General features: G+C 74.3%; 72 protein-coding genes (1 of these 72 only partly in view). 43 read left to right on the top strand and 29 right to left on the bottom strand.

The genetic code is table 11. The features are described from left to right. A partial coding sequence (locus ACFCY1_RS20600) for a M4 family metallopeptidase (RefSeq protein WP_375875495.1) occupies positions 1-1,094 on the bottom strand: 1,094 nt, incomplete at its 3' end. Positions 1,095-1,451: 357 nt separating this feature from the next. On the opposite strand from ACFCY1_RS20600, the gene ACFCY1_RS20595 reads away from it, so the two are divergent. The 6 genes from ACFCY1_RS20595 to ACFCY1_RS20570 all read left to right on the top strand — a co-directional run bounded on the left by ACFCY1_RS20595 (position 1,452) and on the right by ACFCY1_RS20570 (position 17,826). Next, complete coding sequence (locus ACFCY1_RS20595; RefSeq protein ID WP_375875494.1) at positions 1,452-2,885, top strand: helix-turn-helix domain-containing protein; 1,434 nt, start codon at positions 1,452-1,454, stop codon at positions 2,883-2,885. 308 nt (positions 2,886-3,193) lie between these two features. Beyond that, on the top strand, positions 3,194-4,051 hold the full coding sequence (locus ACFCY1_RS20590; RefSeq protein ID WP_234348325.1) for a sterol desaturase family protein: 858 nt from the start codon (positions 3,194-3,196) through the stop codon (positions 4,049-4,051). A 72-nt stretch (positions 4,052-4,123) separates the two neighbouring features. Continuing rightward, positions 4,124-13,369 (top strand): amino acid adenylation domain-containing protein, encoded by a 9,246-nt coding sequence (locus ACFCY1_RS20585; protein ID WP_375875493.1) that lies wholly within the window; start codon positions 4,124-4,126, stop codon positions 13,367-13,369. After that, positions 13,356-15,080 (top strand): phytoene desaturase family protein, encoded by a 1,725-nt coding sequence (locus tag ACFCY1_RS20580; RefSeq protein WP_375875492.1) that lies wholly within the window; start codon positions 13,356-13,358, stop codon positions 15,078-15,080. Before ACFCY1_RS20585 ends, ACFCY1_RS20580 begins: the two co-directional genes overlap by 14 nt. Positions 15,081-15,109: 29 nt before the next feature. Further along, positions 15,110-16,774, top strand: a complete 1,665-nt coding sequence (locus ACFCY1_RS20575) for a phytoene desaturase family protein (protein ID WP_375875498.1) — start codon at positions 15,110-15,112, stop codon at positions 16,772-16,774. Continuing rightward, positions 16,771-17,826, top strand: coding sequence for an MDR family NADP-dependent oxidoreductase (locus tag ACFCY1_RS20570; protein WP_375875491.1), 1,056 nt, complete (start codon positions 16,771-16,773; stop codon positions 17,824-17,826). The genes ACFCY1_RS20575 and ACFCY1_RS20570 overlap by 4 nt, the downstream gene beginning before the upstream one ends. Positions 17,827-17,884: 58 nt before the next feature. Here the strand turns inward: ACFCY1_RS20570 and ACFCY1_RS20565 are convergent, their stop codons facing one another. The 3 genes from ACFCY1_RS20565 to ACFCY1_RS20555 all read right to left on the bottom strand — a co-directional run bounded on the left by ACFCY1_RS20565 (position 17,885) and on the right by ACFCY1_RS20555 (position 21,329). Then, positions 17,885-19,270, bottom strand: coding sequence for a hypothetical protein (locus tag ACFCY1_RS20565; RefSeq protein ID WP_375875490.1), 1,386 nt, complete (start codon positions 19,268-19,270; stop codon positions 17,885-17,887). A 142-nt stretch (positions 19,271-19,412) separates the two neighbouring features. Further along, entirely contained in the window at positions 19,413-20,630 is a 1,218-nt protein-coding gene (locus ACFCY1_RS20560) for a pyridoxal-phosphate dependent enzyme (RefSeq protein ID WP_375875489.1), read from the bottom strand. A gap of 144 nt (positions 20,631-20,774) precedes the next feature. Beyond that, complete coding sequence (locus tag ACFCY1_RS20555) at positions 20,775-21,329, bottom strand: YceI family protein (protein ID WP_375875497.1); 555 nt, start codon at positions 21,327-21,329, stop codon at positions 20,775-20,777. 175 nt (positions 21,330-21,504) lie between these two features. On the opposite strand from ACFCY1_RS20555, the gene ACFCY1_RS20550 reads away from it, so the two are divergent. Then, positions 21,505-21,807: a hypothetical protein gene (locus tag ACFCY1_RS20550; RefSeq protein ID WP_375875488.1), complete on the top strand. Its 303-nt coding sequence runs from the start codon at positions 21,505-21,507 to the stop codon at positions 21,805-21,807. A 42-nt stretch (positions 21,808-21,849) separates the two neighbouring features. On the opposite strand, the gene ACFCY1_RS20545 is transcribed toward ACFCY1_RS20550, so the two are convergent. Further along, positions 21,850-24,666, bottom strand: a complete 2,817-nt coding sequence (locus tag ACFCY1_RS20545) for a penicillin acylase family protein (protein WP_375875487.1) — start codon at positions 24,664-24,666, stop codon at positions 21,850-21,852. Between the two features lie 193 nt (positions 24,667-24,859). Further along, on the bottom strand, positions 24,860-25,873 hold the full coding sequence (locus tag ACFCY1_RS20540) for a zinc-binding dehydrogenase (protein ID WP_375875486.1): 1,014 nt from the start codon (positions 25,871-25,873) through the stop codon (positions 24,860-24,862). Between the two features lie 99 nt (positions 25,874-25,972). Here ACFCY1_RS20540 and ACFCY1_RS20535 point away from each other — a divergent pair, with 99 nt between their 5' ends. The 4 genes from ACFCY1_RS20535 (at position 25,973) to ACFCY1_RS20520 (ending at position 27,871) form a co-directional block, all read left to right on the top strand. Next, a complete protein-coding gene (locus tag ACFCY1_RS20535) occupies positions 25,973-26,635 on the top strand; it encodes a TetR/AcrR family transcriptional regulator (RefSeq protein WP_375875485.1) in 663 nt (220 codons plus the stop codon). Positions 26,636-26,756: 121 nt separating this feature from the next. Continuing rightward, positions 26,757-27,113 (top strand): zinc ribbon domain-containing protein YjdM, encoded by a 357-nt coding sequence (locus ACFCY1_RS20530; RefSeq protein WP_117486841.1) that lies wholly within the window; start codon positions 26,757-26,759, stop codon positions 27,111-27,113. Positions 27,114-27,266: 153 nt separating this feature from the next. Then, the gene (locus tag ACFCY1_RS20525) at positions 27,267-27,419 is read left to right on the top strand and encodes a hypothetical protein (protein ID WP_158077791.1); all 153 of its coding nucleotides are present in this window, start codon (positions 27,267-27,269) and stop codon (positions 27,417-27,419) included. Further along, positions 27,419-27,871, top strand: a complete 453-nt coding sequence (locus ACFCY1_RS20520) for a MarR family winged helix-turn-helix transcriptional regulator (protein ID WP_117486839.1) — start codon at positions 27,419-27,421, stop codon at positions 27,869-27,871. The genes ACFCY1_RS20525 and ACFCY1_RS20520 overlap by 1 nt, the downstream gene beginning before the upstream one ends. A 118-nt stretch (positions 27,872-27,989) precedes the next feature. Here ACFCY1_RS20520 and ACFCY1_RS20515 read toward each other — a convergent pair whose 3' ends face one another. Next, positions 27,990-28,952, bottom strand: a complete 963-nt coding sequence (locus tag ACFCY1_RS20515) for an ABC transporter substrate-binding protein (protein WP_079272858.1) — start codon at positions 28,950-28,952, stop codon at positions 27,990-27,992. A 90-nt stretch (positions 28,953-29,042) separates the two neighbouring features. Between ACFCY1_RS20515 and ACFCY1_RS20510 the strand changes: the two genes are divergently transcribed. Genes ACFCY1_RS20510 through ACFCY1_RS20500 form a run of 3 tightly spaced genes read left to right on the top strand, consistent with a single transcriptional unit; the run spans position 29,043 to position 32,028 of the window. Next, positions 29,043-30,041: an iron ABC transporter permease gene (locus ACFCY1_RS20510; protein ID WP_079272857.1), complete on the top strand. Its 999-nt coding sequence runs from the start codon at positions 29,043-29,045 to the stop codon at positions 30,039-30,041. A 20-nt stretch (positions 30,042-30,061) separates the two neighbouring features. Further along, a complete protein-coding gene (locus tag ACFCY1_RS20505) occupies positions 30,062-31,180 on the top strand; it encodes an iron chelate uptake ABC transporter family permease subunit (RefSeq protein ID WP_199823156.1) in 1,119 nt (372 codons plus the stop codon). Then, the gene (locus ACFCY1_RS20500) at positions 31,177-32,028 is read left to right on the top strand and encodes an ABC transporter ATP-binding protein (protein ID WP_375875484.1); all 852 of its coding nucleotides are present in this window, start codon (positions 31,177-31,179) and stop codon (positions 32,026-32,028) included. Before ACFCY1_RS20505 ends, ACFCY1_RS20500 begins: the two co-directional genes overlap by 4 nt. Before the next feature lie 22 nt (positions 32,029-32,050). On the opposite strand, the gene ACFCY1_RS20495 is transcribed toward ACFCY1_RS20500, so the two are convergent. Then, a complete protein-coding gene (locus ACFCY1_RS20495) occupies positions 32,051-32,614 on the bottom strand; it encodes a YbaK/EbsC family protein (RefSeq protein ID WP_375875483.1) in 564 nt (187 codons plus the stop codon). Between the two features lie 73 nt (positions 32,615-32,687). Then, positions 32,688-33,536, bottom strand: coding sequence for a universal stress protein (locus ACFCY1_RS20490; RefSeq protein WP_375875482.1), 849 nt, complete (start codon positions 33,534-33,536; stop codon positions 32,688-32,690). 274 nt (positions 33,537-33,810) lie between these two features. On the opposite strand from ACFCY1_RS20490, the gene ACFCY1_RS20485 reads away from it, so the two are divergent. The 8 genes from ACFCY1_RS20485 (at position 33,811) to ACFCY1_RS20450 (ending at position 42,837) form a co-directional block, all read left to right on the top strand. Next, the gene (locus ACFCY1_RS20485) at positions 33,811-35,088 is read left to right on the top strand and encodes an ABC transporter substrate-binding protein (protein ID WP_375875481.1); all 1,278 of its coding nucleotides are present in this window, start codon (positions 33,811-33,813) and stop codon (positions 35,086-35,088) included. 50 nt (positions 35,089-35,138) lie between these two features. Next, positions 35,139-36,029 carry a carbohydrate ABC transporter permease gene (locus tag ACFCY1_RS20480; protein ID WP_375875496.1) on the top strand — a complete coding sequence of 297 codons (891 nt, stop codon included), beginning with the start codon at positions 35,139-35,141 and terminating at the stop codon, positions 36,027-36,029. Next, positions 36,026-36,859: a carbohydrate ABC transporter permease gene (locus ACFCY1_RS20475; protein WP_375875480.1), complete on the top strand. Its 834-nt coding sequence runs from the start codon at positions 36,026-36,028 to the stop codon at positions 36,857-36,859. Before ACFCY1_RS20480 ends, ACFCY1_RS20475 begins: the two co-directional genes overlap by 4 nt. A gap of 75 nt (positions 36,860-36,934) precedes the next feature. After that, entirely contained in the window at positions 36,935-38,161 is a 1,227-nt protein-coding gene (locus ACFCY1_RS20470) for an ABC transporter ATP-binding protein (protein ID WP_375875479.1), read from the top strand. An 83-nt stretch (positions 38,162-38,244) separates the two neighbouring features. Next, positions 38,245-39,987: a multicopper oxidase family protein gene (locus ACFCY1_RS20465; protein WP_375875478.1), complete on the top strand. Its 1,743-nt coding sequence runs from the start codon at positions 38,245-38,247 to the stop codon at positions 39,985-39,987. Positions 39,988-40,249: 262 nt separating this feature from the next. Beyond that, the gene (locus tag ACFCY1_RS20460; protein WP_375875477.1) at positions 40,250-41,221 is read left to right on the top strand and encodes a SigB/SigF/SigG family RNA polymerase sigma factor; all 972 of its coding nucleotides are present in this window, start codon (positions 40,250-40,252) and stop codon (positions 41,219-41,221) included. Between the two features lie 100 nt (positions 41,222-41,321). Beyond that, the gene (locus tag ACFCY1_RS20455; protein WP_241853195.1) at positions 41,322-42,251 is read left to right on the top strand and encodes a DUF5133 domain-containing protein; all 930 of its coding nucleotides are present in this window, start codon (positions 41,322-41,324) and stop codon (positions 42,249-42,251) included. A 145-nt stretch (positions 42,252-42,396) separates the two neighbouring features. Continuing rightward, positions 42,397-42,837 carry an SRPBCC family protein gene (locus tag ACFCY1_RS20450; protein WP_375875476.1) on the top strand — a complete coding sequence of 147 codons (441 nt, stop codon included), beginning with the start codon at positions 42,397-42,399 and terminating at the stop codon, positions 42,835-42,837. A gap of 48 nt (positions 42,838-42,885) precedes the next feature. Here ACFCY1_RS20450 and ACFCY1_RS20445 read toward each other — a convergent pair whose 3' ends face one another. Then, on the bottom strand, positions 42,886-43,326 hold the full coding sequence (locus tag ACFCY1_RS20445) for a hypothetical protein (RefSeq protein ID WP_375875475.1): 441 nt from the start codon (positions 43,324-43,326) through the stop codon (positions 42,886-42,888). Positions 43,327-43,738: 412 nt separating this feature from the next. Here ACFCY1_RS20445 and ACFCY1_RS20440 point away from each other — a divergent pair, with 412 nt between their 5' ends. The 8 genes from ACFCY1_RS20440 (at position 43,739) to ACFCY1_RS20405 (ending at position 51,769) form a co-directional block, all read left to right on the top strand. Next, positions 43,739-44,326, top strand: coding sequence for a restriction endonuclease (locus ACFCY1_RS20440; RefSeq protein ID WP_375875474.1), 588 nt, complete (start codon positions 43,739-43,741; stop codon positions 44,324-44,326). Between the two features lie 135 nt (positions 44,327-44,461). Further along, positions 44,462-45,001: a hypothetical protein gene (locus ACFCY1_RS20435; RefSeq protein WP_117486830.1), complete on the top strand. Its 540-nt coding sequence runs from the start codon at positions 44,462-44,464 to the stop codon at positions 44,999-45,001. Between the two features lie 92 nt (positions 45,002-45,093). Continuing rightward, a complete protein-coding gene (locus tag ACFCY1_RS20430; RefSeq protein ID WP_375875473.1) occupies positions 45,094-45,759 on the top strand; it encodes a hypothetical protein in 666 nt (221 codons plus the stop codon). Between the two features lie 561 nt (positions 45,760-46,320). Next, complete coding sequence (locus tag ACFCY1_RS20425; RefSeq protein WP_375875472.1) at positions 46,321-47,667, top strand: histidine kinase; 1,347 nt, start codon at positions 46,321-46,323, stop codon at positions 47,665-47,667. After that, on the top strand, positions 47,631-48,287 hold the full coding sequence (locus tag ACFCY1_RS20420; protein ID WP_375875471.1) for a LuxR C-terminal-related transcriptional regulator: 657 nt from the start codon (positions 47,631-47,633) through the stop codon (positions 48,285-48,287). Before ACFCY1_RS20425 ends, ACFCY1_RS20420 begins: the two co-directional genes overlap by 37 nt. Positions 48,288-48,464: 177 nt before the next feature. Continuing rightward, positions 48,465-48,734, top strand: coding sequence for a hypothetical protein (locus ACFCY1_RS20415; RefSeq protein ID WP_375875470.1), 270 nt, complete (start codon positions 48,465-48,467; stop codon positions 48,732-48,734). After that, positions 48,727-49,344 carry a DUF6879 family protein gene (locus tag ACFCY1_RS20410; RefSeq protein ID WP_375875469.1) on the top strand — a complete coding sequence of 206 codons (618 nt, stop codon included), beginning with the start codon at positions 48,727-48,729 and terminating at the stop codon, positions 49,342-49,344. The genes ACFCY1_RS20415 and ACFCY1_RS20410 overlap by 8 nt, the downstream gene beginning before the upstream one ends. Positions 49,345-49,357: 13 nt before the next feature. Continuing rightward, on the top strand, positions 49,358-51,769 hold the full coding sequence (locus ACFCY1_RS20405; RefSeq protein ID WP_375875468.1) for a tetratricopeptide repeat protein: 2,412 nt from the start codon (positions 49,358-49,360) through the stop codon (positions 51,767-51,769). Between the two features lie 114 nt (positions 51,770-51,883). Here ACFCY1_RS20405 and ACFCY1_RS20400 read toward each other — a convergent pair whose 3' ends face one another. After that, complete coding sequence (locus ACFCY1_RS20400) at positions 51,884-52,534, bottom strand: TetR-like C-terminal domain-containing protein (protein ID WP_079272854.1); 651 nt, start codon at positions 52,532-52,534, stop codon at positions 51,884-51,886. Positions 52,535-52,640: 106 nt separating this feature from the next. Between ACFCY1_RS20400 and ACFCY1_RS20395 the strand changes: the two genes are divergently transcribed. The 4 genes from ACFCY1_RS20395 (at position 52,641) to ACFCY1_RS20380 (ending at position 56,738) form a co-directional block, all read left to right on the top strand. Continuing rightward, complete coding sequence (locus ACFCY1_RS20395) at positions 52,641-53,858, top strand: alpha/beta fold hydrolase (RefSeq protein ID WP_375875467.1); 1,218 nt, start codon at positions 52,641-52,643, stop codon at positions 53,856-53,858. A 206-nt stretch (positions 53,859-54,064) separates the two neighbouring features. Further along, positions 54,065-54,886, top strand: a complete 822-nt coding sequence (locus ACFCY1_RS20390; RefSeq protein ID WP_375875466.1) for a lipase family protein — start codon at positions 54,065-54,067, stop codon at positions 54,884-54,886. A gap of 140 nt (positions 54,887-55,026) precedes the next feature. Continuing rightward, a complete protein-coding gene (locus ACFCY1_RS20385) occupies positions 55,027-55,827 on the top strand; it encodes a metal-dependent hydrolase (protein ID WP_049650939.1) in 801 nt (266 codons plus the stop codon). A gap of 137 nt (positions 55,828-55,964) precedes the next feature. After that, positions 55,965-56,738: an SDR family NAD(P)-dependent oxidoreductase gene (locus tag ACFCY1_RS20380; RefSeq protein ID WP_375875465.1), complete on the top strand. Its 774-nt coding sequence runs from the start codon at positions 55,965-55,967 to the stop codon at positions 56,736-56,738. 50 nt (positions 56,739-56,788) lie between these two features. Here the strand turns inward: ACFCY1_RS20380 and ACFCY1_RS20375 are convergent, their stop codons facing one another. Next, positions 56,789-57,517, bottom strand: coding sequence for a TetR/AcrR family transcriptional regulator (locus tag ACFCY1_RS20375; protein WP_082345634.1), 729 nt, complete (start codon positions 57,515-57,517; stop codon positions 56,789-56,791). A 57-nt stretch (positions 57,518-57,574) separates the two neighbouring features. Here ACFCY1_RS20375 and ACFCY1_RS20370 point away from each other — a divergent pair, with 57 nt between their 5' ends. Together ACFCY1_RS20370 and ACFCY1_RS20365 are read left to right on the top strand one after the other, a co-directional pair. Next, positions 57,575-59,083, top strand: coding sequence for an MFS transporter (locus ACFCY1_RS20370; RefSeq protein ID WP_375875464.1), 1,509 nt, complete (start codon positions 57,575-57,577; stop codon positions 59,081-59,083). Next, positions 59,080-59,493 (top strand): cupin, encoded by a 414-nt coding sequence (locus ACFCY1_RS20365; protein ID WP_375875463.1) that lies wholly within the window; start codon positions 59,080-59,082, stop codon positions 59,491-59,493. Before ACFCY1_RS20370 ends, ACFCY1_RS20365 begins: the two co-directional genes overlap by 4 nt. An 88-nt stretch (positions 59,494-59,581) precedes the next feature. Here the strand turns inward: ACFCY1_RS20365 and ACFCY1_RS20360 are convergent, their stop codons facing one another. Both ACFCY1_RS20360 and ACFCY1_RS20355 read right to left on the bottom strand, forming a co-directional pair. Continuing rightward, positions 59,582-60,295 (bottom strand): alpha/beta fold hydrolase, encoded by a 714-nt coding sequence (locus ACFCY1_RS20360; RefSeq protein WP_375875462.1) that lies wholly within the window; start codon positions 60,293-60,295, stop codon positions 59,582-59,584. Positions 60,296-60,406: 111 nt separating this feature from the next. Beyond that, positions 60,407-61,336 carry a response regulator transcription factor gene (locus tag ACFCY1_RS20355; RefSeq protein ID WP_375875461.1) on the bottom strand — a complete coding sequence of 310 codons (930 nt, stop codon included), beginning with the start codon at positions 61,334-61,336 and terminating at the stop codon, positions 60,407-60,409. 156 nt (positions 61,337-61,492) lie between these two features. Between ACFCY1_RS20355 and ACFCY1_RS20350 the strand changes: the two genes are divergently transcribed. Then, positions 61,493-62,560 (top strand): LuxR C-terminal-related transcriptional regulator, encoded by a 1,068-nt coding sequence (locus ACFCY1_RS20350; protein WP_375875460.1) that lies wholly within the window; start codon positions 61,493-61,495, stop codon positions 62,558-62,560. A 123-nt stretch (positions 62,561-62,683) separates the two neighbouring features. Here ACFCY1_RS20350 and ACFCY1_RS20345 read toward each other — a convergent pair whose 3' ends face one another. The 4 genes from ACFCY1_RS20345 to ACFCY1_RS20330 form a co-directional block, all read right to left on the bottom strand. Then, positions 62,684-62,806: a hypothetical protein gene (locus tag ACFCY1_RS20345; RefSeq protein ID WP_255357467.1), complete on the bottom strand. Its 123-nt coding sequence runs from the start codon at positions 62,804-62,806 to the stop codon at positions 62,684-62,686. Continuing rightward, positions 62,806-62,937: a hypothetical protein gene (locus ACFCY1_RS20340; RefSeq protein WP_255357466.1), complete on the bottom strand. Its 132-nt coding sequence runs from the start codon at positions 62,935-62,937 to the stop codon at positions 62,806-62,808. The genes ACFCY1_RS20345 and ACFCY1_RS20340 overlap by 1 nt, the downstream gene beginning before the upstream one ends. Positions 62,938-63,015: 78 nt before the next feature. Next, complete coding sequence (gene lanKC / locus ACFCY1_RS20335) at positions 63,016-65,643, bottom strand: class III lanthionine synthetase LanKC (RefSeq protein WP_375875459.1); 2,628 nt, start codon at positions 65,641-65,643, stop codon at positions 63,016-63,018. A 235-nt stretch (positions 65,644-65,878) separates the two neighbouring features. Continuing rightward, positions 65,879-66,727 (bottom strand): UDP-N-acetyl glucosamine 2-epimerase, encoded by an 849-nt coding sequence (locus ACFCY1_RS20330; RefSeq protein WP_375875458.1) that lies wholly within the window; start codon positions 66,725-66,727, stop codon positions 65,879-65,881. Here ACFCY1_RS20330 and ACFCY1_RS20325 point away from each other — a divergent pair. Together ACFCY1_RS20325 and ACFCY1_RS20320 are read left to right on the top strand one after the other, a co-directional pair. Further along, positions 66,677-67,333 (top strand): choice-of-anchor P family protein, encoded by a 657-nt coding sequence (locus ACFCY1_RS20325; RefSeq protein ID WP_375875457.1) that lies wholly within the window; start codon positions 66,677-66,679, stop codon positions 67,331-67,333. The two genes, ACFCY1_RS20330 and ACFCY1_RS20325, sit on opposite strands and share 51 nt — an antisense overlap. Before the next feature lie 334 nt (positions 67,334-67,667). Continuing rightward, positions 67,668-68,144, top strand: a complete 477-nt coding sequence (locus ACFCY1_RS20320; protein WP_117491456.1) for a hypothetical protein — start codon at positions 67,668-67,670, stop codon at positions 68,142-68,144. Between the two features lie 80 nt (positions 68,145-68,224). Here ACFCY1_RS20320 and ACFCY1_RS20315 read toward each other — a convergent pair whose 3' ends face one another. The 5 genes from ACFCY1_RS20315 to ACFCY1_RS20295 all read right to left on the bottom strand — a co-directional run bounded on the left by ACFCY1_RS20315 (position 68,225) and on the right by ACFCY1_RS20295 (position 79,450). Continuing rightward, complete coding sequence (locus ACFCY1_RS20315; protein ID WP_375875456.1) at positions 68,225-71,494, bottom strand: SdrD B-like domain-containing protein; 3,270 nt, start codon at positions 71,492-71,494, stop codon at positions 68,225-68,227. A gap of 236 nt (positions 71,495-71,730) precedes the next feature. After that, complete coding sequence (locus ACFCY1_RS20310) at positions 71,731-72,333, bottom strand: hypothetical protein (protein ID WP_375875455.1); 603 nt, start codon at positions 72,331-72,333, stop codon at positions 71,731-71,733. Between the two features lie 181 nt (positions 72,334-72,514). After that, on the bottom strand, positions 72,515-78,718 hold the full coding sequence (locus ACFCY1_RS20305) for a DNRLRE domain-containing protein (RefSeq protein WP_375875454.1): 6,204 nt from the start codon (positions 78,716-78,718) through the stop codon (positions 72,515-72,517). Positions 78,719-78,976: 258 nt separating this feature from the next. After that, positions 78,977-79,240, bottom strand: coding sequence for a hypothetical protein (locus ACFCY1_RS20300; RefSeq protein WP_375875453.1), 264 nt, complete (start codon positions 79,238-79,240; stop codon positions 78,977-78,979). A gap of 6 nt (positions 79,241-79,246) precedes the next feature. Then, positions 79,247-79,450 (bottom strand): hypothetical protein, encoded by a 204-nt coding sequence (locus ACFCY1_RS20295; RefSeq protein ID WP_375875452.1) that lies wholly within the window; start codon positions 79,448-79,450, stop codon positions 79,247-79,249. Positions 79,451-79,738: 288 nt separating this feature from the next. Here ACFCY1_RS20295 and ACFCY1_RS20290 point away from each other — a divergent pair, with 288 nt between their 5' ends. Further along, positions 79,739-80,725, top strand: a complete 987-nt coding sequence (locus tag ACFCY1_RS20290) for a LuxR C-terminal-related transcriptional regulator (RefSeq protein ID WP_375875451.1) — start codon at positions 79,739-79,741, stop codon at positions 80,723-80,725. Here ACFCY1_RS20290 and ACFCY1_RS20285 read toward each other — a convergent pair. Continuing rightward, on the bottom strand, positions 80,722-82,770 hold the full coding sequence (locus tag ACFCY1_RS20285) for a BTAD domain-containing putative transcriptional regulator (RefSeq protein ID WP_375875450.1): 2,049 nt from the start codon (positions 82,768-82,770) through the stop codon (positions 80,722-80,724). The genes ACFCY1_RS20290 and ACFCY1_RS20285 overlap by 4 nt on opposite strands. 178 nt (positions 82,771-82,948) lie before the next feature. Here ACFCY1_RS20285 and ACFCY1_RS20280 point away from each other — a divergent pair, with 178 nt between their 5' ends. Next, positions 82,949-83,491: a hypothetical protein gene (locus tag ACFCY1_RS20280; protein WP_053112534.1), complete on the top strand. Its 543-nt coding sequence runs from the start codon at positions 82,949-82,951 to the stop codon at positions 83,489-83,491. A gap of 146 nt (positions 83,492-83,637) precedes the next feature. Continuing rightward, positions 83,638-84,480 carry a hypothetical protein gene (locus ACFCY1_RS20275; protein ID WP_375875449.1) on the top strand — a complete coding sequence of 281 codons (843 nt, stop codon included), beginning with the start codon at positions 83,638-83,640 and terminating at the stop codon, positions 84,478-84,480. A 37-nt stretch (positions 84,481-84,517) separates the two neighbouring features. On the opposite strand, the gene ACFCY1_RS20270 is transcribed toward ACFCY1_RS20275, so the two are convergent. From ACFCY1_RS20270 to ACFCY1_RS20260, 3 genes are read right to left on the bottom strand one after another with little or no spacing between them, the layout of a single operon-like run. Beyond that, entirely contained in the window at positions 84,518-85,759 is a 1,242-nt protein-coding gene (locus tag ACFCY1_RS20270) for an MFS transporter (protein WP_375875448.1), read from the bottom strand. 50 nt (positions 85,760-85,809) lie between these two features. Further along, positions 85,810-86,850: a HEAT repeat domain-containing protein gene (locus ACFCY1_RS20265; RefSeq protein WP_375875447.1), complete on the bottom strand. Its 1,041-nt coding sequence runs from the start codon at positions 86,848-86,850 to the stop codon at positions 85,810-85,812. 3 nt (positions 86,851-86,853) lie between these two features. Further along, positions 86,854-87,528, bottom strand: coding sequence for a HEAT repeat domain-containing protein (locus ACFCY1_RS20260; RefSeq protein WP_049656759.1), 675 nt, complete (start codon positions 87,526-87,528; stop codon positions 86,854-86,856). A gap of 298 nt (positions 87,529-87,826) precedes the next feature. On the opposite strand from ACFCY1_RS20260, the gene ACFCY1_RS20255 reads away from it, so the two are divergent. After that, positions 87,827-88,258 (top strand): hypothetical protein, encoded by a 432-nt coding sequence (locus ACFCY1_RS20255; RefSeq protein WP_049656746.1) that lies wholly within the window; start codon positions 87,827-87,829, stop codon positions 88,256-88,258. 52 nt (positions 88,259-88,310) lie between these two features. Here the strand turns inward: ACFCY1_RS20255 and ACFCY1_RS20250 are convergent, their stop codons facing one another. Both ACFCY1_RS20250 and ACFCY1_RS20245 read right to left on the bottom strand, forming a co-directional pair. Continuing rightward, positions 88,311-89,714: a DJ-1/PfpI family protein gene (locus ACFCY1_RS20250; RefSeq protein WP_375875446.1), complete on the bottom strand. Its 1,404-nt coding sequence runs from the start codon at positions 89,712-89,714 to the stop codon at positions 88,311-88,313. A 144-nt stretch (positions 89,715-89,858) separates the two neighbouring features. Beyond that, positions 89,859-90,404 carry the 3' portion of a GlxA family transcriptional regulator gene (locus ACFCY1_RS20245; RefSeq protein WP_375875445.1) on the bottom strand. Its footprint extends 435 nt past the window's final position, so 546 of the gene's 981 nt are visible here — the last part of the coding sequence; its start codon lies off the right edge, out of view — the gene reads right to left on this strand; the stop codon is at positions 89,859-89,861.

The following is a 90,404-nucleotide window of genomic DNA, read 5'->3' as shown; positions in this document are numbered from 1 at the left end:
CCCATGATGTCGCCGGTGGCCTCGCCCAGGCCGGACTCGTTGTTGGCGCCGCCGGGGGTGTACTGGTCGATGCCGTGGCCGAACTCGTGGCCGACCACGTCGATCGCCGCGATCCACTCGTTGGCCTGGCTGTGGCCGATGGATATCGTGCTGCCGTCCCAGTAGGCGTTGACGTCGTTGAGGCCGACCTTGACCGGCCAGCTGCCGCCGTTGCCGTTGTGCCCGTTGCGACCGAGCCAGTCGCGGAGCATGTCCCATTCCTTCTGGGCCGCGAACATCGCGTCGCCGCAGCCGGTCTCCTTGGTCGACGGGCTGCCGTTGCCCCAGGAGTCGCTGGACTTGGAGAAGACCTGCCCGGTGCTGTAGTCGGAGCACGACAGGCCGGGCCGGTTCGGGTCGCGCAGCGAGTACGAGCCGCCCGAGCTCGTGGTGCTGATGGTGACCGGGGCGGGGCCGTTCCACTTGCTGTTGATGGTGCCCGCACGGACGTCGTCGTAGCTGTCGAGCACCTCGCCGGTGGCCGCGTCCACGAAGACGTGCAGCGTGCTGGGCGCCGACGCGGTGCGGCCCTTGAGGACGGTCTCCCAGGCGAGCCGGCCGGTGCCGTCCTTGACCCGGACGACCAGGCGGGGGGAGTCCACCGAGTCCACGGTGGCCAGTTTCGTCCGGGCGGTCTTCTCCGCGTCCGCCGCGCTGACCTGCGGGGTGGTGGAGCCGCCGACGGGGCCGGTGGCGGCGGACTGCAGGGCGCGGACCTTGCCCTGGGAGTCGGCGAGGACGACCGCGTCGCCGCCGACCACGGGCAGGCCGTGGTAGCTGCGCTCGTAGGAGACGGAGTAGAGGCCGCCGAGCCAGGGGGTGACGGTCTTGCGCTCGTAGGTCTCGCCCGGGCCCTTGGCCAGCGCGTCCAGCCCGGCGTTCGCGGCCGCGTCGGCGGCGTTGACGGCGGCGGCCAGGGCGCTCGGCGGCGCCGAGGAGGGAGAGGGGGTGGGCGCGGCGGTGGCCGGGCCCGCGGCGGCGGCGATCATGCCGGCCAGCACGGTCAGGGTGGTCGCCGTGGTCAGCAACCTGCCTGCGGTGACTCTGCGTTGCATCGAGGCTCCTCGCATGTGGGGGTCCTCGACCGCGGACGGCAGGGGCTGGTGGCACACCGCGGGGCCGTATCAGGGGGACGGCCGTGCGGGCCGTCCGCGCTCGGGTGCCCGAACCCTCACACGACGTCATGCCCAGGTCAATGCCCGGTGCGCGCGGGGCAAGGGGTTGGCAAATTCCGTCAAGCCCGTCGGTCCGGCTTTGCGTCAAGCTGGGCTTTTCTTCAAGTGGTTGAGACCACCTCATGTACGAGGCGGGTGGCCATCGAGTACCGTCCTCCTGATCCGAGTCGTCGGAATCACTGGAATCGTCGACAGGCCCGGCGGCCGGCCGGGGACGACGCGCCCGGGGAGGCAGCCGTGCAGCGGAACCGTGTGGCCCCTGCGGCGGCGGTGCCGGCACCGCCGACCGGCCGGGGGCAGGACGCCTGGCGGGAGTTCGGCGCCCGGCTGCGGCACTGGCGGCGCCGGGCGGGCCTCACCCAGGCGCAGCTCGGCGCCGGGATCGGCTACGACCACACCGCGGTCAGCAAGATCGAGCACGGCGCCCGCCGGGTCACCCCCAGGGTCGCCGACCGGATCGACGACCTCCTCGGCGCCGCAGGGGAGTTGAGCGCCGCCTGTCAGCGCGCCGAGAACGCCGAACTGTGCGACCCGGACGCCATCTCGCCCGCCCTGCTCCGGCCCCCGCTGCCGGGCGGCGCACCGTCCGGCCCGCCCGCCCCGCCCCCGGCGCCCGCTCCGCCGCGACTGCCGGACTACGGGCTGCTCTGTCCGCTGCACGGCGCCGAGGGCTGCGCCGTCCCCGAGCCCGGAGAACTCGCGGCCCTGCACGCCGAGTTCTGCTCTGCCGAGGCGCTCGCCGACCCGGCCGCCGCCCGCCCGCTGGACGCCGTCACCGCACACGCCCTGACCGGGCTGCTCGCCGCCCGCCTGCGCTCTGGCGAGACCGGCGACCGCCCGGTCCTGGTCGCGGCCGTCGAGCGCACCCTGCGCGCGGTGCTCGCCAGGCTCGCCACCGCCCCCGCCGGGCAGCGCGGCCCGCTGGTCCGGCTGGCCGCCGAGCACGCCCACGCGGCCGGCGCGCTGCGGATGCAGGACGGCCGCAACGCCACCGCGATGGCCTGCTACGACCGCGCCCTCACCTGGGCCGGGCTGGCCGCGGACCGGGCCACCCAGGTCGGCACGCTCAGCGACATGAGCATCCTGGCCCGGCTGGACGGCGACCCGGTCGCCGCCCTCGGTTACGCCCGCGAGATCGAACGGGCCGCCCCGGACCGGCACTGGGCCGGTGCGATGGGCCGGATCAGCCGGGCCCGGGCGCACGCGCTCACCGGCGACGTGCGGGCGACCGTCCGGCAGATCGACCTGGCCCGGTCGCACCTGGACCACATCGGCGCGGAGGACGAGGTCGACGTGCCCTGGCTCTCCATCGCCTCGATGCGGATGCGGGTCGAGTCCGCCGCGGCCGCCGCGCTGCGCGACCTCGCCGCCGCCACCGACGACCCCCGGCTGGCCCGCCGGGCGCTGGACGCCACCGAGACCGCCCTCGGCCTGCTCGGCCCGGACCAACTGCCCTCCAGCCGTCTGCTCTTCATCGTCCGCGCGGCCGACTGCCACGTCTGCGCGCACGACCCGGCCACGGCCGTCGACCTGCTCGGCCCCGCCCTGGAGGCGACCGGCGCGACCGCGCTGCCCGCGCTGGTCGAGTACGAGCTGCGCGGTCTGCGCGACCGTCTCGCGGCGCACGCGCCCCGTGCCGCACACCGATGGGCGGAGCCGGCCCGCTCCTGACCCGGGGGCGCTCCTGGAGTCGCGTCGCCGGCCGTGGGATATGGCCGGATCGATAGCCGCGCGCGGCGGCGCAGAAGGGGCGCACATCAGCGCTCGAAGATCTGCACGACTGTTGTCGCACACCGTCAAGTCCCGCTTCTTCTCGACAATGCGCCCCCTTCGCGCCGCACAGACGTCAACTTCGTGCGCGTATAGTCCGCCGATCGGGTCATTCATGGAGTTAACACGTCGAATGACTGTCACGGCGCGCGTCGCCCGCTAGAGTCTCTGACGTTTCCAGTCGTTAGTCCGCGAAGAACGGGGGGCGCGTGCTGTCAGCCATTGCCCGCCGGCTCGCCCATCCGCTGCTGCTCCTGGGTGTGCTGTGCACAGCCGTCGCGACCCTGCACTTCCGCTGGGGGCCGGACCGGGTCTCCCCGCTCTTCCTGATCGCCGTCCTCGTCTACCTGGCGGTGCTGGAACGGGTGATCCCGTACCGGACCGACTGGCATCCGAGCCGACGTGAACTCGGCTGGTACAGCGTCTACTTCGCGCTGAGCATGGTCGGCGGCGCACTGGCCCAGGGGCTGGTGGCGACGCTGGTGCAGGTGCTCGGCCCGGCCCACCCGGCGCTGCCGTTCGCGGTGGAGATCCCACTCGCGCTGCTGGTCGGCTCGCTCGGCGACTACCTCGTGCACCGCTGGTCCCACCGCAACAGGTGGCTCTGGCGGCTGCACGGGGTGCACCACGTCCCGGACAAGGTGAACGTCGCGAACAACGGCGTGAATCATTTCCTGGACGTGTTCGTCGCGCAGTCCGTGGTGCAACTGTCGCTGGCGCTGATCGGATTCTCGGCGGATTCAGTGTTCGTGGTCGGAATATTCGTCCTGGCTCAGGGGTATTTCGTCCACGCCAACATCGAAGTCCGCATCGGTCCGCTCGGCCACGTCCTGGCCGGGCCGGAACTCCACCGCCTGCACCACAGCACCGACCTCGCCGAAGCCGGCCACTACGCCTCCGACCTCTCGCTCTGGGACCACGTGTTCGGGAGCTTCACCTGGCGGCCCGGCCGAGTGCCGAAGGCCGTCGGCCTCACCGACCCGGCCGCGTTCCCCGCCACCGGCGAACTCGGCGCCACCCTGCTGCACCCCTGGCGCCGGGCGAAGACCACCGAGCAGTCCGTCTGACACCCGGCCCGAGCGGCCGCTCCCACCTGCCCGTGTCCCCGGCGCCACGCCATCACCACCCCGGATTGGATCATGACCTCCTCGCCCTTCGCCGTGCCCCGCGAACGCATCGCGATCACCGGTATCGGCTGCCGCCTGCCGGGACACGCCAACGACCACCGGTCCTACTGGCGCAACCTGATCGAGGGCCGGGACTGTCTCACCGAGACGCCCGCCGACCGCTACGACACCGGCACCCTGGGCAGCAGGGACCGGGCCAAGTCGGGGCGGCTGATCGGCGGCCGGGGCGGCTACATCGACGGCTTCGACACCTTCGACCCGGACTTCTTCGGGATCAGCCCGCGCGAGGCCGAACACATGGACCCGCAGCAGCGCAAGCTCCTGGAGGTCAGCTGGGAGGCCCTGGAGGACGGCGGCCTGCGCCCCGGCGAGCTGGCCGGCCGGGAGGTCGGCGTCTACATGGGCGCCTTCACCCTCGACTGGAAGATCCTCCAGTTCGCCGACCTCGACTTCGCCACCATCGCGGCGCACACCGCCACCGGCACCATGATGACGATGGTGTCCAACCGGATCTCGCACTGCTTCGACTTCCGCGGGCCGAGCGTCTCGATCGACACCGCGTGCAGCTCCTCGCTGGTCGCGGTCCACCTCGCCTGCCAGAGCCTGCTCCGCGGCGAGACCGAACTCGCCCTGGCCGGCGGCGCGTTGCTGCACATGGCGCCGCAGTACACGATCGCCGAGACCAAGGGCGGCTTCCTCTCCGCGGACGGCCGCTCGCGCGCCTTCGACGCCTCCGCGGACGGCTACGTCCGGGCCGAGGGCGTCGGCGTGGTCGTGCTCAAGCGGCTCTCCGACGCGCTGCGCGACGGGGACCCGGTGCACGCCGTCATCCTCGGCACCGGCGTCAACCAGGACGGCCGCACCAACGGCATCACCGTCCCCAGCGCGGACGCCCAGGTCACCCTGATCGAGCGGGTCTGCGCCGAGGCCGGGGTGCTGCCCGGCAGCCTCCAGTACGTCGAGGCGCACGGCACCTCCACCCCGGTCGGCGACCCGATCGAGGCCGCCGCCCTCGGCCGGGTGCTCGGCGTCGGACGCCGCGCCGGGGACCGCTGCTACGTCGGCTCGGTCAAGACCAACATCGGGCACACCGAGGCGGCGGCCGGCGTCGCCGGGCTGATCAAGACCGCGCTCGCGATCAAGCACCGCCGCATCCCGCCGCACCTCAACCTGGAGCGGCCCAACCCCGGCATCGACCTCGACGCGCTGCCGTTCGAGATCCCGACCGCCCCGGTGGACTGGCCCGAGCACCGGGGCCCGGCCCGGGCCGGCGTCAACTCCTTCGGCTTCGGCGGCACCAACGCCCACGTCCTGCTGGAGGAGCCGCCGCGGCCCGGGCCCGCCGCACCGGTGGCCGAGCCGGCCCGCACGGTGCTGCCGCTGAGCACCAAGGACGCCGCCGGACTGCCCGAACTGGCCGCTGCCGTACGGCAGGAGCTCGCCGGCGGGTCGTCTCTCGCCGACCTCGGCCACACCCTGGCGCACCGCCGCCAGCACCTGCCCGAGCGGCTCGGAGTGGTCTACTCCAGCCGGGAGGACCTGGACGAGGCGCTGGCCGCGTACGAGCGCGGCGAGGAGCACCCGCGGGTGGTCCAGGGCCACGCCCGGGAGCGCCGGCAGCGCCGGCTGGCCTGGGTGTTCACCGGCATGGGCCCGCAGTGGTGGGGCATGGGCCGGGGGCTGTACGAGCACGAGCCGGTCTACCGGGAGGCCGTGCGGGCCGTCGACCGGGAGATCCGCGCGCAGGCCGGCTGGTCGCTGCTGACCGAGCTGGACCGCGACGAGGCGGACTCCCGGATGGCCGAGACCTGGCTGGCCCAGCCCGCCAACTTCGCCGTCCAGGTGGGGCTTTCGGCGCTCTGGCGGAGCCACGGCCTGCGCCCCGACGCGGTGGTCGGCCACAGCACCGGCGAGGTCGCCGCCTTCCACGAGGCCGGGGTCTACGACCTGGCCGACGCCGTCCGGGTGGTGCTCGCCCGCAGCCGGCTCCAGCAGCGCCTGGCCGGCACCGGCACCATGCTCGCGGTCGGCCTGCCGGAGGCCGAGGCGGAGCGCCGGATCCGCTCGTACCGCTCCCAGATCTCGCTCGGCGCGGTCAACAGCCCCTCCGCGGTGACCCTGGCCGGGGACGCCGAGGCCCTCGGCGAACTGGCCGAGGAGCTGCGCGAGCAGGGCGTCTTCGCCCGCCTGCTGGACGTCGAAGTCCCGTACCACAGCGTGCGGATGGACCCGATCCGCGGCGAGCTGGTGGCCGCGCTCGCCGCCATCAAGCCCCAGGCGGCCCGGCTGCCGCTCTACCTCACCGCCCGCGAGGGGCTCGCCCGCGGGCCGGAGCTGGACGGCGAGTACTGGTGGCAGAACGTCCGCAACCCGGTGCGCTTCCGGGCCGCCGTCGAGCGGATGGCCGAGGACGGGCACGGGCTGTTCCTGGAGCTCGGCCCGCACCCGGTGCTCGGCCACGCGATCCGCGAGTGCGCGGAGCAGGCGCACACCCTGCCGTCGATCCGCCGGCAGCAGGACGAGCCCGAGCGCCTCGCCCGCAGCCTCGCCGAACTGCACACCCTCGGCGTCGAGTTGAGCTGGGACGCGCTGCACCCGGCCGGCCGCCCGGTGCCGCTGCCGGCCTACCCGTGGCGGCGCGACCGGTACTGGGTGGAGCCCAAGCCGGTCGAGCAGGTCCGGCTCGGGCGGCTGGACCACCCGCTGCTCGGCCGCCGCACCGCGAGTGCCCAGCCCGGCTGGACCGGCACCCTCGACCCCGAGCGGCTGCCCTACCTGACCGACCACCGGATCGAGGGCCAGGTGGTCTTCCCGGCCGCCGGGTACCTGGAGATGGCCGCCCAGGCCGTCCGCACCCTGACCGGCGGCACCGAGGTGACGCTGGCCGAGATCGAGCTGAACCGGGCGCTGTTCCTCTCCGAGACCGAGCCCGTCCCCGTCCAGCTCGGCTACGCGCCGGAGGACGCCCGCTTCACCATCGCCTCCACCCCGGCCGGCGGCGAGCCGACCGTGCACGCGGGCGGCCGGGTCCGCACCGGCCAGCGCCGCTCCTACGGCCCCGCACCGGACCTGGACGCCCTGCGCGCCCGGGGGCGGCACCTGGACGGCCCGGACTGCTACCGGCAGCTGGCCGAACGCGGCTACGACTACGGCCCCGCCTTCCAGGCCATCGCCGAGGTGTGGGCGGGCCCCGGCGAGGCGCTGGCCCGGATCCGGCCGACCACCCAGCTCGGCCCGGACGCGGCCGACCACCACCTCCACCCGGTGCTGCTGGACGGCTGCTTCCAGACCCTGCTCACCACCCGGCTGGCGGTGCCCGAGGGCGGCAGCGTCCGGCTGCCCGTCTCGATCGCCGAGGTCCGGCTCGACGCGATCGGCGACCGCCCGCTCTGGGTGCACGCCACCGTCACCCGGGACAGCGGCGAGGAACTCGTCGGCGACCTCGCGCTCTACACCGAGGACGGCACCCCGGTCGGCCGGGTCACCGGCTTCCGGGTCGCCGACGTCGCCCAGGCCCCGGCCTCCGTCGGGCTGTCCACCATCGACGGCTGGCTCACCGAGGTCGACTGGGTGGCCGCCGCCGAGGCGCCCCTCGACGAGACCCCCGGCGACCTGTTGCTCTTCGCCGACGAGGGCGGCCTCGGCGACCGCCTGGCGGCCCTGGCCGCCGGGCGCGGCGCCCGCTGCCACCTGGTCCGGCCCGGAGACGAGTACCGGCACGGTGAGGGGCACTCGACCGTCCGGCCCGACTCCGCCGAGGACGTCCGGCGGCTGCTCGCCGACCTCGACCCAGCCTTCGGCACCGTCGTCCACCTCTGGAACCTCGACCAGCCCGCGCTGGCCGCCACCACCGCCGACCGGCTCGGCCCGCTCGCGACCCTCGGCGCCTACTCCCTGATCACCCTCGCCCAGGCCCTGCCCGCCGCCCGCCCGGACGGCCGGCTGCACATCGTCACCCGGGGCACCCAGCCCGCCGCCCCCGGCGACCGGGTCGAACCGCTCGGCGCCCCTGCCTGGGGCATCGGCCGGGTGCTGTGGCAGCAGGAGCTGGTCGCCCAGCGCGGCACCCTGATCGACCTCGACCCGGCCGTCGACGCCGCCGAGCAGGCCGAGGCGCTGCTCGCCGAACTCGCGGCCCGGGACGAGCAGGAGATCGCGCTGCGGGCCGGCGGCCGGCTCACCAGCCGGCTGCGGCAGGCCGAGGGCCTCACCCGCCCGCTGCCGCCGGTCCTCCGCCCCGACGGCAGCTACCTGGTCACCGGCGCCTTCGGCGCGCTCGGCCGATTGCTCTGCCGCACCCTCGTACGGCGCGGCGCCCGGCGGCTGATCCTGGTCGGCCGCACCGCCCTGCCGGAGCGCTCGGAGTGGGCGTACACCGACCCGGACACCCCCGTCGGCGAGCGGATCGCCTTCCTGCGCGAACTCCAGGCGCTCGGCGCCGAACCGCTGCTCGCCCCGGTCGACGTCACCGACGAGGCCGCCCTCGCGGGCTGGCTCGCCGACTACCGGCAGCGCCAACTCCCGCCGATCCGTGGCGTGTTCCACCTCGCCGGGCAGGTCAAGGACACCCTGCTGGCCCAGATGGACCGTCCGGCCTTCGACGCCGGCTACGGCCCCAAGGTGGTCGGCGGCCACCTGCTGCACCGGCTGCTGAGCGACGAACCGCTCGACCACTTCGTGCTGTTCGCCTCCGTCGCCTCGCTGCTCACCACCGCCGGACAGACCAACTACGCGGCGGGCAACGCCTTCCTGGACGCCCTGGCCCACCACCGCAGGGCCGAGGGGCTGCCCGGGCTCAGCCTGGACTGGGGCCCGTGGGCCACCGGCATGATCGAGGAGCTGGGCCTGGTCGCCCACTACCGCGACGCCCGCGGCATGAGCTCGCTGCCGCCGGACGCCGGAACGGCCGTCCTGGAGCGCGTCCTCGGCCAGGACCGCGCCCAGCTGCTGGTCGCCACCGTGGTCGACTGGCCGACCTTCCTCGCCTGGTACCCGGCGCCGCCGCCGCTGGTCGCCGACCTCGCGGCGAGCGCCGCCGAGCAGGCCCCGGCCGAGACCGGCGGCTTCCTGGACGCCTACCGCGCGGCCGACCCGCAGGCCCGCCGGGAGCTGGTGGCAGAGCGGCTGACCGCCGCCGCCGCGGCCGTGCTGCGGATCGCCGCCGAACGGATCGACGCCGACACGAGACTCGGCGCGCACGGCCTGGACTCGCTGCTCGCCATGGAGCTGCGCGCCCGGGTGCACGGCGAACTGGGCGTCGCCCTGCCGGTGGTGGCCCTGCTCAGCAACGGCAGCCTCGGCGACCTGGTCGACCTGCTCACCGAGGGCCTGGCCGAGCGGCTCGCCGCCGCCGGCGGCCCGGCCGAGGCCGAGGTGGAGCTGTACGCCGACGAGTCCCGCTTCCCGCTCACCCACAACCAGCAGGCGCTCTGGTTCCTGCGCCTGCTGCACCCGGACGGCTTCGCGTACAACATCGGCGGCGCCGTGGAGGTCCGCGCGGAGCTCGACCCGGAGCTGATGTTCGGGGCCTTCCGGTTCCTGGTCGCCCGGCACCCCGAGCTGCGCGCCGCCTTCACCGCCGAGGAGGGCCGCCCGGTCCAGCGCATCCGGGAGGAGGTCGAGGCCGACACCGGGCTGTTCGACGTCGAGGGCCGGCCGTGGGAGGAGATCCACGACCTGATCGTCCGCGAGTACCGGCGGCCGTACGACCTCGCCGAGGACCCGCTGGTCCGGCTGCGGCTGTTCCGGCGCGGGCCGGACCGCTGGGTGCTGATGAAGGCCGTCCACCACATCGTCTCGGACGCGATCTCCACCTTCACCTTCATCGAGGAGCTGTTCGAGGTCTACGAGGCGCTGCGCCAGGGCCGTACCCCGGAGCTGCCCCCGGTGCCCGCCCGCTACCTGGACTTCCTCAACCGCCAGAACCGCTTCCTGGCCGGGCCCGAGGCCCGGCGGATGCTCGACTACTGGCGCGGCCACCTGCCGGCCGAGATGCCGGTGCTGGCGCTGCCCACCGACAAGCCGCGCCCGGCCGTGCAGACCCACAACGGCGCCTCCGAGTTCTTCCAGCTGGACGCCGAACTCACCGCCCGGGTACACGAGTTGGCCCGTGTCAACGGCGCCACCCCGTTCATGGTGCTGCTCAGTGCCTACTACCTGCTGCTGCACCGCTGGTCCGGGCAGCCGGACATCGTGGTCGGCAGCCCGGTCACCGGCCGCACCCAGGAGGAGTTCGCCTCGGTCTACGGCTACTTCGTCAACCCGCTGCCGCTGCACGTGAGCCTGGCCGGGGAGCCGACCGTGGCCGACCTGCTGGCCCGGGTGCGGGAGAGCGTGCTCGGCGGGCTGGACAACCAGGAGTACCCCTTCCCGCTGCTGGTCGAGCAGTTGGGGCTCCAGCACGACCCGAGCCGCTCCGCGGTGTTCCAGGCGATGTTCATCCTGCTCACCCACAAGGTCGCCGTGGAGCGCTTCGGCTACCGCCTGGAGTACATCGAACTCCCGGAGGAGGAAGGCCAGTTCGACCTCACGCTGTCCGCTTACGAGGACCGCGCGGACGGCTGCTTCCACTGCGTCTTCAAGTACAACTCCGACCTCTTCGAGCCCGCCACCGTCCAGCGGCTGGCCGCGCACTACCGCAACCTGCTGGACGCCATGACCCGCGCCGCCGAGGGCGAGCCGGTCGGGCGGCTGCGGATGCTGGGCGAGGCCGAACGGCGGGAGATCCTCACCGGCTTCAGCGGCGCCGAGCGCCGGATCGAGCACGACACCCCGGTGCCGGAGCTGATCGCCAAGGCCGCCGCCGAGCGGCCGGAGGCGGTCGCGGTGGTCGCGCCCGGCCGGGACGGCGTCCGCCGGCTGACCTACGGCGAACTGGACCGGCAGTCCCAGCGCACCGCCGTACGGCTGCGCGAACTCGGCGTCGGCGAGGGCTCGGTGGTCGCGGTCTGCCTGGACAAGTCGCCCGAGCTGATCAGCACCCTGCTGGCGATCTGGCGGGCCGGCGCCGCCTACCTGCCGCTCGACCCCGGGCACCCGGCCGACCGGCTCGCCCACCAGGTCACGGACGCCGGAGCGGCGCTGGTGGTGGTCGACCAGCGGCGCCCGCTCCCGGCCGACCTGCCCGCCACACCGGTCACCCTGGAGGAGCTGGACCGGCCCGTGCTGGGGGGCGCCGTACCGCTGCCCGCCGCCGACCCGGACCGGGCCGCCTACCTGATCCACACCTCGGGCTCCACCGGCCGTCCGAAGGGGGTCCGGGTCGACCACCGCAACCTGGCCGCCGTCACCGCCGGCTGGCGCGCCGAGTACCGGCTGGACACCGAGGTCCGGGTGCACCTCCAGATGGCCGGCACCGCCTTCGACGTCTTCTCCGGCGACCTCGCCCGGGCGCTCAGCACCGGCGGCACCCTCGTCCTGGTCGACCGCGAGCTGCTCTTCGACACCGCCCGGCTGTACCGGGTGATGCGCGAGGAGGCCGTGGACGGCGGCGAGTTCGTGCCCGCCGTGGCCCGCGCGCTGCTGGCCCACTGCGAGCGCGAGGGCCTGCCGCTGGACTTCCTGCGGCTGCTGATCGTCGGCTCCGACTCCTGGAAGGCCGCCGAGCACCAGCGGGTGCGCGCCCTGTGCGGCCCGCGGACCCGGCTGGTCAACTCCTACGGGCTGACCGAGGCCAGCGTCGACAGCACCTACTACGAGGGCGCCACCGACCGGCTGGAACCCGGCCGGATGGTGCCGATCGGCCGCCCGTTCCCGAACAGCGCCGTGTACGTCCTGGACCCGTACGGCGAGCCCGTCCCGGTCGGCGTGCCCGGCGAACTGTGGATCGGCGGCGCGGGCGTCGCGGCCGGCTACCCCAACGACCCGGAGCAGACCGCCCGGCGCTTCGTCACCCTGGACCTCGACGGCACGCCCGCGCGGCTCTACCGCACCGGCGACCTCGGCCACTGGGACGCCGCGGGCACGGTGCACCTGCTCGGCCGGATCGACAACCAGGTCAAGGTCCGCGGCCACCGGATCGAGCTGGGCGAGATCGAGGCCCACCTCACCGCCCGCCCGGAACTCGCCCAGGCCTGCGTGGCCGTCCGCCAGGATGCCCGGGGCGAGGCCGTCCTCGCCGCCTACGTGGTGCCCGCCGAGGGCACCGTGCTGGACCGCCGCGAACTGCGCCGCCACCTGGCCGAGCACCTGCCCACCGTGATGATCCCCTCCTACCTCACCGAACTGCCCGCCCTGCCGCTCACCCCGAACGGCAAGGTCGACCTCGCGGCCCTGCCCGAGCCCAAGGCCGACACCGCCGGGGCCCAGCACGAACCGCCCGTCACGCTCTACGAGACCAGCGTCGCCGAGCACTGGCGGAACCTGCTCGGCCTGGACGAAGTCGGCCTCCAGCACGACTTCTTCGAACTCGGCGGCAGCTCGATCCGGCTCATCGAGCTGATCCACCACCTCCAGAGCGAGTTCAACATCAGCATCCCGGTCGGCCTGCTGTTCAAGGTCACCACCCTGCACGGCATGGCCCGCACCGTCGAGCAGATCATCACCGGCGAGGTGGCCGGCGGCGAGCCCTACCTCTGGTTCAACGCCGGAGCGCCCGAGGAGCACACGGTCTTCTGCTTCCCGCCGGCCGGCGGCCACGGGCTGGTCTACCGGCAGCTCGCCGCGCACCTGCCGGAACACCGGATCGCCTCCTTCAACTACCTGACCGGCGACGACAAGACCGCCCGCTACGCGGACCTGGCCGAGGAGCTGCACGCCGCCGGACCGTACGTCCTGCTCGGCTACTCGCTCGGCGGCAACCTCGCCTTCGAGGTGGCCAAGGAGCTGGAGCGGCGCGGACGCACGGTGGCCTCGGTGCTGATGGTGGACGCCTACCGGGTCACCGAGGCCTTCGACCTCGGCGAGGAGCACCTGGCCGTCTTCGAACGCGAACTCCACGAGCACCTCCACCGCCACACCGGCTCGCGGATCGTCGCCCAGGAGACCCTCGAACAGGCCAGGGACTACCTGGAGTTCAGCAGCCGGACGCCCAACACCGGAACGGTCAGGGCCCAGCTGGACGTGGTCTGCGAGCGCGACCGGCTCTCCGTGCACGTGGGCGGCGAACCGGGCTCCTGGCACGGCGCCTCCACCACGGGCACCGCGGTGTACGTCGGGCACGGCGCCCACGCCGAGATGCTCGACGGGGACTTCGCCGCCCGCAACGCCGAACTGGCGGGCGCCATCCTGGCCGGGGGCACCGCCGATGGCCGCGGCTGACCGCGGGCCGGACTGGTCCGGCAGGGAGCGGGCCGCCGGCGGCCCGCCCCGGGTGATCGTGATCGGGGCCGGCCTGGCCGGCCTCGCCACCGGCTGCTACGCCCAGATGAGCGGCCTGGAGACCCGGATCTTCGAGAAGCACGTGCTGCCCGGCGGCTGCTGCACCGCGTGGTCCCGGCACGGCTACCTGTTCGACTACTGCATCGACTGGCTGATCGGCACCGCCGAGGGCACCGGCGCGCACCAGGTCTGGAGCGAACTCGGCGCCCTGGACGGCAAGTCGGTGACCCGCTTCGACACCTTCAACCGGGTGGTCGACGAACACGGCCGGGCCGTCACCTTCTACGGCGACCCGAACCGGCTCGAGGCCCACCTGCTGGCCCTCGCGCCCGGCGACGCCAAGCCGATCCGGGCCTTCTGCCGCGACCTGCGCCGCTACGCCGCGATGGAGCTGCCCTGGGAGCTCACCCCGCCGCCGCTGCGCACCACGGCGGAGCGGCTGCGCACCCTGCGTGCCGTCCTGCCCGCGTTCCGGCTGTTCTGGCGCACCGCGACCACTCCGATGAGCGGCTTCGCCGAGCGCTTCCAGGACCCGCTGCTGCGGCGGGCCTTCCCCAACATGTTCCTCCAGGAGCCCGAGGGCTTCCCGCTGCTGCCGTACCTCTACACCCTGGCGGCCGCCCACAACGGCAACGCGGGCTTCCCGCAGGGCGGTTCACTCGGGCTGGCGCGCTCGGTCGAGGAGCGCTACACCGCGCTCGGCGGGGTGATCGGCTACCGCTGCCGGGTCGAGCGCGTCCTGATCGAGGACGGGCGTGCGATCGGGGTGGAACTCAAGGACGGCACCCGGCACTTCGCCGACCACGTGGTGGCCGCCTGCGACGGCCCGACGGTGCTCGAACGGCTGCTGGAGGGCCGCTACTCCAGCCCCGCCACCGAGAAGCTGTACGGCGAACTGCTCGACAAGCCGGGCAACCTGTACCCGGCCGTGGTCTCCGCCTTCGTCGGCATCGACGGACCGCTGCCCGCGGGCGAGCCGCACAGCACCACCTACCTGCTGACGCCCGAGGACGGCGAGCGGCTGCCCGGCTCGCTCCAGCGCAGCCTGGTGGTGCAGCTGCGGTCCTCCTACGCGGACGGCTTCGCGCCGCCCGGCAAGTCGGTGCTGCACTGCACCTACTTCAGCGACTACCGCTCCTGGAAGGACCTGCGGACCGGCGACCGCCGGGCCTACCGGGCGCGCAAGCAGGAAGTCGCCTCGTTCGTCCGGGAGTTCCTGGAGCGGACGTACCCCGGTCTCGGCGGGCGGATCGAACTCGTGGACGTGGCCTCGCCGGTGACCACCGAGCGGTTCACCGGCAACACCTACGGCAGCATCCTCGCCTGGCAGGCCTTCTCCGAGGCCGAGGACGCCGCCAACCGGCTGGTCAACAAGGACCGGATGCGGCTGCCCGGGCTGAGCGGCTTCTCCATGGCGGGCCAGTGGACCGCGCTCGGCGGGCTGATCCGGGCCGCCACCAGCGGACGGTTCGCCGCGCAGTACCTCTGCCGGGAGCTCGGCCGGCCGTTCCGGGCCTGGCCCAGCGACAACCGGGAACCCTGGCACGCGGGCAAGTGGGGCCGCCTGCCGCAACTCGACCGCGCCACCGTGGGAGCGCCGGACGTGGGAGTGCCGGAGGCAGGAGTGGCGGAAGTGGGTGTGGCGGAGTGAGCGGGACGACGACCGGCGGCCGGCAGAGCATGGTCATCATCGGCGGCGGGCTCGGCGGGCTCTCCACCGGCTGCTTCGCGCAGATGAACGGCTACCGCACCCGGATCCTGGAGATGCACGAGATCCCCGGCGGCTGCTGCACCGGCTGGGACCGGGGCGAGTTCACCTTCGACTGCTGCATCAGCTGGCTGCTGGGCAGCGGTCCGGGCAACGAGATGCACCAGATCTGGCTCGAACTCGGCGCACTGCAGGGCAAGCGGATGCGCAACTTCGACGTCTTCAACGTGGTGCGCACCCGGGACGGCCGGGCGGTCTACTTCTACTCCGATCCGGACCGGCTGGAGGCCCACCTGCTGGACCTGGCCCCGGAGGACGCCCGGCAGATCCGGCAGTTCTGCGCCGGGCTGCGCAAGTTCCGCCTGGCGCTGGCCCGTTACCCCTTCCTCAAGCCGGTCGGGCTGATGGGGCGGTGGGAGCGGACGCGGATGCTGGCCTCCTTCCTGCCGTACTTCAACGTGATCCGGCGCTCGATCACGGTGCTGATGAGCGACTACTCGGCGAAGTTCCGCAGCCCGCTGCTGCGCGAGGCGTTCAACTTCATCCTGTACGAGAAGCACCCCAACTTCCCGGTGCTGCCCAACTACTTCCAACTCGCCTGCCACGCCGGGCAGTCGGCCGGGGTGCCGGAGGGCGGATCGCTCGGGCTGGCCACCTCGATCGAGCAGCGCTACCGGCGGCTGGGCGGCGAGATCACGTACAACACCAAGGTGACCGGGATCCTGATCGAGGACGACCGGGCCGTGGGGGTGCGGCTGAGCGACGGCCAGGAGGTGCGGGCGGACATCGTGGTGGCCGCCTGCGACGGCCGGACGACCATGATGGACCTGCTCAAGGGCCGCTACCTGAGCGACACCTACCGCCGGCTGTACACCCAGACCATCACCGAGCCGGGCATGGTCTTCCCCGGCTACGTGACCGTCTTCCTCGGCCTGCGCCGGCCCTTCCCGGCCGGGGACCCGTGCACCACCTACCTGCTGGAGGACGAGGTCGCCGAGCGGCTCACCGGCATCCGGCACCCGAGCATCAACGTCCAGTTCCGCAGCCGCCACTACCCGGAGCTGTCGCCCGCCGACACCACCGTGGTGTACGCCAGCTACTTCTGCGACATCGCGCCCTGGCGGGAGCTGAGCACCGGGCCGGAGCAGGAGCCCCGGGTGCGGCGCGGCGAGGAGCTGCACACCCTGCCGGTCGGCCGGGGGCGGGAGTACCAGCGGGCGAAGCGCCGGGTGCGCGACACCATCGTCGAGTACCTGGACGGCCACCACCCCGGGCTGCGGGACGCGGTGGCGGTCAAGGACGTCTCCACCCCGCTCACCCAGGTCCGCTACACCGGGAACTACAACGGGACGGTGCTGGGCTGGCAGCCCTTCGTGGAGAGCGGCGAGACCCTGGAGGAGGAGGTCAAGCGCAACGGCCCGGGGCTGCCCGGCCTCGCGAACTTCTACCTCTCCGGGGTCTGGGCGACGACCGGCGGGCTGATCCGGGCGGCGGCGGCCGGCCGGCACGTCGTCCAGTTCATCTGCCGGGACGACGGCAGGCCCTTCAGGGCCGAGGTGGACGACAGCGCACCGCCGCCCACCCTGCTCATCGAACCGGTCGGCCCCGCCGACCGCCAGTTTGGAGTCACCTCGTGAGGATCGAGAAGTGGGTCGTGCGGGAGCACGTGGACGGCGTGCCGGACGTCGAGCGGATGTACCGGAAGGTCGTGGAGGAGGTGGACGTCCGGCTCGCGGTGGACGAGATGCTGCTGCGCACCCGGTACGTCTCGGTCGACCCGTACCTCCAGGGCATCGCGCTGGACACGCCGATCGGCGACCACATGGGCGCGGACTCGATCATGGAGGTGGTGGAGGCCGGGCCCGCCGCGCGCTTCGGCGTCGGCGACCTGGTGCAGGGCTTCGGCGGCTGGCGCACCCACCTGGTCAGCACCGGCGCGCCGAGCTTCTGGCAGACCGGGACCTTCCCGATGGTCTTCCCGGCCTTCCGCCGGCTGGACCCCGCCGACTACGGCGATGACCTGCCGCTGACCACCGCGCTCGGCATCCTGGGCGGGCCCGGGATGACGGCCTGGGGGACGGTGGAGAAGTTCCTCGACGTGCGCCCCGGGTCGACGGTGCTGGTCAGCGGGGCCTCCGGGGCGGTCGGCTCGCTGGTCGGGCAGCTGGCCAGGCACCGGGGCGCCCGGGTGATCGGCACCACGGCCTCGCCGGAGAAGGCGGAGCGGCTGTGGGAGCTGGGCTTCGAGGGGGTGCTGCTGTACCGCGACGGCGACGCGCCGGAGCGGCTGCGGAAGGAGTTGGCCGAGCTGGCGCCGGAGGGCATCGACCGGTACTTCGACAGCCTCGGCGGGGCGCTCACCGACGTGGTCTTCGGGATGCTCGCGGTGGAGAGCCGGGTGGCCGTCTGCTGGCAGTGGGGGAGCCAGGTCGGCGGGGACTGGGCGGGGCCGCGGCTGCTGCCGATGATCATGTTCCCGCGCACCACGATCCGCGGCATCTTCTCGCTGGAGTGGTTCACCGAGGAGAACTGGGCCGCGCTGCGGCGGGACCTCGGGGCGCTGGTCCGTAGCGGGGAGCTGGCGTACCAGGAGACGCTGCACCGGGGGTTCGACAGCATCCCGGCGGCCTACCGCGGCCTCTACCTGGACCGTTCGGCGAACCGGGGGAAGGTGCTGGTCGAGCTCTGAGCGGACGGATGTGCGGCAGGGCCCTTCGGCGGATGTGCCGAAGGGCCCTGGTGCGCGGTCAGCCCAGGGTGAACCAGGTGCTGCGGGACTTCTTCCACTCGGGGTGGGTGAGGTCCTTGGCGGCGGTGCCGTCGTTGTAGAGGTCGGCGGAGCCGTCGTCGGTGATCAGCTGGGCGCGGGCGCCGGGGGCGTCCAGGTCCGGGACGTCCGTGACGGCCTCCCAGGCGCCGTAGTCGCTGGTCGGCAGGTCGATCAGCTTGGTCGGCTTGGAACCGGGCTGGCCGTTCCAGCGGTAGAGCGCGTACGGGGCGGAGTTGTCCTCGGCGGACCAGGAGCCGGCCACGATCAGGTACTGGCCGAGGTCGTTGCGGCGGATGTCGCGGACGGACAGCCCGCCGAGGTCCAGCTCGACCGGGTCGCCGAAGGTCGCGTGCGCGGCCGAACCGTTCACCAGGGACGGGAGGTTGGTGACCGGGACGAGCAGCGCCCGGCCGCCGGTGACGGCCGGCGTGAGCGGCGCGCGGAAGCCGATGTAGGCGGTGCTGGTGCTGCCGGGGGCGAACTCCAGGCCCTCGACGTTGAAGCCGTCGATCTGCTTGGGCGCCTGGCCGTCGGCGGCACCGGCCGCGAAGCCGTAGCGCTTGCCGTGGGCATCGTCCCAGGAGATCAGGTCGTCGCGCAGGCCGTGGTACGCGCCGGCCAGGGACAGCTGGGTGTCGGCGCCGGAACCGGTGACGGTGGTGGCGAAGACGGTGTGCCGGTCGGGCTTGACCACGCCGTCCTTGTTGTTGCCGAGCGAGCCGGTCCAGTAGATGGTGTTGCCGACCCGGGTGGCGGCCTCGATGTCGATCTCCTTGGAGACGCCGAGGGCCGAGCTGAAGTCCCAGGTGCGGACCGGCGCACCGGAGTTGTTGCGGTCGTACAGGCGCAGGGTGTTGGACTCGTCGTCGCCGACCACGATGAAGCCGCCGCCCGCGTCCACGGCCGCCGAGGCGTCGCTGGAGCCGGTCAGGTAGCGGCTGGTCGCCGAGGACTGGACGGCGGGGGAGGCGGCGTAGTGCAGGGTGCGGGTGGCGCTCTTGCCGCCGAGGCCGGTGACCTTGATGGTGAGGTCGGCGTAGCCGACGCCCTGGGCGGCGACCGCCAGGGTGCGGGCGCCGCCGGTGCCGCTCACCGTCACGTCGCCGGTGCGGGCGACGGCGCTGCGGGTGGTCGCCGAGGCGGCGACGGTCAGCGCCGAGGCCGCGGCGCCGGACTGGGCGACCGTCACCGTCACGGTCGGGTCGCCGGTGGCGCCGACGGCGCCGGACAGGTACCCGGCCGAGAAGGTGATCGTCGGGGTGCCGTACGAGGCGGCGCCCGCCGGGAGGGCGGGCAGGGCGAGCACGGGCACCGCCGCGACGGCGACGGCGAGCGGCAGCAGGCGGCGGAGGGAACGCGACACGGTGGCTACCCTTCGGCAGGAGGCGGGAGTTGACGGAGGGTGCAAGCCTGCTGGCGCTCGGCGAACACCGACCCTACGGCGACCTTACGAGCAGGGACGGGCAGGCGAACAGCACGCCTCGCGGTGGTGAAGCACCGTGCGTTCAGCCGGTGATGCCGGCCGCCCGCAGGCGGCGCTCGACCGCGTCCCAGTCGGGGGCGACCGGCTCGGTCCTGCGGGTGCCGACGCCCTTGTCCTTGAAGCCGCTGGAGGTCGACACGCAGACCACCGGGCCGTCGGAGAGGTCCGGCTCGCCGAGGCTGCGCAGCCCGGCCAGACCGGCCGCCGCGGACAGCTCCGTCCACAGCCCCGCCCGGGCCAGCTCCCGCTGGGCGTCGGCGAGTTGGCCGTCGTCCAGGGTCAGCGCCCGGCCGCCGCTCGAGCGGACCGCGAGCACGCCCCGGTAGCCGCTGACCGGGGAGGTGATCGAGTAGGCGTCGCTCGGGCCGACCGTCACGTGGGTGGCGGGCAGGCCGTCGGCGATCGCCCGGGCGAGCGGACCGGAGGCGGCCGTCTCGCAGGAGTGGATGCGCGGCACCCCGGCGGTCAGGCCCAGCCGGTGCAGCTCGACGAACCCCTTCCAGACGCCGAACAGCAGCTCGCCGTAGCCGGTCGGGACGAACACCGCGCTCGGCAGGCCGACGTCCTGGAAGATCTCGTACGCGACGGTCTTGTAGCCCTCGGGGCCGTACGCGTGCCCGGTGTGGGTGGTGGTCAGGTTGCTGACCGGGTGCAGGCCCAGCCGGTCCACCACCTGGCGCAGCAGCGGCCAGCGGGCCTCCCACGGCACCGGGAGCACCACCGCGCCGTAGGCGTTGAGGAAGGCGTCGACGTTCGGCGGCGTGTCCGGGCCGGTGAACACCACGCAGCGCAGCCCGGCGCGGGCGGCGTAGGCGGCGGCCGAGGCGCCGTGGTTGCCGGAGGAGGCGACCGCGAGGCCCGGCGCGCCGGCGCCCACGGCGGCGCTGGTGGTGCAGCGGTTCAGCCGGTCCTTGTGGCTCCAGGTGGGGTTGCGGGACTCGTCCTTGACGTACACCCCGGGCGAGACCTCCACCAGCGGGGTGGCGCCCTCGCCCAGGCCCGGCGCGAGCAGCGGTGGCAGCAGCGGGGCCCAGCGCTCCAGGCCGCCGCGCACCGGGGCGGGGGCGAACAGGCCCGCCGGGTCGGCCTTGTCGTAGGCGTAGTCGACCTCGACGGGGTAGGAGACGTCCTCGGTGCTGGTGCGCGGGCAGCCGGCGGTGAGCGGGGGCCAGAGCGGGTAGTCGAGGGCGGGGTCGCCGAGGGAGCGCTGGCCGGTCGCGAGGGAGTCTTCTGTTGGCATGCCAGGAGACTAGCCGGGCGGCCGCCCCGCGGTCCGGCGGTTCGGCGGGCCGCGGCGCGAACCCGTTCGTGGGGGACCGGTTCCGGCTGTTCCGGGCCCGTTCCGGGCCCGTTCCGGGCCCGTTCCGGGCGGGGCGGGTCCGGATCAGGCGCTCTGGCGGATCGCGGAGATGTCGAACTCCAGGACGACCTTGTCGCCGACCAGGACGCCGCCGCCCTCCAGGGCCGCGTTCCAGGTGACGCCGTACTCCTTGCGGCTGATGGTGACCGAGCCCTCCAGGCCCACCCGGAGGTTGCCGTACGGGTCGACGGCGTTGCCGGTGTACTCGAAGTCGATGGTGACCGGGCGGGTGGTGTCCTTGATGGTGAGGTCGCCGGTGACCCGGAAGTCGCTGTCGGAGCGCGCCTCGACCGCGGTGGAGCGGAAGGTGATGTCGGGGAACGTGGGGGCGTCCAGGAAGTCGTTGGTGCGCAGGTGCTGGTCGCGCTGCTCCACGCCGGTGTCGATGCTCTCGGCCTTGATCACCACCTGGCCGGAGGAGCGGGACGGGTCGGCGCCGTCCAGGTGGGCGGTGCCCTCGAACTGGTGGAACGCGCCCCGGACCTTGGTCACCATGGCGTGGCGGGCGACGAAGCCGATCCGGGTGTGGGTGGGGTCGAGGACGTAGTCGCCGGTGAGTTCGGAGAGGTTGGCGGTCATGGTCGGCATGCCTCCTGGTGCGGGTCCCGGGTCTCGGCCCGGGGCTGGTCGGGCGGTCCCCGGACCACGCTAGGGGCAGTTCCCGCGGGCCGCGCGCCGGGCTGGGCCTAAGTGGGGCACGGGGTGGGAAGGCTCGCGGGGTACGTCGGAGGAACGGGGAGACGAGGGGGCCGGATTGGACAGCGGGATACGGGCGATGGTCGACGCGGTCGGCGAGGCGGAGCGGCAGGTGCGGGAGAACGCGCTGCCGAAGGCGCGGGACAGCGCCCGCGAGAGGGTCCCGGAGAAGGAGGAGGCGGCGCTGCTGGGTGCGCTCGCCGGGCTGGTGGAGAGCATCGGGGAGCTGGCGGGCGCGGTCGGCGACCGGGTGACGAACCGGGGTACGGCCAGGACGTACACGGTCGCGGGCAGGCGGCTGCGGAGCGAGGCCGGCAACCTGCGGGGCGACGAGGACGAGACCGCGGCGCGGTCCAGGTGACCGGTCGCCGGTGCCCCCGGCCGGGGGCACCGGCGGTGTCGCTCAGCGGTGGCTCGGGAACTGCACCACCTGCTGGTAGGTCGGGCGGTTCTGCCAGGTGGTCTTGGCGTCCGTCACGCCGCCCAGCGGGCGCTGGATGATCGTGTCGGCGCACCACTGGTCGCCGGCCGCGCAGTCCGCGTCGCCCGGGTAGACCTGGGCGGGCGTCCGGGCGGCGGCCTGCTTCAGGGTGGTCAGCAGGACGGTCCGGCAGGCCGAGAGGTCGCCGCCGCCGCAGAACGGCCGGGCCAGCGGGCCGGCCACCCGGTCGCCGAGGACGGCGCGCAGGTCCTTGTCCAGGTAGCTCCACCAGCCGTACTGGAAGGCCGAACCCTTGTGCGGGATGGCCTCGTTGGCGCTCACCGGGCCGCCGCCGGGGCCGGTCTGCCCGCCCGAGGGGGACTCGTTGATCTGGAGGGCGCCGGTCAGCGCGCCGAACAGCGGGTCGCCGAGGCCCGGCCGCATGACGCCCTCGGCGACCAGCGGCCACCAGGCGTCCATCACCCGGATCGCGGTGGCGTCCGCGTAGCCGTGGCTGCCCGGTGAAGTCTCCTTCCGCTGCCCTCCGTTGGCGAGCCAGGCCTCCAACTGCTGCAGGGCGGTGAGGGTGGCCTGGTCGGTGACGGGCGCGCTGCGCAGCACGCGGATCAGGTCGGGCAGCACGTCCTCGGCCCGCAGGTCGGCCAGGGCGGCGCCCTCCATGGCCTGGGTGAGCGAGACCCGGCTCACCTTGCCGCCGTTCCCGAGCAGGGACTTGACCCGGTCGTCCAGCAGGTTGCCGCGGTGCACCGAGCCGTTGCCGAAGCCGGCCGAGGTGTAGCCGTTCGCCTGCTTGTTGTTCCAGGAGATGTAGTAGTCCTGGTTGACGGACTGCGGGTGCTCGGCCGCCGGGGTGTACCGGGCGGTGTTGGCGACGGGGTCGAAGTCGGCCCACTCGTAGGCGGGTTGGGCCTTCACGGGGAGCCCGGGGTCGACGCCGGGGGCGCGGACCGGGTTGCTGCCGGAGTTGTAGTACGCGATGTCGCGCGAGTCGGCGTAGAACCAGTTGAAGGTGTAGTTGATGTCCTGCGCCGCCTGCTGGAACCCCGCCGCGTCGTGCACCGCGCCGGGGTCGTTCAACTCCTGGAAGCCGATGATGGATTCGGCCTCGTGCCGGTAGGTGGAGCGCAGCGAGGTGAAGGCGACGGGTGCGCCGCCGACCGTGCCGCGGGCGGTGACCAGGCCGTACCGGGAGCGGTTCATCACCAGGGTGTAGGACCCGGCCGGGGTGGAGTCGGCGGTGGTCGGGTTCCAGGCGTTCTTGCGTTCCAGCCGGTCGAAGGGCAGGCACTGGTCGTGCCAGAGGTAGGAGTTGGCGGCGGTGGTGACCGGGGAGCCGTCGGTGGTGCAGAGCGGGACGGCGTAGGTGTCGGTGATGTCCTGCCCGGCCGAGGTGGCGCTCCAGGCGTAGTCCTGGCCGCGGCCGAGCTGCACGTAGAAGCTCAGGCCGGCGAAGGCGGCGCCGCGTGCGCTGATCCCGGGGCCCTGGATCTCCTCCAGCATCAGCAGTTGCGGGGCGAAGTAGCCGGTCTGCGGGCCGAACACGGCCACCGGGTGGCCGTCGTCGGTGCGGGCGCCGGAGACCAGCAGGGCGTTGGACATGCCGTGCCGGGCGGTGAGCAGGTTGCCGGGCAGGACGCCGTTCGCCGCGGTGGTGGCGGAGTCGGCGGAGCCGGTGGCGTCGTACACGACCCGCTCGGGCACCACCGAGCCGGGGTCGGGCAGCGCCTCGCCCTGCGGGTGGTCGGGGACGGTGGCGTACGGGAAGCTCTGCCCGTCGTGCAGGGTCTGGACGGCCTCCGGGTCGTCCGCCTCGCGCAGCGACGCCCAGACCGCGTCCCCGGAGTCCTTGCCGTACCGGGCCTCGGCGGCCGACTTGACCTGGGCGGAGGCCAGTTCACCGCCGCCGCCGGAGCCGAACAGGGCGCCGACCACGGAGGCGAGGGCGACCAGGTCGGTCAGCTTGAACGGCTCGATCGAGCCGGCGTTGGTGATCGGGTCGATGTGCCCGGTGAGGTCGTACTCGCCCGGGAAGGTGCGGGCGTTGTAGGACTCCTTGGCGTACTGGTTGACGCCGTCGAGGTAGGCGTTGGCGTCGGCGAGGGCCTGGGTGGCCCGGCCGCCGCGGGCGGCGATGGTGTCGATCTGCTGCTGGAGCTCGGCCTCGGTGTACGGGGCGGCCTGCCAGAAGGTCTGCTCCAGCTGGCGGTTGGCGGCGGCGCCGCCCGCGAAGCCGGACAGCTGGCCGCGGCCGACGTGCCGGAAGAGGTCCATCACCCAGAGCCGGTCCTGGGCGGCGGCGTAGCCCGCGCCGAACTCGGTGCCGTAGCGGGTGGTGCCGGTGATGTGCGGGACGCCGGTGGCCTTGTCGCGCACGATGGCGACGTCCGGGCGCGGGCTGGTGGTCCTGGCCACCTGGTCGGCGGGGACGCCGAAGGAGGCGTCGTTGAAGAAGTCGCGCAGCTTGGCCTCGGTCAGGCCGGGGTAGCCGGAGGCGAGGGCGGCGTAGGGGCCGAGCTGGTCGTCGGTGTGTGCGGGGCGGGTGCCGAAGGCCCGGTTGAGCAGGATGTCGGCGAGGGTGGCGTTGCCGTTCTCGCCGGGCGGCAGGATGTCGGCGCAGTGGCCGCCGCAGTAGTCGTTGGCGGCGGTGGTCGCGGGGGCCGGCGCGGCGGCGGTGGGGGTGGTGGTGAGGGCGGCGGTGACGAGCAGGGCCGAGGCGAGGGCGGCGGCCGGGAGTCGGAGGGAGCGGGGGCGGGGGCGTTGGTGTTGGCGTGACCGCAAGGCGGACTCCTCCGTCGAAGTCTCACGGAAGAGTCGACGGTAGGGGTGCTACTGGCCGGTTGGCTAGTGGCGTGCATGCCATTTCCCGTACGGGGGAGCGGAGTTGGCCGTCCGCGGGTCGGTCGGGAAGGAGCGGCGCCGCACCTGCCGGGCTCAGTCCGGAGGTGCGGCGCCGGGTCGGTGGCGCGTCGGGTCAGGGCTTGAGCACCAGGCGGATCGGGTCGCCCTCCTTGTGCTCCAGCGCCTCGACCGCGCGGGCCGCGTCGGCCAGCGGGAAGGTGCCGCTCACCGAGCGGGAGAACTCCAGCCGGCCGCCGCGGACCAGGTTGACCAGGTCGACGACGTCCTGGCCCTCGGAGCCGTAGTGGCCGCGGATCTGCTGGCGCAGGTAGCTGACCAGGGTGCCGTTGGTGACGGTCAGCGGCTTGTTGGTGAGGCCGACCAGCACCAGGCGGCCGTGCTCGCCGAGGGTGGCCATGGCCTGCTCGCGCACCGGGGCGACCCCGGCGAAGTCGAAGGCGACGGACAGCGGGCGGCCGCCGGTGGCCTCGCGCAGCAGCCCGGCGAAGCCCGGGTCGGCCGGGTCGAGGGCGGCGTCGGCGCCGAAGGCCAGGGCGCGCTCGCGGGCGGCCGGCAGCGGGTCGACGGCGACGATCGGGAAGGCGCCGATCGCCCGCAGCAGCTGTACGCCGTGGGCGCCGAGGCCGCCGACGCCCCAGACGCCGACCGCCTCGGCCGGGCGTACGGCGCCGGTGGCGGTGATCGCGGCCCAGGGGGTGGAGACCGCGTCGGGGATGAAGCAGGCCTGCTCGAAGGGGAGTTCGTCCGGTATCGGCACCAGGGTGGTGGCGGTGGCGAGGGCGTACTCGGCCCAGCCGCCGTCGTAGTCCACGCCGCGGGTGTGCACGACGCCGTCGCGGGTCTCGCCGGCCTGCAGCAGCACCCGGTCGCCGACGGCTGTACCGGTCACGCCCTCGCCGAGGGTGTGCACGGTGCCCGCGACCTCGTGGCCGAGGGTGACCTTGTCGCCCTTGAGGTAGAGCGGCTTGAGCATGCCCTCGATCAGGTGGACGTCGGAGAGGCAGACGCCGGCGGCCTCCACCTTGATCAGCACCTCGCCCGGGCCGGGGGTCGGGACGGGGACCTCCTCCACGGCGAAGGCGCCCTTCGCGACGTCGAGCCGGCCGGCGAGCATCGTGGCGGTCATCGGGACTTCCCTTCTCACGGGGGCGGCGGGTCGGGGGAGTGCCCGCCGCTCCGGAAGTTACTTGTTATTCAACAAGCAAGTTCACACTAGCATGGTGGCATGTCTACGCACGATGAGGACCGAACCGGTGGGGCCGGGGCGCTCCGGGGGGCGCCGGCGCGCCGCACCCAGGCCGAGCGGCGCGCCCGGGCCGAGTCCGCGCTGATCGCCGCCGCCGCCCGGCTGATCGCCGAGCACGGCAGCACCGGGGTCACGCTGGCCAGGGTGGGCGAGGAGGCGGGCTTCAGCCGGGGTCTGGCCACCCACTACTTCGGCTCCAAGGCCGCGCTGCTGGCGCGGCTCCAGGAGGCGGCGCTGGCCGAGGCGATGGCGTCGGCCGCACCGGCGCGCAGCGGGGCGGGGGCCGCCGACGAGCTGTGCGGGTTCGCGCGCGGCTGCCTGGAGGGCGTCCGCAACCCGACCGACCTGGGCCGGGCCTTCGTGGTGCTGGGGGCCGAGGCGCTCGCCGGGGCCTCGGAGCTGACCGGCGCGGTGGCGGAGCTGGACGCCCGGACCCGGGCGTGGACGGCCGAGGTGGTCGGGCAGGGGCAGCGGGACGGGGAGGTGCGTCCCGGTGTGGACCCGGTGGCCTTCGCGCCGGCCTTCGTCGGGCTGCTCAAGGGGCTGGTGGTGCAGGCCGCGGCCGCGCCGGAGGCCTTCGACGTGGGGGCGGCGGTCGCGGAGTCCGAGCGCTGGATCCGGCTCGCGCTCACCGCGGGCTGAGGCTGCGGAACGCAGGCGGCCGGGCGGTCCGCGCCGCTGTCGGCCGCTCCGCGCGCAACCCCCGCTGACCTCGCCGATCGCCGCGCGGACCGGATCCGTACGGCCTGGATATCCTGATCCCATGAGCGACAACCTTCCCCCGTGTCCGCAGTGCTCCAGCGAGTACACCTATGAGATGAACGCCCTCATGGTCTGCCCCGAGTGCGGCCACGAGTGGGTGCCCGGCGGGGCCGACGAGGCCGGAGCGCCGGCCGGCGAGCGCGTGATCAAGGACGCCGTCGGCAACGTGCTGAGCGACGGCGACACCGTGACGGTGGTCAAGGCGCTCAAGGTCAAGGGCAGCGTCTCCGGCATCAAGGCCGGCACCAAGGTGCGCAACATCCGCCTGGTGGACGGCGTCGACGGGCACGACATCGACTGCCGCGTCGAGGGTTTCGGTGCGATGCAGCTCAAGTCCAGCGTGGTGAAGAAGGCCTGACCCACGGGCCCGAACGGCCGCGCCCCGCCGGGAGGGACTGACGCTGTTGGTTAATTCGGGGTGGCGTTACTCGGCCCCGCTGAGCATCAGCTCGGCGGGGCCGAGTACTGCGAAGTGGCTGGTGCGGGTGCGGGCTCGTGGTGTTTCGGTGAGGTGGGCGTCGATGCGAGCGAGATTGATCGCAGCGCCGGTACGCTCACTTCCGGCCGCTGGGCCCGGGCGACGGCCGAACGCGCGGCGCAGCGGCTCGCCGCCGAGGAGGCGGCCGAGGAAGCCGAGCGGACGAAGGGGATGGTGGACGCCTGATGGAGCGCCTGGACAGCGGCGGGCACCCGGAGGGGAGCGGGAGCGAGGCCGGAGCGGCGGCCCGGGTCTGGCAGGGGATGAACGCCCTCGTGCTGGAACGCTACGACCGCCGCAAGAGCGTCGCCGAAGCCCTCGGCATGAGCTTCAGCCGGGTCAGGGCGCTGCGCCGGCTCGTCGCCGGCCCGATCACCCTGCGGGAGCTGGCCGAGCGGCTGGGCGCGGACCCGCCGTACACCAGCGTCATCGTGGACGACCTGGTGCGGCGCGGCCTCGCCGAGCGCATCACCAACCCGGTCGACCGGCGCTCCAAGCTGGTCCACCTCACCGAGGAGGGCGAGGCGAAGGCCGCGATCGCCACCGGGATCCTCAGCACCCCGCCCGACGCGCTGCTCGCGCTGCCGCCGGAGGACATCCGCGTGCTCGACCGGGTGGTGGCGAAGCTGCTGGGCTGAGCCGCCCCTGCCGACCCGTTCGGCGGTGCCGAGCCCGCGGCGGAAGGGCCGTCACCGGATCCGCTCCGGTGACGGCCCTTCAGAACTCCGGGGGGGGGGAATTCCCCGGCGGGCGCGGTTACTTCGCGCCGAAGGCCTTCTCGATGTCCTCGACGACCTTCTCGGCCGCGATCGGGCCGGAGCTGCTGCTCCACACCTGGCCGTCGACGCCCATGAGCTGGTTGGTGCCGACGGCCTTGAGGCGGGTGAAGGCCTCCTGCTTGCGGGCGGTCTCCAGGGCCTTCTCGCCCTCGGCGTTCAGGGTGGCGACGAACACCCGGTCGGCGTCGGCCTTGTTGAGGTTCTCCAGGGACAGCGGGTCCGAGTGGGGCTGGGCGCCCAGGCCGTCGGCGATCGGCATGGTGCCGGCGCCGGCCTTCTTCAGCAGGTCGCCGGGCATGTTGGTGGTGTTCATCACGATCGGCCCGTTGGGCATCCAGCGCATCACCACGGCGCTGCCGCTCTTGCCCTCGCCGGCCTTGGCGGCGCGCTTGTCCAGGGCATCCAGCTTGGCGGCCAGGTCGGCCTTGTGGCCGAGCGCGTCGCCGTACACGGCGAGCACCTCGCGCCAGTCGCCGGCCTTGGGGACGATGGTCGGGGCGACCGCCGAGAGCTTGTCGTACTGGGACTTCTCGATGCCGGAGGAGGCCAGGATGAGGTCCGGGGTGGCCTTCAGGATCGCCTCGAGGTTGGGCTCCTTGACCGTGGCGACCAGCGGGATGCTGTCGGCCTTCAGGTAGGCGGGGGCGGTGGTGCCGCCGCGGCTGGAGCTGGTGCCGACCGGGGTGACGCCGAGCGCGAGGGCGGTGTCCAGCGAGGTGTCGCCGAGGGCGATGACCCGCTTGGCCTCGGCCGGGACCTCCACGGCGCCGAAGGCGGTGTCGATGCTGCGCTTGCCGCCCTTCGCGGCGGCGGTGGACGAGGAGCCGGAGTCACCCGCGGACCCGCCGGACCCCGAGGAGCCGCACGCGGTCAGGCCCAGGGAGAGGGCGCCGACCACGGCCGCGCCGAGCAGGGTCTTGGTAAAGCGGGTGCCAAGCATGGGTGTTCTCCGAGAAATGGTAGTTTACGGGCGAACCGTTTTTCTGAGGTTAGCCTAACCATACGTAAGGCCCTGACGGGGAGGCCCGGTGTGACATTCCGATCACTCCTGCTGCGCGGACTGCTGCCCGCCGGCGCGATACTGCTGCTCGCCGTACTGGCGAGCCTGCTGCTCGGCGCGGGCGACGTGGGACCGTCACGGGCGCTCTCCACCCTGCTCGGTGACGGCGACTCCGACTCCCGGTTCACCGTGTTCCACCTGCGCGCCCCGCGCACCGCGGTGGCCCTCGCGGTGGGGCTCGCGCTCGGCGTGGCCGGCACCGTCCTCCAGGCCGCCGCCCGCAACCCGCTGGCCGAGCCCGGCCTGCTCGGGGTCAGCACCGGCGCCTCCTTCGCCGTCGTGATCGCGATCGTGCTCGGCGCCAGCGCCGCCAGCGTCGGCCCGTACGTCGCCGTACTGGGCGCCGGCGCCGGCTGCCTGCTGGCACTCGGCGCGGCCCGGCTGCGCGGCACCGGCGACGACCCCGTCCGGCTGGTGCTCGCCGGCGCGGCGCTGAGCGGGCTGATGAACGCCGGCTCCTCCGTGCTGCTGCTCTCCGACGCCCGGGCCGCCGACGAGATCCGGTTCTGGACCATCGGCTCGGTCGCCGGCCGCGGCACCGACCAACTGCTCGCGGTACTGCCGGTCCTGCTGCTCGGCCTGGTGCTGGCGCTGCTCTCCGGCCCGGCGCTGACCGCGCTCAGCCTCGGCGACGACGTCGCCACCGGCCTCGGCCACAAGCCCCGCCGGGCCCGCGCCCTCGCGGTGACCGCCGTCGCCCTGCTGGTCGGCGCCGCCACCGCGATCGCCGGACCGGTCTCCTTCGTCGGCCTGGTGGTGCCCTTCGCCGCCCGGGCCCTGGTCGGCCCGGACCTGCGCCGGCTGCTCGTCGTCTCCGCCCTGCTCGGGCCGGCCGTCGTGCTGCTCGCCGACGTGGCCTCCCGGCTGGTCGCCCGCCCGTACGAGATGCCGCTCGGCGTGATGACCGCCCTGTGCGGCGCCCCCGTGCTGGTCGCCGTCGTCCGCTCGCACCGAATGCCCGCGCTGTGAAGGCCCCCGTGAAGGCCCCTGTGAAGACCACCGCAGAGAACGACGCAGAGAACGCCGTGGAACCCGACGGCCCCTCGGCCGCGACCCGGCGGCCGGCGCCGCCCGTGCCGCCCGGCACCCGGCTGCTCGCCCTGGGCGGCCGCTCGGTGCTCGTCCCGGTCCGGCCGCTGCTCGGCTGCACCGTCCTGCTGCTCGCCGTGGTCGCGGTGACCGCCGTCTGCCTGGCCGTCGGCGAGACGAACCTCGACCCGGTGACCGCCCTGCGCGCGGCCTTCGGCGACGGCACCGCGCGCGACGTGCTGCTGGTGGAGAAGCTGCGGCTGCCCCGCGTCGAGGCCGCACTGGCCGTCGGCGCCGCCCTCGGCGTCGCCGGCTGCCTGATGCAGACCCTCGCCCAGAACCGGCTGGCCACCCCGGACACCGTCGGCTTCAACGAGGGCGCCACCGCCTTCGCGGTCGCCTCCGTCACCGGCGTCGCCACCCAGCTGCTGCCCTCCGCCGCCGCCCTGGCGGGCGCCGCCACCGCCGCCTCGCTCGCCTTCGCCCTCGGCGGCGGGGCCGGCCGCAACGGCTACCGCTTCCTGGTCGTCGGCCTCGGCATCGGCGCGGTCTTCGGCGCGGTGACCAACCTGATGCTCTCCCGCGCCGCCATCGACTCCGCCAACGCCGCATACGCCTGGACGGTCGGCACCCTCAACAGCCGGGACGCCGACGCCGTCGGCTACCTCGAACTCGGCCTGCTGGCCTGCCTGCCCGCCGCCGTGCTGCTCGGCCGCCGGCTGTCGCTGCTGCGCTTCTCCGACGCCGTCGCCACCGGGCTGGGCGTCCGGGTGCGCGGCCTGCGGGTCGGCGTCCTGCTGGTCTCCGTGGTCTGCGCGGGCCTGGCGGTGGCCGTCGCCGGACCGCTCGGCATGATCGCGCTCGCCGCGCCCGAGGCCGCCCGCCGGATCGCCGGACCGCGCTGCGTGCCGGTGCTCACCTCGGCCGTCGCCGGAGCCGCCTTCACCCTGCTCGCCGACCTGATCGGCCGCACCCTCCTGTCGCCGCTGGAGGTGCCGGCCGGCCTGGTCACCGCCGTCGTGGGCGGCCCGTACCTGCTCTGGCTGCTGCTCACCACCCGTCCCCGGAGGACCGCATGACCGCCCGCCCCGCGACCGCTGAATCCTCCGGGACCGTGACGGCCGCCGACGGAGCGCCCCGGCTGGCGACCAGCGCGCTCAGCCTCGGCCACGACCGCACCATCGTGGTGCGCGAGCTCGACCTCGAACTGCCGCAGCGCCAGGTCACCGTCATCGTCGGCCCGAACGGCTGCGGCAAGTCCACCCTGCTCGGCGGCCTCGCCCGGACCATCGCCCCGCGCTCCGGCGCCGTGCTGCTCGACGGCAAGCCGCTGACCTCGCTGTCCACCCGCGCCATCGCCCGGATCATCGGCCTGCTGCCGCAGTCCGCCACCGCCCCGGACGGGCTGACCGTCCGCGACCTGGTCCGCTACGGCCGCCAGCCGCACCAGGGCCTGCTGCGGCAGTGGTCCGCCGCCGACGCCGAGGCGGTCGAGCACGCGCTCGCCGCCGCCGACCTGCACGAGCTGGCCGACCGCCCGCTGGACACCCTCTCCGGCGGCCAGCGCCAGCGCGCCTGGATCGCCATGGCCGTCGCCCAGGACACCGACATCCTGATGCTGGACGAGCCGACCTCGGCGCTGGACATGGGCCACGCGCTGGAGGTGCTGGAGATGGTGCGCGGCCTGACGGCCGAGCGCGGCCGCACCGTCGTCCTCGTCCTGCACGACCTGACCACCGCCTGCCGCTACGCCGACCACATGGTGGCCATGCGCGACGGCCGGGTGGCCGCCCAGGGCGCGCCGCGCGACATCGTCACCCCGGAGCTGGTGCGCGAGCTGTACGGGGTGGAGAGCGTGATCCTCACCGACCCGGTGCACGGCACCCCGGTGGTCTGCCCGGTCGGCCTCGCCCCCCGGGTGCGCTGACATCGGCGGGCCGGTCAGCCGGTCAGCCGGCCAGGCCCGGCAGCACCAGGGCGCCCGGCAGCTCCGCCAGGGCCCAGCCGGGCAGGATGAGCTTGCCCCGGCGCCGGCCGCTGCCGACCAGGACGTACGGGGCCGCGGCCACCGCCTCGTCGATCAGCAGCGGCCAGCCGCCGGGCAGGCCGACGGGGGTGATGCCGCCGTACTCCATGCCGGTCAGCTCGACCGCGGTGTCCATCGGCGCGAAGGACGCCTTGCGTGCCCCCAGGTGGGTGCGCACCGCCCTGTTGACGTCCACCCGGGTGGTGGCCAGGGCCAGGCACCCGGCCAGGGTCACCTCCCCGGCGCGCTTGGCGGCGACCACCACGCAGTTCGCTGAGAGCTCCGGCGGCACGTCGTAGGCCGCGCAGAACACGGCGGTGTCCGCCTGTTCCGGGTCGCTGTCCACGTAGAGCACCGAGGCGGCCGCTCCGGGCGCGTCCCAGTTCTTCAGCGCGTCGGCGACGGGCGCGGCGAGCTCCGCGCCGAGCTCCAGGGCCGGCACGGCGGTGGCGAAGTTCCCGAACGGCGGGGCGGTGGACTCACTCATGGACCGGACTGTAGCGCGCCCGGCCACCCGGTCGGCCTACCTGGCTGCCGTCGGCCGTACGGGAGGACCGCGGTCAGCCGTACGGGACGACGGCGACCGGGCAGTGCACGTGGTGGATCGCGGCGTGCGCCACCGGGCCGAGGTGGTGGTGGCGCAGCGGCATCCGCCGGATGCGGCGGCCGACGACCAGCAGCCGGGCCGTCGCGGCGGCGTCCACCAGCTCGACGGCGGCCTTGCCGCGGATCAGGTCGGTGCTCACCATCACCTCGGGGTGCCGGGCCTGCCAGGGCTCCAGGGCCCGGGCGAGGCCGTCGTGCTCGACGGCCGAGACCTCGCCCTCCAGCCCGCCGATCGCCCCGTAGGACATGTACTCGCTGCCGGCCGGCGGGGACCAGACGTGCACCACGCGCAGCGGCGCCGAACGGAGCGCGGCGGCCTCGAAGGCGAAGGCCAGCACCTCGTCCGCCGGGTGCGCCAGGTCGAGGCCGACCGTCACCGCGCCGTCCGGTTCGTCCCCGCCGGCCCGGATCAGCACCACCGGGCAGTCCGCCCGGCGCAGCACCTCCTGGCTCACCGAGCCGACCAGGAAGCCGCGCAGGGTGCCCAGCCCGCGCGAGCCGAGCACCAGCAGGGCGGCCCCGTGCGCGGCGGCCTCCAGCGCCTCGACGGGATCGCCGGCCACGGAGCCGGCGGTGACCTCGACCTCCGGCGCGAGGGTGCGCAACTCGCGCTCGCGCTCGGCGAGTCGCGCCAGTGCGGAGTGGTCGCCGGGCCTGCTCCCGGGGGTGATCTGCTTCGGCCGGGGCCAGGCCTGGAGGACGTCCAGGCGCAGGCCGCGGCGCTGCGCCTCGTGGGCGGCCCAGGCGGCGGCGGCCAGGCTCTCGGGTGAGCCGTCGAATCCGACGACGACGGGTCCGGTCACGGCGTGCTCCTCGGTTCCGGTGCGGCCCCAGCCCCCGGAGGTCTCGGTGCGGCCAGTATCCGCGCCGGCCCGGACCGGCGCCTCCCGGAGCCGTCGCCGGTCGCGGTGGGTGACGGGACGGGCCCGGTTCCGCCGTCCGGCTGGTCGGCCGGGCGGCGGCGCGGCACGCCCGGGCCGGGCGGGGGCGCCGGGCTAGGGTCGGCCGAACCGCCGCGTGCCGGTCGCGCCGTTCCGAGCGCTCCGCCCCAGCCGGTCCTTTCAGCCCGGGAGAACGATGCCGAGGGTCCCCACGTTCCGCTCGCGGTGGGCGGGCGCCGCCGCCGGACTGGCCGTGCTCGCCGCCGCCCTGGTGGGCTGCGGGGACGGTGGGGGCGGCGGCCCGGTCGCCCTGAACTGGTACAACTTCCCGGACGACTCGGGCGCCCTCCAGCAGGCCGCCGACCGCTGCGGGCAGCAGTCCGGCGGCCGCTACACGATCCGCTACAACAAGCTGCCGCGCGGGGCCGACGGCCAGCGCCAGCAGCTGGTGCGCCGGATGGCGGCGCACGACACCGGCGTGGACGTCCTCGGCCTGGACGTCACCTGGCCCGCCGAGTTCGCCGAGGCCGGCTGGATCCGCGAGTGGACCGGGGCGATGCGCGAGCGGGCCACCGCCGACACCCTCGACGCGGCGGTGCGGACCGCGACCTGGCGGGACCGGCTGTACGCCGTGCCGTACAACTCCAACACCCAGCTGCTCTGGTACCGCGACGACCTGGTGCCGACCCCGCCCGCCACCTGGGCGGAGATGCTCTCCCAGGCCCGGGAGCTGGACCGCGAGGGCAAGCCGCACCTCGTGGAGATCCAGGGCGCCCAGTACGAGGGGCTGACGGTCTGGTTCAACACGCTGGTCACCAGCGCGGGCGGCTCGATCCTCACCCCCGACGCCCAGGGGCCCGCGCTCGGGGCGCCCGCCGTCACGGCCGCCGGGGTGATGCGCGACCTGGCGGCCTCGGTGGCCGCCGACCCCTCGCTGTCGAACCAGATGGAGGACCAGAACCGGCTCGCGATGGAGTCCGGCACGGCCGCCTTCGAACTCAACTACCCCTTCGTCTACCCCTCGATGAAGGCCAACCGGCCGGAGCTGTTCCCGCACTTCCGCTGGGCGCCGTACCCCGCGGTGAGCGCCGACCGCCCCGCCAGCGTCACCATCGGCGGGATCGACCTCGCGGTGGGCGCCTACAGCCGGCACCCCGACCTCGCCGCCGAGGCCACCCTCTGCCTGCGCGACCGGGACAACCAGCTCGCCAACGCGCTGAAGGGCGGCCTCCCGCCCTCGCTGCGGAGCCTGTACGAGACGGCCGAGCTGACCGCCAGCTACCCGTTCGCCGCCGACGTGCTGGCCGCCCTCGACTCCGCCAGCGTGCGGCCGCAGACCCCGGCCTACCAGAACGTCTCCATCGCGATCTCGCACACCCTCTCCCCGCCCGCCGGCATCCACCCGGAGAAGGACGTGGCCGACCTCCGCGGGCAGATCCGGGACGCCCTCGGTTCGAAGGGGCTGATTCCGTGACACCGCCCGTTCCCGGGCCACCGCCCGCTGAGGCCGCGGCCGGCCAGGGACTGGCCGGGCCCTCGCGCGGCGCCCGCCAGGAGAGCCGGCTGGGCCTGCTGCTGTGCGCCCCCGCCGTGGTCGTGATGCTCGCCGTCACCGCCTACCCGATCGGCTACGCCGTCTACCTGTCCCTACAGCGCTACGACCTGCGCTTCCCGGCCCAGGCGCACTGGGTCGGGCTCGCCAACTACGGCGCGGTGCTGACCTCGCCGTTCTGGTGGCAAGCGCTCGGTGTCACGGTGCTGATCACCGCGGTGTCGGTGGCCGTCGAGCTGGTGCTCGGCCTGGCGCTCGCCCTGGTGATGCACCGTACGGTCTTCGGGCGCGGGACGGTGCGCACCGCGGTGCTGGTGCCGTACGGGATCGTCACCGTCGTCGCGGCCTACTCCTGGCAGTACGCGTGGACCCCGGGCACCGGCTACCTGGCCGCCCTGCTGCCGGAGGGCAGCGCCCCGCTGACGGAGCAGTGGCCGGCCGTCGGTCTGATCATCCTCGCGGAGGTGTGGAAGACCACCCCGTTCATGGCGCTGCTGCTGCTCGCCGGCCTGGCCCTCGTCCCGGACGAGACGGTCCGGGCGGCGATGGTGGACGGCGCGAGCTCCGGGCAGCGGCTGCGGCTGGTGATCCTGCCGCTGATGAAGCCCGCGATCCTGGTCGCGCTGCTCTTCCGGACCCTGGACGCCTTCCGGATCTTCGACAACATCTACGTGCTGACCAGCGGCTCCAACGGCACCGGCTCGGTGTCGATCCTCGGCTACGACAACCTCTTCACCGCGCTCAACCTGGGCATCGGCTCGGCGATCTCGGTGCTGATCTTCGTCTGCGTGGCGCTCATCGCGCTGGTCTTCGTCAAGCTGTTCGGCGCGGCCACGCCCGGCGCGGAACCGGAGCGGCGATGAGCGGCCGGCCCGCCCGGGCCCTGACCGGCTGGGGCATCGCCAACCTGGTGGTCGTGCTCTACGCGCTCTTCCCGGTGTGGTGGATCGTGGCGCTGTCCTTCAAGGACCCGAGCACCCTCTCCGACGGCGCCTTCGTGCCCCGCCGGTGGACCCTGGCCAACTACCGCGGCATCTTCCAGACCTCGGAGTTCACCCGCGCCCTGGTCAACTCGATCGGCATCGCGCTGATCGCCACCACCGTCGCCGTCGCGCTCGGCACCATGGCCGCGTACGCGGTGGCCCGGCTGCGCTTCCCCGGCAAGCGGCTGCTGATCGGGGTCTCCCTGCTGATCGCGATGTTCCCGCCGATCTCGCTGGTCTCGCCGCTGTTCGGCATCGAGCGGGCGCTGGGCCTGTTCGACACCTGGCCCGGGCTGATCATCCCGTACATGACCTTCTCGCTGCCGCTGGCGATCTACACGCTCTCGGCGTTCTTCCGGGAGATCCCCTGGGACCTGGAGAAGGCGGCCAAGGTGGACGGCGCCACGCCGTGGCAGGCGTTCCGGCTGGTCATCGCGCCGCTGGCGGCGCCGGGGGTGTTCACCACCGGCATCCTGGTCTTCATCTTCTGCTGGAACGACTTCCTGTTCGCCATCTCGCTGACCTCCACCACCTCGGCCCGGACGGTACCGGCCGCGATCGCCTTCTTCACCGGGAGCTCCCAGTTCGAGCAGCCGACCGGCTCGATCGCGGCGGCCGCGGTGATCATCACGATCCCGATCGTGGTCTTCGTGCTGCTGTTCCAGCGCCGCATCGTCGCCGGGCTCACCGCCGGCGCCGTCAAGGGCTGAGCCCGACATCGAGTTTTCCCAGGATGGGTTTCCCAGGAAGAGCCCGCCCCACCCGGCGGGCCAGGAAGGCGGACCGTGGCCGAGATCGTCCTCGACGGCATCACCAAGCGCTACCCCGACGGCGCCCTCGCCGTCCGCCACGTCGACCTCACCATCGCCGACGGCGAGTTCGTGATCCTGGTCGGCCCCTCCGGCTGCGGCAAGTCCACCACGCTCAACATGATCGCCGGGCTGGAGGACATCACCGAGGGCACCCTGCGGATCGCCGGGGAGGTGGTCAACGACCGCGCGCCCAAGGACCGCGACATCGCCATGGTCTTCCAGAGCTACGCCCTCTACCCGCACATGAGCGTGCGCGACAACATGGGCTTCGCGCTGCGCCTCGCCAAGGTCGACAAGGCGACCATCGCCGCCAAGGTCGAGGAGGCCGCCCGCGTCCTCGACCTCACCCGGCACCTCGACCGCAAGCCCGCCCACCTCTCCGGGGGGCAGCGCCAGCGGGTCGCGATGGGCCGGGCGATCGTCCGCGACCCCAAGGTCTTCCTGATGGACGAGCCGTTGTCCAACCTGGACGCCAAGCTCCGGGTGCAGATGCGCACCCAGATCGCCGCCCTCCAGCGCCGCCTTGGCACCACCACCGTCTACGTCACCCACGACCAGGTCGAGGCGATGACGCTCGGCGACCGGGTGGTGGTGATGCGCTCCGGCGTCGTCCAGCAGGTCGGCTCGCCGCAGCAGCTGTACGACGAGCCGGTGAACCTCTTCGTCGCCGGGTTCATCGGCTCGCCCGGCATGAACTTCCTCGGCGCCGCGCTGGAGCACGGCGCCCTGCGCACCTCGCTGGGCGACCTGCCGCTGGACGACCGCACCCGGCGCGCCCTGGAGCGCGCGGACGCGCCGCGCGAACTGGTCGTCGGCATCCGTCCCGAGGACTTCGAGGACGCCGCCCTGGTCGAGGGGCACGCCGGCGGGGTCACCGTCACCGTGACCGTCGAGGTCCGGGAGTCGGTCGGCTCGGACGTCTACGTCCACTTCGCGGAGGAGAGCGGACCGGCGGCGGCCCAGGGCCCCGGCGGCCTCGCCGCCCTGGCGGAACTCGCCGAACTGGCCGAGCTGGCCGAACTCGCCGCCGACTCGGGCCGGGCCGACACCGGCATGCGGGAGCACCGGGTGGTCGCCCGGCTGAACCCCGCCACCCGGGCCGCCGAGGGCGGCCCGCTGGACCTGCGGGTGGACACGGCGCGCATCCACGTCTTCGACCCCCGCACCGGGGCCAACCTGACCCACCCGGAACGTTCGTAGCGTGGTACGGAAGGCCCAACCCCCGGCCGGCCCGCGGTGTGCCTGACCGTTGCCGTACCGGACCCGACTTACATTGCCCGGTTATGGGAGAAAATGTCGGAATCAGTCGCCGATCGGTGCTCAAGGCCGTCCCCGGAGCCGTCCTCGCGGCCGGCTCCGGCGGGATCCTCGCCCGGCCCGCGGTGGCGGCCGCCGCCTTCCCGCAGCCCGTCGTCCGGCGCGCCCGGTCGGCCTCCGGTGGGCCGGCGGCGGTGCTCGACCAGACGCTCGACGTACGGTTCACGACGCTCTCCGTCCCGGGCTACGGGACGGTCACCACGCGCACCTACAACGGGACCATCCCCGGGCCGACCCTGCGGGCGCGCGCCGGGGACGTGCTGTGGCTGACCCAGGTCAACGGGCTGCCGCCGAACCCGGTCGAGCCGGCCGGGTCGACCGGGATGTCTGGCATGTCGGGGATGTCAGGCCCGGCGCACCACGGCGGCCACAACCGGCCGCACCGTGTGAACACCTTCAACCTGCACACCCACGGCCTGCACGTCTCGCCGTCCGGGCGTGCCGACAACATCCTGCGGGAGTTCCCGCCGCGCACCGCCGACGAGGCCGCGGCCGGCGCCCCGGAGCCGCGGTACCTGACCACCGTCCAGATCCCAACCGACCATCCGGCCGGGACGTACTGGTACCACCCGCACGCGCACGGGGCCACCGCCGAACAGATCGCCGGAGGGATGGCCGGGGTCATCGTCATCGAGGGCGACGTCGACGAGGTGCCGCAGATCAAGGCCGCCGCCGACCTGGTCGTCTGCATCAACGAACTCCGGCTCAAGGGCGGCAGGGTCCCCGGCTTCACCTCCGGCGACGCCCTGGCCGCCGTCCCGCCCACCTTCACCGTCAACGGCGAGGTCAACCCCGTCCTCGTGCTGCGCCCCGGCGAGGTCCAGCGCTGGCGCCTGGTCGCGGCGACCGCGTTCACCGCTCTCTCGCTCCAGGTCACCGACGGGGAACGGAAGTTGACGCTGCACCAGATCGCCATGGACGGCGTGACCTTCCCCGCGCCGGTCGCCACCGAGGTGGTCCCGCTGGGCGTGGGCAACCGCGCCGACGTGCTGGTCCGGGGCGGCGAGGCCGGGACGTACGAACTGCGGGCCAAGGGCGTGCCCGTCCCGCTGATGACGATCGAGGTGGCGGGGGAGGCCGTCCAGCCGCCCATGGAGCTGCCGACCTCGCTGCCGCAGGGCATGCCGTTCCTCGACGAGAAGGACATCGCCAACCCCGGCGGCGACCGCAGGGTGGTCTTCCACGTCGACCCGAAGGTCTTCGCCCAGCCGTTCCCCAACGCCTACCGCGTCCTCGGCAGCCACCCGACCCCCGCGGCCGACCCCGGCGGCGACCTCACCCGCGACCCCGCCTACGGCCTGTTCGACCCCGAGTACGTCAACCACACCCTGGAACTCGGCACCGTCGAACGGTGGACCATCCACACCGACGAGACCATGCCGATCTTCCACCACCCCTTCCACCTGCACACCAACCACGTCCTCGTCACCCACCGCAACGGGGAACGGCTCGACCCGCCGGTGTGGCAGGACACCGTCGACCTGACCGGCGGCAAGCCGGGCGACACCGTCACCCTCCTGGTCAAGTACGAGGACTTCACCGGCCGCACCGTCCTGCACTGCCACCAGCTGCAGCACGAGGACCTCGGGATGATGCAGCTGGTCGAGTACGTCCGGCCGCGACGGCCGGAGCCGGCCGGATGGCCGGGGTGGCCCCAGCAGCCCGGGTGGCCGGGATGGCCTGGCCGGCCTCGTCCGCTCGATCACTGAGCGCTGCCGGGCGCCGGCGGCGGCGCAGGAAAGCTCCTGGAACGTGCGTTCGGAACCGGATCCCGGGGTAGAACCAGTCGTACAGCGGCCGTGCGATTCCGGCTGCTCCAGCACCTCGGGCGGTGCCGCCGGGGCCGGTGCCACCGGGGCCGCGCCCGCAGTGGCCGGGCACGGGTCCCGGGGGAGGAGTCCGTGACACGCCGCACGAGGTGCGGGCCGTACGTGGCGCCGGGCGCTCACCCCGGCGCCCAGGAGCGATCACGTGTCCGTCCACCTGGAAACAGCCGGCTGGGAAGCGGCCCCCTCGGGCCTGCCGCCCGACCTCCCGCGACGGCCCACGGCGGCCGAACTCCGCCGCATGGGGAAGTCCGAGGCGCGGGAGCTGAGCGACGCGCTGTTCGAGCGGCTGGCCGGGCTGGTCCGGGAGACCCGCGCCTACAGCCACGTCCGCGGCACGATCATCGAGCTCAACATGCCGCTGGTGCGCTTCATCGCCGCCCGCTTCCGCCACCGGGCCGAGGACATGGAGGACATCCTCCAGGTCGGCACGATCGGCCTGATCAAGGCCGTCGACGGCTACGACCCGCGGCGCGGCGTCGAGTTCGTCACCTACGCGATCCCCACCATCACCGGCGAGATCAAGCGGTTCTTCCGCGACACCTCCTGGCCGGTGCGCGTCCCGCGCAGCATGCAGGAGCTGTACCTGTCCGTCGCCCGCGACTCCGACCGCCTGGAGCAGGAGCTCGGCCGGCTGCCGCGGCCCGAGGAGATCGCCGAGGACCTGCACCTCACCGTCGAACAGGCCACCGAGGGGCTGCTGGCGGGCCGGGTCTACCGCCCCAACTCCCTGGACGCGCTGCGCGACCAGGACACCGACGAGACCGGCAGCGCCCTGCTCGACCGGCTCGGCGGCTGCGACCCCGGGATCGAACTCGCCGACTTCCGCACCGCCGTCCGCCCGCTGCTGGCCCGGTTGCCGGAGCGTGAGCAGACCGTCCTCAAGCTGCGGTTCTGGGACGGGTGCACCCAGTCCCGGATAGCGGACCGGATCGGCGTCTCCCAGATGCACGTCTCCCGGCTGCTCAGTGCCACCCTGGCCTGGCTGCGCGAGGAACTGGAGGACCGGGACGCGCCCGGGTGGGGTGATGGGGAGCCGGAGGCCGTCGCTTCCGGGGGCGGGCTTGACGGCGGGCCCGGGAGCGGTTCCGGCGGCGGGCGCGAGGGCACCGGCTGAGGCGGTCGGGCGGGCCGACGTGCGGGGTGGGGACCCGGGGTGCGGTTTCGCTGCGTGATCGGCGCATACTTTCCGTAAACACACGGAGGTGCTCATGCCCATGGTGGATGTCGCTGCCCTCGGCCGACTGGTCGCGGAGTACGAGGCCCTGTCCCCGTCGAGCTCGCCGGAGGCCCGGCAGCGGTTGCGCGACGTCTGCTACACGATCGGCATCTACACGGGTGAGGCCGACGCCGTCCGCGCGGTCGCCCGGGCCCGCATGCTGCTGGCCCGTCAGGGCCCGGCCGACGGCGGCGGCGCGGCGGCCGGAGCCCCGGCGACCGACCGGGCCCGGGCGGCGCTCCTCGCCGAACTCGGCGACCTCGCGGCCCGCGAGCGGGTACGGGCCGCGCCCCTCCCCAGCCTGCACGACGTGGTGCAGCTGACCAGGGTCACCGTCCCGGACTGCGTGGGCGCCGCCGTGAGCACCTGGCACGACGACGGATCGGTCGAGACCTTCGCGGCGACCCCGTCCTACCTGCTCGCCCTCGAACGCGCCCAGAGCGGGGCGGACGCCGGCCCGCTGCCCCGGCTCCGCCGCCAGGGCGAGGGCCAGATCGTCGTCCGGCTCGACCCCGGCCGGCCGGACCGGTTCGCCGACCGCGCCCGGCGCTGCGGCGTACGGGCCGTGGCCGGCGCGCACCTGCGCACCCACCCGCACGGCTGCACCGTGTTCAGCGCCTACCTGCGCACCCCGGTCGACCCCGGCACACCGGCCCTCGGGCTGGTGGAGGTGCTCGCCCTCCAGGCGTCGGCCGCCCTCGACCGCTTCGCGCTGTCCCGGGCCGTGGCCGACCTCCTCGACCGCCGGCACGCCACCGGCCTGGCCATCGGCCTCACCGCCGAGCGGTTCGACGTCACCCCGCACGCCGCGCTGAGCCTGCTGGTCGGAGCCGCCCAGCGACTGGGCACCGACCTCGCCACGGTGGCCCGGCACCTCGCCGACGGCGACCGGCCGCGCACCGCGCCCGGCGAGCGGGGCGGCTCGTAGCGCGGGCGCGGGACGGTTGCGCCGGTGCCGGACGGTTGCACCGGTGCCGGACGGGCAGGCGTACAGGAAGGGGGGCGGAAGGCGTGCAGACGGGCGCGAGCAGACGGGCGGGAAGGCCCCGGCCGCGCCGTACGAGGAGGTCGTCATGAGCATGGTGAAGGAATCCGTGGACGTGGCCGTCCCCCTGCACGCCGCCTACAACCAGTGGACGCTCGCCGAGGAGTTCCCGCGCTTCATGGAGGGCGTCGACTCGGTGAGCCGGCTCGACAGCCGCCACAACCACTGGCAGACCAACATCGACGGCGTCACCCGCGAGTTCGACACCGAGATCGTCGACCAGGAACCGGAGGAGCTGATCGCCTGGCGGGGCATGGACGGCGAGGCCGAGCGGAAGGAGGTGGTGACCTTCCGGCGGCTCGACCCGGGCCACACCCGGGTCACCCTCGCCGTCGACCTCCGGCCCGCGGGCCCGGGGGAGCAGGCCGCCGACGTCCGGGGCGAGGTCGACCGGCGGGTGAAGGGGGACCTGAGGCGGTTCAAGGAGTACGTCGAGGAACGCGCGCGGGGGAGGGGCGGGGCGGGTTGAGCCGGCTCCGGCGGCCCGTGCGGCTTCCGTCGGCCCGCGGCGGCCCCGTCAGCCCGCGTCGGCCATCGTGTCGGCCCCCGCGTCGGCCATCGCGTCGGCTCGGCGGAGGCCGCTCCAGTGCGCGAACGCGGCCACCGAGCCCAGCGCGGGCAGCGCCGCCGCCGCGAAGATCCCGAACAGGTACTCGCCCGACAGCGCGGTGAACGCCAGCAGCAGCACCTGCACCCCGGCCGCCGCCGCCAGGAGCCTCCAGCCGGGCCGCGGGCGCCAGACCCCGCGCACCGCCAACGCGTTGATCCCGGCCATCGCGAACCCGGCGGCCCCCATCACGTACGGCACCCACTGCGGCTTCGGCGCCACCTCGTCCTCGAACCCGATGCCGTTGTAGAACAACGGGACCGCGATGCAGAAGAACATCACCACCGCCACCGTCTCCAGGATCAGCAGCACGGTCGTCGCAGCCCGCGACAGCCAGGAGAGAGCGGTCATGGTGGGGAGCCTTCCGGGAGTTCGGTGTTCTGTACTGCGACGCCCGGGGAGCCCGGACCACAGCGGTCCATCGCTACTGGAGGCATGGCACGACCGCGCGACGGGCACGTCCCATGACGCCGCCCGACCCGGCGGCCTCGGCACCGCAGCATAGTCAAGAAATGGCAAAGGCTGTAGTGCGGTGCAGGTCGGAGGGCGTCCTCCCCGCAGGCGCGGGGGCGGCCACTGAAGGGGACGGTTCGGCCGCCGATGCCGAAATCCGGTCAACTCGGCCGCCCAGGCGCAGGAGTTCGTCCGGATCGCGGGCGTACGGGGACGGCTGCTCCTAGGCTCGTCCGGACACCGTGGCGTGAGGGGGAGTGCCGTGGCCCGTAGGCCTGTTCGGCGACGTCGGTCGACCGTCGCCCGCCGGTTGAAGCAGAACACACCGCTGCTGGGGGCGGCCGCGCTGGTCGCGGTCGTGCTGGGCACGATGGTGGTCCAGTGGCTGGCCCAACACCTGCTGCTGGTCGCCGCGTTCCTCATCGTCGGCGCGGGAGCGGGCGCCGCCGTGCTGCGCTCGCGGGCGCGGGCCCGGCAGCGGGAACTGGACGCGCGGACCGCCCGACTGCGGCACATCGGGCCGTTCCTGGCGATGACCCCGAAGGCCTTCGAGCACGCGCTGGCCGACCTGTGCCGCCGGGACGGCTGCACGAAGGTGAAGGTGGTCGGCGGGGCCGGAGACCTCGCGGCGGACGTCCTCGCCACCACCCCCGCCGGGCAGCGGATCCTCATCCAGGCCAAGCGGTACGGGCCGAGGACGTTCGTCGGCTCCCAGGACGTCCAGAAGGTCAACGGCACCTACCGCGATGTGCACCACTGCGACCTGGCCGCCGTGGTGACGACCAGCTCCTTCACCAAGGCCGCCGCCGCGTTCTGCGCCCAGGTCGGCATCCGCGCCGTCGACCAGCGGGCGCTCGCCCTGTGGGCGGACGGTCGGGGCGGGGCACCCTGGGTCTGAGTCACCGGGACTCGGGTAGTCCGTCCATGCCGCCCGCTCTCCCAAGGCGGTGGCTGTCGGAGGGTCCGCCTAACCTGACGGCGAGACGGATATCGGAGGCCGTCCAGGTGGCGAAGAGCAGGACGGGTGCGGGGCATGAGTGTGGACTTCTTCTGGCGGCGGGTGGACGGAACGGTGCTGGACGAACTGTCGCCGACGGAGCTCCGCGCCCTGGTGCCCGGCTGGTCCGATGACGACTTCGGCCCTCTGTACGCGGCCGGTGCGGTGCTGGCCGTGGAGCGCAACGGATACCTGATGCACGTCGCCTTGATGAAGGCGGTCGGCGGTGCGGGCCCGGACTTGAGAGCGGCCCAACTGCCGGTGTTCGGTGGTGAGGAACGGACGGCCGTCGAGGGAGACCCCGACTGCGACGCAGAGTTCGGCGAGATGGCGGTCTGGGTGCTTCGACCCGATGAGGTGCGGACGGCATCGGCTTTCCTGGACGCGGTGGGCGTCGACGAGTTGGTGGGGACCGTGGACGCCGTGCTGGCGGACGAGGTCGCGTCGCTCGGGTTCGCGACCCCGTGGTCCGAGGCGTGGGCCGGTGACTTGAGCGCCGACCTGCGCGCGCTGAAGGACTACTTCGCCCAGGCGGCCGCTGCCGGCGACGCGATGGTCAAGGTCGAGGCCGCGTGACGAGGAGGACCGCGCCGTGTTCCGGGCTCGGACCTGCCGGCGGGTCCGGCTGATCCGGCGGAATGTCAGAGGGATGCTGTTGAGTGTGCGCCATGTCCGTTCACGAACTCATGGCCGTCCTTCCCGAACCCCAGGAACTGCGAGCCCGCTGCCGCGCGGTGGCGTTGCTGGACACGATCGTTTCTGCGCCCGGCGGCCCCAGCCACACGTTCGTGGCCGACTGGCGTCCGGGCGTCGACCTGGCCGGGATGGACAACGGGTCCGGTGACCAGTACGACATCGTCTTCGGTCCGGACGGGGTGTTCCTCTACGGCTTCGACCATGAAAGCGACGCCTCCCCGTGGCGGGAGGACGAACGCGCGCACTGGCCCGGTCTGCTGGACGGCCTGCCGGAATCGCTCGCGGAGTTCGCGCAGGCGCCCGAGTTCCAGTTCGACGGGTTCTTCGACGCGACCGTGTGTGCCTGGTACGAGGCCGGGTCCGGCGGATGGCGGTGCGGTCCGGTCGAATTCGCCGAGGGGGAGACGGACGGCGCTGATTGGCTGTTCGACATCCTCACCGGTTCCGATCCCGCGCAGGCGTTCATCGACTTCGCGGAGGAGTATCACGAACGGCCCGTCGACCGGGAGGCGGTGGAGGCCGTGCTGAAGGGTGCTCCGCTCGACCGCCGTATGGTCGCCGCGCTGTCGGCTACCGCGAGCTTCGACGCCGTCGCGGCGCGGGCCCATGCGGTGGGCTGGGCCGTGGCGGACGACTGAGGTGGTGCATGGCTCTCGTCAGAGCTGTGGCTGCCGACTGCCCCGCGCGTGTGGGGAGAAGCCTTGGCGATCTGGGGTGGCCGGAGGCTAAGGCATTGCTGTCCTCGATCACGCCAAGCGAGTTCCCCCGTTGAGTGGTCCTCAGCGTCGTCGGCGGGCTGGGGGCGGGGTGGGTCCAGCCCCACCCCTGGCCGGGGTGCAGGTGGATTCTGTCGTCGCGCCGCCGTCCCTAGCGTTGATCGCGTGCCGTCCGAGGTTGCGGGCGGGCGTGTGATGCGGGGAGGGCGAGGTGTACGGAACGGTGCGCGCGGGGCGGGGGTTCCGGTGTTGCGGCTGTCGGGGTTGCGCAAGCGGTTCGGGGCGCGGTGGCGCTGGGAGGTCGGTCTTCGCGCCGGCCAATCGGGGCTGGTTCCTGGCCCGGTACCTGCCGTCGGCGGTCGGGTTCGTGCTGGGGGCGTGCCGGCTGACTCGCGGTCAGCGGGGGGTGGTGCCCGGGGGGACGTCCGAGCGGACGGCTGCGATCATGAACGGCGCGTACGACCGAATCCGACCGGAGGCCCCGTGAGCAGCCCGCAGACCCCAGCCGCCCGTGAGCCGGACACCGCCGAACCGGGTCGCGGCGCCGCGCGCGAGCTGCGCGCCGCCGTACGGGCGCTCGGGCGGCTCGCCGCCTTCACGCTGCTGATACCGGTCGGGGTGGGGCTGACGGCGGCCTTCCTGCTGTCGTTCGTGATCTGGGGCTGCCTCGGGATCTTCCCGTTCTTCCCGACCGCCACCCGGATGGTCCGCTCCGCCGCCGGGGCCGCCCGGTGGGCGGCCGGCCACTGGTCGCAGGTGCCCGTACCGCCGCCGTACCGGCCTCGCCCGGCCCTGGAACGCACCCTCCACGGCTGGTACTGGACCGGCCACGACTACCACCGGAACCGCTGGTTCGCCGGCATGTCCCTCGACGTCCGCTGGCTCTGGACCGACCCGGCGACCTGGCGCGACGTCCTCTGGGTGCTCGCCGACCCGCTGGTCGGCGGCGGCATCGCGGCCGCGCCCGTGCTGCTGGTCGGCGCCGGCCTGTACGGGATGGTCCAGGCGCCGTTGCCGTACGACCTGCCGTTCGGCGGCCCGGTCGCGCTGCTCCTCGGCCTCCTCGGCCCGGTGTCGATCGCCGCCGGACTCGCCCTCGCCCGGCCCGCGCTGCGCCTGCACGGCCGGTGGACCCGCGCCCTCCTCGGCCCCACCGAACGCTCGCGGCTCGCCCGGCGGGTCGAGCAGCTCACCGAGATCCGGCTGGACGCCACCGAGGCCCAGGCCGCCGAACTGCGCCGGATCGAACGGGACCTGCACGACGGCGCGCAGGCCCGACTGGTCGCGGTGAGCCTGCGCCTCGGCGCGGTCGCGGCACTGGTCGACCGCGACCCGGGCCAGGCGAAGCAGGTGGCGACGGACGCCCAGGAGAACGTCACCCAGGCCCTCCAGGAACTGCGCGACCTGGTCCGCGGCATCCACCCGCCGGTGCTCGCCGAACGCGGCCTCGCCGAAGGCGTACGGGCGCTGGCGCTGGATGTCCCGCTGAAGGTCGAGGTCCGGGCCGAACTGCCCGGACGGGCCGAGGCGCCGGTGGAGTCGGCGGTCTACTTCGCCGTCAGCGAGGCGCTCACCAACGCCGTCAAGCACGGCGAAGCCCGGCACGCCACCGTGCACCTCACCCACGCCGCCGGACTGCTCCGCGCCGAAGTCACCGACGACGGCCGCGGCGGCGCCGACCCCGACGGGGGCAGCGGCCTGCGGGGCATCCGGCGCAGACTCGCCGCGTTCGACGGTACGCTCACGCTGACCAGCCCCCCGGGGGGTCCGACCAGGCTGATCATGGAGCTACCGTGCGTGTTGTCCTCGCCGAGGACCTCGTCCTGCTGAGGGACGGCCTCTCCCTGCTGCTCAGTGCCCACGGGCACGAGATCGTCGCAGCGGTGGAGAGCGGCCCCGAACTGGCCGCCGCCATCGTCGAACACCGCCCCGACATCGCGGTGGTCGACGTCCGCCTGCCCCCCACGTACACCGATGAGGGACTCCAGGTCGCGCTCGCCGCCCGCCGCGAACGGCCCGGCCTGCCGGTCCTCGTGCTCTCCCAGCACGTCGAACAGCTCTACGCCCGGGAGCTGATCGCCGACGGCACCGGTGGCGTCGGCTACCTCCTCAAGGACCGCGTCTCCAAGGCCGACCAGTTCGTCGACGCCGTCCACACCGTCGCCGCCGGCGGCACCGTCATGGACCCCCAGGTCATCTCCCGCCTCCTCGCCCGCAACGCCGACGACCAGCCCCTCGCCCTCCTCACCCCGCGCGAACGCGACGTCCTCGCCATGATGGCCGAAGGCCGCTCCAACGCCGCCATCGCCCAACGGCTGCACTTCAGCGAGGGCGCCGTCAGCAAGCACACCTCCAACATCTTCGCCAAGCTCAACCTCGGCGCCTCCGACGACGACAACCGCCGCGTCCTCGCCGTCCTCGCCTACCTCGACGGGACGCGCACGCCCTGAGGCGGCGTGCGACGCCCACGTGCCCGGAGTCTCTGTCGCACAGGGGACCGATGTGCCCGCGATGGTGATCATTTAGGAGTACATGGCGAATGTACTGAACATTCTCCCGACTCCCCATCAGGTGTAAGATGCGGCAACCATGGTTCCGCGCCGAGAGCAATACCAATGGGGGCAGGCATGGCTCGCCGATGGGAAGCCGATCCTTCCGCTTCATTGCAGAAGCGCCTCGGGAAATCCGCCAAGGAACTGGGATCGTCCGACGGAAAGGACGAATGCCCGGACATCTGGCAGCTCTCGAATGGCGATGTCGCCGTCATCGGTCGCGATCTCACGGAGGACTACCGCGGGCGGCTCCCCGAAGGCGTCGTCCTGGGCCCGGGTGAGCGGCTCGTCGTCATCCCCGGCCTCATGGTGAGCACGGCGAAGACGGACATCCCGGATGCCTGATCGGAACGCCCCCGAGCTGCGGCCCGAGTGGGGCGAGCCCCTCGCCCGGGACGACTACAAGCGTGACTTCCGCGAGCGGGACGCGCTGATCCGCGGCCGGGACTCGTGGAAGTTGGAGCGACGCCAGTACTTCGAGGAGCAGGGCAGTCCGAGCTGGGAGGCCGCCCGGCGCGGAGACTGGGGCGAGGCGCTGCGACTCCTGGAGGAGCGGCGCCCGGCGCTGCTCGCGATCGGGCGGGAGGACGCGGCGCGGCGGTCCTTCTTCCACCGGGTGCGGGTGGTCGAGCGGCCATGGACGGACTACCTGCGCTGGCAGCTGCACTCGCTGCGGATCCGAGCCGAATGCGGGGAGCGCGTCCGTATGGTCGACGCCGCGGAACTGGCCGATTCCGAGGAATTCGGACAGCTGCCGGAAATCGTCGTTCTCGGCGGCCGTACGCTCTATCAGGTGCGGTATTCGGAGGCGGGAATTCCGGCCGGTGCGATCAGGTACACCGATCCCGATCTCGTCCTCCGGTGGGAGGGATATCTCGCGGATCTCCACCGGGTGGGCGAAGACGTTCTGGCGTACTTCGAACGTGAAGCCGCACACCTCCTCCCACCCGCATAGGAAACGGAGCGCAGTGGCAGACGAGCACGTCGGGTCCACCGGCGACCCCGGAAGCACGCGCTCCACCGTGTCCGGGTCCTCCGCCCAGGACGTGGTCCAGGCCAGGGACGTCAGCGGAGGCATCCACTTCCACGGCGGACCCGACCGGCCGAACAGCACCCCGACTCCGCGTCAACTGCCCGCAGACGTACGCGGCTTCGTCAACCGTACGGTCGAACTCCAGCAGTTGAACGACGCCTTGGCGGGCGATCACCCGAACCCCGACGCCGCCGCTGCCGTCGTCGTCATCGCCGGAACCGCCGGCGCGGGGAAGACCTCGCTCGCCCTGCACTGGGCCCACCAGGCCCGGCACCGCTTCCCCGACGGCCAGTTGTACGTCAACCTCCGCGGCTACGATCCGGGCCGGCCCGTCACCGCCCAGGAGGCCCTCCACCGCTTCCTGACCTCCCTCGGCGTCGCCGTTCAGGCCGTCCCGCCCGATCCCGACGCGGCGGCCGCCCTCTACCGCTCCCTCCTCGCCGAGCGCCGCGTCCTGGTGGTCCTCGACAACGCCGCCAGCGCGCAGCAGGTCAGGCCGCTCCTGCCCGGCAGTGCCGGAAGCCTCGTCCTGGTCACCAGCCGCAGCCGACTGTCCGGTCTCGCCGTACGCGACGGCGCCCGCCGGCTCACCCTGCGGACCCTGCCCGAGGCCGAGGCCGTCGCCCTGCTGCGGGCCGTCACGGCCGGGCACCGGTCCGAGGACGACCCGGCGAAGCTCACCGAACTGGCCCGCCTCTGCGCCCAACTGCCGCTGGCCCTGCGCATCGCGGCCGAGCGCGCCGCCAGCCTGCCGCACATGGGTCTGGACGACCTGATCAACGACCTCCGCGACGAGTCCGCGCTCTGGGACGCCCTCAGCGTGGGCGACGACGAGGACGCCGACGCCGTCCGTACGGTCTTCGCCTGGTCCTACCGGGCCCTGCCCGACCCGGTCGCCCGCCTGTTCCGGCTCCTCGGCCTCCACCCCGGCCCCGACTTCGGGCTCCACGCCGCGGCCGCCCTCGCCCACCTCACCCCCAGCCGGACGCGGCAACTCCTCGACTCCCTCGTCGGCGCCCACCTCGTCGAGCAGAGCGCGCCCGACCGCTACCAGTTCCACGACCTCCTGCGCGCCTACGCCACCGACCAGGCCCAGCACGAGGAAGCCCCCGCACAGCGCCAGTCGGCCCTGCGCCGGGTGCTCGACTGGTACCTGCACACCGCCGACGCCGCCCAGCGGTGGCTGCGGCCGGCCGAGGCCCGGCTACCGCTCGACCCGGTGTCCGACGGAGTCCGGCCGGCGGCCTTCGCCGACTACAACGCCGCCGTGGACTGGGCCGAACGCGAACGCGTCAACCTCCTTCAGGCCGTCCAGGCCGCCTCCGCCGCGGGCGAGGACCGGCGGACCTGGCAGCTGGCCGCCGTCCTCTGGAACGCCCAGGCACCCTCCGCCCCCGGCGCGGACTGGCTCCCGGCAGGCCGGCTCGGACTGGCGGCCGCCGAACGCCTGGACGACACCGCGGCCCGCGCCCTGCTGCTCACCGACCTCGGCATGGGGCACACCCGGGTCAATTCCCTCGGTGACAGCCTGGAGTGCCACCGCAGAGCCCTGGCGCTTTGGCGCGAACGCGGCGACGTGCTCGACGAGGCGCACTCGCTCAACCTGCTGGGACTCGTCCACCTGCACGGCCGGCAACTGGACGACGCCGCACAGTACTTCGAGCAGGCCCTCGCCGCCTTCCGGCCGTTGGGCGAGGCCCAGTGGGAGGCCACCACGCTCGCCAACCTCGCCAGCACCCACTACCGCGCCGGACGCCTCCCCGAGGCCGCGGCCGCCGTCGGTCAGGCGCTGGCCGCCCACCGCGCGCTGAAGAACCAGCGCGGGGAGGGAAACGCCCTGCGCCTGCTGAGCGACATCCGACGCGAGGGCGGCGACCAGGCCGGCGCACTCGCCTCGGCGCACGCGGCACTCGACATCGCCCTGAACCTCCGTGACCACCGCCTGGAGGGCTTCTGGCTCCTCACCCTCGGCGACGCCCAGCGGGCCGACGGCCAACCCGCCGACGCCCTCGACTCCTACCAGCGCGCCGCCGTCCTCCACCGCCGCCTCGGCGACCGCAGCCGCGAGGCCCTCGCCTGGTACGGCGCGGGCGAGACCTACCGCGGCCTCGGCCGTCACGCCGAGGCCGCCGCCTTCCTCCGCCGGGCCGCTACCGCCCACCACGAACTCGGCGACCGCTGGCACGAGGCACTCGCCCTCGACGCCCTGGCGGCGACGGTGTCCGCGGAGGAGCCGGAGGCCGCCCGGCGGCACCGGACGGAGGCGCTCGCACTGCTGGACGGGTACGAGGACGCGCGGGCGGTCGCGGCGCGGGAACGGATCGCGCGGCGGGCCGAGGCGGGCTGACCGCGGCTGTGGTGCGTCGCGGGTGCAGGGGGCTGCCATGGCCGCTGGTGGTTCGGGGGTCGGTGGAGGCCGGAGCGGGTCTGGTGTGCGAGCGCCTCGGCGGTGGCTCGGCGGTCAGGCGGCGAAGGCGGCGAGGAGCTTGTCGGTGAGGCGGTCGAGGTAGTCGGGGGCGGTCGCCGTGTGGACGACGGCGAGGCGCCAGTACAGCGGGCCGGCGAGGAGGTCGAGGGCGAGTTCGCGGTCGAGGTCGGCGGGGAGTTCGCCGCGGTCGACCGCTCGTTCCAGTAGGTCGGTGGCCTTGCTGCGGCGGGGGTCGCGGACGGCGGTCAGCAGTACCTGTGCGAGTTCGGGGGTGCGGACGGCTTCGGCGAGCAGGTCGGGGATGATCTTCGCCGGGAGCGGGTGGCGGAGCGCGTCCGCGGTCGCGGTGAGGAAGGCGAGGACGTCGCCGCGCAGGGTGCCGGTGTCCTTGATCTCGGAGGCGTCCACGGCCACGGCGCGGATCAGGGCGACGGTCATGTCGAGCTTGGACGGCCAGCGGCGGTAGATGGCGGCCTTGCCCGCCCCGGCCCGCTTGGCGACCGTCTCCAGGGAGAGCCGGGCGTAGCCGACGGCCGCCAGTTCCTCGAAGAAGGCGGCCGCGATCGCCTCGGTCACGGAGTCCTGGAGCACCGGCCCGCCGGGTGTCCGGCGCGCGGGGGGCGTGGCGGCGTCGGGGGCCGCGGAGGTGTCGGAGGCCGGCCGGGGCGCGGGGGTGCTGGGCATGCCCCGAACCTACATCAGGCGGAACGCTTGCGTCTCGACTGGGTGAGGGCTAGCGTCATAGACGAGACGGAACGGTTCCGTCTCGCCAAGACCCCGGGAGTGCACCATGCGATTCCTCTTCGAGGACGAGTCCTTCTCCTTCGAGACGCTCCGGGCGGCCGGATTCGCCGACTACGGCGGCGCCGACCTGGGCGAGGTCGTGGCCACCGCCCGGAACATCGGCGAGGGCGACGAGGAGGCCTGGCTGCGCGAGTGGAAGGCCACCGCGGAGCGCGTCCACGGCATCGGCAGCCGCGCCCTGGCGGCCGGGCACCGGGTCAGCGCCCGCGAGGCCCTGCTGCGCGCGTCGAACTACTACCGCACCGCCGAGTTCTACCGCCGCGACGACCCCGCGAACGACCCCGAGGCCAAGGGCCTGTCCGCCCTCTCCCGGGAGACCTTCGCCGCCGCGGCGGCCCTGATGGACACCCCCGTCGAGGCCGTGACCATTCCCTACGAGGGCACGCACCTGCCCGGCTACCTGTTCCTCGTCGACGACTCCGGCGCCCGGCGCCCCACCGTCCTGTTCACCAGCGGCTTCGACTCGACGCTGGAGGAGGCGTACTTCGCCGTCGCCGCGGCCGCGCTGCGCCGCGGCTACAACGTCCTCGCCTACGACGGGCCGGGCCAGGGTGCGGTGCTGCGCGAGCAGCAGCTGGTCTTCCGGCCGGACTGGGAGGCCGTGGTGACCCCGGTGGTCGACTACGCGCTGACCCGCCCCGAGATCGCCGCCGACGGGCTGGTGCTGTTCGGGTACAGCCTCGGCGGCTACCTGGCCGCCCGCGCCGCCGCCCACGAACACCGCCTGGCCGCCCTGGTGTTGGACGACGGCGTCTACAACTACCGGGAGGCCCACGACCGGTTCCTGCCGCCGTTCCTCCGCGAGTGGATCGAGGCCGGCCGGGACGACCTCGTGGAGCCCGTCATGGGCCTGTTCATGCAGGTGAGCACCCAGGTGCGCTGGGCGCTGCGCAACGGGGTGTGGACGTTCGGCGCCGCGTCGGTGGCGGACTACATCCGCCGTACCGCCGACTACACCCTCGACGGCGTCGCCCGGCTCATCGACTGCCCCACCCTCGTCCTGGACGCCGAGAACGACCAGTTCTTCCGCGGCCAGCCCCAGCAGGTCCGGGCCGCGCTGACCTGCCCGCACACGCTCGTCACCCTGCCCGAGGCCGAGGGCGCGGGCGAGCACTGCCACATGGGCGCCATGTTCCGCCTCCACCAGGTGGCCTTCGACTGGCTGGACACCACCCTGGCCGGGGCCACCCGGTCCACGAACTGACGGGGGTCGGACGGGAGGGCGTCACCGCTGGTGGGTGCCCGGGGAGGGAAGACGGGCGGCGGTGTGCCCGGTCGCCCACGAACCGCGCGGGCGGTAGCGTCACCCTTGGTCGCCAGGGCGTTACGGTGCGCGCCCGGTGGAGGGCGCCGGCCGGGCCCTGGGGCAGGCCCGCCGTCCCTTCCGTCGACCCGACAGGAGTCGCCCCCATGGCCGTCCCCACCGACTTCGACCAGCACGCCACCGGCTACAGCCTCCCGCACGCGTACTGGCTGGCCAAGGCCGCCGAACTCGCCTACCAGGACGAGGCCGCGATCGAGGAGCAGGCCCGCGCCTGGGGCTTCGACACCGTGCGCCACCACCAGACGCGCTTCACCCCGCCGTTCCCGCTGCAGGACACCCAGGCCTACACCATGGCCGGCGACAACATGATCGTCACCGCGTTCCGCGGCACCGAGCCCGCGCAGATCCGCGACTGGCTCACCGACTCCACCACCCCGCCCTGGCCGGGCCCCGCCCGGACGGGCTACGTCCACTACGGCTTCGCCGAGGCCCTCGAATCCGTCTACCCGGACGTCGCCAAGGCCGTCTCCGACCTGCGGACCGGCGACCAGACCGTGTGGTTCACCGGCCACAGCCTCGGCGGCGCCCTCGCCATGCTCGCCGCCGCCCGGCTCGACCTGGAGGAGCCGAGCCTGGCGGCCGACGGCGTCTACACCTACGGCCAGCCCCGGACCTGCGACCGGCTGCTCGCCGCCGCGTACGACAAGGGCCTGCGCGGGCGCACCTACCGCTTCGTGCACGGCAACGACATCGTCCCCGAGCTGCCCCCGGAGCCCGCCTTCACCCACGTCGAGGCGCTGCGCCACATCGACTCCGCGGGCCGCGTCCAGGAGAAGGTCCCGCTGGTCTCCGCGCTGACCGACCGGGCCAAGGGCCTGGGTGCCGCGGCGTTCTCCCCGGACGGCGAGGGCATCCGCGACCACCTGATGCGCAGTTACCTCGCCGCGCTGGAGAAGGCCCTGGCCTGACCGGCGCGGGCTGGAGGGCTCGCGCCGGGGCGGGGGCGCACGGGACGGGCGCGGGCCCGGTGATCTTGGACGGATAGGCTGCCGTGAACTCAGGTCCTCGTGGTGAGGACGGAACTGACGAGGATCGGTGGTGTACGGACATGATGGGACCGGCGCATTCGCTGTCGGGTGCGGCCGCTTGGCTGGGGGTGGGCGCGGCGGCGGCCGGGATGGGGGAGCCGATGCCCTGGCCGGTCCTGCTCGCGGGGGCGCTGATCTGTGCGGGCGCGGCCCTGGCGCCCGACCTGGACCACAAGGCGGCGACGATATCCAGGGCGTTCGGACCGGTGTCCCGGGCGCTCTGCGAGGTGATCGACAACCTCTCGTACGCGGTGTACAAGGCCACCCGCGGCAAGGGCGACCCGCGGCGCTCGGGCGGCCACCGGACGCTGACGCACACCTGGCTCTGGGCGGTGCTGTGCGGGGCGGGCGCGGCGGCGGTGGCCGTGTACGGCGGCCGCTGGGGCGTGCTGGTGGTGCTGTTCGTGCACATGGTGCTGGCGATCGAGGGACTGCTGTGGCGGCACGCCCGGGTCTCCAGCGACGTCCTGGTGTGGCTGCTGGGGGCGACCAGCGCGTGGATGCTCGCGGAGGTCCTCGACAAGCCCGGCAACGGCTCGCAGTGGCTGTTCGAGGAGCCCGGGCAGCAGTACCTCTGGATCGGGCTGCCGATCGCGCTCGGCGCGCTGGTGCACTGCCTGGGCGACGCGCTGACCGTCTCGGGCTGCCCGGTGCTGTGGCCGATCCCGATCGGGCGCCGGCGCTGGTACCCGATCGGGCCGCCGAAGGGCATGCGGTTCCGGGCCGGCAGCTGGGTGGAGATCAAGGTGCTGACCCCGGTGTTCATGGGGGTCGGCGGGGTGTGCGGGGCGGGGGCGCTCGGCTTCTTCGGCAACGGTTGAGGTCGATGTTCCTTCGGGGGAGGGGAGTTGGCGGCGCGTCGACCGGGTAGGCACCGGTCGGCGCGGGAGACGGGGGAGGCCGGCCTCCGGCGCCGGGAGCGTGTCCGGTACTCCTCGCGGCCTTGGGAGCGTGACAGATGGCGTCCGTACCGGGAGAGGTGGCGATCGTCACCGGTGCCGCCAGCGGGATCGGCCGGGCGGCGGCGCTGCGGCTGGCCCGGGCGGGCTGGGCGGTCGCGGCGGTCGACGTCGACGCGGCCGGTCTGGAGGGGCTGGCGCGGGAGGCTCCCGGGGCGCGCCCGTTCGTCTGCGACGTCACGGACCGTACGGCGGTCGCCGCAGTGGTCCGGGACGTCGGCCGCGAACTGGGCCCGCCCCGGCGGCTGGTGCACTGCGCGGGCGTCGGCGTGATGGGCCGGCTGCTGGACCGGGACGCGGCCGACACCCTGCGGGTGATGGACACCGTGTACGGCGGCACGCTCCGCCTGGTGCACGCCGTCGTCCCCGCCATGGCCGCCCGGGGCGGGGGCCAGGTGGTCATCCTCGGTTCGATCGCGGGTTGGGTGCCGGTGCCGATGGGCGGGGCGTACGGGGCGGCGAAGGCGGCGGTCCACTTCCTGGCCGAGACCGTCGCGGCCGAGCACCGGAAGGACCGGATCCAGGTCGTGTGCGTCTGCCCGCCCGCGGTGGAGACCCCGATGCTGGACCGGATGCGCGACGACTCCCCCGAACTGATGGGCCGGGTCCGCGGGTTGAGCACCGAAGCGGTCCTGGACTCGATGGACCGCGCCCTGGCGCGCGGTCGGCTGTGGGCCTTCCCCGGGCGCGGCACCCGCGCGATGTGGACCGCCCGGCGCCTGGCGCCCCGCCTCCTCGGCCGGACGATCGGCCGCCTGGTGGTCGGGAAGTAGCCGGGGCGCTGGTCGGGGGGTAACCGGGGTGCGGACGCCGGCGCGGCCGCTCAGCGGGCCGCGAGCAGGCCGTCCACCAGCGCGTCGAGGCCGTCCCGGTAGGTGTCCTGGGCGGTGAGCGGCGCCCAGCGGTCCGCGAGCCCGGCCAGGCGGGGGAGTTGCTCCGGGTCGAGGTCGGCGAAGACCTGCTGACGGTGGGTCGGGCGGTCGTCGGCGGGCCGTCGGCGGGCCGTCGACGTGCGGACCATGATCTCGCCGGCCGTGTAGTACCAGATGGCGCGGTAGCCCTGGACGGCCCGTTCCGGCGACAGGCCGCAGGCCACCAGGCCGTCGACGATCTGCTCGACGAACCAGAGCGAGTGGGCGGACATCAGGCTGTCCCCGGTCAGCACTTCCACGATCCACGGGCAGGCGGCGAGCGCCTCGTGGATGGCGGCCGCCGCGGCGACGACCCGTGCGCGCGGCTCGGCCGGGAGCGCGGTCGGTCGCAGTGTCCGCGCGGCGTAGTCGTCCAGCAGCAGGACGAGCAGCTCCTCCTTGTCGCGGACGTGGTGGTAGAGCGCCATCGGTGTGCTGCCGACCTCGGCGGCCAGGCGGCGCATGGTCAGCCGCTCGACGCCCTCCTCGTCCACGATCCGGCGGGCCGCCGTGACGACCTCCTCCCGGGAGATCCGGGGAGGCCGACCGGTGGCCTTGCGCCGCGCGGCGGGCTGCGCCGCGGCGGGCCGCGCTCCGGCCGACTGGGGGGTGGCGGACGGCGGGGTGGAGGGCTGCTGCATGCCCCCATCATCACCCGGGACTCGACAGTGGGGATCGCCCGGGGTTACTTTCTATACATGTACAAAAACTCACGGGGGCGCCCCGGCCGGGTGCTGGCGGCGGTGGCCGTCGCCCAGTTCGTCTTCGCCCTGGACATGTCGGTGGTCAACGTCGCCCTGCCCGCGATCCGGACCGACCTGGGATTCGCCCCGCTCGACCTCTCCTGGGTCGTGCACGTCTACGCGCTCACCTTCGGCGGGCTCCTGCTGCTCGGCGGACGCGCGAGCGACCTGTACGGACGGCGCCGGTTGCTCCTGCTCGGCCTGGCCGTCTTCGGCCTCTGCTCGCTCGGCGGCGGGCTGGCCCAGGAGCCCTGGCAGCTGGTCGCCGCCCGCGCCGGGCAGGGTGTGGGCGCCGCGGCGGCCGCCCCGGCCGCGCTCGCGATGCTCACCACCACGTTCACCGAAGGGCCCGGGCGGGTGCGCGCGCTCGGCGTGTGGAGCGCGACGAACGCCGCCGGCGGCGCCCTGGGGGTGCTGGCGGGCGGGCTGCTGACCGAGTACGCGAGCTGGCGCTGGGTCATGCTGGTCAACCTGCCCGTCGTGGCGACGGCGCTCGCCCTGCTGCCCGCCGACGGCCCCGCCGAGGCGCGGCCCGAGCGGTCCGTACGGCCGGTGAGGCGGGAGCGGCCGGACGTGCTCGGCGCCGTCCTCGCGACCGCCGGCATCGGGCTGCTGGTGTTCGGCGTGGTCCGCACCGACGTCCGGGGGTGGGGCTCCCCGGCCACCCTGGGGACGCTCGCCGCCGCCGGCGCCCTGCTGGCCGCCTTCGCCGTCACCGAGGCCAGGACCGCCGCGCCGCTGCTCCGCCTCGGCCTGCTGCGCAGCCGCTGGGTGGCCGGTGCCAACGTGCTGGTGTTCCTGGCCGCAGCCGGGCAGTTCACCGCCTTCTACTTCGTCTCGCTCTACCTCCAGCAGGTCCTGGGCCTGGGCGCCGCCGCCACCGGCCTCGCCTTCCTGCCCTTCTCGGCCGGACTGGTCGCGGGCACCGTGTTCGCCACCCGCGTCGTCGCGCGCCGCACTCCGCGGGCCGCCCTGGTGCCCGGGGCCGTGCTGGCCGCCGTGGGCCTGGCCTGGTTCGCGCTGATCAGCCCGGACGGCGGCTTCCTCACCGACGTCCTCGGCCCGTCGCTGGTCACCAGCGTCGGCACCGGACTGGTCCTGGCCCCGGTCGCCGCCGCCGGGACCACCGGTGTGGCCGCCCGCGAGGCCGGAATGGCCTCCGGCCTGCTCAACAGCTCGCGCCAGCTCGGCGGCTGCGTCGGCCTGGCGGCCCTGGCCACCGTCGCCGCGCACCGCACCGGCGGCGCCACCGACCCGGCCGCCCTCAACGACGGCTACGCCACCGGACTGGCCGTCACCGCCGGGCTCTTCGTCCTCGCCGCGCTGGTGGCGGTCGCCGTGCTGCCCCGGCGGCGGCCGGAGGCGCCGGGCCTCCCCGACCCGCTCACCCCCGTAGCGGAGGGCCCGGCAGAAAGCTCCGCGCGGAACCGCGTGGAGAACCGACTGGAAGGAACCCGCTCATGACGACCACTCCGATCGAGGCCGTGGACCTGTTCTCCTCGGCCCTGCACATCCACCCCGACGGCGACGTCCGGGCCACCGGGCGGCGGATGACCGGCGGCGACGCCGAGGCCTGGCAGATCGCGACCTTCCACGTGGAGAGCGACGCCGAGGTCCACGCCGACCACTGGGAGATGCACCCCGAGGCCGAGGAGGCGGTCTGCTGCCTGGCCGGCGGCGTCCGGCTCTTCCTCCGCCCGGTCGAGCCCGGTGAGCCCGGCGAGGCCGAGTCGGTGGTACGGCTGACGGCGGGCACCGCCGCGATCGTGCCCCGGGGCCGCTGGCACCGGTTGGAACTCGACGCCCCCAGCGACCTGATGTCGATCACCCTCCGGACGGGTACCCGGCTGGAGCCGCGCACCGAGGCGGGCTGACCGGCGTGGGCCGTGGCGGGGTGGTCCGGCACGAGCCGGACCACCCTGGCGTGTCCGCCAACACCCCTTGTCAACAAGGGGATTGACGTCAGGCCGAGGGTGTGGCGGAGCCGGCGATCCGGGCCAGCAGGGCGGCGAGCTCCCCGGGCATGGACAGGAACGGGGAGTGGCTGCTGGGCAGCCGGTGGACGGTGTCGGCGCGGGCGGCGAGCCGGTGCTGCTGGGACAGGTCGAGGGCCTGGTCCTGGTCGCAGACGACGTAGCTGGAGGGCACCGTGCGCCAGCCCGCCGTGGTCACCGGCTCGGTGAAGGACCGGACGCTCTGCGGGCTCAGCCGGGCCACCGCGCGGTCGGCGACGTCGGCGGGCACGTCGGCGTAGTACTCCTGGCGGGCGTGGGCGACGTCCGGCGGGGTGTGGCCCGTGTCGTCCTCCGGTGAGGGAATCCCCAGGAAGGAGAACGTGCTCTCGCCCACGTCCAGTTGGAAGGCGGAGACGTACACCGCCCGCACCACGTTGGCGGCGCCCGCGACGGCCTCGGTGGCGGGGGCGCCGCCGTAGGAGTGGGCGACCGTCACCACCGGGCCGTCGATCCGCCGCAGGTGGTCGCGGATCACGGCGGCGTCCTCCAGCAGGCCCGCCGACCGGGTGCCGTCGGGGTGGGCGGCGGAGCTGGGCAGGTCCACGGCGTGGGAGCGCCAGCCGTCGGCGGCGAGGGCGGCGCGCAGGGGGTCCCAGCACCAGGCGCCGTGCCAGGCGCCGTGGACCAGCAGGAAGGTGGGGCGGTCGGGGGCGGCGGTCACAGGCGGGTCCTCCGTCGTACGGGGCGCGGGCGGTGGGCCCGTCCGAGTATCCGTGGTGAACGTGACGGCGGTGTGACGCCGGGCGTGTCGCCGTCGCACCCGGGCCGGCCGTCAGCGGCCTCCGGTGGCGACGGCGGCGGCCGCCGCCGTCCCGGTGAGGCCGTGACGCTCCGCCAGCACACCCGCCTGGAAGCGGCTGTCCGCGCCCAGGGAGCTGTAGAGGCCGGCGATGTGCCGTCGGCAGTTGCGCAGCGAGAGCCCGAGCCGGCGGGCGATGACCTCGTCCTTCAGGCCGTCGGCGAGCAGCCGCAGGATCGTCGTCCGGAGCTCGTCCGAGACGGCGCGGGCGGCGGCCGGGCCGCTGCGGAAGGCCTCGCCCTGGTGCCAGAGCGTCTCGAAGGAGTCGGCCAGGTGGGCCACCACCGACGGCTGGTCCACCAGGACGAGCCCGTCGGTCCGTCCCCGCTCCGGCAGGAAGGCGCTCTCCCGGTCGACGACCAGCAGCGGGCCGCAGCTCTCCCCGGTGGTCCGCACCTCGGCGCCGGCCCGTTCCGCGGCCCGGGCCTGGCGCTGGGTGGGCAGGTGGAAGCGCGCGGGGTGCTGGTGGACGATCCGGACCCGCAGCGCGGGGTCGGTGCGCGGCAGTTCGGCCACGACCAGGTCGGCCAGCGCCGCCGCCGTCGGGTCGCCGCCGGGGCAGCAGAGGACGACCTCCCGGCGGGCCCGCAGCAGCCGGTCGCCGACGATCGCGTGTACGGCGCCATGGTCCGGCGGCACCTCCTCCGGCCGTACGGCGGGTGCGCCGGTCTCCGGCCGCCCGTGGACCGCCTGCGCGGCCGTCCACGACTGCTCGGCCCGCCACGACTGCCCGGTCACGGGCCGGACCGGTGCGGGCCGGTCCCGGCGGACGGCCCAGGCGTAGAAGGCGACGGTGCCGTCGCCCGGCCCGGCGGCGGGGGTGGTGGGGGCCGGGACGGAGCCCAGTGGGGCTCCTGGTGCGTGTGGGGTGAACGCGATGTGGACGGTTCCACGTTCTCTCATGACAGCCCTCTTGACAGCTGGTGGCGGCCGACGGTCGACGGTCGCGTCCGGCGGTCGGTCGGCCCCGGAAGCGGTTGTTCGATCGTCGTCAACGGTCGCGGCGGCCGCCAGGGGGTGAGGGGGCCAGGAAGTTGTTGGCCGACTGAGGAGGGGTGGATGAATCCGGTGAAAACGGACGCGGTCCGGTCGTCGGGGCGGGAGGCCCTGCTCGATCGCGAGACGCGGCTGGTCTACGAGTGGGCGGTGCGGCACCGGCGGGTCGAGCCCGCCGACCTGGCGCGGATCTCCACCGACCTCGGGCTCGGCGAGGCGCGCTGCCGGGCGGCCGTCGACCGGCTGGCGGCGCTGTGCCTGCTGGTGCGGCGACCGGGAGCCGGGCCGGGCTGCTTCGCGGCGGTCGGCCCGGAGGCGGCCGCCGCGCGGCTGACCGGACGGGAGGAGGCGCGGCTGCGCATCGCGGAGGCCGAGCTGGGCCGCCGTCAGGCCGCGCTGGCGGGGCTGCGCGCCGAGGTGGCCTCGCTGGAGCCGGTGTACCGGGCGCAGGGCGGCGGCGTGGACGGCTCGGTCCGCCTGCTGGAGGACGCCCACGCGGCTGGTTCGGCGCTCGGCTCCGTGGTGGGCGCCGCCAAGGAGGAGGTGCTGACCGTCCAGCCGGGCGGCGGGCACCCGCAGGCGGACCTGGCGGAGGCGCTGCCCCGGGACCTGGCCGCACTGGGGCGGGGCGTCCGGCTGCGGAGCCTGTACCAGCACCCGGCCCGGTTCGACCCGCCCACCCGCTCCTACGCGGAGCTGGTCATCGGCGCGGGGGCGGAGGTCCGGACCCGCGCCGAGGTGCCGGCCCGGCTGGTCGTGGTGGACCGGACCACGGCCTTCGTGCCGGCCCGGCTCGCCACCGGAGCGGCGCTGCTGGTCCGGGAGCCGTCCCTGGTGGCGTACTTCGTCGGGCTCTTCGAGCACGAGTGGAGCCAGGCGGTCCCGTACGACACCGCGCCGCGGGCCGCCCGTACGGTGTCCCGCGAGGTCGAGGACGTGATCGCGGTGCTGCTCGCCGCCGGGGAGAAGGACGACACGATCGCCCGGCGGCTGGGCATGTCGACCCGCACCTGCCGGCGCCACATCGCCGAGTTGCTGGCGCGTCTGGGCGCGCAGAGCCGGTTCCAGGCCGGGGCGTTGGCCGAGCGGGCCGGGCTCACCGTCCCGGCGGACGCCACCGGGCCCTGCTGAGGCCGACCCCAACCCGGCGGGCACGGCGGACGGCGGCCCGGGCTCGGCGGACAAGGGCCCCGGTACGACGGACGGAGGCCCGCCGGGTGGTCCCGGCGGGCCTCCGTGTCGTCGGTCGGAGGATTACTCCGCAGCCTCGACCGGGGCGCCGAACGGCAGGTGCAGATCGGTGCTCCAGTGGCTGAACGGGACGGCCGCGTCGTCCTGGGCGGCCTCGAGCGCCTGGAGGGAGAGGATCGTCGACATCAGAGACCGGCCTCCTCGGCGACGGGCGCCTCGGCGCGGTAGTGGGCGAAGCTGCTCCAGTGGCTGTTGGGCTCGACGGCACCGGTGCCGATCTCGCTCTGGAGCCCCTGGAGGGCCAGGATCTGGGTCATGGTCGTTCCTTTCCGTGGTGGTGCCGGCCACCGGATGGTGGCCGTGGTGGTCCCCCGGGTCCCAGGGGCCTCGAAGCCTCAGGGCCTCGAAGCCTCAGGACCGGGGAAGTCGGTGATGCCGGGCAGCGGCACCGGGCCGAGGACGGCCTCGTGCAGCGCGACCAGGACTCCGGCGGCGCCGGTGGCCAGGTCCGCCGACAGGCGCATCGAGCGCCGGCCCGGGAAGGCGAGGTGGCCGCGATGGTTCATCACGTGCCACTCCAGCAGCCGCAGGTGGCGGTCGGCCTCGGCCCCGCGTCCGCCGCGCAGCAGGTGCAGTACCAGCCCGGCCCGGCCCTCGAACAGGCCGGCCGCCGCGATCAGGTCGGGGAGGCAGGCGCGGTCGGCGGCGGCGGTCGCCTGGGCGAACCGGCCGGGCAGCCGGCCCGCGCCGTCGGGTCGGTCCGCCCCGCTGTGCCGCGCCAGCTCGGAGATCAGCCGGGCGGTGCCGACGCCGCCCGCGGCCAGGTACGGGAGCTTGCGGCGGTGGCGGTCCTCGACCAGGAAGAGCATCCCGTCGGTGACGTCCGCCTCGTCCAGTTCGCGGCCGAGCGCCGCCTCGGCCGCCGTCAGCCAGCTCCGCTCGCCGGTGTGCCCGTACAGCCGCAGGAACAGTGCGGCCTGCCCGCTCCAGCCGTCCAGCAGGCCGCGCAGCCGGGGTGCGGGCTCGTCCCGGGCCAGCTCGTGGCCGAGGGCCAGGGCCCGTTCGGCGAGCCGCTCGCGGCCGAGCACGTCGGCCAGGTCGAGCAGGCCGAGCGCGATGCCGGCCCGTCCGGAGCCGAGCCCCGGATCGGCCGGGGCCTCGGTGGCGAGCAGCCGCTCGACCAGCGCGTCGGCCTCCCGGGTCGCCCCGAGCCGGGCCAGCGTCCAGGCGATGCCGGTCAGCCCGTCGTAGAGGCCGGGCGGCAGGTCGGCCGCGGCGTTCGCGCGGGCCACCAGCCAGTCGGTGTGCTCGGGCGGGGCGGGGCGGCCGCAGGCCCGGAGCGCGTACAGCACGCCGGCCGCGCCGTAGGACAGTCCCAGGCCGCCGTGGCCCGGGCCGAACTGTTCGACGTCGCCGGGGAAGAGGCGGTCCGTCCGGTCCGGGGTGGCCATCGCCAGGATGCCCGCGGCCAGCGAGTCCAGCACCGGGCGCCAGGCCTCGGTGTCCGCCGAGGGCTCCTGGGGCCAGGCCGGACGAGCCGGCCCTGCGGCGCCGTCGGCGGTCCCCGGAGCGCGTTCGGTGGCGCCCGCCGGCAGCTTCCCGCCGGCCGCCCGGTGCAGTGCCTCGGCCACCTCGGCCCCGAACCCGGCGGGCACCGGGTAGCGGCGGGAGATCTCCCGGCCGGCCAGCTCGGCCTTGCCCGAGTCCAGCCCGAGCTGGATGTTCAGCGGGAGGAAGAGGTAGAGCCGCAGCGCGGCCAGCGCGTACGCGTCCACGGCGGTTCCGCGCCGGGCCTTCGGCGAGACGAAGCCGGGCGCGCCCAGCGGGGGAGCGGCGGGGTCGTCGGCGGGGAAGGCGATCTCGAAGTCGACCAGCGCGCAGCGCCCGTCCGGCCGGACCATCACGTTGTTGGGGTGCAGGTCGCCGAAGACCAGCCCGCGCTCGTGCAGCGCCGCCAGCATGCCGCCGACCTGGTCGAGCACGTCGAGCGCCCAGTCGGTGTACGCGGCCAGCTCGGCCTCGTCCGGGTCGGGGTGGGTGAGCGGGCAGGTGCGGGTGAAGACGTCCTCCAGCCGCTCGCCCTCGATGTACTCCTCGACCAGGTAGTGGTGCTCCCAGACCTGCCGGTACTCGTACAGGGCGGGCACGAAGTCCACCCCGGCCAGCGCCTCCAGCACCCGGCGCTCGCTCAGCAGCCGCTGCACCGCGTCCCGGCCGGCGTAGTCGAGCCCGGCGTGCGGGCGGGCCTCGCGCAGCACCACCTGGCGGCCGTCGCGCCGGTCGGTGGCCAGGTAGATCCCGCCGCCGTTGGAGAAGTGCAGCGCCTTGACGACCTCGAACGGGAAGTCGGCCGGGGCCTCGGCCTCACGCGCGGCGTCGGCGGCGAGCTGGGCGGAGACGAGCTCCGGCACCGGCGCCCAGTCCGGCACGGTGAAGACGGTGCCCCGGGTGTCGGGCACCAGTGCGCCGTCCGGGCCGCGCATCGCCGGGACGCGCCGGCCCCGCTCGTCGGTGCAGTGGCGTTCGACGAAGGAGCCGTAGCGCAGGTAGAGCGGGCCCTCCCGGTAGCGCAGGTCGCTCAGGACGTAGGGGCCGGGGACGCCCTTCAGCAGGGTGGACAGGTCGTCCAGCACTCGGGCCAACCGGGTGTCGTCCTCCGGGTAGAGCGTGATCAGCTTGCCGCTGGCGCGGCGGTCGGCGTACTTGCTGTTCAGGGCGAGCACGGTGGCCCGGCCGCGCAGGAACTTCCAGGTCAGCCCGTGCTCCAGGCAGTACGCCAGGACCTGCTCGACGACCTGCTCCGCCTCGTCCGGGGTGGCCGAGACGTGAACCTTCCAGCCCTGCTCGGGGAGTCGGGCGTGCGGCGGCCGCAGGCTGATCCAGGGGCCGTGCTCGTGGCGCTCCCAGCCCGGCGGCAGCGGGGCGGTGGCGGCGGCGAAGCGGTCGTCGGCGTGCTCGGCGCGGGCGGGGTCGTCGTAGAACAGCGGGTCGGCGAAGCAGTGGCGCTCGTAGCGGTCGTCCATGCTGCCCGCCTCAGCCCGCGGTCCGCGGCCGGCACCCGGACGCGCCCGCTCCGGTGGCCGGCCGGCCGTCGGATGTCGTCGTCATGGGAGCCCCCCGGGTGCGGTCGATCCCGCCGGTTGCGGGCTGCTTCCGACCCTGCCAGCCGGGGTGGGCGGGGTCGACGGGTCCGACCCGCCACCTTCGTGCCTGGCAGTTTGCGGGCGGGTCCTGGAGGCGGCGGCTGTCCGCCCTCGCTCAGCGGTGTCCGCCGACGCCGGTGGCGGCGGCCGCGACCGGTGTGCGGTCGGGCTCCGGGCGCTGGTCGGTGTGCTGTTCGGTGCGCGGCTCGGGGGCGAGGTAGCGGCTGCGGACGGCGGCGACGATCTCGGCGCTCGCCCGCCCGTCGCCGTAGGGCGAGGGGAGCTGCGCCAGCCGTTCGCCGACGGCCTCGTCGGCGAGCAACTCCCTTAGGGCACGGGCGAGTTCGTGGCCAGGGCGGGCGAGCCGGGCGAAGCCGGCCCGGACGGCCTCGGGGCGCTCGGTGGAGTTGCGCACCACCACGAGCGGGCGCTTGAGCACCGTGCACTCCTCCTGGACCCCGCCGGAGTCCGACACCAGCAGCCGGCAGTGCCGGGCCAGGGCGAGGAAGCCGGCGTGGTCCAGCGGTTCGATCCGGCGCAGCCGTGCGACCGGGCCGCGCAGGCCGAAGGCCTCGACGGCGGCCCTGGTCCGGGGGTGCAGCGGCAGCAGGACCGGCAGGTCCAGGGCGGCGAGCTGGTCGAGGATCTGGGCGAGCCGCGCGGCGTCGTCGGTGTTCTCGGGGCGGTGGATGGTGGCGAGCACGTAGCCGCCGGGGGTGACGGCGGCGGCGGTGTTGGTGTCGCCCTGGACGAGGACGGCGGCCGGCGGGCGGGCCGCGAGGTGGTCGCTCAATGCGCTGACCATCCGGCCTATTTGGCGTCCGCGCGGTTCGCCGCCGACGCCCTTCAGCAGGTGGTGCGGGCGGGGGAGGCCGTACTGGGCGAAGAACGTGGTGGTGAGGGCCGGATCCCAGTGCTGGCCGCTCCAGACGATGCGGGCCCGCGGGCCGAGGAGGCGGGCCACTCCGGCGCGCCGTCGCCCGAGTCGACGTACCCGTCCGGCGGCACCCGGACCCTGGTCGGCCTCACCGTCGGGCCGGTCGCCACCACCTCCGTGCTCACCGCGAACACCGCCGGGAACCCGGTCGACGGCACCGCCTCGGCCTCCGCGACGGTCGACAAGCTCGGGCTCGACCTCGGTGTCGCCTCGGTCTCCCTGACCGGCGTCGACTCGACCTGCGCCGCCACCCCCACCGGGGCCACCGGCAGCGGCCTGATCGCCGGCGGGTCGATCAGCGTCGCGGGCATCCCGACCAACCTCCAGGCCAACGCCCCCGCCAACACCAGGGTCAGCATCCCGCTGGTCGGTTCGATCGTCCTCAACGAGCAGACCACCGACGCCAACGGCGTCCTCACCGTCAACGCCGTCCACCTCACCCTGCTGCCGTCGCTGAACGGCGCCAACCTGGTCATCGGGCACGCCCGGTGCGGCGGCGCCGAGCCCGCCGCCGCCGTGCCGATGATCAACCCGTCCGTCGCGGGGATGAGCGGCGGGGCGGTGCTCGCCGGTGTCCTGGCCACCGTCTACGTCCGCCGCCGCAACGCCCGGTCCGCCGCGTCGGCCGTCTGACGGGAGGCAGGGCGGCCGGCCCGGAGCAGGGGCCGGCCGCCCGCCGCCCGCCGCGGTCAACCCGGCTTCCGGTACCTCGCCCTGACGTGTGAGGCGCCGCCGCCGGGTGACGGGAAGGCCCGTCCCACCACCACCGGACCGCCCCGGCCGGTCCGGCCCGGCCCTCCGTACCCGGCACCGCGGGGTGCCTGCGGCCGGAGCCGTCGGACCCGGTCCGATCGCTCGCCTACCCTACGAACCGACCGGCCGTACCGGCCGTGGCCGCTCTAGGAGGAGTCCCGTGTCGTCCTGCGACCCCAAGTACGCTCCCGTCGGCGATGTGAGCGCGGCGCTCATGGTGATCGACTCCCGGCTCAAGTCCATCTACGACGGCAAGTCCGGGACGGACCCCGAGCACCAGCGGCTGGTCGACCAGCTCACCGCGTCCTTCGGCCCCGGCGAGGCCGAGGCGCTGGTGGAAGGCGCCTGCACGCTCGTCTACATGTACATGAACTGGCTGCGCACGGCCTTCGAGAAGCAGGAGGAGGACGTGATCGAGCACGCGGTCCCCAGCCTGGTGGCCACCATGCGGATGATGCCGAGGACCTTCAGCCCCGAGGTCATCCCCATCATGGCCGGCCTGCTCATCGCCGCCGGTACGGGCCTGAGCCCCAACCTCTGGCGCGCCCAGTACGGACCGTGGACGAAGGAGGAGATGAACCCGTTGGAGGCCATGGTGGTCCTGCTCGCGGAGTACATCAACCGGATCTCGGGCAACGGCGAGGACTTCGCCACCAGGCTGATCACCGACGTGCTGTCCCAGTTGGACTAGGAGTACCGACCCCGAACGCGCCGGTGGCGCCGCCCTCGGTGGGGCGGCGCCACTGGTGTCAGGTCGGTGTCAGGCGGGCGTCAGCTGTGGCGGCCCGGTCGGCGGTAGGCGACGAAGCAGAGGACGCCGCCGCCGAGGAGGGCGATGGCTCCGAGCGCCGCGACCAGGGTGTCGGAGGAGGAGCCGCCGGTGTGCGGCAGCTCGCCGCTCTCCGACGCGCTCGGGGTGTGGGGGTGGGTGGGGGTCGCGGTGGCCGTCGTGCTCGGCGAGGACGTCGGTGACGGCGACGGCGACGGGGAGTTGGACGGGGACGGCGACGGGCTCGGGCTCGGCGACGGGGAGGGGGACGGCGAGGGGGACGGCGAGGGCGACGGCGACGGGGAGCTGGTCTGGAGGATCACGCCCAGGTCGAGGTCGAGGTCGCGCTGCCCGCCGCTGAGGGTGACGGTCTGGGTGATGCCGGTGGTCGGGTCGCCGTCCGAGTCCTTGCTCGGGTCGGTGCCGGCGTGCTGCTTGGTGACGGTGGCGCCCTTGGGCAGGGTGGTCAGGTCGAACCGCACCGCGTAGCTGCCGTCCGGCAGGTTGTCGAACAGGTAGTGCCCGGTGGCGTCGGTCACCGTGGTGACCGGCTTGCCGTCCTTGTCCCGTACGGGCTGCCCGTTGCCGTCCAGCAGGTGCACGGTGACCCCGGGGATGCCCTCGTCACCGGGCTTCTGGATCCCGGAGCCGTCCCGGTCGTGCCAGACGAAGTCGCCCAGCGCGTTGTTGGAGGGGGCGACGCGCTTGACCGCGACGCCGACCTTGGCGGGCTCGGCCGGCAGCAGCTGGCGGCCGGAGGCGTCGGTGGCGGTGTACGCGAAGCTGTTCCAGGCGTACTCGCCCTCCGGCGCGTCGTAGGAGGCGACCATCGGCCAGGTCAGGGTGAAGGACTCGCCGGAGGCCAGGGCGCCGGGGCGGCTGAGGCGGAACCAGGTGGCCGTTCCCGGCCCGGGGAAGGTGGTGCTCCAGACCGCGGCGCTGTTGCAGCCGGTGCGGTCGACCAGCAGCGGGTTCACGCAGGGGTTGGGGTCGGTGGCGTACTCGATCACCACGGTCGGGTCGTTGCTGGTGATCGGCTGGCTGAGCGACGGGGTCCAGGCGCTGCCGCGCGGGGCGTCCTGGGTGAGCACGTAGTTGTCGCCGGGGGTGGGGAGCTTGTCGTAGGCGATGAAGTCGGTGACCGGGTCCGGGGAGTCGTTGCGGACGGTCATCCGCCAGGACGTCTGGCCGCCGGGGGTGGCGGTGCCGATGGTCATGTAGTCGGCGTCGAGGTCCCCCTTGACCTCCTTGTACGAGCGCAGCACCGCCGGCACGTCGACCTGGATCTGCGAGGAGGCGTGGCACATCAGCTCGGTGGTGTCGCCGTTGCCGTTGAGGTCGAGCACGTCGGGGGTGCTGCCGCTGTCGGAGCCGGAGTACATGCAGGCGACCGGGGCGGTGGGCTGGTCGACGGTGACGTAGACGTCGTTGGTCAGCGTGCCGGAGCGGATGCTGTCGGCGACCTGGACGTCGAAGAGCATTCGGTAGGCCATGGCGTCGTGCAGGTACGTCGAGTCGGGGGCGCCGGCCGGCCATTCCATCTTGACGAGCTGGCGCCCGTCCGGGCCCGGGGTCACGGTGATCGACGAAGGGGCCTTGGCGTCGGGGTAGTCGGGGTCGGGCCGGGCCGAGCCGTCGATGTAGACGACGCCGGCGGGCAGCAGGTCGTACAGGACGAGCGGGCGGTCCAGGTCGTGGGCGCTGCGGTTGTACGGGATGACCTGGAAGGTGGCCTTGCCGCCGGGGGCGGACAGCTCGCCGGCCACGGTGGTCTTGGCGGCGCCGAGGTTGGTGGCCTGGGTGATGGTGGTCCGGGCGCAGGCGTTGGCGTTGGCGGTGGTGGTGCCGTCGGTGGCGCTGGTGTCCACGCAGTTGGTCAGCGGCTCGGGGGCGGGGCGCCCGTCGTGGCCGGGGGTGGCGACCTGGGTGACCAGCTGCACCGCGTTGCCGGGGCTCCAGCCGGTGGGGATCGGGCCGTTCCAGGTGAGCTTGAGGCCGTCCAGCCACTGCCCGGCGGGGATGCCGAGCACGTCGTTGGCCGGGTCGCCCGCGCCCTGGGCGAAGGTGAGCCGCCGTGCGGTGGAGCCGTTGAACGGCGTGCCCGGGGTGAAGGTGTGCCAGGTGGGGTCGCCGTTGAGGCGGTACTGCAGGGTCAGTTGGATGCTGGTGGGGTTCCACGGCTCCAGCTGGAGGGACTGCGGGAAGATCCAGTTGTAGACGCCGTCGGTGCTGCCGGCCCCGGGGTCGGTGATGGTGAGGCTGGTGGCCGGGCCCGCGGTGTTGGTGGCGGACAGGCTGAAGGAGTTGAGGTCGCCGTTGGTGGTGGTGTCGCGCCAGACCTTGCTGGCGGTCACCACCACGCCGGTCACCGGGGGCTGGAACGTGTTGGTGGTGACGGACGAGGTGTCCAGCTGCCGTTCGGCCTCGGTGAGCGGCGCGCCGAGCAGGTCGACGGTGTTCTCGGAGGTGGTCCCGTCCGGGAAGGAGGCCGCCGGGTAGTTGACCACCAGGACGCCCGGGTTGCGGCAGCCGCCGCGCCCGTTGCCGGAGACGAACGGGCCGATGTCGTAGCCCCAGGTGTTCGGGCCGGGCGGCACCTGCGTCCAGCCCGGCGAGCGGCCGGTGTCCACCACCGCGCCGGGCGGCAGGGTGTCCAGCAGCCGGCTGGTGTCCAGGTCGACGTTGGGCACGTTGTCGGTGGCGCAGGGGGTGAACTGGTAGGTGACGGTGCGGTTGTCGCTGCTGGAGGTCTGGATGCCCTTGGTCACCGTGTACTGCGGCTGCACCTGGGCCGTGGTGTTCGCGGTGGCGGTCTGCGAGGTCTCGCCGGTGGCCGACATGGTGGCCGAGTTGGTCGAGGCGGCGCCGTTCGGGGTGGTGAAGTTCGGGTACTTCATCGTCACCGTGATGGTGGCGGTGGTGCCCGGACTGAGGTCCTTCAGCCTGATGTCCATCGTGCCGCCCGTCGCGCCCGCGGCGGGCACCGTGGAGGCGGCCACGTCGACGGAGGACGGGTCCGGCGTCCAGCCGAGGAACTGCATGTTCGACGGCAGGGTGTCGAGGATGTTCCCGCCCGTGCACTCGGTGATGGAGCAGGTGTAGCGCAGCGTGTAGGTGACGTTCTCCCCCGGGGAGACGGTCGCCTTGTCGACGCTCTTGGTGAAGGAGATCGCGGCCTGGGCCGGTGGGGCCAGCACGCTGCTGCTCAGCAGCGAGCCGGCCACCAGCGCCAGGACCGAGGCGATCCGCCCGGTCCGGAATGGAAGTCGCATAGCGGGCAGTCCAGCCGATCGCCCCGGCGCACCGGTCGGCGACACGAGGGCCGGTCGCGGCGGTTCACCTGCTCGGCGGTCACCCGCCCGGCGGCAGCGCGGCCCGGGGCGGTACGGCGTTCCGGGGCGGTACGGCGTTCCGTGGGGGCTTTGCGGCCGACGGGCCGGGCCGCCCCCGCCGAGCTCCCCCCGGCGGGCGGCGCAACCGGAGCGCCGGGCGGCGCGACCCGGGTGGCTCAGCCGAACATCACACCGGTCTCCCGGGCCAGGGTGTCCAGCCGGTACTGGGTGACGTGCTCGACGTTCGCCGGGTCGATCGTGCGCACGCCCTCGGCGGCGAGCCGCTCGTTGATCTCCTCCAGGTGCTCCCGGACGACCTGCTTCTCCGCCTCGGCGGTGCGGCCCTGGTGCGGCCGTCCGGCGTGCTCCAGGCCGGCGTGGTCGACCCGCTCCCGGCCGGCGGCGGGCGCCGCCCCGCGCACGGTGGTGGGCGCGGCCTCCCGCACGGGGGTGGGCGCCGTCTCGCGCGCGGCCGTCCGGGCGGCCGGGCGGGCGCCGCGCAGCACCTCGGCCATCGGCGCGGCCGAGGCCAGCCGGTCGAAGGTCGCCGCCTCCATCACCACCGTCTGCGGCTCCGCCCGGTCCGGGTGGTGCAGCTCGACGGTGACCAGGTCGAGCGCCAGCTCCCGCACGCCGCCCAACTCCCCGGCCAGCGCGTCGATCTCGACCGGACCGTCCGTCAGGTCGGGGTGCCGGAGCACCACCACCCGCACCAGGTCCGCGTCGCTCTCCGCGTGCTTGCCGGTCAGGTCCGAGAACCGGATGATCTTCTGGCCCATGTCTCCCTCTCCTGTGCCCCTGTGATCAGCCGAGAGCCTACGCCGGGATGATCATCGGCGCGCGCAAGCGGCCGGGCCCGGGGGAGCACCCCCGGGCCCGGCCTCACCTGTCGTGCATCCTGCCGTGCGTCAGTGGAGCGTCAGCGTGGTGCCGTCCCCCCTCTCGGGTGCCGTCCCCCTCTCAGTAGCGCGGGTCCACCCGGTAGGTCGGGTAGTCCGGCACGTACCAGTGGCTGGAGTGCCAGATGCCGAAGGTGAACCGGACCCCGTGGCTGCCCCGCTTGTTGGCGGCCTTGAGGAACTTCTTGCCGATGCTCTTCATCAGGTAGGACAGCGCCCACAGGACCCAGCCGGCGGCCCGGGCGGCGATGTGCGGGAGCTTCTTCAGGATCCCGGAGATGCCCTTGGAGATCTTGCTGGAGACGACCAGCAGACCGCCGATGGTGTTGCCCTCGGCCCGGCTGAAGTTGGCGACCCACTTCTTCTTCCAGGACATGCCCGTCAGGTCGTCCATGGTGATCGGGTCGACCGGGTAGCCGTAGGCGTTCGGCGAGCCCTCCAGGACCGGGTCGGTCTGCAGGAAGCGGCCGGTGGTCGGGTCGTACAGGCGCACGCCCATCAGGGTGAGGCCGGAGACGCTGTCGGCCTCGCGCTGCGCCCCGCCGAGCCAGCCGTACGCGGCCGAGCCGGTGGCGTCGACGACGTTGCCGTACTCGTCGTAGTGGTAGACCGCGAGGTCCTCGGTGCCGTCGGGGGACATCTGGACGGACACGTCGCCGTGCAGGTTGGTCAGCAGCAGGACCGCGCCGCCGTCGGTGCCGGTGGCGGCCGTGAGCCGGCCGGTCAGGTCCAGGACGTTGCGGGTCAGCTTGCCGGCCGCGTCCTTGGACCAGGTCGGGCTGTCGGTGCCGCCGTCGAAGTGCCTGGTGTCCTGCGCGGTGACGGTCCAGGTGCCGTCGGTGCCCTTGGCCTCCGTGGTGGAGAGCGCCAGGCGGCCGGCGGCGTCCAGGTCCCAGGTCTTGCGGGTGTCGCCGAGGGTCTCGGTGCGGACCAGGTCGTTGGTGTGGTAGCCGACCTGGGTGCCCTTGGGCAGGGCGGTGGTGCGGCCGAAGGCGTCGTACACGTAGCCGGCGTCGGTGAGGCGGTCGGCGGTGTCGTAGCCGTGGGTCTCGGCCTGGGTGACGGTGTCCGCCGTGGCCGGGTCGCAGTCGTCGGTGACGCTGGTGCGGTTGGTCCGGTTGCTGCTCCTGTCGAACGCGTAGGTCCGGGTGGAGCAGGCCAGGCCGGTGCTGTCGGCGGCCTTGGTGAGGCGGCCGGTGGCGTCGTAGGTGTAGCCGCTGGTGGTGCTGTTGCCGTCGCTCTGGGTACGGCCGGCCTGCTGTCCGTGGACGGTGAAGTCGGCGGTGTCGGCCAGCAGGACGGTGCCCGCCTGGTTGGTGTAGGTCTTGCCGGTCTGGACGCCCTGGCTGTCGTAGCTGCTGGTCAGGGTGTTGCCGCCGGGCATGGTCTGGGAGACCAGCCGGCCCTCGACGTCGTAGGAGGCGGTGAAGGTGCCGGCCACCGAGTCGGTCAGGGAGGTGGGCAGGCCGCGCGGGTCCTTGGCGGTGTCGTAGCCGTACGTCACGGTGGACGGCACCGAGTCGGACTTCTTCACCGGGCGGTCGAGCTTGTCGTACTCGGTGGTGGTGACGTTGCCGGCGCCGTCGTCGTAGGAGACCTGGCGGCCGAGCCGGTCGTAGCCCTGGGTGACGGTGGCCTTGCCGTTGCTGGTGGTGGTCAGCTCGCCGTTGGCGGGGTCGTAGCCGAACACCGTGTCGGCGACCGCGGTGCCGGTGCCGCCGCTGATCGAGGTCTTCACGGCGCGCCCGGCCGTGTCGTAGCCGCGGGTGGTGGTGCGGGTGACGCCGTTGGCGGTCTCGGTCTGGACCGTGACGTTGCCCCAGCGGTCGTACTGGAAGGTCTTCGTCGGCAGCTGCGGCGGGTTGGCGCCGCCGCCGGCGATCTGCGCGGCCGGGGCGATCGAGCAGACCAGGTCGGCCCACTCGGGGTGGCCGGCGCAGGCTCCGGTCCCGGTGCCGGTGTAGTAGGTGGTGACGGTGGTGGCCGCGTCGGAGCCGGTGGAGTTCGGGCGGCTCTGCGAGGTCACCCGGCCGCTGGCGTCGTAGCCGGTGCTGGTGGTGATCTTCAGGCCGGCCGGGTCCTGGACGGCCGAGGTGGGCAGGCCCTGGGCCCAGTCGTAGCCGGTGGCGGTGGTCCGCGTGTCGGCGTCGGCGGCGTAGCCGTCGATCCGGGCGCCGACCGTCACCGAGGTGGTCATGTCGCTGACCGCGGCGTTCGCCGGGCGGCCCTCGTCGTAGCCGTTGACGGTGTGGGCGCGGGCCGGGACCTCGTCGCCGGCGGCGAGCGCCGGGGAGCTGCCGGAGGCGGCCACGCCGTGCTCCAGGGTGACCAGCTGCAGCGGGTCGTACTGCTCCAGCAGGCGCTTGCCGTCGGCCGAGTGGACCGAGGTCGAGGAGAGCACCTGGGCGCGGTCGGCCGTCGAGCGGCCGGCGATGCCGAGGGCGCGCAGCTTGTTCAGGTCGTTGCCGGTGGTGGCCAGGGCGAGGACGCGGTTCTCCGCGGAGAGGGTCCGCACCGGGCTGCCGTAGGCGTTGTACTCGGTGGTGGTGATGCCGCCGCCGGGGGTGGCGGTGTTGACCTCGCGGCCGGAGGCGTTGGTGTACGTCACCGAGGCGCGGTTGTAGCCGGCGGTGCCGAGCGCCTTGCCGTCGTGGGTGGCCGGGACGGCGTCGGGCGGCAGGACGGCGGTGGCGTCGGTCGGGGCGTCGCTCTGGCCCCAGGCCGCGACGTCGGACGGCGCCAGCGGGTACGGCGCGTTGGCGCCGCTCAGCGGGACGTCGTAGACGACCGAGGTGGTCGCGGTGCCGTCGGTGACGTCCTTGCTGCCCTGCTTGAGGGTGGGCCGGGAGGCGGCGAGCAGCATGCCGTCGCCGGCGGTGGCGGCGTTGCCGGCCTTGCCGTACTCCAGGGTCCACGGCAGCTCGCCGGGCTCGGTCACGGTGGTGACCCGGCCGGCCGCGTCGTAGCCGTACGCGGTCTTCAGCGCGGGGCTGATCCGCGGGTCCCAGACCTCGCGCAGCCGGCCCTGGGCGTCGTACGCGTACTGCGCGACGGCGACGGGGGTGGCGGTGGCGGCGCCGGGGTCGGTGGACCACAGGCGGATCTGCTTCACCTGGCCGGCCGTGTCGCCCAGGGCGGACGCGGTGGCGGTGGTGGTGTCGGCGTAGACGTACTCCAGCACCCGGCAGCCGGCCGTGGACGGCACGGCGGCGCAGTCGGCGGAGGCGGTCGCCGAGGACGGCGCGACCACGTACTTCGGGCGGGCCAGGGTCTTGCCGCCGGAGACGACCTTCTCCGAGACCACCGAGGTGGTGGAGTTGTCGCTGGGCAGCGAGGAGCCGGAGGCCTGCCAGGTGGTGGCGGCCGGGTCGACCTTGGCGAAGGTGACGGTGGTGCCGTCGGTGTCCTTCAGGGTGAAGGAGCCGGTGAGCGCACCGGTCAGGGTGAGGTTCTCGGCGCCGGGCTCGGGCTTCCAGCCGCCGGCGCCGGTGGCGGTGAAGCCGGTCTCGGAGCCGTCCGCGGAGACCACCGAGAGGGAGGTCGCCGAGGTCTGGCGGACGTAGGAGTAGGCGGCGTCGGTGAGTTCGGCGGTGGTGCCGGAGCTCCACTGCGGGCCGAAGATCGCCGCCTGGCCCTCCTGGGCCGAGCCGTTGGCGGGCCGGCGGGAGGAGAAGGAGCGCTCGGCGTGCAGGCCGAAGGCCTCGGCGTCGCTCTCGGAGAGGGTGAGGTCACCGGTGAGGGTGTTCACCTCGCCCGGGCCGACCTTGGTCTCCGGCGCGGTGCCCGCGTTGCGGTCCACCGTGACGGTGTTCGGCTCGGTGGCGTCGGTGGCGGTGCCGTCGGTGAACACCGCGCGGACGTCGACCGGGCCGTTCTCGGCCAGGGTGTCGGTGATGTTCCAGGTCAGCGCGGCCGGCTTGCCGCCGGGGGCGGTGAACGGCCAGGCCGTCACCGGCTTGCCGTCGGTGGTGGCGACGTTGGCGACCGGGACGTCCTTCCAGGCGTCCGTCTCACCGCGCCGGTACTGGTAGCGCACCCCGGTGTAGGTGCTGTTGCCCTCGGCCTGCAGCGAGGTGCGGCGGGCCGGGCGCTCGCCCGCGCCCGGCGCGACCAGGGCGGAGCCCTTGCCGGCGTAGAAGGCGTACGTCCTGTCGGCGGAGACGTTGCCCGCGGCGTCCCGGGTGTGCGCGGTGACGGTGTGGGAGCCCGCCTTGAAGGTGAGCTTGGCGCTGACCGGGGTGCCGGTGGTGGCCGCGGTGACCCAGGCCCCGCCGTCCAGCCGGTACTGGATGTCCTTCACGTCGCTGGTCGGCGGGGTGAAGGTGAAGGTGCCGCTGTAGCTGCCGTTGGCGTCCGGGGTGCCCGCCCACTGGCCGGCCGGGAAGTCCCCGGAGGAGACGGTGGTCGTGCCCGGCGCGGTGGTGTCCACGGTGAAGGTGCGGAAGCCCGACCAGGCGCTGTTGGCGGTGCCGTCCCAGGAGCGCGAGCGCCACTTGTAGGCGCCCGGGGCCAGCTTGGTGCCCGGGGCCCAGGTGAACGTCGAGCCGGAGGCCGCCATGGCGGTGCGCCCGGACTGCAGCGCGGCCGTGCCGTTGGACGCCCAGACCTCGAAGTCCAGGGCGATGTTGCCGCCGTCGGGGTCGGTCGCCTTGGCGGACAGCGTCGGCGTGGCGTCGTTGGTCAGCGCGGCGTCGGCCGGGGAGACCAGCGTGGAGACGCCCGGCGGGGTGTTGTACGTGACCGACAGGTACGGCGTGTTGGACGTCGCGTTGCCGGAGTTGAACTTCTTCCAGCCGTACGGGTCGGACTCGTCGGTGGCCCGGATGCCCAGGGTGTTGTTGGTGTTGCCGTTGGCGGCCCAGGCCTTGACCAGCGCGGTGATGTCCTGGTTCACCCAGCCGTCGTTGCAGGAGCTGGAGTAGCCCTTGGTCGCGGTGGACGTCGCCCACTTCTTGTTCCAGCCGGGCTGGGCCGTCCAGCGGGTGGCCGTGGTGGCCGTGGTGGTGTCCCAGACCTCCCAGCTCTTCGCGGTGCAGGACCAGCTGTGGAAGTTCCACAGGTTGAGCTTGCCGCCGGTGATCTGCTTCCCGCTGATCTTCGCCATCGGGAACTGCAGGAACGAACGCGCCACCTGGCCGGAGCCGTTGTTGCCCAGCTTCAGCTCGGTCTGCGAGGAGACGTCGGTGGCGTAGCCCTGTTGGACGAAGGTGTCGAAGCCGACGCCGATGTTGACCGCCGGGTCGATGGTCACCGGGTACTTCGTCTTCGGGTCGTTCAGGAACGCGGCGTCCGGGGTCAGCGTCAGGTCGATCGCGTTCCCGTTCTGGACGACCTTCAGCGCGACCGGAGCGGTGCGGGTGTGGTCGCCGCTGCGCTCGTCGACCTGCGCGTCCCACATCACCGGGGCGGGCAGCTGGCCCTTCTCCTCGCCGGTCTTCGGGTCGAGGAAGGAGACCGAGTCGTCCGGGTTCTGCCGGGCCTGGAGGCCGGCCGCGTCCAGGGTGAGCGTCACGCTGCCGTTGGCGGCCACCGCCGAGCGGTCCTTGAGCTCCAGGAACTGCTCGAAGCCGGTCCGGGTGGACTCGATGACCAGGTCGGTGGCGGTGAGCGCGTCCGCGTACCGGGCCCTGGCGCCGTCCACGGTGGGAGCGGGCAGGGCGCCGCGCCAGGACAGCGACATCGCGGTGCCGTTGCCGTTGTCCAGCGAGACCAGCGGCGTGGCCGGGGCCTGCTGGGCGCCGGCCGGGGCACCGGCGGCCTTGAACGCCGACGCGGCGGCGGGCGGGGTGGCGCCGGCCAGCGAGAGGTTGAGCGGGTGCCCCTTGGCCTTGAGGCTGCCGTCCGACTGCCGCGCCAGGTCGACGTCGATCGGCTGGAGCCTGCCGGCCTTGTCCTTGTAGCGGACCGGGCCGGAGGCGAGGTCCAGCGTGGTGGTGCCGTCCGGGTTGATCCAGCTGGTGGTCGACTCGGTGCGCTCGTCCACCACCTCGATCCGGCGGTTCTCCAACCGGGCCTTGAGGTGGGCGGTCGCGATGTCCTTGGCCTCGGCCGGGCCCAGGGCCTTGGCGGGCTTCGGGGACTGCTCCGTGGTGACGGCGACGGCCTGACCGGTCGTCATGATGACGGCGGCGGCCTCGACCGAGAGCACCACCGCCAGGGCGACGGCGGTGTGGCGCAGTACGCCGTTGCCGCGGCGCGCTGCGGAGGGGGGCGGCGAGCCGGCTTCGGCCCGCTGCCGCGGTGATCCGCCCGTGGGGCGTGACATGGAACTCCTCGACTGGTCCGTACGGGAAGGAAAGGTGGTCGGAAAACGGGGGGACGGCCGACGTGCTGATGGTGCGTCAGCCATGACGGGGTAAAGCGACAGCAAAGAACCGGCCAATCTCCCGGGCGGGAGGAACCGGTCGAAAGCTGCCTGGAAGGCCGGAAAGCCCCCGGGCGTGACGGCGGGTGGCCGACGCCCTCGGGTACGGCGCGGGCCGCAGCGGGGCTCGGTGCGTTCCAGCGCGTCCCGGCGCGTTCTTCAGCGGCGGCCGGACGGCGGCCGGACGGCCGCCGGCAGGGCCCTGGCCAGCAGGTTCCGCGCCCTCGACCGGGCCGCCGCCTCGTTGGCGGCGCGGACGTAGAGCACCAGGCCGACGCCCTCGGGCACGGCGCGGGCGCGCACGTGCTCCAGGCCGTCGTCCGGGGCGGCACACGCCCACAGCGCGGCCTGGGCCTCCGCGGCCGCCGCCTCTCCCGAGGGGGCGGCGGCACCGGCCGGCACGGTCAGCTGGACTGCGAACACCGCAGGTCAGGCCTGCGTGACGGCGTCGTCGGCGGGCGGGGCGTCCCAGCCGATCGACCGGGCGGAGGGGTTGTCCCAGCCGATCCCGCCACCCGGGCCCTGGGTGGCGGACGGGGCGTCGGTGGCGGTCGCACCGGCGGCGAAGGCCGGCGCGGCGGAGCCGGCGAGGGCGAGGGTCAGGAGGACGGCGGCGAGTGGACGGACGGCCACGGCGGATTCCTGTTCTGTGCGGGAACTTCGTTGGGGGATAACGCAGTTCTGGGTGTCCGGGAATTCGGGGAATGCGCGCACGGCGAATCCTCCCGGTCCGCGGGCCGCCACGGGAAGGGAATTCGGCGGGCAGGAACAGGACAGGCAGCATGCTGCAGAACCGCGAAGGGCGGCCGGGGCCGGGGCCGTTGACCGGATCATGCCCTTGCGAGGGGTTCCGGCCGGGGGAAAGATCGGCCCGGGCCGACCGGGCATACGGAATCGTCCACGGGGATCAGGGGTCGAGAAGTGCTGGAACTGCTGGGGTTGGACGCCACCGCGGAAGCCGTCTACCGAGGAATGCTCGCCGACCCGGAAGGCGGGGTCGCGGAACTCTGCGACCGGCTCGGCCTCCCCGAGGCCGCCGTGCGCGCGGCCCTCGACCGGCTCGCCGACCTCACCCTGCTACGGACCTCCCGCGAGCGGCCCGGCACCCTGCGGCCGGTCAGCCCGGAGCGCGGACTGGAGATCCTGCTGCGCCGCCAGGAAGAGGAACTCGCTCGTCGACAGCAGGAGTTGGCCGCCTCCAAGGCCGCCGTCGCGCGCGCCCTGGGGGAGTACGCCAAGGTGCGGACCGACACCCCGGTGGGCGACCACGAACGGCTGCTCGGCCTCGACGCCATCCAGGACAAGCTGGAGGTGCTGACCGCCCGGCTGACCACCGAGGTCCTGGCGGTGATGCCCGGCGGCGCCCAGTCCGCGGCCAGCCTGGCCGCCTCCCGTCCGCTCGACGAGGACGCCCTGCGACGCGGCGTCAGCCTGCGCACCGTCTACCAGGAGAGCATCCACGACGCCCCGGAGACCCTCGACTACGCCCGCTGGATGTCCGGCCTCGGCGGCGAGGTGCGCACCGCACCGGTGCTGCCGCCGCGGATGCTGGTCTTCGACCGCAGCACCGCCGTGCTGCCGATCGACCCGGAGAACACCCGGGCCGGCGCCCTGTGCACCCGGGAGCCGGGCATCGTCGCCTCCCTGGTCGCCCTGTTCGAACAGACCTGGGAGACCGCCGTCCCGATCACCGACGACCCCGACGGCGCGCCGCCGCTGACCCTGACCACCGGCGAGCGCGAGCTCCTGCGCCTGCTGTCCACCGGCCTCACGGACGACGCGGCGGCCAAACGCCTCGGCGTCTCGGTACGCACCGTCCGCCGCCAGATGGCCGTCCTGATGGAACGCCTCGACGCGGCCAGCCGCTTCGAAGCCGGCCTCAAGACCGCCCGCCGCGGCTGGCTCTAGCCGCCCGGCGGGGGGTCGGCTGCGGCGGCGGCCGCGGCGGCCAGGCGGTCCACCTCGACCCACTCGTCGAGGTGGCGGCCGCCCGGGTGGGCCGGGTGCTCCGTGGCGGGGTGGGTGGGGAGGAAGGCGGGGGAGTGGCCGCGGTGGAGGTACCAGGAGCCGAGGCGGACCAGGGCGGCGCGGCGTTCGGCGGCGCTGGTCTCCACGGAGCAGCGTTCGGCGGCGTAGAGGCGCAGGAGGTCGTTGAGCCGGTAGTGGTCGCGGTCCTCGGGGGTGAGCAGGTGGGCGGCGGCCAGCCGGTCGAGGACAGGCCGGACGGCGGCGGGCGGGGCGCCGGCCAGGGCGGCGGCCGCGTCGGCGCCGATGCCGACGGCCGGGACGAGGGCGAGCAGCCGGAGCAGGTCGCGGGCCTCGCCGGGCAGTGAGCGGTAGGAGAGGTCGAAGGCGGCGCGGACCGCCGAGGTGTCGTCGCCCTCGATCTGGAGGGCGCTCAACCGGTGCTCCGTGTCGAGGAGTTCGGCGGCGTGGTCGGTGAGGCTGCGGTCCGGGCTGGCGGCCAGGCGGCTGGCGGTGACGGCCAGGGCGAGGGGCAGTCGGCCGCAGGCGTCGGCGAGTTCGGCGGCGGCGCGCGGCTCGGCGCGGGTGCGGTGCTCGCCGACCATGCGGGCCAGCAGTTCGAGGGCCTGGTGGGCGGGCAGGACGTCGAGCACCAGCGGCCGGGCGCCGTTGCGGACGGTCAGTCCGTCGAGCCGGGTGCGGCTGGTGACCACCGTGCGGCAGCCCGGGGCGCCGGGCAGCAGCGGGCGGACCTGCTCGGCGTCGCGGGCGTTGTCGAGGATCACGAGCAGCCGCCGGTCGGCCAGTCGGGAGCGGTAGAGCGCGGCCGCCTCGTCCGCCGCCGCGGGGATCCGGTCGCCGGGCACGCCGAGGGCGCGCAGGAAGCGGGCCAGGACGGTGCGCGGGGCGAGCGGCGCGTCGACGGAGTAGCCGTGCAGGTCGGCGTAGAGCTGGCCGTCCGGGAAGCGGTCGCGGACCCGGTGGGCCCAGTCGACGGCGAGGGTGGTCTTGCCGACCCCGGCCGGTCCGGAGACGGCGCAGACCGCGCACGCGGCGGCGGCCGGCCCGGCCTCCTGGTCCGCCGGGTCGGTGAGCAGCGCGTCCAGGGCCCGCAGTTCGGCGTCGCGTCCGACGAAGGTGGCCAGGGCGGGCGGGAGTTGGGCGGGCGGCGACTGTGGCTGCGCCGGCGCGGGCGGCGCCGGCGCGGGTGGTTCCTCGGCCCGAGGTGGGGCGGCGGGCACCGGTTCGGTGGCCAGCAGCTCCAGGTGCAGCGCCCGCAGCTCGGGCCCGGGGTCGAGCCCGAGTTCGTCGGCCAGCCGTTCCGCGAACCGGCGGTAGGCGGCGAGCCCCTCGGGGGTGCGCCCGGAGCCGTGCAGGGCGCGCATCAGCTGTCCGGTGAACCGTTCCCGCAGCGGGTGGTCGGCGACCAGCGCGGTGAGTTCGGGGACGGCCGTTCGGTGCCGGCCGAGTGCGAGTTCCAGGTCGAGGCACTCCTCCCAGGCGGTCAGCCGCAGTTCGTCCAGGGCGACGGCGCCCGGGGCGTCCGCGTCCACGGCGAGTCCGTCGAGGGCCGGTCCGCGCCACAGGGCGAGTGCGGAGCGGAGCCCGTCGACGGCCTCCGGGGTCCGCCCGGCGGCGGCTTCGGCGCGGGCGAGGGCGAGCTGGTCGGTGAAGTCGCGGGCGTCCAGGCGGTGGCCGGTGAGCGTGATGCGGTAGCCGCGGCCGTCGGTGAGCAGGACGGGCGGCGCGTCCGGGTCGGCCTCGGCGAAGCGGCGCCGCAGCACCCCGGCGAGGTTGCGGACCTGGCGGGTGGCGGTGGCCGGCGGCCGCTCGTCCCAGACGGTGTCCACCAGGCGGGCGACCGGTACGGAGGAGTCCGCGTTGAGCAGCAGGGCGGCGAGCAGCCGTTCCTGCCGGGAGCCTTCGGAGGGGATGCGCCGGCCGTCGCCGGTCCACACCTCCAGCGAGCCGAGGATCCTGAACTCCAACGTCCCTCCCTGGGGCCCGCGGGGCCGGACCGGACCGGCCGCCGTGGAGGACGGGCGCGAGTCGTGACGAACTGATGATCAGATCATGCCAGTTGTGTGCGTTCGGTTGAGAAGTTTCTTGTGCACCGGCCGAAACGAGCCGGTCGCCCAGTGAGGACCCCGAACCCAGGAGCAGTCGATGAACCGTCTGAAGAAGGCCGTCGCCACCGCGACCGCCGTCGCCGCCGCCGCCCTGATCCCGCTCACCGCCGCCCCGGCCTCCGCCACCACCGGGCCGGCCACCCACCTCGGGATGACCTGGTCCGTCGTCTCCAACGGCCCCGACGGCACCGTCCAGGTCGGCGGCCCCGGCGGCAGCCCGAGCAACGCCTACAACGGCGACACCGCGCCGTCCGTCTCGCTGCCCGTGCTCTGCCTCAACGTCGACGGCAGCCCGGCCCCGTCCGGGATCAGCCTCGGCTTCTACAACGGCTGGGCGCAGGGCACCGTCGCCCTCAGCCAGCCGGTCAAGGGCTCCCGCCTGAACAGCCGGGCCGCGGCCGACAGCGTCTGCCAGGCCGGTTTCGGCGCCGGCTGGCGCGAGGCCGAGTTCCACGACGGCCACTACGGCACCGACCTGTCGCAGACCGGCGGCTGGACCTTCTGGGCCTACGGCAACATCCCCACCAACACCCGTTTCTGGACGGCCATCAACGACCAGCCGGCCAACCCCTGGAACTGACCGGACGCACACCGCCGGTGCGCCCGCCCTCCTGGCGGGCGCGCCGCGGTGGCCGGGTTCCGGGATTCGCCGACGGTCCGTCCGGGTACGCCGTACGCTCGGGGCGCAGGCGGTCGGCCGCCGCCCGGGACCCGGAGGAGGACGGCGTGAACACGGCTGCCGCACGGCAGGACACGGCTGCGGAACGCACCTCCCGGGGCGGGCCCCGGATCGACCCGCTGCTCGCCGACCGCGTCACCGAGGCGCTCCTCCTGGCCGGCCTGCCCGTCGGGTACGGCGGACACGGCCCCGGCGTCCAGCTGCGCCCGGCCCGGCCGTTCGACGACTCCGACGACTGCGCCGGCCTGATCGCCCTGCACTGGGAGCCCGGCCCCCGGCTGGCCGCCGCGGCGGCCATGGAGGAGTTCCACCAGCCGGCCGCCGCCGCCGGCCGGGTCGTCACCAGCAGCATGCAGAACGCCCTGGCGGAGTTCCTGCCGGCCTTCGGCATCGAGGTCGAGGCCGGCCGGCTCGACGGGGAGACCAGGGTCGGCCGTACCAGCGGCCCCGCCCCGGCCACCGGACAGGACGCCGGCCGGGACACCGCCGCTCCGGCCGGGTCCCGCCCGCAGGACCTCGGCATCGGCGCGCACGTCGTCGACGCGGTGCGCCGCACCGCCGCACTGGCCGGACTGCCGGTCGCCGACCAGCTGCACGCGCCCGGCATCACCCTCGCCCCGTGCCGGCCCGTCGACGACGGCGACGACACCACCGGCGTCGCCGACCTCCGCTGGAACCCCTCCCGCCGCCTGTCCGCGGCCGCCGACGGCGACACCCCCGCGGCCGAGCGGGCCGCACGGGCCCGCACCGCCGTCCAGGACGCGATGCGGCACGCCTTCGGCGCCGTCCTCGGCGCCTGCGGCCTCGACCTCCAGTGGTGCCGCCCGTCCGCGCTCCCGTACCAGCTGCGCGCCTACGGCGCCGCCGAGCAGCCGCCGGTACGCCACTGACGCCCGGCCCGCGCGTCCGGGGCGTCCGGGGCGTCGGCTACGGGGCCTCGGCTTCCTCCCGCAGCCCACGGACTGAGGGCCCATGCGGTCGCGGCCGGGACCGCCAGGGCGTGCGGAGGCGGTGGGCCAGGGCGCTGGCCGCCACGCAGAGGGCCAGCGCGCTCCAGAGCAGCGGGGGGTTCTGCAGGCCCAGGCCGATGACCGCCGGTCCGACCGCGTAGGACACCGTCCAGGTCAGCTGGAACAGGGACATGTACGGTCCCTCGTCGCCCTTGGGCGCCATGGCGACCGCCGTCGCGGCCGCGGTGGGCTTCGAGGCCAGTTCGGCCAGCGCCAGCACCACCGCCACGAGGACGGCGAGCGGGCCCTGGAGAGCGTGCGGGGCGGTGGAGACCGTCGCGGTGAGGGCGATGGCGCCGGCCGCCGCGCCGATCGACAGGCCCAGGACCCGCGAGCGGCTCCAGCCGGACAGCAGCCGGCTGATCCGCATCTGCAGGGTGGTGGCGGTGGCGTAGCGCACGGCGACCACGACGGTCGGCCAGTAGGCGGCCTGGTGGAGGCCCTCCACCAGGTAGAGGGGGAAGGCGACGGTCGGGATCAGCCAGGCCGCCGAGAGCAGCGTCTGGGACGCGACCAGGGACAGGAACGGCCGGTCGCCGAGCGCCGCCCGGGTGTTCGACCTCGCCGCCCGGAGCCCGGGCCGATCGGCGGCCGGCACGGTCACCCCCAGCAGGAGGGCGGCCGCGAGGAGGGAGCTCGCGCTGTTCAGGGCGAGCGCGACCTCCAGGCCGTGCCCGCCGGCGAGCGCCATCAGGGCGGTCGCCCCCAGGGTGCCGACGCCCAGGGAGGTGGTCTTGAGCACGGTGACCGCGGAGAACCACTCGGTGAGCTCCTCCGGTTGCGCGAACCGTGCGACCAGCGTGGGCCAGGCGGCGCCGTAGAGGCGGTCGGAGGCCGTCACGAGGAAGGTGGCGGCCGCCACGGTGACCAGGTTCCCGGCCGCGAAGAACAGCCCGTACCCGAGCGCGGTCAGGACGTTGCTGACGACCAGGCAGGACTTGGGCCCCACCGCCTGGACGGCCCGTCCGCAGAGCGGCACGACGGCGAAGGACGCGAGCGACCCGACCGTCACGGCGGTGCCCGCGGCGGCCGCCGGGAAGTGCCGGACGGTGACGAAGAACAGCAGCGACAGCGGCAGGAAGACGCCGGAGCCGAACGTGTCGATCGCCACCGAGAGGAACAGCCGCCGCTGCCGACGGAACCGCCCGGCCCCTGTCATGCCACCCCCACCTCGAACCCGCCCCCGACCGTCCCCCGACCGCCGCGCGGCTACCGCGTGTCGCGCAGCTTGAGAATGTACGTCGCGGTCAGTGCGACCGCACGGTCCTCGTCCCGCGCGAGCGCTTCGAGGGCGCGGGACGCCGTACCGCCCGGGACGTCCGCGAGCGCCTGGGTCAGCCGCCGGCGCGCGTCCGGGCCGATGTCCTCCTGGGCGAGGCGGTCGACCAGCCCGGCGGCGATCCGGTCCGCCAGCGCGGGCCCGTTCACCGGTGCCGGACTGCCCACCGGAGCGGAGCCGTTCGCCAGCGCGCCCAGCGCGTCCGCCGCGTCGGCGTCGTTCGTCGCCCCGACGATCATGTCGATGAGCGTCGGGACCGCGTCGGCCACGCCGCGGGCCCCGAGCGCCAGGGCCGCGTACCTGCGGACCACGGCGTCCGGGTGCCCGAGGGCGTCCCGCAGCAGTGCGGTCGCCGTCCCGTCCGGCAGCTCGGCGAGGGACCGGACGGCCCGTTCGCGCACCTCGGCCGCGGACGAGTCCAGCCCCTCCGCGAGCAGGGCCGTCCCGTCCCCGCCCGACTGCGCCAGCGCCCACCGGAGCGCCCCGGCGACGATCGGGTCCGACTCGCCCAGCACGGCCTCGACCAGCGCCTCCACCGGCACCGCCGCGTCCTCGCCCGCGGACAGCGCGGCGCGCTGCCGCGCCCCCGGGCTCTTCGACTCCAGGGCCTGGAGCAGCGCGACGACCCGGAGGACCTCCTCCCACCCGGCGGGCTCCGCGGCGTCGATCCGCCGCAGCCGGGTGAGCAGCTCCGTCTCCGCCGCGATGCGCTCGCGGGTCCGGAGGATGAGGTCCTCGACGAGCTCCGCGGGCGCGAAGCCGGGATCGTCCAGGGCCCGACCGACGTCGCGCAGCGACAGGCCCAGCGACCGCAGGCTCTCGATGTGGAAGATCCGCCGGATGTCCTCGTCCGCGTACCGGCGGTAACCGGAGCCGGTGCGCCCCGTCGGACGCACCAGCCCGAGCGACTCGTAGTGCCTGAGCATGCGGGCGCTGACCCCCGACCGCCGGGCGACGTCGCCGATCAACACTGCCTACCGTCCCTCCTGGCGGCCCTCGCCGAAGACCGCCGTGCGCTTCGCCTCCTCGACGGCGAGCTCGAACCCGGCGTCCGGGTCGTGCCACAGCCGTTCGGTGGCGAGCGCGTGCGCGCGCACCCCGGGGTCGGGGTCCGTCGTCGCGGCGCCCAGCGTCGGCAGCACCGCCTCCCCGAGCGCGACCAGCGCCCGGCTGAGGCTCAGCCGCGTCTCGCGTCCGCCGCGCCCGAGCTGAGCCGCCAACACTACGGCCAGCGCGGGCACCCCGTCCTCGGGTACGAGCACGACCGCGGCCCGCCAGGCGCTGCGGGCCACCTCCTCGTCGGCGTCGGCCAGCAGCGCCGGCGTGATCGCCGGCCACGCCCGCCGGTCCCCGATCTTGGACAGCGTGTGCAGGGCCTGGCTCCGGGCCTGCGCCCGCTCCGCGCGGACCTCGCCGAGCAGCAGCGGCACGGTCACCGCCGCCTCGTGGCGGGTGAGCGCCCAGGTGAGCATCTCGCGGACGGAGAACTCGGGCTCGACCGCGCACCGCCCGACGAGCGGGCGGACGAACCCCGCGTCCGGGTTCGTGCCGACGGCCAGCGCCGCCCGCAGGCGCACCGACGGGTCGTCGTGCTCCAGCCCGCGGAGCGCCGCCCGCATCGTGTCCCTGTCCTCTTCCGGCCTGGTCATCAGGACCACCTCCTGGGCCTCAGTGAAGGGCTTGTCACGGTGTCAAGGTCAAGCGGATTCCGTGCGCGGTGCCAGCGACGGCCCGGGTGCGGGAGAGGCGGCGCCCGGGGCAGCGGTCGGGGCGGGCCGGTCGTCCGACGGCGGGATGGAGGGTCCGGTCTTACGGTGAATGTGGGGCTCTGCCGGTGCGGGTGCCCCGCTCCGGGTCGTCCGGAGCCCCTCCACCCGGCTGCTCGTCCCTCCGTCCCCGTCCCCGTCCCCCGTCCGCGAGGCGACCGCGATCGAAGGAGACCGTGTCATGGCCAGCAGTACGTCCGGAGTCGGCCCCACCGCCCGGGGCCGCGAGCAGTACCCCTACGCGTCAGGGTGGACCATCTTCGCCGGGGTCATGCTGATCACCGCCGGCCTCATGGCGATCTTCCAGGGCAGCGCCGCCATCACCCACGACAGCCTGCTCGTCGTCACCCGCAGCTACGTGTACGCGATGAACACCGAGGGCTGGGGATGGATCCACCTCATCCTCGGCGTCTTCGTCGTCGTGGCGGGTGTCGCGGTCTTCAGCGGCGCCGCCTGGGCCCGCATCGTCGGTCTGGTCGTGGCAGGGCTGGGGATGATCGCCAACTTCCTCTGGCTGCCCTACTACCCCCTGTGGGCCATCGTCCTGATCGCGATCGACGCCCTCGTCATCTGGGCCCTGTGCGTCGGAACGATCAAGACGGATCCGATCTGACGGACGGCACGGCCGCCGCTCCACGGGCCGCCCCGGCCCCGGCGGGTCCCCCTCAGCGGCCCGGTGCGGCGCGGCGCCGCCGTCGAACCGTGTGCCGGACCGCCGTCGGTGCCAGCCCCACCCCCACGCTCACGGCGACCGCCGCCGCGGCCAGCAGAGTGGACCGCCAGGGCCAGGACGCGCCGGTCAGCTCCAGATGGGCCGAGGGGTACTCGGAGAACTTCGCGGTGGTCAGTGCCGTCCGGCGGTCGCCGTGCTCGGCGAGGTCCCGCAGGACCGGATCGAAGCCGAACTCCCCGGACCGCCGTCCTCCGCCGGGCAGTTCGGCGGCGAGCCCGTTGCGCAGGGCCCAGTCGCCCAGCGCACCGTCGAGGCCGGAGGCGTCCCTGACGCCGGGCACCACGAAGCGGTCCGCCCCGTGGGCGCCTCCCGTCGCGGGCCGGGTGACGAGGACCAGGCCGTGGCGGGTGGTGACGGTGTCCCCGGCGCCGATCACCAGCGTCCGGGTGGCGAAGGAGACTCCGCCGTACCCCTCGAAGGCGGCGGCCGCGTCGATCTCCTCGACGCCGTCGACCAGGCCGATGGCCGTGGTGGGGCGCAGCCACGGGAACGCGGCGTTGAGGGCGTACGGGAGGTCGCCGAGGGCGAGGTGGTTGGCCGGTATCGCGGTCGGCCCGTCCGGTGTCCAGCCGGGGTAGGCCAGGCCGGTGCCGATACGGCTCGCCTCCGCCTCGCCGGCCAGTTCCCCGACCAGCCGCAGCGCGCCCACGGTGCCGGAGGTGACGCCCGCGGTGGTGGTCACCCGCCCGTCCTCGACGTAGCGCCGCCCGCGCTGCCAGTCGACCTTCGGATAACCGCGCTCCAGGGAGCCGATGTTGGACCAGAACGACGTGGCCTCGCGGCCGTCGAGCAGACCGGAGGCGGCCAGCAGCTCGGAGCCCGCGCACACCCCGAGGATCCGGGCGCCCTTGCGGTGGCGTTCGACGATCCACTGGCGCAGGCGCTCCTCGCCCGCGCCGGCGGGGTCGGTCACGGCGGGCACGACCACCACGTCGGGTTCCGGCAGAGTGCCGCCCGCCACCTCGGCCAGCGTGTGGTCGGGCAGCAGATGGGCGCCGCCGGACAGCGGGGAGACACGGCGTTCGGCGGCCACCGTGTAGACGAACATCGTCGGCGACTCGGCGAACACCTGGTAGGGCGCGAGGACGTCGGTGGCCACGGAGCCCTCGTTGCTGACCGCGACCGCCACGGTGATCCTGCCCACCGGCACCGGCCGGGCGGTCGGCCACTCCCTGGCATCGGATCCGCGGGGCGCGGCGGCGAAGCTGTCCGCCATCGACGCGCTCACCCCCGCGAAGGCGATCCCCGCGAAGGACGCGGCCGCCAGACCCGTGCCCAGCAGTACCCGGCCGGTACGGCGCAGCACCCGGTGCCCCCTGCGGGGCCCGGAACTCATCGCGAACAAGACATACCTCGACAATCCGGGCACGTTCCGGCAGCACGGTGCCGTCGGCCCTCGTGGAAACGGGAAAGGGGAAATCGGAGGAGATCAGGGTGAACCGGTCGCAGAAGAGGCTCTGCGCCGAGGAGGCCGGGCCCGTCAGGCGGTCGGCCGCAGTGGCGCCCGCAGCAGCGAGGGCGGGGCCCCGAAGGCGTCGGCGACCACCCGGCGCAGCTGCCGGGCGTCACGGAACCCGCACCGGAGCGCGACCGCCTCCACCGTCAGGTCGGTACCGGACAGCAGGGCACGGGCCCGCTCAAGCCGCAGTTGCCGCTGGTAGGCGAACGGGGTGAGGCCGGCGGCCGCGGTGAAGGCCCGCGTCAGACCGCGAGGGGACAGCCCGGCGATGCCGGCGAGTTCACGCAGGGTGAAGGCGGCGTCCAGATGCTGCGCCAGATGGTCCTGCACCCGGTGCACCGCGGGCTGGACGTGGTCGCGGTGCCGCAGGAACGGACTGATCTGTGCCGCGTCCCCGTCCCGTCGCAGGTACAGCACCAGCTCACGCGCGACCCGCCCGGCCAGCTCCGGGCCGCGCTCCCGCTCGACCAGGGACAACGCGAGATCGATCCCCGACGAGATGCCCGCACTGGTGCTGATCCGCCCGTCGTGCACGTAGAGCGCGGTCTCACGCACCCGGGCCCGCGG

It is taken from the genome of Kitasatospora sp. NPDC056273, assembly GCF_042268845.1.
Lineage (GTDB): Bacteria > Actinomycetota > Actinomycetes > Streptomycetales > Streptomycetaceae > Kitasatospora.
The sequence above is the reverse complement of the archived record's forward strand: the minus strand, read 5'-3'. Positions and strand labels throughout refer to the sequence as shown.

Coding starts and splice junctions, on each gene's coding strand:
- ACFCY1_RS20585 (WP_375875493.1), top strand. CDS start 4,124: ATGACCTCCTCGCCCTTCGCCGTGCCCCGCGAACGCATCGCGATCACC.
- ACFCY1_RS20580 (WP_375875492.1), top strand. CDS start 13,356: ATGGCCGCGGCTGACCGCGGGCCGGACTGGTCCGGCAGGGAGCGGGCC.
- ACFCY1_RS20575 (WP_375875498.1), top strand. CDS start 15,110: ATGGTCATCATCGGCGGCGGGCTCGGCGGGCTCTCCACCGGCTGCTTC.
- ACFCY1_RS20560 (WP_375875489.1), bottom strand. CDS start 20,630: ATGCCAACAGAAGACTCCCTCGCGACCGGCCAGCGCTCCCTCGGCGAC.
- ACFCY1_RS20555 (WP_375875497.1), bottom strand. CDS start 21,329: ATGACCGCCAACCTCTCCGAACTCACCGGCGACTACGTCCTCGACCCC.
- ACFCY1_RS20540 (WP_375875486.1), bottom strand. CDS start 25,873: ATGACCGCCACGATGCTCGCCGGCCGGCTCGACGTCGCGAAGGGCGCC.
- ACFCY1_RS20535 (WP_375875485.1), top strand. CDS start 25,973: ATGTCTACGCACGATGAGGACCGAACCGGTGGGGCCGGGGCGCTCCGG.
- ACFCY1_RS20530 (WP_117486841.1), top strand. CDS start 26,757: ATGAGCGACAACCTTCCCCCGTGTCCGCAGTGCTCCAGCGAGTACACC.
- ACFCY1_RS20520 (WP_117486839.1), top strand. CDS start 27,419: ATGGAGCGCCTGGACAGCGGCGGGCACCCGGAGGGGAGCGGGAGCGAG.
- ACFCY1_RS20515 (WP_079272858.1), bottom strand. CDS start 28,952: ATGCTTGGCACCCGCTTTACCAAGACCCTGCTCGGCGCGGCCGTGGTC.
- ACFCY1_RS20500 (WP_375875484.1), top strand. CDS start 31,177: ATGACCGCCCGCCCCGCGACCGCTGAATCCTCCGGGACCGTGACGGCC.
- ACFCY1_RS20495 (WP_375875483.1), bottom strand. CDS start 32,614: ATGAGTGAGTCCACCGCCCCGCCGTTCGGGAACTTCGCCACCGCCGTG.
- ACFCY1_RS20485 (WP_375875481.1), top strand. CDS start 33,811: ATGCCGAGGGTCCCCACGTTCCGCTCGCGGTGGGCGGGCGCCGCCGCC.
- ACFCY1_RS20475 (WP_375875480.1), top strand. CDS start 36,026: ATGAGCGGCCGGCCCGCCCGGGCCCTGACCGGCTGGGGCATCGCCAAC.
- ACFCY1_RS20465 (WP_375875478.1), top strand. CDS start 38,245: ATGGGAGAAAATGTCGGAATCAGTCGCCGATCGGTGCTCAAGGCCGTC.
- ACFCY1_RS20455 (WP_241853195.1), top strand. CDS start 41,322: ATGGTGGATGTCGCTGCCCTCGGCCGACTGGTCGCGGAGTACGAGGCC.
- ACFCY1_RS20450 (WP_375875476.1), top strand. CDS start 42,397: ATGAGCATGGTGAAGGAATCCGTGGACGTGGCCGTCCCCCTGCACGCC.
- ACFCY1_RS20445 (WP_375875475.1), bottom strand. CDS start 43,326: ATGACCGCTCTCTCCTGGCTGTCGCGGGCTGCGACGACCGTGCTGCTG.
- ACFCY1_RS20435 (WP_117486830.1), top strand. CDS start 44,462: ATGAGTGTGGACTTCTTCTGGCGGCGGGTGGACGGAACGGTGCTGGAC.
- ACFCY1_RS20430 (WP_375875473.1), top strand. CDS start 45,094: ATGTCCGTTCACGAACTCATGGCCGTCCTTCCCGAACCCCAGGAACTG.
- ACFCY1_RS20415 (WP_375875470.1), top strand. CDS start 48,465: ATGGCTCGCCGATGGGAAGCCGATCCTTCCGCTTCATTGCAGAAGCGC.
- ACFCY1_RS20410 (WP_375875469.1), top strand. CDS start 48,727: ATGCCTGATCGGAACGCCCCCGAGCTGCGGCCCGAGTGGGGCGAGCCC.
- ACFCY1_RS20400 (WP_079272854.1), bottom strand. CDS start 52,534: ATGCCCAGCACCCCCGCGCCCCGGCCGGCCTCCGACACCTCCGCGGCC.
- ACFCY1_RS20395 (WP_375875467.1), top strand. CDS start 52,641: ATGCGATTCCTCTTCGAGGACGAGTCCTTCTCCTTCGAGACGCTCCGG.
- ACFCY1_RS20390 (WP_375875466.1), top strand. CDS start 54,065: ATGGCCGTCCCCACCGACTTCGACCAGCACGCCACCGGCTACAGCCTC.
- ACFCY1_RS20385 (WP_049650939.1), top strand. CDS start 55,027: ATGATGGGACCGGCGCATTCGCTGTCGGGTGCGGCCGCTTGGCTGGGG.
- ACFCY1_RS20380 (WP_375875465.1), top strand. CDS start 55,965: ATGGCGTCCGTACCGGGAGAGGTGGCGATCGTCACCGGTGCCGCCAGC.
- ACFCY1_RS20375 (WP_082345634.1), bottom strand. CDS start 57,517: ATGCAGCAGCCCTCCACCCCGCCGTCCGCCACCCCCCAGTCGGCCGGA.
- ACFCY1_RS20370 (WP_375875464.1), top strand. CDS start 57,575: ATGTACAAAAACTCACGGGGGCGCCCCGGCCGGGTGCTGGCGGCGGTG.
- ACFCY1_RS20365 (WP_375875463.1), top strand. CDS start 59,080: ATGACGACCACTCCGATCGAGGCCGTGGACCTGTTCTCCTCGGCCCTG.
- ACFCY1_RS20355 (WP_375875461.1), bottom strand. CDS start 61,336: ATGAGAGAACGTGGAACCGTCCACATCGCGTTCACCCCACACGCACCA.
- ACFCY1_RS20350 (WP_375875460.1), top strand. CDS start 61,493: ATGAATCCGGTGAAAACGGACGCGGTCCGGTCGTCGGGGCGGGAGGCC.
- ACFCY1_RS20345 (WP_255357467.1), bottom strand. CDS start 62,806: ATGTCGACGATCCTCTCCCTCCAGGCGCTCGAGGCCGCCCAGGACGAC.
- ACFCY1_RS20340 (WP_255357466.1), bottom strand. CDS start 62,937: ATGACCCAGATCCTGGCCCTCCAGGGGCTCCAGAGCGAGATCGGCACC.
- lanKC (WP_375875459.1), bottom strand. CDS start 65,643: ATGGACGACCGCTACGAGCGCCACTGCTTCGCCGACCCGCTGTTCTAC.
- ACFCY1_RS20320 (WP_117491456.1), top strand. CDS start 67,668: ATGGTGATCGACTCCCGGCTCAAGTCCATCTACGACGGCAAGTCCGGG.
- ACFCY1_RS20315 (WP_375875456.1), bottom strand. CDS start 71,494: ATGCGACTTCCATTCCGGACCGGGCGGATCGCCTCGGTCCTGGCGCTG.
- ACFCY1_RS20310 (WP_375875455.1), bottom strand. CDS start 72,333: ATGGGCCAGAAGATCATCCGGTTCTCGGACCTGACCGGCAAGCACGCG.
- ACFCY1_RS20305 (WP_375875454.1), bottom strand. CDS start 78,718: ATGTCACGCCCCACGGGCGGATCACCGCGGCAGCGGGCCGAAGCCGGC.
- ACFCY1_RS20280 (WP_053112534.1), top strand. CDS start 82,949: ATGAACCGTCTGAAGAAGGCCGTCGCCACCGCGACCGCCGTCGCCGCC.
- ACFCY1_RS20270 (WP_375875448.1), bottom strand. CDS start 85,759: ATGACAGGGGCCGGGCGGTTCCGTCGGCAGCGGCGGCTGTTCCTCTCG.
- ACFCY1_RS20260 (WP_049656759.1), bottom strand. CDS start 87,528: ATGACCAGGCCGGAAGAGGACAGGGACACGATGCGGGCGGCGCTCCGC.
- ACFCY1_RS20255 (WP_049656746.1), top strand. CDS start 87,827: ATGGCCAGCAGTACGTCCGGAGTCGGCCCCACCGCCCGGGGCCGCGAG.
- ACFCY1_RS20250 (WP_375875446.1), bottom strand. CDS start 89,714: ATGAGTTCCGGGCCCCGCAGGGGGCACCGGGTGCTGCGCCGTACCGGC.